Raw genomic sequence first — 115,343 nt, forward strand, 5'->3', positions numbered from 1 at the left:
TAGCGGTGGAACGCAGCTGCGACGTGGATAAGCCGCGCAATCTGGCAAAGTCGGTCACGGTCGAATAAATTAAAGCGTTTTGCCGAAGTTGATTGTCTAATTAGCACAAAAATCAAAATCGAAATTTGGCGGAAAATCAATAGGTTCCACAAAAATTACTTGACAAAATGGATTCTTTCGCCTATAATGAGAAGCGACATGAGAAACGATAAGGAATTTGAGGCATTTGCCGCCCTATCCGATGAAGCTTTGTGCCAAATGGCGCAGCAGGGCAAGGGCGAGGCAACAGAAGCGCTCGTTTCGCGGTATTCCCGGCTGGTAAAGACCTGCGCGCGCCCCTACTTTTTGGTTGGCGCCGACGCGGAGGATTTGCTGCAGGAGGGCATGCTTGGACTGCTCAAGGCGATCCGCGAATACGACGAAGCACAAAAAACGCCGTTCGGCGCGTTTGCGCGCCTATGCGTCACCCGGCGGATCTATACCGCGGTGCGTGCGGCGGCGGCGCTCAAGCACGATCCTTTAAATCGTTCCCTGTCCTTTGATCGACCTCTGTTTGAAGACCTTGCTCAATCGCACACCCGGGTTGCGGCACCGATCGGTGACCCCGAATCGCTGGTGATCGGCAATGAGGAACGGGCGGAGCTGATACGCAGGCTCTATTCGCTCCTGTCTGAATTCGAGGCAAAGGTTTTAACATTGTTTCTAGACGGCCTGTCCTATGAGCAAATGGCCGAAACACTGCATAAACCAATCAAGTCTGTGGACAATGCCATCCAGCGCATCAAGCGAAAATCGGCAGCTATCAAACCCCAATAGGCGATTGCAGGCAAAAGAAGCCTGTACGCAATAAATCTAGGTTCCCGAGGGAACGGTATCAAAGAGAGGTAAAAAGCATGTACGAAGACAAGACTTTAGTATGCAAGGAATGCGGTCAGGAATTTGTATTCACCGCAGGTGAGCAGGAGTTTTACGCAGAGCGCGGCTTCCAGAACGAGCCCCAGCGCTGCAAGAACTGCCGCGATGCCCGCAAGAATGCTGCCCGCGGCCCTCGCGAGTATTTCACCGCAGTCTGCGCTTCCTGCGGCGGCGAGGCGAGAGTTCCGTTCGAGCCCAAGTCCGATCGCCCGGTATATTGCAGCGAGTGCTTCGCCAAGATGCGCGAAGAGGGCTAATTTTTTAGCTTATTACCCGCAAAATCAGCGTCCGAGAGTTTTCTCGGACGCTTTTTTTAATTTTAGCAAATAAGTATTTCAGACGTGATAAATATGATATTTTGATTGAATTTTCTGTTTTTCTGCGGTATACTATAAGAAATCAAACAAACGAGTTAAGGAGGTTCATCATGGCTGCTGTCACGAAGAAAACCACGATCGGCGAGGTTTTGGCCCGCGATCTGAACACGGCGCCCTTTTTCACGGAAATGGGCATGCACTGTCTGGGGTGTCCGGCTTCGCAGGGCGAAAGCATCGAGGAAGCCTGCATGGTTCACGGCACGAATGCGGACGAGCTGGTTGAAAAGCTCAACAGCTTTTTCGGAGAATAAGCTAGTAGGAAACCGGGCCGGCTAAAGCCGGCCCGGTTTTTTTTGAGGAGACTATGGAAAGTTTGATTTTAACGCCGCGCCTTGACTGCCTTGCATCGCTGGTGCCGCAGGGCGCGCATCTGGCCGATATCGGCACCGATCACGGCAAGCTGCCGATCAGCCTGCTAAAGGCGGGCCGCGTACAGAGCGCCGTCGGCTCGGATATCGGCGCGGGACCGCTCCGACACGCCGAACAAAACGCGCGGGATCACGGCGTTTCGCTGCCGCTTCGCCTTGCGCCCGGCCTTGACGCGATCGCTCCTGACGAGTGCGATACCGTTTCGATCGCGGGCATGGGCGGGCAGACCATTGCGGAAATATTGGATGCCGCGCCGTGGGCGATTGACGGCGGTCATCTGCTGTTGCTCCAGCCTATGACGGGCGCTCCCGAGCTGCGCCAATGGCTGTGGCAAAACGGCTGCCGCATCGTTGAGGAAACGATCTGCCGCGAAGGCGCGCGCCGCTGGTACATTGTGATCAGCGCCCGGGGCGGGGCGGATAAGCGGGAAAAACCGCTTTCCGCCTGCCATGTTTCAACCGCGCTGTTGCGGGCGGCCGGTGCGAAGGAATATCTGGCACACCTGCTGCGCATTGAAACGCACGCGCTGGCCGGTATGGAGCAGGGCAGCGCGGTCGATGAAGCGCGCCTCGCGGCGCAGCGCGATACCGTTACGGCGCTTCGGGACGCTATGGAGGGATTATGATGATAACCGTACAGGATATCCTGACTTTTTTAGAGGGCTTTGCCCCATACGAGCTTGCTGAAAGCTGGGACAACGTCGGCCTATTGGCTGGCGACCGCGTGCAGCCGGTCTCTTCCGTTCTCTGCGCGCTCGATATCACCGAGCAGGTGGTGGAGGAGGCGGCCGCGCTCGGCGCACAGCTGATCGTGGCCCATCATCCGGCGATCTTCACTTCGGTCAGCCGGGTCACGGCGGATGATACCACGGGCCGCCTGCTGCGCGCGGCGATCCGAAACGAGATCGCGCTCATCTGTATGCACACCAACGCGGACTGCGCGCAGGGCGGCGTAAACGATGCGCTGGCCGCCGCGTTGTTCCTGACCGGCGTATCCAATATGGAAGCCGGGGAAAACGGTATGCTGGGCCGTGTCGGCACGTTGCCGCGCGAAATGCAGCCCGAGGAGTTTGTCCGCTACGTCAAGGACTGCCTGAACGCGGGCGGCGTGCGTTACTGCGACGGCGGCCGGGCCATCCGCCGTGTCGCGGTCGGCGGCGGCGCCTGTGGCAAAATGATGGATCAGGCGCTCGCAAAGGGCGCGGAAGCCTTTGTGATAGGCGATTGCAGCTACGACTTGATGCAGCGCGCACAGGCCCTTGGCCTGACGCTGGTGGACGCCGGGCATTTTCCAACCGAAAACCCGATGACCGCCGTGTTTGCAGAGCAGATCAGGGGCGCTTTTCCCAAGCTTACGGTCAAAACATCGGCGAAGCACGCCGATTGCATCCAATTTATATAAGGAAGGTTTATTATGCCACTCGACGCAATCTGCCTTGGGGCAGTAGTGCACGAACTGAACGCGGCGCTCATGGGCTGTCGCGTGGAAAAAGTATATCAGCCCGACCGGGACGAGATTGTGCTGCAAACGCGCGGCGTGGGCGGCGCAAAGCGCCTGCTGCTCTCGATCGCGGCGGGCGCGCCGCGCGCGCACTTTATCGAAGCCGCGCGGGAAAACCCCGCCGCGCCGCCCATGTTTTGCATGCTGATGCGCAAGCATGTGCAGGGGGCCAAGATCGCCGCCATTTCCCAGCCCGCGACCGAGCGCATGTTCACCATCGAGCTGGACACCAACGATGAAATGGGCGTGCCCTGCAAAAAGCGCCTGATGTGCGAACTCATGGGCAAGCACTCCAATCTGGTTTTATGCGGCGAGGATGGGCGCGTCATCGATTCGCTGCGCCGGGTGGACGGTGATATATCCGGCAAGCGGCAGGTAATGCCGGGCCTGTTTTACCGCATGCCGCCCGCGCAGGATAAGCGCGATCCCTTTGGGCTGACCGGTGAAACGCTGACCGCCCTGCTGCGGGAGGGCGACCCGGAGACAGCGCTCGACCGCGCGCTGCTCGGCCTGCTGCTCGGCTTTTCGCCGCTGTTGTGCCGTGAGATCGCGTTCCGCGCGACCGGAAACGTACAGCAGCCCCTGCGCGAATTGACGGAAAAGGACTACCGTGCGATTGCGCAGGCGTTCGACGCTTTTTGCGCCGACGTCAAAGGGGGACGCTTTTCGCCCACGCTTCTGACCAGGCGCGAGGACGGCGCGGTGTTCGATTTCTCCTGCACGCCCATTGCGCAATACGGCGACTTTTTGCAAACAACGGTGTTTGACAGCTTTTCCGCTTTGCTCGCCGCCTTTTACGAGAAAAAAGGCAAGGCCGAGCGCATGGCGCGCCGCACGCAGGATTTGCGTAAAACCGTACAGAACGCGCGCGACCGGCTGGCGCGTAAAATCGCCGCCCAGCAAAAGGAGCTTGCCCAAACGCACGACCGTGATAAGCACAAGCGCATAGGCGACTTGATCACGGCCAACCTGTACCAGATCGAAAAGGGCATGAACAAGGTCCGCGCGGTGGACTATTACGACGAGACCTGCCCAGAGGTCGAGATTACACTCGATATCAGGCTTACGCCACAGCAGAACGCGCAGCGCTACTTTAAGCTTTATAACAAGGCCAAAACAGCCGAACAGATGCTCACCGTACAGCTGGCGCAGGGGCAGGACGAGCTGCAATACCTCGATAGTGTGCTTGCCCTGATCGAGGAAGCGGAAAACGAACGCGATCTGGCCCAGCTTCGCGAGGAGTTAACGCAGACAGGCGTGCTCTCCAAAAAGCAGACAAGGAACAAACGCGGTCAGGCGCGGCCCGCTTCGGCTAAACCCTACCACTACCGCACCAGCGACGGGTTTGATGTGTTTGCGGGTAAAAACAACCTGCAAAACGATCTGCTCACGCTGAAAACCGCGCTGAAAAGCGATATTTGGTTTCACACACAGAAAATCCATGGCTCCCACGTCATTCTCGCGGTCGACGGCCGCGAGCCGACCGATCAGGCCATGACCGAAGCCGCGATGATCGCGGCGTACCACTCCAAGGCGCGTACCTCGTCGCTGGTTCCGGTCGATTATACGCCGGTACGTCAGGTGAAAAAGCCCGCCGGCGCAAAGCCGGGCATGGTCATTTATCACGTTTACCAAACGGCGTATGTCACACCGGACGAAGCGGCGATCGAAAAGCTGCGCGTGGAATAAACAGAAAGGAACACCTCATATGATCCTATCCGGTCAAGAAATTTTAAAGCACATCGGCAAGGAGATCAAAATTATTCCGTTTGATGAAAAACGGATCAATCCAAACAGCTATAACCTGTCCTTGGCGGATGAACTGCTTGTCTATGACAACGAAGTGCTGGATATGAAGAAGAATAACAGAGCGCACCGCATTTTTATCCCGGAAAACGGTTTGCTTCTCGAACCCAATCGCCTCTATCTGGGCCGCACGAACGAATACACCTCGACCGATGGCTATGTGCCCATGCTGGAGGGGCGTTCTTCGACCGGCCGACTTGGCCTTTTTATCCACGTCACCGCGGGCTTTGGCGATGTGGGTTTCCGGGGCTATTGGACGCTAGAGATCTTCTGCGTGCAGCCCATCCGAATATATCCCAATGTCGAGATCTGTCAGATATACTACCATGATATCCACGGCGAGTATACCCCCTATGAAAGCGGTAAGTACCAGAACAACGTTGGCATTCAGCCCAGCTTGCTGTATAAAGATTTTGAAAGGTCGGTTGAATTTTAAAACAGTGGCCACCGGAATACTTATTTCCGGTGGCCTTACTGATTAACTATTCTTCCATCAGCTGCATGGCGTTGTAAAGCAGCTCACACGCGGTCTGGCGGGAGATCGCGTCGCTCGGCTGCTGCATTTCGGAAAGGGGAGAGAGCACCTGCAGCCGGTTCAGCGAGCCGATCGCGGATTGCGCCCAATCCATTTCCGTTGAGTGTTCCGAGGCGTAGGCCGCTTCGGCGCCCTGAAGCGTTTCGGTCAGCAGATTATTGACGACAACGCAGGCCTCGGCCAACGTGATCGGATTTTGCCCGCGGATCTCGGCATAGCCGCCCGCGGTACGGTAGCCGCTGACCAACCCGCTGGACGCCGCGGCGCTGACATAGGGCTTGGCCCACGGAGAGAGGCCGCCGTCGTCGGCAAAATCGGTCTGCTCGGTCGGTTCAAGCGGCAGATCGGCCACGGCGGAAGCCATTGCAATGAACTCGCTGCGTGTGATCGGCTGTGCTGGATGGAAAAAAGAGCAGTCGCCGATCTTTTCCCCCGTCATCACGCCGGCTTCGGATAAACAGATGGCCGCGTAATGGGATGGATTGCCTTCCATATCCGCGTAGGTCAGCTTAGAGCGGTTCTTCACCACGGTTACCGTTACCGTGGCGGCGGGTGCGGTATTGCCGTTTTCATCCACCGCGGTGTAAGAAAACTTATCCGTACCGGCCTTTTTGCCCGGTGTGTAGCGCAGTACCGCGCCGTCGATCTGAGCCGTGCCTAGTCGCGGCTGCTCGGTTAGCTGGTACAGGGCAATGTCGTTGTCCTCGTCGGTCGCGGTGAGCGTCAGTTCGATCGGCACACCCAGACAGGTTTCGCCATGAACGCTTTGTGCAATGGGCGGCGCGCCGTCCGCGGGCACGGTTTTCAATCCCGCAGCCAGCGCATAGCCGGAAAACAGCACGGTGATCGGCAGCAGGACCGCGCAAAACAGCAATTTTTTATCCTTTAACATTGTTATTACACCCCTTGAAAGGTTCTCTTGCCCAAAGGATGCACCAATTTCCCGAAAATCATACGTCAAACATAGTTTATTTCTGCCTATTTATCAAAAAATATAGCGGGAAAGTAAAAACACCGGCAAAAAACTTGTCTAAAACGCTGCATTGTGTCATAATAGCAACAGACAGATATTGCTTTGGAAGGAGATTTTTCATGGAAAATCATCAGTTGATCCTGGTGCTAGACTTTGGCGGCCAGTATAACCAGCTGATCGCGCGCCGCGTGCGCGAACAACATGTATACTGCGAGGTCAAAAGCTACAAGACCCCGCTGAGCGAAATCAAGGCGATGCAGCCCGCGGGCATCATTTTCACCGGCGGCCCCAATAGCGTATACGACGATGCCTCGCCGCGCTGCGGCAGGGAAGTGCTGGAACTCGGCATTCCGGTGCTCGGCATCTGCTATGGCTGCCAGTTGATGGCGCACCTTTTGGCCGGCACGGTATCCGACGCCGCCGAAAAGAGCGAATACGGCAAGACTGAGGTGCGGCTCGACCGCACGAGCACGCTGTTTTCCGATCTGCAAGAAAACGAAATTTGCTGGATGAGCCATACCGACTTTATCGCGAACGCGCCCGAAGGTTTCCGCGTCACCGCGACTACCGCGACCTGTCCGACCGCCGCGATGGAAAACGCGGAAAAGAAGCTGTACGGCGTACAGTTCCACCCGGAGGTCAATCACACGCCGCACGGTACGGATATGCTTCGCCACTTTGTATACGACGTGTGCGGCTGCACCGGCGATTGGACGATGGGGAAATACATCGAAAATCAGCTTGCTTCGATTCGCCGGCAGGTGGGGGATGGTAAGGTGCTTTGCGCCCTTTCCGGCGGCGTCGATTCAAGCGTAGCCGCGGCGCTTCTCAGCAAAGCGGTCGGCCGCCAGTTGACCTGTGTGTTCGTCGATAACGGCCTGATGCGTAAAAACGAAGGCATCGAGGTGGAAGAGGCATTCAAAACCCGCTTTGACGCAAACTTTGTCCACGCAAAGGCGCAGCAGCGCTTCTTAAACCGTTTAAAGGGGCTGAGCGAGCCCGAAGCCAAGCGCAAGGCCATTGGCGAAGAGTTCATCCGTGTGTTTGAGGACGAAGCCAAGAAGATCGGCAAGGTCGATTTTCTGGTGCAGGGCACCATCTATCCGGACGTGATCGAGTCCGGCCTTGGCGATTCGGCGGTCATCAAGAGCCACCACAATGTCGGCGGCCTGCCTGACGTCGTCGATTTCGAGGAATTGATCGAGCCGCTGCGCATGCTCTTTAAGGATGAAGTGCGGCAGATGGGCTTGGAGCTTGGCCTGCCCGAGCATCTTGTTTGGCGCCAGCCGTTTCCGGGCCCGGGTCTGGGCATCCGTGTGATCGGCGAGGTGACCGAGGAAAAACTCGCCATTCTGCGCGAGGCCGACGCGATTTATCGCGAAGAGATCGCGAACGCAGGGCTGGACCGCTCGATCAGCCAGTATTTCGCGGTGCTGACCGATATGCGCTCGGTCGGCGTCATGGGCGACGGCCGCACGTATGATTACACGCTCGCTTTGCGCGGGGTGACCACCACGGACTTCATGACTGCGGATTGGGCGCGCATTCCCTATGAGGTGCTCGACCGCGTATCCATCCGTATTGTCAACGAAGTGGGCCATATCAACCGCATCGTGTATGATATCACCTCCAAACCCCCGGCAACGGTGGAGTGGGAGTAAAAACGATCCCCCAAACCTTATGTTTAGGTTTGGGGGATTTTTTGACAGGGTTCCGTATCAGCGGTATTGCAAATATTCCATGAAGCGCTTGACCGCTATGGATGCGGAACGCTGATCCCGTAGGGCCAGACCTATGCTGCGGTAAGCGGGTACCTCCAATTCTTTTGCAACGATGCGATAAGGAACCCGCCTGAGAATCAGCTGGGGCAAAATGCTGATACCAAGGCCGCTTTCCACCATCGACATGATCGCATAGTCATCCCAAGTGGTAAAATGTACGTTAGGCGATATCTTGCACCGGTCAAATATTTCGGAGACCTCAGCTTTTTCGCCTTTTTCTAGCAGCATGAACGGATCGTTGCATAACGCGGCGACCGGGAATCTATCACACCCTGCCAAGGGGTGCGCTTCTGGTAAAATGACGAGCAGCTCGTCCTGCTCCAAGAAAATCGTTTGCAGCTCCGGGTGCGTGGGCAGGCGAAGAAAACCGCAATCGACGCGGCCTGTTAGGATCCACTCCTCGATTTCTTTATAGTCGCCCAGCAGCAATTCATACTCAATGTTGGGATAGTCTTTTTGAAATTCCCGGATGATGTTCGGCAGCCAATGGGTCGCGACGCTGGAAAAGGTGCCGATCCGGATCAGGCCGGCTTGCAGCCCGTTCAGTTCGTCTACCTGCATTTGCAGCTTGCGGTATTCCGTGCAGACGCTTTGGGCATGCGGCAGCAGCTTGAGACCGTCGGAAGTCAGGCGAACCCCGGCGCGTCCCCGTTCCAGCAAGGTGATCTTCCACTCCTTCTCCAAATCGTTGATCATGCGGCTGATGCCGGATTGGGAATAGCTCAGTACCTCGGCGGCCTTTGTAAAGCTGCCATACTCTACTGTTTTAAGGAACGCCATGTATTTTTGTATGTTCATATCCATGCAGTACCGATTCCCCTTTTATATTCGATTTTATCATAGAATATATGAAAAACATTCGCTTTTGTGCTTATAGAAGATATGGTACACTATATCCAAAAGAAATGCAATGGGGAGAGGTACCGAAATGATTTTACAAAGCACCCTGCAAAGGCTGCGGCCAGTAACCGATCGAAACCAAAAAGAGAAGCAGAGGATCACGGAGCACGCGCACATCAAATATTTTGCCGCACTGCTGTTATTCGGGACAAACGGCATTGTAGCCAGTCATATTGCGCTGACCAGCTATGAAATCGTTCTGCTGCGCACGTTGATCGGTAGTCTGCTGTTACTGATTATTTTCTTGTTTCACAAGGGAAAACTTACTTTTGGGAAACACAAGCGGCAGTTTCTCTTTTTTATCCATATCGGGTGTTGCGATGGGCGCTAGTTGGATGTTCCTGTATGAAGCATACCAGCAGATCGGGGTCGGTATTGCGTCGCTGGCCTATTACTGCGGGCCGGTCATTGTTATGGCGCTTTCGCCGCTTTTGTTTGGTGAAAAGCTGACGCCGACGAAAATGATTGGTTTTGTTGCGGTGCTGTGTGGGATCTATCTTGTCAACGGCAGAGCACTGCAAGAGGGCGGTATAGGTTGGGGACTCTTCTGTGGCGGCATGTCCGCGATCATGTATGCGGCCATGGTGATCTGCAACAAAAAGGCTGCGTGTATTACCGGGTTGGAAAACGCCATGCTGCAACTCATTTTCAGTTTTATAACCGTAGCCGTTTTTGTCTACGTAAAGCAGGGCTTGTTCATTCGGATAGAAAGCTCGGATTGGGCGCCTATCCTTATGCTCGGCTTACTCAACACAGGAATTGGATGTTACTTTTATTTTTCTTCGATCGGTAAGCTGCCGGTGCAGTCAGTGGCGGTGTGCGGTTATTTGGAACCGCTTTCAGCCGTTGCTTTTTCAGTGCTGCTGCTTCATGAAACCCTGTTGCCGGTACAACTCATCGGGGCGGTGTTAATCATCGGCGGCGCGGTCTTTAGCGAACGCAGTGGAAAAATCGGACAGACTAGATGAACCGCCAAATTCGTCTTGTGTATGGGACCCGGCGCAAACAAAGACCGCGTCTACTTGACAAATCGAGCGTATTCATCCACAATGAAGGCAGTTCTATATAAAGGAGTGGCATGAAATTGATCGATATGCAGAAGGACGCCGCCCTAAAAGGCTTGCAGTTGCCCTTTGGCGTGCTTGAGGTTTGGTATCCGGATCCATCTGGTTGGGATACGGCGGGTTTTGAGGCGCTGAAGCGGAGGGAGCTGGACGAGATCATGCTTCTGGCGCCTGAGTATGACCGCAAACGAGATTTCAGCGAGGACCCTTATTTTCGTTATTTTCGTAAATTCAAAAAGACCTATCCGGTCATGGCGCAGCTCGAGAGTTTTTTGCTCAAGGGCCGGCCGTTTCCAGAATGGAGCCCCATCAATCAAGTAGCGTTTTTGACTGAACTGAAAACGCGCGTGCTGCTGGGCACGCATGACGTGGAACGTGTGCAGGGCCCGGTCACACTTTATCGTCCGGCTGCTGAGGAGTCCTTTACCGGCATGGGCGGGCGCGAAAGTCACTCATATAAGGGCGATTTGACCGGTCGCGATGATGGCGGCATTATCCTCAGCATGATCGCCGGACCGGACGAGCGCACCTGTTTACAGGAGGATACGCTGCACCCCGTTTATTTGGTGTTTGCGCCCGAAGGCTACCCGGCGGCTCGGGTGGAGAACTGCCTTGAACAGATTGCGGCGTATGTCCGCGCGCTCGCGCCCGGCGCGCGCATGGAGCGTCTTGTCCTATAACCGCGCCGTCCATGGTGAAACGCTTGCATTCAAAAGAAAAATACGGTATGATTAAATATATTAACCGTATAGAAAGATGGAGGGACTGCAATGAAGCAGGATATGATCGTTATCCTTGACCTTGGCAGCGAAGAAAACCCCAGACTGGCCCGCGAGATCCGCGCGCTGGGCGTGTACAGCGAGATCCACCCGCATGATATCACGGCGGCGGAGCTGGACGCGTTGCCGGGCGTAAAAGGCATTATTTTAAACGGCGGCCCCAACCGTGTGGTGGACGGGGTAGAGATCGACGTGGCAAAGGAAGTTTATAATTACAACGTACCCGTGCTGCTTGCCGATCATAAGGGCGATAAGCCATGGCCCGCGGACGAAGGCGAACGCAAAACCGCGCTGTCCAACTTTGTATTCGACTTGTGCGGCGCGCAGCCCAACTGGAACATGGAAAACTTCATTGCGGATCAGATCGAGCTGATCCAGCGGCAAGTGGGGGATCGCAAGGTGCTACTGGCGCTTTCCGGCGGTGTGGATTCCTCGGTCGTCGCGGCGCTGCTGATCAAGGCGATCGGAAAGCAACTGACCTGCGTGCATGTCAACCACGGTCTGCTGCGCAAGGGCGAACCGGAGCAGGTCGTTTCGGTGTTCCGCGATGAAATGGACGCGAACCTTATCTATGTGGACGCGGTAGACCGTTTTCTGGACAAGCTCGCGGACGTGACCGATCCGGAGCAGAAACGCAAGATCATCGGCGCGGAGTTTATCCGTGTGTTCGAGGAGGAAGCGCGGAAGCTTTCCGGTATCGAATTTTTGGCGCAGGGTACGATTTACCCGGATATCATCGAAAGCGGCACGAAGACGGTCAAGGCGGTAAAGAGCCACCACAACGTCGGCGGCCTGCCGGAGGACATGGACTTTGCGCTGGTCGAGCCTCTGAAAATGCTCTTTAAGGACGAGGTGCGCGCCTGCGGCGTAGCTCTTGGTCTGCCGGAGAGCATGGTCTACCGCCAGCCTTTCCCGGGCCCCGGCCTCGGCGTGCGCTGCCTTGGCGCGATCACGCGCGACCGTCTGGAAGCCCTGCGCGAAGCGGACGCCATCCTGCGCGAAGAGTTTGACAAGGCCGGTCTAGCCGGTAAGGTGTGGCAGTATTTCACCGTCGTACCGGATTTCAAGTCGGTCGGCGTGCGTGATAACGCGCGCTCGTTCGAGTGGCCCTGCATCCTCCGCGCGGTCAATACGGTGGACGCCATGACCGCCACGATTGAACTGATCGATTGGCCGGTATTGCAGCGCATCACCGACCGCATCACCCATGAAGTGCCCGGCATCAACCGCGTTCTGTACGATCTGACTCCCAAGCCGGTCGGCACGATCGAGTGGGAATGATTTCAGAGACGAAAAAAGCCTGTAATCACGGGACTTTTTGAGGATTAACGCCTTTCGTGGCAACGAAATGGCAACAGATTTTCATTATTCATAAGTAAAGAGCTAACTGATTTTGATTAAGTCAGTTAGCTCTTTTTGTTATGCATCAATTTCCCGTTATTGATTAAGTAAGTTCTTTCCATTGGTATCAATATATTTAGCTCCTAAGACACCAGCGCCAATTATGAGAGCCCCAAGGATAACACCACCTATAGTGTTCAATAGTTTTCCCTTGAATGCCTTTCCCTCCGTATCTTTGAGCCCAATTTTATCAGCAACTTCAATCATTTTGTCCGCAAAATACTTTCTATCCTCATTTGAAAGATCCTCCCTTTTGAGCATGGCACTTAGCTCATCTAATACTTGTTTATATGCTTCAATACTCTGAATGGAACTTTGCTTATCATCTTCCAAAGCTGTGTTGCAGACATCTTTCATAATGTTGAGCATCTCCACAGAGCTTTTGGAGAATTCCGGGAACTGCTCAATGATTCTTATAGCGACTTCGCTGTCTACGTTAGGTAAAACAGATACAAAGTTCATCAGTTTATCTTTTGAGAGATGGCGCCAATCTGAAATACCTATGGCAGCTTTTACTTGCTCCTCTGTTGTCAAAATGTTTGACATAGTTAATCCTCCGTATTCCTTTTTAATTCTTCTACCAGCATATCGCTGAACGCCTGAGAGGGAGCGACTTTGTGCCAATGCCCGGTGGTGTCGAATTCGGGATAGCGATAGCGCCAGCGGTCATATTCCTCCTGCGTGATTTCCCCGGCTTTGAGCATAGCGGCAGCCTGACGCCAAGCGCAGAGCATTTCATGCAGACGGGCAGCATCCTTGTTTTTACGAACGTCAACTTTCAAGCAGATTTCCCCATCTGCCTCGTCAATCTGGAGGCCATATCTGTCCTCCAGCGTAAACAGCGTGTGCATCAGGCCGGTGTAAGAATGCCTTTGAGATGTTGTACTGGTGCGGCATCCGGGATGGGGAACTGCTGGCGCTGACCCCGGCAGACTTCGATTTTGAGAAATGTACTGTGACCATCAACAAATCTTATCAGCGGCTTAAGGGCCGGGATGTCATCACAACACCCAAGACGGAAAAAAGCAATCGCACTATCAAAATGCCGCAGTTCCTCGCAGATGAAATGCAGGACTATTTGAAAATGCTCTATGATGTCGGGGACAATGACCGGATGTTCACCGTCACCAAAAGCTATCTTCACCGGGAGATGGACAGAGGAGCGAAAGATTCCGGTGTCAAGCGCATCCGAATCCATGACATTCGCCGTAGCGCAGTATCACTTCTGATTGACATGGGCTTTTCTGCTACGGCCATCGCAGACCGAGTGGGGCATGAGAGCATCGACATTACTTACAACTACGCACACCTGTTCCCATCCAAGCAGACAGAAATGGCGGACAAATTAAATATGGAAAGGGGCGCATGATTATGTCGTTGAAAAACACAGACAGAAAAAACCGTTGGCGCAACAAGACAGTAGCGTTCCGGGTGTCGCCGGAGGAGGACGCACAAATCGAGATCGCCGTGCAGCTTACCGGTCTCACCAAGCAAAATTATATCACCCGCAGGCTACTTTGTAAGGATGTGGTAGTGCAGGGTAACCCCAGAGTGTTCAAGGCGCTACGCAATCAGCTTGCCACCGTAATCGAACAGCTTCAGCGCATTGAAGCTGGGGCTGGTGTGGATGACGAGCTGCTGGACACCATCAACCTGATCGCAACCATCATGGGCGGGATGAAGGAGGACGATGCCTATGGTAACTGACGCAAAAGAAAAGACTGCCCTTGCAACATCTGTTGGCGCAGATGATCGGCAGTCAATTCAAACCTTATCTGTTTGTAGTATAAATGCCTTTGCGCCGGAAATCAAGGATAAGATTGAAAATTCTCCAACAGATTTTGAAGAACTGTGCCGCCAGCTGCACCGTTTTAACGACCCGGCATATCTGCATACAGTCTCCATGAACGAGCTGTATGAAACGGTATATCAAAGCAGGCCGTCCTTCATTGACGGTCTGCTCTACTCCGGCACCTATCTGTTTGTCGGAGCGCCCAAGGTGGGCAAGTCGTTCTTCATGGCGCAGCTTGCCTATCACATCAGCACCGGGCAAAAACTCTGGGATTATGATGTCCGCCAAGGCACAGTTTTATATCTGGCTCTGGAGGACGATTACCAGAGATTGCAGGAGCGGATGTCCCGTATGTTCGGTGTGGAGGGGACAGACAGCCTGCACTTCGCCGTATATGCAAAGCAGCTCGGCGCAGGACTGGACGAACAGCTTGAAAAGTTCATCCGGGAACATCTCGACACCCGGCTTATTATTATCGACACCTTGCAAAAAATCCGGGAGGTCAGCACCGATGCTTACAGCTACGCAAACGACTATGACATCATAGGCAGGATGAAGCAGTTTGCCGGCAAGAACGGCGTGTGCATTTTGCTGGTACATCATACAAGGAAACAACAGGTCGGAGACAAGTTTGAAATGATTTCCGGCACAACGGGATTGCTTGGCTGCGCCGATGGAGCATTTCTTTTGCAAAAGGAGAAGCGAACCGATCTGAGCGCTACCCTTGAAATTGTCGGCAGAGATCAGCCCGACCAGCGGTTGCACCTGATACGGGATGCCGAGAAGCTCACATGGCAGCTCGACCATGCGGAAACGGAACTTTGGAAGAAACCGCCTGACCCATTACTGGACAAAATCGCCGCTGTGATTACCGAAGATAACCCGGTGTGGAGCGGCAGTGCAACGGAGCTTGTGGGCCTGTTACAAGAAGATATACAGCCCAACATTTTGACCCGCAGGCTGAATGTTAAGGCAGGAGAATTGTTAAACGAGTATTAGATCGAATACGCCATGAAGCGTACCCGCAACGGCAGCTCCATCAGCTTAGCGAGAAAAGCTGTGTGACGATTGGTGACGGTTGTGACGATTAAAACGATGGCAGGGGCGGTATCAAAAATACCGTCACAATCGTCACAACCGTCACGGAAAGGATAGGATGGGAACGAATGAAAAATGTACAGATACCCTATGAGCTGTTCGTCAATCTGGTGCTTTATCACCTGAACGGCGAGGATGATTTTGACGAGGAAATCCGGCAGGGCTTGGAGCGAAAGCTGGATGCCATGCTGAACAGGCAGCTTTATTCGCAGTACAAAACAGCCCCTACGGAGGAACAACGGGAACGGGCAAGGCAGGAATATCTTGACCGCCGTGGAGTGCCGCAAAGCTACCGCTGGACTACTTCTCCTTGGGAGCTATGACAAGAGCGTGCCACGCTCCTGTGGATGGCGGACAAGACAAAGTATTGGCTGACACAAACCCCACCGCATCTCCCGTCCTCATCAAAAAACCGCAGATTTTGAGATGGATGTGGGCGGCAGAATTGGAGCAGGTTCGGTTGCGGAAAGGCTACCGGTCACGCCGGATTTTGAGGCTGTGGGTACCACCTACAAGCCGAAAAAAGCGGCAGAGGATGCCACAGCATCCGCATACCCCCTCGGAGAGCCCACGACACTTTGCAGCCGCAGGATGAAAGTGTCATAGTGGGTTATTACACTTCCGCACTACGCCCGCAGGCGTGTTTCGGAGTGCAACCGCCGCAGGCGGCACTTAACACGAAGATGAAGTGCCTCCCCGTGGCTTGCGATGTCCGTACAAACTTAAGAGGGAGGATTTTTGCCTATGGCAAGAGGCGATGGTGTCAATCGTACCAGCGCAAGAAATATGAGGCTTACAACAGCCAAAATTGGAAACGCTCAACAGCATAACGAGCGTGAAAAAGAATCGTATGTCAATCAGGATATTGTGCCAGAACGGTCACAACTCAATGTCCATTTCAAATCCCCGACCGATGATTACAGGAAGATGTTCGAGCAGATGGAGGCCGACGGGATTATCTCCACTCGCGGACTCAAAGAGGACGCTTTCAAATACGGTGAACTGATCTTTGACACCAACTCCGCTTACTTCTTCAACCACGGCGGGTATGATTTTGCAAAACAATTTTACCACGACGCCTACCAAGCTGCAATCAAAATCGTGGGCGGCGAACAGTACATTTTATCAGCAGTCATGCACGCCGATGAGCGCAACCGGGCCATGTCAGAGGCGCTGGGAGAGGATGTGTATCACTACCATCTCCATGTGGTCTATGTGCCGGTGGTGGAGAAGCAGATTCTCTGGACAAAGCGGTGCAAGGACAAATCGCTGGTGGGCAAGGTCAAGGAAACCATCATGCAAGTCAGCATGAGCAAGAAATGGCTATCCAAACCCGCCATTGATGAAGTGACCGGCGAGCCGGTTTTGACCGCCAGTGGCAAGCCAGTTCTCAAAAAATCATACAGCGTTCTGCAAGACGATTTCTTTCGGCACATGAAGAACGCTGGCTATGACGATGTGGAGCGTGGGGAGCGTGGCAGCTCCGAGGAGCATCTGACCGTGACGCAGTTTAAGGTGCAGCAGGAGCAGGAACGGCTTGCCAATTTCACTGAAAAGACAGAGCAAAAAGAGCAGGAGGCCGCTTCGCTTGAGAAGAAAATTGAGAAAATCCAAAAGCAGCAGATCGCCGTTCAGTCGGTGGAGCAAATTGAGGCAAAGCCTGTCCCGCTATCATCAAAGGTCATGTTGGAGCGGTCAGAGTATGAGACACTTGCAGCGGCGGCTAAAAAGTACATCACGCAGGAGAAGAAAACTTCCAAACTTCAAAAGGCACTGGATGCGGCGAACAGTTGATCTCTGAACTCAAAGCCAAAGTTGCGGCACTGACCAAGGAGCTGTCCGAGTACAAGTCCATCCGTAGCAAGCTCAACGCCGCCGAGATAGAGCAGGAAAACGAGGTGCTGCGAGGGAAAGTCCGCCGCTACGAGGCGGTAATCGAGAGAAATGGCTTGTGGCATTTGTTTGGCAGACACAGGGAAAAAGTGTCGGCGAGAGAAGATGTCCGCTAATCCCGTGTAGAGCTGGGAAAAACGCAAAATCTTAAACGTGAGAGTCCGAATAGAACAAGCGCATCATTTGGGCGCTCTCTATCAAAAATCAAGGCTACTTTTGCAGGTGATGAGCCGGAAAATATTTGTGAAAAAGCGGAGGTTTTATGAAAACAGGTCTTTCCAAGAAGCAGAAAGCAACCAACATCTATTTTAACGAGGCTGACGGCATGATTGAGGTCTGTACTTACAATACAGCGCTGAAAAACAGGCTGACGGTCTATGCGGCTAAATATCCGTCTGAGTGCAGGCTGATTGACAATGATGAGAACGGCTGCTTGACCTTTGAAATTAAAAAAGGACGCCTCAGTTTCAAACTGACTGCCCCATACAGCGAGAAACGTCGGAAAGCCGCAAGCGATCTAGCAAAACTGAACACAGATAATCTTAAAAGGAAATAATCTGGCAGATGCCGTCCGTGGGGAAAATCTCACGGGCGGCATTTTTCTACAAAAACAAGAGACATTCCAAAAAAGGCGCCTTTTTGTACTTGCTTTATTTCGCTTAAACGAATATAATAAAAAACGAGTTATTGTAGCTGTGCAGAGACGGGGTGAGGTGTGGCAAGTGAATGGATATATGACAGTGCAAGAAGCTGCTGAAAAATGGGGCATTACTTCACGCCAAGTTCAGATATTATGCAAAGCTAATCGGATTGTTGGAGCTACCCGTATGAGTCGCATTTGGATTATTCCCGAAAATGCAGAAAAGCCAACAAACGACAAAAGAAAGGCAGCTAATACCAATGATTAACTTAACTGAGTTACAAAGCCTTGTAGATCGTTTTGAAGCTAATATTGATTTTTACAAGGATACAAGAAATGCCTACAATGAGCATTCTTGCCGAATTGAATATATTGATCCTCTGTTAAAACTCTTGGGTTGGGATGTTGCAAACGAAAAAGGGTTGGCACCCCAATATCGAGAAGTTATTGCGGAGAATTATTCTACCCGAACGGATCGCCCTGACTATACCATTACGCTCAGGGGTGTGCCTAAATTCTTTGTAGAAGCAAAGAAGCCTGCGGTGGATATTACCAGAGTTGCAGATCCGGTAATCCAGACCAGAAAGTACGGCTGGAACGCAAAGCATCGTCTGGCTGTTCTCACAAATTTTGAATATCTGGCAATCTACGATACCTGCCATATTGCCCACAAAGATGATGGATGTGCTGTGGCAAGATACCGGCTGTATCATTACACCGAGTATGTAGAAAAGATTGAAGAAATTGTAGGATTGATTGCAAGAGACACCGTTTACTCTGGTGATTTTGACGCTTATTTGGACGCAAACTTCCCCGCAACAGGAGGACAAACCCAGCAGGTTGATACACTGTTTCTTTCTCAAATCAACGAATGGCGTGTGGCTCTTAGCAACGAACTGTATGCTCAGGGTGGCCGCTATGCGTCGTTGGAAGTGTTAAATGATGTTGTTCAGGAGTTTATTAACCAAATCGTTTTCCTGAGAATTTGTGAAGATAAAAATCTGCCGCTGTATCACAAGTTGAAGGACACCATTACAGATGCCGATCAACTGCAATCTAAACTGGAGGAATTGTTCCGATCTGCTGACCGACGCTACAATTCTGGAATGTTTTCCGGTGAAGACATTATTTTCGATCTTTCCTGCGAAGTTATTAAAGGTATGATTGAGGACTTGTATTATCCTCAGAGTCCTTATTTGTTTAATATTATCGAGCCGAATTTGCTTGGCAAGATTTATGAGATATTCTTAACTGAACAATTAGTGCTGCTCGAAAATAACACCATTGGCCTTGGTAAGAAGAAAGATTGCCAGAACAGATCTGTTGTTACGACACCCACGGAAATCGTCAAATATATGGTCGATAAAACGCTTTCCACGGTGTGTGAAGGAAAAACTCCTTCTGAGATTTTGAATATCAGTGTTGCTGATATTGCTTGTGGCTCTGGTATTTTCTTGGAAGAAGCATTTGCCTATTTGCAGGATTACTGCGTACAATGGTATATCAGCAACGAGCAGACAGATCATTTAATTGAGACGGGCATTGACTTGTATAAGCTGCCTCTTCAAGAGAAAAAAGACATTCTTTGTTCCTGTATTTACGGCATAGATATTGACATCTATGCCGTCGAAGTTGCTAAGTTCTCTTTGCTAATTAAGCTAATCGAAGATGAAACTGCACCTTCTGTGGCGAAAGTTGTTCCGATCCTTCCTGATTTGGGTGACAACATCCACTTTGGAAACTCCCTTGTCAGCCAGACTGAATTGAATGGAATTAGCGGTGCTAACCAGCAGATGATGGAAATCGCGCCGTTTGATTGGAATGCAATTAACAACGGATGCGGATTTGATGTAATTATCGGCAACCCTCCGTATGTGAATACCGAAGGAATGCACACACTGTTGCCGAGTGCAGAAGTAGAAGTCTATAAAAAGAAGTACAAGACATCGCATAAGCAATTTGACAAGTATTTTATTTTCATAGAGCAGGCGATCAATAAGATCAATGAAAATGGCTTGGTATGCTATATTGTTCCCAACAAATTCTTCAAAATTGGTGCTGGCGAGAAACTGCGTAATCTGATTGCAAAAGAACGTATGCTCATCAGTCTGGACGACTTCGGCGATGCGCAGTTGTTTGAGGACAAAACTATTTATAGCTCCATTATTTTGCTTTCCAAGGAAAAGCAGTCAACCTTTGTTTACAGTAGCGTCGATTCTGCTAACAAACTGTGGGCAGGAGAAGAAGTCAGCTCTATTGAGCTTAATTCTTCCGTATTGAACAAGCTACCATGGAGATTGACAACTGACTTTGAGTTTTTGACCATGCTCCAGAGACTGGACGAAGTGGCTGTCCCAATCACAAAGCACGCAGAAATTTTTAACGGAATTCAGACCAGTGCAGAAAGACCAACCCCTATTTATTGGTTCTCCTCAGATGAAATTGTGGCCGAATATGCCGATACTATTGAAATCAGCAGGGATGGCAATAATTACACTATTGAGAAAGCCTTACTTCGCCCTTATTTTAAGCCAACAAAAAAAGCAGAGAAGGGCCTGAATTCGTATAGTATTTTTGCAACTGACAAACAGATTATTTTCCCCTACGATAACAATGGACATCTAATCAGCATAGATGAGATGCAAAGCAGTTATCCAGAAACATATGCGTATCTCTTAGCTCATTATGATCGTTTGGTTCCTAAGTGTGTTTCCCCTGATGGGACTCGTGACGTTCCCAATGCTACCGCAGATACATGGTATCAGTATGGTCGAACGCAAGCCTTGACTGCATTTATTAACACGCCCAAATTGATAGTTGGCGTGTTGAGCAAAGAACCTATGTATGCGATGGATACAGACGATATTCTGATTGCGTCAGGCGGTACTGCTGGATATTGTGCAGTTAGTAAAAAAGATGGCAGCCCATATGCACTTGAATACATTCAGGCATGGCTGTCAAATCCCATTACAGAGCGAATCTTGGAGATCGTAGGCAGCGACTTTGAAGGCGGATTTACTGCTCGTGGTACATTTGTTCTCTCTACACTCCCCTTTGTTGAGTTGGATTTTGCCGTAGAGGAACAAAAAGCCATCCACGACAGAGTAGTAGCAGCAAGTCGAGAGATTTACGAAATCAACGATGCACTGTCCGGCCGTCCTGCAAAGCGTATTGCAAATCTGTTGCAGAGACAGAAAGAAGCACTTATCTCTGAGATTCAGGGATTGATTGATAGGGTATATAGACTCGATTATTAAGCGAGGTATTAACAATGAGACTCAAAAAGGATAGTTCAGAGCAGAAATTAAAAGGAGCGTATTATACACCATTGCAGCTTGCAGATGCTATGGTGGAGCTTTTTGCGTCTCAAAATATCTCTACCGTCTTGGAACCAAGTTGTGGTGATGGAGTATTTCTTGATGCGCTACAGAACCTTAATCTTCTAAATAGGGTAGAAAAGCTAACAGCTGTTGAAATCGAACCAGACGAAGCTGAAAAAGTTAGAGATCGATATTCTGAATTTGAGCAAATTGAAGTATGCACCGAAGACTTTTTTGACTTTTATAATCGTGTTCTTGGCAAGGAACAGTACGATTTGATTTTAGGTAATCCGCCTTATATTCGTTATCAATATCTGAAAGAAAGTCAGCGAAAAATGCAATCTCAGATTCTGACTTCTCATGGTATGAAAGCCAATAAGCTGATAAATGCGTGGGTTGCTTTTATCGTAGCCTGCGTACAGCTATTGTCCGAAAAAGGCAAAATAGCGTTTGTTGTTCCGGCTGAAATACTTCAAGTTGCGTATGCGGAGGATCTGCGCCTATATTTGGCCAATAATCTTGCGAAAATTACTCTTATCACATTTGAACAGCTTGTGTTTCCTGACATTGAGCAAGAAGTTGTTGTGTTTATTGGCGAGAAAGGCGAGGAAGAAAAGGGCATTCGCATTATTGAAATGAATGACCTTAGCGGTTTTGCTCAGTTGGATCTGTCTCAAAATGGATTCCAAAAGATGCAGCATGTCAAGGAAAAATGGACTAAGTATTTCGTAAATGCAGAGGAAATGGCGCTCATTCAGGAGCTTCGTGCAGATAAGCGTTTTGCCAAGTTCTCTGAATACGGCATAATCAATGTTGGAATAACCACAGGTAATAATAGCTACTTCTCCATTACGGAAGAAATATCTGAGCAATATCAGCTAAGCGAAGTAACACTTCCTTTGATTGGTAGAAGTTCCCATGCGCACGGAATATATTTCACGGCAGAAGATTGGGAGAACAACAAGGTTGCAGGAAAGCGTGCACGACTAATTAACTTCCCTGAGCTTCCGTATGATGAATATCCTGCCAAACATAAGGAGTACATTTCGCTCGGTGAAGCGAATGGTGAACACGAGGGCTATAAATGCTCCATCCGAGATAGATGGTATATTGTTCCTTCTGTGTGGGTACCGGATGCGTTTTTCTTAAGAAGAAATAATTTCTATCCTAAATTTGTACTGAATGAATGTGATGCAGTCTCCACAGATACTATGCACCGCATGAAGATTAACGATGGCATTGATCCACAGAATGTCCTTCTTGCCTACTATAACAGCATCTCCTTCGCTTTCACCGAGATTTGCGGACGGAGCTATGGTGGAGGTGTTCTTGAAATCTTACCCGGTGAGATGGGCAACATTCTACTTCCTAAAGCGGAAAGGATTGATCCTGAACTAAGGAACAAGTTGCTTGCACATATTGACGCTATAGTGCGCAATGATGAAGATATTGAACTTGCTCTGAATGTTGTTGACAAAGAGCTACTTGTAGATACATTAGGTATGAATCCTGAGATGTGCCGAAAATGCCGTGCTATCTGGAAGAAGATGCAACGGCGCAGATTAGGGAGAGGGTAATAAGTTAAGATAAGTAGGTGATTTTATGTATTTAAAAAGCGTACAAATGACAAACTTTAGAAAGTTCGGGATGGAATACAATACTGTAGAATTTGTTGATGCTGAAAGTTATGAAGCCCAATTAAAGGAAGATGGTAGGATTAATGTGGCACCAACAACCACTTTAATCGTAGGCAAAAACAATAGTGGAAAAAGCACAGTCATTCAAGCTTTAATAAAACTTATAAAATCTAATAAATTTATTTCCTCCGATTTTAATTTTCAGTATTTGAAACAATTATTGGCTTCGTATTCGTCTGATAAAGACAATACACCTTCTATTGATTTTAAAATCATCATAGGTATAGATAAGCACAATAAAGATTTAATCACTAATTTAATTCCTTTTTTTACTTTGGACAATGTGAAAAAAGGCGAGTTGGTCATATTTGCAAAGTATGAAGTTGTCGATAAAGTTTTGTTTGAAGATCACCTTAAGACGCTTGTTTTGCCGTTCGACGAAAGGACTCAACTAAAAAGAGTGTTGCAATTGATTGATAACGAGGAGTATTCTTTGAATTACTACAATTGCAATATGCAAAAGGTTGAGGGATTTAAATTAGGGAGTTTAATCGAAATCACACCAATTGCTGCAAACAATATCCATAGCGAACAGTGTTTATCGGAAGCATTCAATAAGATAGTAGAGTATAGATACGAAAAGGTAATTGATCCTACGAACCGAGAAACTATCCAAAATCAGATAAGTGAAATCAATAAAGCGTTAACTAAAACTGTAGACGATCAACACACCAGCTATATAAATGCTTCTCTTTCTAAAATTGTTTCCAAAGAAAAGCTACAAGTATTACTATCAGCCGATCTATCCTTCAAAAAGCTGATGAGCAACTTGATAAAATACGAATATGTCGAAAAAGGCATAAACATTCCAGAAAATCAATTTGGCTTAGGATACACAAATCTGATGATGATCCTTGCAAGCTTAATTGATTATATGGAGAAATATCCGGATACATCTTTCAACAGCAAGGTTAATTTGATAGCCATAGAAGAACCCGAAACATATATGCATCCCCAAATGCAAGAGGTTTTCATTAAAAACATTAATGAGTCTATTGCTACATTGTTTGAGGGTAAGCACAAGAATGTCAATAGTCAGCTAATTATTACTACGCATTCTGCCCACATAGTTAATAGTAAGATACATAGTGGAAACACATTCAACAGTATAAACTATATAACTATAAAAAACGGGTATTCCAAAGTAGTGATATTAGATGATGATAAAATTGTTGAAGACAATGCCACGAAAGAAGAAGACTTAAAATTCTTAAAAACCCATATAAAATTTAAAGTTTCAGAATTGTTTTTCTCAGATGCAATAATTATGGTGGAGGGCGTTTCTGAGTATTCCTTATTGCCGTATTATGTTGAACAAAAAAAGGAATTGAATAAATTCTATATATCGGTATTTAATATAAATGGTGCTCACGCTTTAGTATATACTAAACTTTTAAAGCTGTTGGACATACCCGTGTTAATTATAACCGACTTAGATATAAAGAGAACAAAGGGAGAAAAAGACAAATACAAGCAAATATCAACTCTTGCAAATCGAAAAACTACAAATCAAACTATTAAGACCTTTTATCATACAGATGATCTTAAGTCTATTCCAGAGTTTTTGAAAGACGATAATATTTATGTAGCATACCAAACCAAGGTAGGTCGATATTTTCCAACAAGTTTTGAAGAATCGTATATTCTAACAAATTATGACAATAGTCTATTGAATGCAATTTTGAAGAAATTGAAACCAAAATTGTTTAAAGAGAGAATAAAAACAGATGTCAAAAACAATCAGAAGAATTCTTATTGGTGGCAAGTAAAATTGAGTGAGGATAAAAGTCAATTTTCAAATAACGTACTATACAGCCTAATAGTTAGTGGTGAAAAAAGTCTTCCTGCTTTGCCAAAGTATATTTCGAAAGGATTGGAGTATATCGAAAAGTCTTTAAGCGAGGATGTGTAAAATGTTATCAATTATTTCGGAAAGAAACAAAAACATCGAAAATAATACCAACAAAAAGATCTTTGCTTGCATAGATGATGGTGCGAGTTTTATTTTCAATGCAGGAGCAGGTTCCGGTAAAACATATTCCTTAGTGGAAAGCTTGAAATACCTAATCTCAAAAAAAGGTGAATTCCTAAAATATCACAATCATAATGTAATTTGTATTACGTTTACTAATGTTGCGGCGGAAGAAATAAAACAACGATTAGGTAATTCCAGCTTAGCAATAGTTTCTACGATCCACGATAGAATGTGGGATATAATTCAACACCATCAGCCTCAGTTAGTTGAAATACATTTTAACAAGTTGAAAAACGAAATTGCTATAATAGAGGACGAAATATCAAATGATGGAAAATTTGTAAATTATCAAACACTATCAGAGGATAAAAAGAAAGTTTTCTTTGAGATTATGTTTGATAACAAGAATCTGTTTTATGGAGTATATAACAAACCCGCTGTAGAAATAAGGGTGAGTTTTTCAGAGAAATTGCGTGATTACCCTTCTTTACTACGTAATATTGAGAACTTCAAGAAAATTACTACATCTTTGTTTAAGCTTGATAATTATAAAAAATGCGTAGTAGCAATTAAGCAAAAACAGCGAAGATATGACACGGTTACTTATGATGCTCGATACAATAACGATGCATTACATAAAATGCGAATTAGCCACGACACTCTGCTGGAATATGCACGAGAAATAGTTTTAAAATACGATGCTTTAAAGCAAATAATTATTGATAAATATCCTTATGTTTTTGTTGATGAATATCAAGACACGAATCCGTATGTAATTGATATTTTATCTTCACTGGTTGAATATTCAAAAGAGATTAATCATCCTTTTTGCGTTGGGTATTTGGGGGATAGTGCGCAAAATATTTACGATGATGGTATAGGTGATGAAATTCAAGCTCAACTCAATGGATTTGTGGTAATAAACAAAAACTTCAATCGCCGTTCAGCCAAGGAAATTATAACTATTGCCAATAGAATTAGAAATGATGAAATCAAACAACGTTCTATTTTTAGTGATAGCGCAGGAGGTAGTATAAAGTTTTATCAAGGAACATTAGAAAATACAGATGCGTTTATGCAAAAATACAAGGAGCAATGGGGTATAAATAATAACAACAAATTGCATTGCTTTTTGTTAACCAATAGTACCGTCGCAGAATACAGTGGTTTTGGTGTCTTTTATAGTGCATTTAAAGAAGCAGACATTTATAAAGGTGGTAATTATGATGCATTAAACACCGAGTTGCTAAGCGACGATATAAAAAAATTAGGGAACGCTCAATTGATATACTATAAAATCATAGATATACATTCTAAGCTTCGTGATCCGCAAACACAAATCGCAGAGTTTTTGCCGATCGAACTGAAGCAAAAAATGAATTTAGGTGATCTTCGAGCATTTATATCAAATCTTAACCAAGCAACCGGAAGTACATTTGTTGAGTATTTAAATAGCCTTATTAATATAGCAAATCAAGATGTTTCAGGACATTGTACTACGTTTTTGAAATCTGTTTTAGATGTGGATAATTTATCATTAACTGATGTAAAACAAAAAATCGCAGGAATACTGTTTCCAAATGGAACGGAATCCCAAGAAGCTGCGGAGAAATTAGAAGTAATACTTAATCTTGAAGTATCAATATGCGAATCGTGGCATCGATTTATTAGAAGAGAAACTAACGGAGATGTGGTTTATCATACATATCACGGAACAAAAGGTTTGGAATTCGATAATGTAATTATCATTATGGGAAATGCTTTTGGTAGAGAGAGGAACTATTTCAAATTTTACTTTTCTCATTATCAATGTCAGAATTCCCTAAACGACGAAGAAAAGGAGAAAATGACAAAAGTCAAAAATCTTTTGTATGTGTCTCTTACACGAGCGATTAAGAATCTTCGTATTTTATATGTTGATGAAACCACGAATTTTAATCAGGGAATAAAAAATCTCTTCGGGGAGATTCATAGTATCTCAATGTAGATTGCCGTCATTTTCATGGCAACGCTATGACAACAAAAAATCAGATAGCCTATGCTACTGAATAATGAAAATAATCCAAATAATCTGAGCTAATTTCCATAAACAAAACTGTTTAGAAAACTTCTAACAGGAGCGAGTGGGAATGACTGTAATATGGCAAAATGATCGGACCCGCAAACATTCTGATACATTCAGATGTTTGCGGGTCCTTTTAAATGTCTTATTGACTTTTGCAGGTCTATATATTATAATGCACTTAGCGACCTGCAAAAGGAGGTGTCAAATGGCCGCAAAAAAAATGGGTCGTCCCACAGACAATCCCAAAGACATTACCATGAAAATACGCTTTGATAGAGATACATCTGAATTACTCACACTATGCAGTGAGCAGATGAACATATCGAGAGCGGAAGTGGTTCGGCGTGGTGTTCGCAAAATGTATGACGACCTAGAAAAAAAATGAAAGGAAGCGGCGCGTCCCTCGACAAAGTTACTCGCCACTTCCCATACGCAGCTACCACAAGGGCAGACCGCATAAATATTATACACTGTGCGGACCGTTCTTGCAAGGCACCTGTGAAGCCAAATTGAAAGGACGGATATAGATATGAACGAAAGCATTATCGATAGTTTATTTTATGGCGGGATCTGTGCGATCAGCCGCCGGGTTGAGCCTGACCCCCAGCGCACTTGCATCAATCGTAAGATCGAAGAAGAGCAGCGCTATTTTATCAGTAAAATGTCGGCGGATGATTGCCAGCGGTTTGAAGCTTTAAACAACCTCTATTCGCAAGCGAATACGCTGGAAGAGCGGGACTGCTTTGGATATGGTCTCAAGCTCGGCGTTATGCTGATGTGCGAGATCTTCGTGCAAGGCGGCGGACCGGAAATTTAGTAGGATTGAGCTCAAGCGATATTCCTAAGCAGTTCTTCGGCGGATATGCCGAAAAGCTTGGCCAGCGCAAGCAGATTTGACGTGCTGGGGTCCGATGTACCCATTTCCCATTTGGAAACGGCTTGCCTGCTCACCCCAATGGATTCCGCGACAAATTCCTGTGTCATTTTACATCTGGTCCGGTGTGCTTTTAAGGTTTCTCCCAAGGATCTCGCCACCGCCGCTTTTTCCTGCCGCACCTCTTTTGATCGGATGTACTTCAAGAGCGCGCATGTGATCAGGACCCCAAAACCGATGAAAACTCCAACCACAATGATACTGATCACGATCAGAATGAACGAAACTGTCATGATTTGATTTCTCCTCTCTTTATTTTGCAATAGTTTATCAAAAATGCGTGGTTGCATCCACCAATTTTTCCGCAATTTTCGGTTGCGTTTGTGTTGCGAGCGAGCTTTTTGAAAATATGGAGCGCAGCTACTTTCTATTTAATTGCGCAGCGTGTATAATGGATGTGGAATTGATCTTGGAACCAGAGCTGGTATGAACGCGCTGTTGCGGACGCCCGTCTGGGTGGGGGAGTGGAAAGCATGACTGCTGACAACCTGAGTGGACTTTTGGACGCACTGTCCGAAACCAGCGTGTATGTCATAGATGAGAATACCCGCGAACTGCTGTACTGTAACCGGCGCTGCCGGGATACCGGACGGGGCAGGGCGGTAATTGGCGCAAAGTGCTTCGACGTATGGCCGGAAAAATGCGCCAGCTGTCCGTTAGAGCAGATCGGATCGAAGCAGACGCACCACGTTGTCTGCTTCGATCCGATTCAGAAAACCACGGTGGATATCACGGCCAACCGCATTCAGTGGAACGATCAAACGCCTGCCGTCGTTGTGACTTCGACCCCGCACCGCTTGAATTTTGAAGAGGCGCAGGGCCCTCAAAAAATAGAGCGCATGTACGCCCAAAGTCTGGTAACTGTCTTTAACGAATGCATTATCGCCAACCTGACTGAGGATTACTATGTCAACTGCCAAAAGGACATGTTGTGGACGGACATTCCGGAACAAGGTAATTTTGGCGCGGAGAACAGGCGGTATGCGCAAAAAACGCTGCATCCGGACGATCTGCCGCTTTTTGAAGCGAACTTTTCAAGAGAGGCCATGCTGCGGCTGTTTGGAGAAGGCAAAAAACAGATCATAAAGCGCATGCGCCGTTTGGTGGACGGCGGCGTTTACCATATGGTGGAGTTCAGCGCCGCCAGAATCGAGCGCTTGGGAGAGGACGAGTGCTGGTGCGTTCTCATTTTTCGCGATATTCAGGAGGAATACCAGCTGGAACAGCAGCGCAATGTCGAGGTGAGCCAGCTTGCCACGGCGGCGCAGACAGCCTATCAGATGGTGATCGCGGTCAACTTAACGAAAAACACCTTTCATATGCTGGAATACGAGCGCGAACAGGTGCCAAAGCCCGGCGACGAAGGCGCTTTTCAGGATCTGATCGAGGCTGAATTGCGCACCGTCCATCCGGAATACCGGGATGAATTTAACAGCAGGTTTTCGCGCAACGCCCTGATCGATGCTTTTACTAACGGCGAGCGCATCGTTTCCATGCGGGTGCCTCATTTGGGGGAAAACGGGGAATATCGCTGGCATTTCACGCAGGTGGTACGGGTGGAAAGCCCCCATACCGATGATCTGATCGAGATCACGCTTTCGCGCAATATCGACGATGAACGCCGCATGCAGGAAGAAGCGCTGCAAAAGGAGCGCAAAGCCAAGCTTATTCTGGAGGACGCGCTGCAAAAGGCGGAAAACGCCAGTCAGGCCAAAAGCGACTTTCTCTCCAGAATGAGCCACGATATCCGCACCCCGTTAAACGCCATCATCGGCATGACCGAGCTGGCGCAGCTGCATCTGGGCGATACGGGAAAGCAGCGGGATTATCTGCAAAAGATCGCCGATTCCGGCGCGCATCTGCTTGGGCTGATCAACGATGTACTGGATGTAAGCAAGATAGAAAGCGGCGCGGTAGAGCTGACGCACGCTCCCTTTGATCTGCGCGATACCGTGCGGGAAGTGGTTTCCATGGTTCGTCTGGCAATGCAAGGCAAGGGCCAATCCCTTTCGGTACATGTAGATAAAACGCTTCATTCGCGCGTGATAGGCGACGCGACGCGGCTGAGCCAAGTGCTGGTCAATATTCTGGAAAACGCTTCAAAGTACACGGAAGCGGGCGGAACGATCTCGCTTTACGTGGATGAACTGAAAAAATGGGAAACAAAAGCCGGCACCTATCGCTTTGTGATAGAGGATACCGGCGTAGGAATGGAGCCTGCATACGTAGCGCATATTTTCGAGCCGTTCAGCCGTGCGGAGGATAGCCGGATCAGTAAGATTGCCGGCACCGGGCTTGGCATGACGATCGTCAAAAACATCGTTTCGCTGATGAACGGCGATATCAAGGTAGAGAGCGACTACGGAAAAGGATCGCGCTTTACCGTTACCCTGTGTTTGCCCCGGTGCGACGAAGTAGAGACGGCCCCCCTTACCGAAAGCAGCGCTAAAGAGGCGCTGTCCGCCAGCCTTCGTGTGCTTTTGGTGGAGGACAACGAGCTGAACCGCCAGATCGCCACCGAGATGCTGGAACTGCTCGGTGCGCGCGTGGAAACCGCGGAGGACGGTGCGCAGGCAATAAACGCGATCTGCTCGCATCCGCCGCTGTATTACGATATTGTTTTTATGGATGTGCAGATGCCGGTGCTGAACGGTTATGAAGCCACGCGGGCGATACGGCGCTCCGGCATGGAGCGGATCGACGAGCTGCCGATCATCGCCATGACGGCGGACGCTTTCGCCGAGGATGCGCAGCGGGCGCGCCTTTCCGGCATGAACGGGCACTTGGCAAAGCCGATCTCCATCGACCAGCTGAAAAACGCTTTGATAAGCTGTAGCCGGTGGAAAACCAACCACCAAAACGGCATTTCGTAACAGAAAAGGGACGCTGCAGCTTGAGCTGCAGCGTCCCTTTTCTGTTAGAGTGCGCGGCGGAGCAGCGCTTGTACGAATTGATTGGCAGGCTGTTTGCGGATGGCTTCGGGCGTATCATATTGCAGCGCTGCGCCACGGTCCATGACCAGCATGCGCGTGCCAAGACGCAGCGCTTCGTTGATATCATGGGTGACAAACAGGATGGTGATGCCGGTTTCCCGGTGGATACGGGCGATCTCATCCTGCAAGGAAGCGCGCGTGATCTCATCCACCGCGCCGAACGGCTCATCCATCAGCAGCAGGTCGGGGGAGGCGGCGAGCGAGCGCGCAATGCCGACGCGCTGCTGCTGTCCGCCGGAAAGCTGATCCGGATAGCGCTTGCGCAGCGAGTCGTCCAGACGGACGATGCCCATCCATTTCCGTACAGCCTCCGCCGTGCGCTGTTTGTCTCGTTTGTTCAGTAGGTTCGGCACGTAAGCGATGTTCTTTTCCACCGTCATATGGGGAAAGAGCACGCTGCCCTGTATGGCGTAGCCGATGCTTCGGCGCAGCTTGGTGATATCCGCGCGGCTGACGTTTTCGCCGCCCACATAAACCTCGCCGCCCGTTGGCTCGACCAAACCGTTTACCATTTTCAAAAGGGTCGTTTTGCCGCAGCCGGAGGAGCCGATGATCGTTATGAACTCTCCCTGCGGGATGGCAAGGCTGAAATTCTCAATGATTACCCGGTCGCCATAGGCCATACGGATATTTTTGTATTCGATCGCGTTCATGGTATCTCCTTTTCGGCCGGCTTACGCCATGAGCCCCTTTTGCTGCAAGAATGCCGCGGCCACCTCCTCAGGCGCTTTGCCCTCGGTCTCTACCTGATAATTCATTTTCGCCATCTCCGCGTCCGTGATCGACTGCGCGACCAGATCGAATACCTGCTGTAGCTCAGGATGCGCCTGCAAGACTTCGTCGCGCACGACAAAACCGCACATGTAGGAGGGATAAAGGTTCTTATCATCCTTTAGCACCACAAGATCGGAAGAGGCAAGCTGGCCGTCTGTCGTAAAGATATTCATCACATCGATTTTTTTCTGCCGAATCGCGTCGTATTTCAGACCGATGTCCAGATCCATCGTGTTATGGAACGATAGGCCGTAGGTCTCACAAAGAGCGTCATACCCGTCGTCGCGCTCGAAGAAGTCATATTCCGCGCCAAAGGTGAGCGAAGGCGCGGCGGCGGCAAGATCGGAATAGGTGTTCAGGCCGTATTGTTCGGCGGCGTCTTTTGTCACGGCGACGCCGAAGGTGTTGTTGAAGCCGAGCATGCCCGCCCAGCGCATGCCCATTTGCTGATAGCCCGCCTGCAGCTGCTCGAACATGCTTTCATCGTAGAGGCCGTCCTCCTTTAAAACGAAGTTCCAGCCGGTTCCGGTGTATTCGGGATAAAAATCAAAATCACCTTTTTCCATCGCGGGCTGAATGTTTGAGGTACCGCCGCCAACGCCTTCTGTCATTTCAACGGTAAGGTCGGTCTCCGCTTCGATCAGCGTCTTCATCATGCTGCCAAGGATATACTGCTCGGTCATGGGTTTGGTCGCCATGTGCAGCGTGTCTTCGCTCTTGCCGCAACCCGCAAGGGCGGAAATAAGCGCGGCCGCCGCCAGCGCCACAACGAGGGTCTTGTTTTTCTTCATGGGTTTCTCCTTTATCTCTGCGCCCTGTGGCGCTGCGTCAATTTTTCCAGCAGGCCGATCAGCGTATCCGCCAAAATGGCCAGCAGAGCGATCAGCAGGCTGCCCGCCAGCGTCATCGCCTTGTTGTTTGTCGTAATACCGCGATAAATGGCAACGCCAAGACCGCCCGCACCGATGAACGAGGCGATACCGGCCAGCGCGATCGTCATGACCGTCATATTGCGCACGCCTGCAAGGATCATGGGCATGGCCAGCGGCAGCTTTACTTTCCATAGGACCTGCGCGCGGGTGCCGCCCATGCCCGTTGCCGCCTCGACCAGCAGCGGTTCGACATTGGCAAGGCCCGTATAGGTATTCCGCACCATGGGCAGCAGTGCGTATATAGTCAACGCGATCACCGCGGTCGTATTCCCGATGCCGGACAGCGGGATTAAAAATCCCAAAAGGGAAATAGACGGTATGGTATAGATAAAGTTGATGACGCCCATCACGACCTTGGAACTTCTGCGGTACTCGCTGATCGCCACGCCGGTCAGCAGACCGTTCACAATCGCCAGCGCGATCGAAAGAAGGGAGAGCTGCAGGTGCTCCAACAGCAACCCCCAAAAGAAGTCTCCTCGCGATGAAAGCAGCTGGATCATTTCGTTAATCAAATTCGTTGCTCCTTTATTATACATGCGCTGGGACAAAGCTCCGCGCAGAGACCGCAGTGCAGGCAATGCGCTTGCTCAATACGGTAGGGAGAACCTGCCGCAATGCATTTTTGCGGGCAGGCTGCGGCGCATTTTCCGCAGCCGATACATGCTTCGGTAATGAAAAAGCCCTTGGGTTCCGCGCGGGCGCCGCCAAACGGAAACAGCGCGCGCTCAATCGGGGATACGCCGAGATCGAAAAACTCGACCTGACCCGCGCGGATACAGAAAGCCTCCAGCACATAGCGGCTATCGCCGGGATATACCTCGTTCATCGTAGGATTGGCCTTAAAAATGCGGTCTATCCAGCTAGTTTGCTCATCCAGCCGCTCCGCTATGCCGTTTAGCCGCACCATCTGATACTTTTCGTTCATGCCGGTCACGGCTACATGCCCGTCCTGCATCAGCTCCCGATAAAACGCCTTGCCGCGCGCGGTGCAAAAATAAAGGGCTTGCTGTTCCGCCAGCATTACGTCGATCATGCGCACCTGCGGCAGGCCGTTTTCGTCCACGGTCGCAAAGGCCGCGTCCCGTATGCTGCGCAGCATGGCGAGGCAGTTTTGTGCATTCATAGGTATCCTTCCTTTTTTTGCATGAATCGTGATATGTTCATTGTAGCCGTCTTGTTGCGTTTTGGCAAGTACGCACTTTTTTGTAGCATGGTATCGCCCGGGTAACCATCGATTTGTAAATTTTTCTTGACGCTTCTTGACTTTAGCTGGGAAACATGGTTAGATAGTAATAATTTATGAAAAGAAGAGGCGTAAAACCTTGAATTTAGATCGGAATAACGTAAAGAAAATCCTAGGGTTGATCGCATTCGCCGTGCTGCTGTATGTCGGCCTGCAAAATACCAAGCTGGTCGGTTCGGTTTTGCGGTATGTGCTCGGCCTGCTCACGCCGTTTTTGATCGGCGGCTGTATCGCGTTTATCCTGAACGTGCCCCTGCGTTTTTTTGAAAAGAACCTATTTACCGGGCCCAAGGCCACAAAAAATAAAAGGCTGATCAAAATGAAGCGCGTGTGCAGCATCGTGCTGACGCTTCTGGTCGTGATCGGCGTAATCGCGATTGTGCTGTTCATGGTGCTGCCCGAGCTGTACAACTCCATCGCCGCGATCGGCAAGGAGCTTACCGCAGCCCGCGCCCGCGTGCCGGAATGGCTCGATCAGATCGGTCAGGCCGTGCCCATGTTTGAAAAGGAGATCGCCTCGCTCAAAATCAGCTGGCAGGAGATCGACTGGAAGGGGATCGGCACCATGCTCGTCGATTTCCTGCGCAATTCCAGCTTCCTGAGCGACACGTTCAACTTCGCCAGCTCGGCGCTCAGCGGCGTGGCAAACGCTTTCATCGGCCTGATCTTCGCCATCTATATTTTGATGCAGAAGGAAAATCTGGGCCGCCAGTTCCGCCGCTTGTTTTATTCCTTTTTCCCGGAAAAGCACGTCGACCGCTTTTTGGAGGTCTGCCACCTGACGAGCAGTTCGTTCAGCAGCTTTTTATCCGGCCAGTGTTTGGAAGCGTTTATTCTCGGCCTGATGTTCTTTATCGCCATGTCGATATTCAGTATGCCGTACGCGCTCATGGTCGCCGTGCTGATCGGCGTGACCGCGCTTATTCCGATTTTCGGCGCGTTCATCGGCTGCTTTGTCGGCGTACTGCTTATCTTTATCATCAGCCCGATCCAGTCGCTGTGGTTTTTGGTCCTGTTTCTGGTGCTGCAGCAGGTGGAGGGCAACTTTATCTATCCGCGCGTGGTCGGCGGTTCGGTCGGCCTGCCGTCTATTTGGGTGCTTGCCGCGGTCACGCTCGGCGCGAGTATGGCCGGTATCATTGGTATGCTGTTTTCCATTCCGCTCTTTTCCGTCATTTACACGCTGCTGCGGGAAACCGTGCGCCAGCGTGTACGGGAACGGCATATCGCGCCCGGTAAAATTAAATAACAGGCGATGATTCGCAGCCGCTCTCCGTTGTTTCCAGATCGGGGGCGGCTGCAATTTTGAATAAACTATAAAATTTTGTATAGGGGCTTGATTTTTCCTGTTTGTGAGCTTATCATAATAACGTTAGCACTCCTTTGCTTAGAGTGCTAACACCAAAAGACGTTGGCGCTTGCGCAAGCAGAGTGCTAATAAAAAACATAGAGGTGGATTTTGTCATGGCGAAAAAACAATTCAAGGCGGAATCGAAGCGCCTGCTCGATCTGATGATCAATTCGATCTACACGCACAAAGAGATTTTTCTGCGCGAGTTGATCTCCAACGCTTCGGACGCGACCGATAAGCTGTATTACAACGCGATGAAGGAAGGGCAGACCGGTATTACGCGCGAGACCCTGCCGATCGAGCTGACGCTCGACAAGGAAAACCGCCGTTTTGTGATCGAGGATCACGGCTGCGGTATGACAGCGGAGGAGATGGAGGCCAACCTCGGCACGATCGCCCGCTCAGGATCGCTGGCATTCAAACAGGAAAACACCGACCAGACCGATATCGATATCATCGGCCAGTTCGGCGTGGGCTTTTACGCGGCGTTTATGGTGGCAAGCCATGTTGAAGTCGTATCCCGCGCCATGGGAAGCGAAGAGGCCAACTGCTGGCAATCCGACGGGGCGGCGGGCTATACGATCGCGCCGTGCGAAAAGGCCGAAAACGGCACCCGTATCACGCTGACCATTAAGGAAAATACCGAAAACGAAAACTACGATGAGTTTTTAGAGCCGTACCGCATCCAGTCGCTTGTCAAGAAATACTCGGATTATATCCGCTACCCGATCCGCATGGACATGGTCAAGAGCCGCATGAAGGAAAAGCCGGCCGACGCGCCCGAGGATTACACGCCCGAGTGGGAGGAGTACACCGAAAACGAGACCCTCAATTCCATGGTGCCGATCTGGAAGAAATCCAAAAAGGAACTAAAGGACGAGGATTATAACGATTTTTACACCTCCAAGTTTTACGATTACCAGCCGCCGCTGCGCCATATCCATATGAACACCGAGGGCGCGGTCACTTACACCGCCATGTTGTTCATTCCGTCCCACGCGCCAATGGATTATTACACCAAGGACTTTGAGAAGGGCTTGCAGCTTTACTCCAACGGCGTGCTCATCATGGACAAATGCGCCGATCTTCTGCCCGACCATTTCAGCTTTGTGCGCGGCATGGTGGACACGGCGGATCTGTCGCTGAACATCTCCCGCGAAATGCTCCAGCACGACCGTCATCTCAAGGCGATCGCGCAGAGCATCGAAAAAAAGATCAAAAACGAGCTTTTGAAGATCATGACCGACAGCCGCGAGGACTACGAGAAGTTTTGGAACGCCTTTGGGCGTCAGCTGAAGTACGGCGCCTATGTCCAGTACGGCGCGCATAAGGATCTGCTTATGGATCTGCTGCTGTACCATTCCTCCACCGAGAATAAGATGGTCTCGCTCGATGAGTATATCTCCCGCATGAAAGAGGAGCAGAAGTATATTTATTACGCCTGCGGCGAAACGGTCGAAAAGATCAAGCTGCTGCCCGCGATGGAAACGCTTGCCGACAAGGGCATCGAAGTGCTCTGCTTGCACCATGATATCGATGAATTTTGCATCAAGATGATGGCAAGCTATAAGGAGAAGGAATTTAAGTCCATCACCGACGCGGATCTGGGCCTTGAGAGCGAGGACGAGAAGGAAGAGATCAAAAAGCTTTCCGAGGAAAACGCGCCGCTGCTCACCAAGCTCAGTGAAACGCTGACCGGCAAGGTGAAAAAGGTAGAACTGACCGGCCGGCTCAAGAGCCACCCGTGCTGCCTGCGCGCCGAAGGCCCGGTCACGCTGGAAATGGAAAAGGTACTCAACCAGCAGGCCATGGACGACAGCCAGCGCGTACATGCCGAACGCGTGCTGGAACTGAACGCCGAGCACCCGATCTTTAAAAAGCTGTGCGACTTGCAGCAGCAGGGCTCGGATGAGATAAACGCCTATGCCGATATCCTGTACACACAGGCGCTGCTGATCGAGGGCATGCCGGTGGATGATCCGGTGGCCTACGCGAACGCGGTCTGCGCGCTGCTCGCCAAGTAACAAAAGGGAGAAGGGCCCATGCAAAAGCTGCTGTTTATCGTCAATCCGCACGCCGGACGCGGCGAGATCGTCAATAAGGCGGTCGATTGCGTCAGCGTGTTTCAAAACGCGGGCTATGATGTGACGATCTATGTTACGCAAAACGCGCGCGACGCGACCGCGGTGGTGCGGGCCCGCGCCGGCGAATTCGACCGGATCGTGTGCGCCGGCGGAGACGGCACGCTCAACGAAGTCGTCACCGGCCTGATGCAGACCGACCTGCGGCCCATTCTCGGCTATATCCCGGCGGGCACGACAAACGATTTTGCTTCCAGCCTGAGTATTCCCAAAAACCAGCTGGAGGCGGCGCAGACAGCGGTGGGCGCATCGCTGCACGCCATCGATATCGGCCGCTTTAACGAGCGCTATTTCAACTATATCGCCGCCTTCGGCGTATTTACCGAGGTTTCCTATGCCACGCCGCAGCAAAGCAAAAATATATTTGGCAGGGCGGCCTATATTTTCGAGGGCGTTAAATCGCTGACCAGTATCAAGGAGCACCACATCGCGGTCGAGTGCAGCGAGGTCGAGGAGGAGGACGACTATATCTATGGTATGGTCACCAACTCGGTGCAGGTGGGCGGCTTCAAGACGATCACGCCGGAAAGCGTGCGTCTGGATGATGGGCTCTATGAAGTGCTGCTTGTCTATCCCGTTTACAACCCCATGGAATTGCAGTGGCTGGTTAACGATCTGCTGACGCGCAACGAGGATTCCTCTAGGTTTCGCTATTTCCGCACCTCTCATATCCGTTTTTCCTCGCCGGAAGAGGTGCCGTGGACGCTGGACGGAGAGTTTGGCGGCGCGACCCGGCACGCGGAGATCGATAACAATCCGCGGGCCATCACTTTTACGACCGGTTAAACAGACGAAGAGCCGTCAGAATCGTGGTAAACACGCTTCTGGCGGCTCTTGCATGCTGGAAATCGCTCAGAAATGGCTACGGCCGTTTCTTAGCAGCACTTCTTCTCGAAAGAGAGGCAGTCGGTGCACTGGTCAACGGTGGGGTTGGCCTCGTGCGTACCAACGGTGATGCAATCGAGAGCGCAGTACTCGGCACAGTTGCTGTGGTTGGCACACTGATCGACAGTGCAGCGAATGGACTTGTTGCAGTTAGACTTATCCATGAGAAAAGACCTCCTTTTTTGATTTCGAGAATAGTGTTGCCGCAGCGCTCCGGATTTATGCATTGACAAAAAACCGGAAACAAGCTATACTTTTTCCATGGACAAATCTTTCTCGAAAGCGTATGCTGACGGGCGAGCGATCCAAACTAACCGACATGATCTGCTGTCAAAGATTCATTCTGCGATGAAAGAACGGAAAATAAGCGTTTGACGTCCTGTATCGCAAGATACAGGACATTTTTTGCGCAAAAGAAGGAGAGCTTTTTATGGAAAACCGCATTGCGATACTGGGTATTATCGTAGAGGACAGAGATGCGAGCTATCAGGTGAATGAGCTGCTGCACGCTTATGGCGACCAGATCATCGGCCGCATGGGCGTTCCGCACCACGACCATTGCTGCTCCATCATCACCATTGTGATGGATTGCCCGGCCGATACCATCAACGCGCTGTGCGGCAAGCTGGGCCGTTTACAGCATGTGCAGGTCAAGTCAATGCTTGCAAAATAAGGAGAAATTCATGAAAAAACACTGGATACGGCTGCTTTCGGCCGTTATGGCGCTTTCCTTGCTCGCGGGCTGCGGCGCAAAGCCGCAGCAGGAGCGGCCGGAAGCGCCGGAAAATGTTGCCCCGGGGTATGAAAACGGGCTGATTACCCGTGTATCCGCGCTAAAGGGCCCAACCTCGATGGGGCTGGTCAAGCTGTTGGCGGACGATGAGGCGGCGGAAGTACAGCGCTATGAGGGTGCCATGTACACCGCGGCGGATGAGATCGTCCCCTTGATCGCCAAAGGGGAGACCGACATCGCGCTGATCCCGACCAATCTCGCGGCGACGCTTTACCAAAAGACCGAGGGCGGCGTTCAGGTGATCAATATAAACGCGGGCAATGTGCTGTACGCGCTCTCCTATGATGAATCATTACAGCACATGGAGGGCCTGAAAGGCAAAACCGTTTATATGACCGGCAAGGGGACGACCCCGGAATGGACGGTTCGTTACCTGATGCAGCAAAACGGCCTGACGGACGCTGATATCATGCTGGAGTTTAAACCGGAATCCGCCGAGGTGCTTTCCGCGCTCAGCGCCGATCCCACGGCGGCGGCCATTCTGCCGCAGCCGTTCGCGACCGTCGCCATGATGCAGGATCAGGAGCTTTCGATAAACTTTTCCCTCAGCGATGAATGGGCCGCGAAAAGCGGCGCGGGCGGCACCGTGACCGGCGTTACGATCGTTCGGCGCGCGTTTGCAGAGGAGCACCCCGCGGCCCTCCGGCAGTTTCTGGACGATCACGCCGCTTCGGTCGCCTATATGACGGAAAACACGGCGGACGGCGCGCGGCTGATCGAGGAATACGGTATTGTGGGAGCGGCTGTGGCTGAGGAAGTGCTGGCTTATTTCAGTCCTATTTCTTCCGTTTCCGGCGAAGAGATGAAGACTTCGATAAACGGTTATTTAAGCGCGCTGTACGAGATCGCGCCCGAGGCGGTGGGAGGAAAAATGCCCGATGAGGCGTTCTACTATCTGGGATAAGCCGTGGCTGCGCCGCACGATTGCCGCCTTATTCTGGCTCGGCGTGTGGCAGACACTGGCGCTCATCCTGCCAAAGCTGTTATTTGCAGGCCCTGTACCAACGGTACAGAGCCTGCTTTCTATACTGTTCACCGCCTCGTTCTGGCTGTCGCTGCTGCACACGATCGGCAAGATCGCGCTCGGATACCTGTTCGCCCTTGGGTTGGGTTGTCTGCTCGCGGCGCTTTGTCATACCGCCTCGGCGCTCCGTCTGCTGCTCGCCCCCGCCGTACAGATCATGAAAAGCGTGCCGGTCGCCTGTTTTATTGTCGTGGCGCTGATCTGGGTGCGTTCTGCGTGGATATCGGTGATCACAGCCTTTTTTGTGGTGCTGCCCATTTTCTACATCAATTTGGGAGAAGGGCTGGCAAGCATCGACCCTAAAATGCTGGAGATGGCGCGGGTATTTCGCCTGTCTCACACCGGGCGACTGCGCGCGGTCTACCTGCCGGGTATGATGCCTTATATGCTTTCCGCCACAAGGCTCACGGTCGGCATGGCGCTCAAGGCGGGGATCGCGGGCGAGATCATCGGTTTGCCGCGTTATACCATCGGCGAGCAGCTCTATTTAAGCAAGCTGTATCTGGATATGAGCGGACTGTTCGCTTGGTCGTGCGCGATCATTCTGGTCAGCGTGGGGCTGGAAAAGCTGATGGTGCGTGCGATATCCGCCGCCCAGCGCAGATGGGAGGGCGCCGCATGATTTTGTTGGATAAGGTTTGCAAGTCGTTTAACGGCAAGCCCGTGCTGCGCGATGTCAGTTTAAGCGTAAAGCCGGGCGAGCTGTGGCGGATCGAAGGTCCTTCCGGCGCGGGCAAGACCACGCTGCTGCGCCTGCTGATGGGTCTTGTTGAAGCGGACGCGGGCACGGTCAAAGGTATAAAAGGGCTGCGGTTCGATCCGGTTTTTCAGGAGGATCGGTTGGTCGAGCATTGGAGCGCGCTGGAAAATGTGCGCCTTGTCGGCGGGCAGACGGGGGAGGCGCTGCTTGACGCGCTTTTGCCAAAAGACACATTGGCGCAGCCCGTTCGCACGCTTTCCGGCGGCATGCGCCGCCGCGTGGCGCTGGCGCGCGCGCTCGCGGCAGAGGGGGATATCCTTGTGCTGGATGAACCGTTCGCCGGGCTGGACGAAGCGAACGCGCAGCGCGCGTTCGAGGTCGCGCTTGACGCGCGTAAGGGCCGCGCGCTGATCCTTGTGTCCCACGGCGCGGGCGCGTCGACGCCGGGCATGCAAACGCTTCGTCTGCGCATATAAGCAGACGAAGATTGTCCCGGATTTGCAAATGATTTCGGCGTGTATTATACTATAGCTATAGCGATAAAGGTTGTGAAGAATATGCAAAAAGGCGATCTGGCCAAGCTGCAGCTGCTGCTGACCGGCATTTCGGCCCGTATGACAAAAAACAGAGATTATTTCATGGAAGCGTCCTTCCGATTTCTTTCAGGTAAAAAGACGTTTCCGGCCAAGCTGACGCGCGCGGAGCAGGGCTATACGCTGACGTTTGAGGGCGCGAGCCGTGCCATCGACGCGGCCGGCGTGTGCGCGTTTTTTACCGAACAGGCAGGGCGGTTCGACGAGGCTGTCATGACCTATACGGAGCGCGGCTCGGTCGTGACGCTGTCGGTCACGCCAAAGGGCGTTGCCATGAAGCAGGCCGAACGTGAAGCCACGGCGGAAGAGCAAACCGCGGCGGCCAACCCCTTGCTGGACGCTGGTCGGCAGTATTTGATCCGTGTCGATCAGGCCGCGCCGCTCTTGAAGGAGATCGGCATCCTGACGCAGGAGGGTAAGCTCCGCAACGATATGATCCGGAAGTACAACCAGATCGATCACTATGTTGAACTGGTCGCCCCCATGTTTGAGAGTGATGAAAGCGACGAGATCGTGCTGCTCGACTGCGCCTGCGGGAAATCCTATTTAAGCTTTGTCATGAACTACTATCTGCGCGACGTGCTGCACCGCCGCTGCCGCGTGATCGGCGTCGATATCAACGAGCACGTCATCGAGGAGAGCCGGGCGATGGCAAAACGCCTTGGTTATCATAATATGGTATTCCAGTGCGCCGATCTGCGCGTCTATCAGCCGCCAAAGCGGGTCACCGCCGTGATTTCGCTGCATGCCTGCGATATCGCGACCGATCTGGCGCTGGCCGCGGCCATTCGGGCCAAAGCAAAGTACATTGCCTGCGTGCCCTGCTGCCACAAGGAACTGCTGGAGCAGTACCGTCTGCCCGAAGCGCTCGCCCCGCTCGCAAAGTCCGGTGTGTTCAAGGCGCGCCTGAACGATGTGATGACCGACAGCATGCGCGCGCTCAAGCTGGAAGCGGAAGGGTATAAGGTTTCCGTGGTCGAATACATTTCGCCGCTTGATACCCCGAAAAACCTGCTGATTCGCGCCACGCGCACCGGCCGCGACGATCCGCGCGCCCGCGCAGCCTATGAGGGAGTAAGGCGGGCGCTCGGCACGACGTCGGAGCTGGATCGGCAATGTAACGCCATGAACAATGAATTTTTTATTTCAGATGACGATCTGATTGAGTAACGCCCCGATTTTCTTCGCATAGGCTGTTATTGAAGATTTCTTCAATCACTATTCGGAGGAGATTACACATGGCTGATAAAGTATGTTGCCCCGGCCCCGTCTGCGGCAATAACAACGCTGCTGCAGGCGGTTTCCGCGAAGCGGTTTGCGTTCACACCAATAAAGTTTACGATTCTTGCAAGAGCAAGGAATGCCTGCGCGACCTGCGCGTTTACCTGTGCCGCGAGGGGCAGGAGCTGCTCAATGCCGGCGGTATCGCGTCGGTAAAGCCCCGCTCTGCCGAGCTGCTCTGCGTCAAGATCGATGTGGAGAAGGTCCAGTTTAACCGTGGCTTCTACACCGTCGATATCCGTTTCTTCTACAAGATCGAAGTCGAAGTCAGTTGCCCGATCGGCCGCCCGCGCATCATCGACGGCCTCTCCGTGTTTGACAAGCGCGTCATCCTGTTCGGCAGCGAAGGCGGCGCCCGCATCTTCTCGTCCCGTTATATCGAGGACGGCATGGATGTTCAGCTCTGCCAGAACAGCAATATGCCGCAGGCTGTCGTCGAAGTTGTCGACCCCATTCTGCTGGATGCCAGCATCGTTTCTCCCGAAACCTCGTGCAACTGCTGCTGCTGCGCCCTGAACGAAGTTCCTTCTTCGCTCTGCCGCTGCTTCGCGGGCGACGACATCGTGCTTGACAACCGCGGTTACCAGCTGTTCGTCACGCTGGGCCAGTTCTCGATCATCCGTCTGGAGCGCGATATCCAGTTGCTGATGCCTGCATACGATATCTGCATGCCGCGCCGCGACTGCTCGAACAGCGGCACCGGCGGCGAGCAGGATCCCTGCGCCGTATTCGCAAACTTTGAGTTCCCGATCGACGAGTTCTTCCCGCCCAAGCAGGAGTGCCCGGAGTTCGGCCCCGGCTGCGGCTGCAATCCCTGCGGTAACAACAACAATTCCTGTGGCTGCGGCAACAACAATAGCAACACCTGCGGCTGCGGTTGCAAATAACCGATCGATCGCATAAAAGAAGGGCGCTTAGGCGCCCTTCTTTTCGTACAGATCCATGTCAGGCATGTTCGGCCGATCCTTCGCATACAGTATAACAGACTGTGCGGGGGAGGGCGATCATGAAAGAGGAAAAAAGTGTGGTCTACACGCTGATTCTGGGCGTTTGTATGCTGCTTTGCCTGCTGCTCATTGGCAAAATGCTGCTGCAACAGCCGGTACGGCAGCCTGCTGAACCGCCGGAGGAGGAAGGGGAGGATGAGCAGGTGGAATTACAGCTCAGCGAGAATGATTTAGGGGCGCTGATCAGCGAAGCGCTGCCGCTTACGCCTGATGCAATGACCGTGCGCATTGGCGCGCATGCAACGGTAGAGGTGAGCGCCAGCGTATCCAAGCAGGCGCTGACAGATAGCGGGCTGGACGCCGGCATGCTGCGCACTGCCGCTATGTTTTTGCCCGATCCGTGCAAGCTGTACGGCTCTTGGCAAGTCTCGGTAAAGGACGGTGCGCTGTGCCTCGCCGCAACGCGTGCCGAGATCGCGGGTATCGCGCTGCCCGATCAGGTTGTATCCTCTTTTACGAATTCCTTGGCCGAAACGGTCAATCAAAAGCTGGCGGATTGGGGACTGTCCGTCAACGAGATCGCAAGCGAAAACGGCTGTCTGCTGTTCAGACCATAATGTGCAGCCGCAAAAAGAGCCTTCCTACGAATAGGAAGGCTCTTTGGTATGCCATTTAATCGTTGATCACGCGGCCGCCGCCTTGGAAACGGGAGGCGTATGTACCGGAAAGCGATTCGTATTTGACAACGTCGCCGGTGTGGGGGGAGTGGATGAACTGATCGTCGCCCACATAGATGCCGACATGGCTGATCGAATATTCGCTTGCGCCGAAGAAGACCAGATCGCCGGGAAGCAATTCTTCACGTTCCACATGTTCGATCGCATCAAACTGGGACTGCGCGACGCGCGGGATCGATCCGACGGTGTTGTTAAAAACATAAGAGGTAAAGCCGGAGCAGTCAAAGCCGCTCGGTGTGGAGCCGCCGTAAACATAGGGCGTACCGAGGAACTGGGCCGCATAGTCTAGCACTTCGCCGCGCTGCGCGTTATCACCCGTATAGGATACTTTCGCTGCGGTGGGCTCGTTCGTTTTTGTTTCTTCCGGGTCCGAGGCAGCCTGAGCGCCGCCAAAGGTTAGATAATCGGGGTGCACATAGCCTGTCCGCCCGTTAAAGCTTACTTTGTACCAACCGCTGTACACGCCCAGCACGCTGACCGTGCTGCCGTTTTTCATGGTGGTGAGCACTTTTGCGGACATGTTTGGCTGCTCGCGCAGATTAACCGTGGTATCGCACGCGATCCGGCCGGAGCCAAGGTTAAAATCGCTGTTCGGAGCGCCGGTCAGGAACTCGCCGCTGACATAGCCCTCTTTACCGCCGACCGCGACCTTGAACCAGCTGTTGCTGTTATTGATAACGGCGACCTTGGTGCCGTTCGGAAGCGTGGTGATGATATCGCCGCCGGGAGCGGAACGCAGATAAAGCGAATCCGCCTTTACCTGCGCGGGGTAGAGCGCAAACGCGCTCGGCAAAAGCATGGAAGCGGCAAGCGCCGCAGAAATCATCATGCGAGAAAGTCGTTTAGAAAATTTCATTGGGTCAAACCTCCGTTTCGCGTACAGCCGGTTTACTTGCTGCCCAGAGCGCGGTTCAGCCAGATCGAGGCTATATCCATAGCGGCCCAAAGGCTGTCCTTCTCCGTTTTCTTCACGATCCGTTCCTTGATACGAACGTTGGGATCGGTCTGCTGCAGCTGCACGGAAACGCGCTTTGCAAGAGGCATACCCTTCATATCGCCGGATTCGAGGATCTGCATCATAATAATATGAGAATCGCTCATGCTGCCATAATAGATGATGTTTTCCTTGCGCATCAGCGGGTGGCCTTTATATTGAAGAAGATCGGTGTTCTTTGCAGTGGTCGGCATATTGGCACTCCTTTATAGTTACAAAACGGTTACATTTCAAAGTTACATTATGGAAACAGTATACCACGTGATGGGCGATTTGTCAAATTGTATTTCGGAAACATTGGATTTTTGCGCATTTTGTGTTATAATGCGATACAAAACACCAAGTTTCGTTATATTGGGAGACATACCATGAAATTTGCTTTCCACACGCTCGGCTGCAAAGTCAACTTATTTGAAACGCAGGCGCTGATGCAGCTTGCCGCCGAACGCGGGCATGAGATCGTCGATCAGGGGGCGGACGCGGTAATCGTCAACACCTGCACGGTGACCGCTGTGTCCGATCATAAAAACATCCGGGCTTTTCATAAGCTGCGGCGCGATAATCCGGACGCCGTGATCGCCGCCTGCGGCTGCTTCGCCCAGCTTGAACCCGAGCGCGTACGCGCGAGCGGAGAGATCGATCTGATCTGCGGAACGCGCGAGCGCGCGGCTATCCTCCGTCAGTGCGAGCAGGCGGTCTGCGGCCATGTGGAGCCTGCGGCCATGCATACAGATGAACGCTTTGAAGTTCTGCCGGCCGGCGTACCGCGCGGCAGAACGCGCGCCCTGTTAAAAATCGAGGATGGCTGCGATAACTTTTGCGCTTACTGTATCATTCCCTATGCGCGCGGCAGGGTGCGTTCGATGCCGCCGGAGCGGGTGGAAAGCGAGGTAAACCGGCTGCAAACGCTTGGCGTGCACGAGATCGTGCTCACCGGTATCGAGCTTTCCTCTTATGGACGTGACCTATCGAAGGATATATCGCTCGTACCATTGCTGCGCTCGCTTCTTGGGGCGCATCCCGGCCTGCGTTTTCGCCTTGGGTCGCTCGATCCACGCACGGCAGATCAAGCTTTTTGCGACGAGCTTTCCGGGTACGACAATCTCGCCCGGCACTTCCATTTGTCCCTGCAAAGCGGCTGCGACAGCGTGCTGCAACGGATGAACCGGAAATATGATACGGCGCTTTTTCATCAAAACGTATCATCTCTGCGCCGCGCTTTTCCGGACTGCTCGATTACGACCGACCTGATCGTCGGCTTTCCCGGCGAGACCGAGGCGGAATTTCAAGAAACGCTGACTTTTTTGGAGCGCTGCGCCTTTGCCTCCGTGCACGTTTTCCCCTATTCACGCCGCGCCGGTACGCGTGCGGATCAAATGGAGGGACAGGTGCCGCAGCCGGTCAAGGAAGCGCGCGCCGCACGCGCCAAAGCGCTGGCGGAGCAGCTCAGCGAGCGTTACCGCGCGGGGTTTGTTGGGCGTGCGCTTTCCGTCCTGCCGGAGCATCCCGTTCCCAGCGGCCTGTGGGCCTGCCACAGCAGTTTTTCCTTTCCCGTCTATCTATCCGGCGGCGGGCTGTCCAAAAACACTCCGGTCTCAGCGCGTATCACCGAATTATACCGCGACGGCCTACGCGCAGAAAAAATATTATGAGCGATTAGGCACATATCTCTGTTTCCGACCATAGGATGAAGTGAAATCTTTGATAGGAGGAAATAACTTATGTGTTCTTCTAATGGTCTTTGGGGCGAAAATAACTGGTGGTGAACTATAATCAAAAAGCGCGTAGAGCCTGCTCGGTCAAGGCTTACGCGCTTTTTCTTTTCATAGGATCGTACCAAATTCGTACGGTTAGGTGAGTGCGCTGAGTTGGGCGGCCACATCGGCCTGCTTGTTGGGGTAAAGATGGCTGTATATGCGAAGGGTGGTATCCACGCTGTCGTGGCCAAGGCGCTCGGCGATCAGGAGTGGCGAGCAGCCCATTTCAATCAGCATGGAAGCGTGACTATGCCGCAGGTCATGCACGCGAATGGCGGGCGTCTGTGCGCGCGCCGCATAGCGTTTGATAGCGGCGGAAACGAAACCTGGCGAACGGTGAAACAGTTTATCCTTTTGGGAGGGCTTATATAAGCCCTCGATATAAGCGCGCAGCCCATCGCAAAGCGGACCGGGCAGGGTGACGGTTCGGTTGCTGTTCTCCGTTTTGGGAGACGTTACGACGTCCAGACCATGGCGGCGGTCTAGTGTTTTGGTGATCGATACGGTCTTACGGTCGAGATCGATATCGGATACAGTCAGGGCGAGGCACTCGCCGCGACGCATACCCGTCCAAAACAAAATTTCATAGATCATACGAAGCTCGGGATCGTCCACGCCGGCGATGACCTTGCGGTACTGCTCCAGCGTCCAAAATTGCATGACCTTAGCGTCGCGCTTGCCCATACGCGGTTCCTTGCGGCAAGGGTTAAGTGATAGGCCGTAATAGCGCTCGGCAAAGGCGAATAGCGCGGCCAAATCATTATTGATGGTGCGCAGATAGGTGCTGCTGAAGTTCTGCCGCATCATTTGGTTTTGCCACTGATGGATCATGAGCGGTGTGATCGAGCCGACGGGGATATCGCCAAAGGTAGGTAAGATCTTATCCCTAAAAATATGCCGTTTTTTGATGATCGTTGCTTCCTTGAGGCGCGTTTCGCAGGAGGCAAGGTAAAGCTCATACATGCTGCGAAAGGTCATATTGCAGCTGCCGCCGTGCTGTTTGGCGTAGGCATCCTCGTATTTCTTAGCGTCCGACTGGCGGGCAAAGCCCTCCTTCTTTTTGCGGTGCACGGCGCCGAATGCGTCACGGTAATAAAAGGACGCATACCACCGGCCACTGCCGTCGGTCATTTTCTTTACGGACATACGAAACCCCTCTCTAATATCATAAACTGTTCTGAAAATTGTATGATTGGGGCAGGGAAAAGTAGTCCGCAAGGATTTGCTTCCGCAGGATCTCGTCCGGCGGCAATGTAATTTTTTTGCATACGCGTACGAAAAAGGACAACCCGCGACAGCATAAGATAAAACAAAGCAGGAGGCGATTGAATGGAGCTGATCGATGTCAAAGAAGTTCAAAAAGTACTCGGCGGTATTGGAAAAAGCAAAGCGTATGAAATTATGCAGCAGCTGAATCAGGAACTAGAGCAAAAAGGATACCTTGTCATTCGCGGCAAAGTGCCGCGCGGGTATTTGGAAGAGCGATTTCATAAATAGATGGGAACGGCGGATCCGCATAAAGGTAAGAGCTAACCAAACGAAAATTTTCACCAAAATAAAGCGCGCCGGACGCTCTGCTGTATGCGATGCGTCCGGCGCGCTTTTGGTACTATAAATAGCCAAGTATTTGGATACTTAGCAATATTCTCCAAAATGCGATAAGATGCTCCTTACAAAAGGAGGTATCCCAATGCTAGAAGAACTGATTTGCACATCGATGGCCAGAACCCGAAAAAGATTGGATCTGAAACAGAACCAGATCGAGGTCAAGGCGGAAATGGCGGAAGGGAATTATGGCAAGTATGAACGAGGAGAGATGAATCCGACGCTTTCTACCGTATGGAGGATCGAGCAGGCGCTTTCATTGCCACGCTATACGCTATTTAATGAAAACGCCGGAATAGAGGGGGCGGAACCTTGCTATGAAACACTCAATCGCTTTGCCCGTCACAATATTTTTGTGGATGACGATACGCCGGATACCGAGCCGTCCCCGCTGCTGGACCTTGTGAGCGATGCGCTGATCGAAAAGTTTACGCTTGAGGCCATAGAGCTTATGGCCGAAGAATGATCGACGGTGAGAGCGTACCGTTACCGTACTCCTCAAATAAGGAACGAGCGGTAAACTGCGTATAAACATTTACTTATCGGCTGTTTTAGCACAAGTTACCGCATTTTGGTACGAATCGGTATGTTTTTCAAACTGGTGGTGGATCATCATCGTGATCATCCTTATCTGGATCTGCTGCTGTGATCAGGGTGGTAGCTGCGGCTCGAACAATAATAACTGTGGCTGCGGCGGTTGCTGCGACAATAATGGCTGCGGCTGTGGCTGCTGCTGATCATCCCCACATACCCAGATAAATTTTCCTATGCGGCGGCGCGGCTTTTGGGCCGCGCCGCAGTTTTTTTTATTTTTTTGAAATTTCCTCTTGCAAAAGTGAAAAAAATGGGTTAGAATAAATAAGCGCTGTTCAGGGGAACAGCTTAACGAAGGATATTTCTTTTGGAGGAATTACGATATGATTTCCGCAGGTGATTTTCGCAACGGCGTGACCTTTGAGATGGACGGCCAGGTGCAGCAGGTTGTTGAGTTCCAGCACGTTAAGCCGGGCAAGGGTGCAGCTTTTGTTCGCGTAAAAATGAAGAACGTCATCACCGGCGCGGTAACCGAACGTTCCTTCAACCCTACCGATAAATACGAGGAAGCTTTTGTGGAGCGCCGCGATATGCAGTACCTCTACAACGAAGGCGACCTGTACTACTTCATGGATAACGAATCCTACGAGCAGATCCCGATTAACAAGTCTACACTTGGCGACGGTTTCCGCTTTGTTAAGGAAAACGAGAATGTCAAGGTTTGCTCCTATAAGGGCAGCGTGTTTGCCGTAGAGCCGCCGCTGTTCGTTGAACTTGAGATTACCGAGACCGATCCGGGCTTCAAGGGCAATACCGCGACTAACACACTCAAGCCCGCTATCGTTGAAACCGGCGCCAGCGTTCCGGTACCGCTTTTCCTCGAGACGGGCGACCGCATCAAAATTGATACCCGCACCGGCGAGTATCTTGAGCGCGCCAAGGGCTGATCCGCACAAAATGGACGGTGTATTTTCGCCGTCCTTCCAATGGACATTTAGCTCAGCTGGAAGAGCATCCGCTTGACGTGCGGAAGGTCGGCGGTTCGAACCCGTCAATGTCCACCATACAAAAACCACCTCGTTTGAGGTGGTTTTTCTGTTTTTGTGCGGTTCAGCGCTACAGGCACTTTTGAATTTCGTTCATCCATACCGATAGGTCAATGGGCTTGGTGAGGTAGCCGTTCATGCCGGCTTCGGCAGCGGCGGCCATATCCTCGGCATAAGCGTTGGCGCTCATGGCTAGAATGGGTAGCGAGGCGTCGCTGCGCGCTAATGAGCGGATGTGTTTCGCGGCCTCATAGCCATTCATCCGCGGCATCTGTATATCCATTAAAATAAGGTCAAAGCTGCCTTCGGCGGATGCAGTGAATATTGAAACACAATCCACGCCATCCATGCCCCACATGACCGCGGCGCCTGCTTCGGTCAATACGGTTCGTGCAATTTCTAAGTTAAGTTCATTATCGTCGATCAGCAAAATATTGGTGCCCGAAAGGTCGATTGCCGTTTCGTTGGACGCTTGCTCCGCCGTGGGTTCAGCCGCGTTTCTCAGCGCATGACTAAGCGTGGCGCGCAGAAGCGGCTTTTGAATGAAATAACGAATACCGGCCTTTGTGGCCTCACGCCGAATGTCTTCCCAATCATAAGCGGCGAGGAGCAGGACCGGGGGCGATTCGCCGGCACAATGAAGGGCAGCGATCCCTTTGGCGGAATAGACGGCGCGATCGACAAAGACCGCTTGGAAGGCTTCGCTCTGCAGCCGCTGTACGGCGGATGCTATTTCTGGCACCCACGCAGCGGATACACCCATGGCTTTCAGTGTGCGTACGGTCTCGTCGCCTTCGTCTTCGTGCCCATCCACCACCAGAACGCGCCAATCCGGCGGTGAAAGTTCCTCTGGCGCAGCGCGGTCAACAAGGAAGGAGAGTGTCACTACAAAAACGCTTCCTTTTCCCTCCGCGCTTTTTACCTCGATGGAGCCGCCCATCAGTTCAACGATTCGTTTGGTGATGGTCATGCCTAGACCGCTGCCTTCGGTGCTGTCTACACGGCTGTTCCGCTCGCGGACAAAGGGCACAAACAGTTCTTTCAAAAACGCCGGTTTCATGCCGATCCCATTATCCGTAAAGGTAAAACGGAACCGCGCGGTGTCTGGCCTTTGTGCAGGTAGTTCTTCCACGTCAACGGTGATGCGGCCGTCCTCGGGCGTGAATTTCATGGCGTTTGTGAGAAGATTAATAAAGATTTGGCTGAGCCGGAGGCTGTCGCCTAGGAAAGTATCGCTTTTTACGTGGTGCGGCCGAACAGCGAAATGCTGTCCCTTGGCATGCATGTGGGGGAAAGTCATGTTTTCCACACTTTCCAGCACCGTGGAAAGGCAAAACGGCTCTTGTGATAGGGTCATCTTGCCGCTTTCGATTCGGGACATATCCAGCACATCGTTGATCAGGCCCAGTAAGTGCGAGCTGGAAAAGCCGATTTTGCGCATACAGTCCCGCACTGTGCCGGGCTCTTCAGCGTGTGTCTCGGCAATGGCAGTCATTCCTATAATGGCGTTCATGGGGGTGCGCATATCATGGCTCATGTTGGCCAAAAAGTCCGACTTGGCGCGGTTGGTCCGCCGCCGGCTTTCCAAGCGGAGGAACAAAAGCCCGACAATAATCAGCAGACCCAAAAACACCAGCGCGGCGAGCGTGCACATGATGATCAATTCCCGGGATAGCGCCGACGTGCGCGCTGTGACGACCCCCTTCGGTACGAAACTTACGACTGTCCAATCGTTAAAACGTAAGGGACGGTAGTAAGCATACTTTTCAACACCCAGATCGGAATAGGCCGTCATTCCGGAGCGGCAGGACGCGATATCTTCGCGCATCTTGTCTAAACTATAGCCTTTCTCAAAGGTCAAATTGGCCATGGACTGAAACAGATTATTATATACCATGCTGCGGGCGTGGAGCACTTGGTTGCCATCCGCGTCGATAATGTAGGAAAAGCCGCTGCCGCCAAAGCTGTCCACCTGTATGTCCGCGCCAAGCTTAGCCGTACTCAGCATCGCGACTACCGCCGTACCGGTATCCTCCGGCGCGGGTATGGATAAAATTACGCCGCTTACCGCCCTGTCCCAGAAAATCTGTCGTTTTAGACCGGTGATATAGGTTTCGCCGCCGCTTGCCGCCAGATAATAATCCTTCTGTGAAATATCCTGCGGCTCCGAAAAGGCCGTGGTATAAAGATGGCCGACCGAATCCGCGAGACCGATATAGGTAAAATTCAGCTGGTCCGCCATTTGGCCGAGATAGTTCACGCGTGTTTCCAAATCGGGCAGGGACGAGGCCGCGGCCGCAGCGACGCGCAGCTCTTCCCACTGCTGCTCCACCGCCCGCTCCATGTAAACGGCTACATGCTCGGAAACCTCCTCCAAGCGGGAACGGTTTTCCTCCGTCAATGTCCGTTCAAAGCGCCGGGCATAGGCGGTAAAAAGCAGCGTGAAGATTACAGCGGCGCATATTAATGCCGCGACCGCGCATACCATGCGTGTCTGTTCCCGATGCAGCTTTTTCACGCACGCTTCCTCCTTTGCCGTTTTTTATCGTTTATGAATACGCTCCGTCCGCAGCCTGTCCATATCCCGCAGGCACTGCTCCGCCGTGTATCCCTCGCGAGCCTGCATATAATGTAGGATACAGGTGGCGTCCGACTGAGAGAAACCCTCGATGCGCAGCCAAGCGGTAGAATCCCGATAGTTTTCCTCGACCCAGCGCTCGGCTTCCACATATTGCGGCGTGGAAATTCCGGCTACCTGACGCTTAAAGACCGGTGCTGTGTAGATTCCCTCAAATGCAGCGTTATAATTGTAGGGATCGGCCATAAAGGTGATCAGATCCAGCGCCGCATCCATTTGCTCGCTATGCCGGTTGACCAGCATCAGCGATAGGTTGGGTCCTTCAAAGGTGCCGTTTTCGGGTATTCCGACAAAAGCCGGCATCAAACCGAAGCGAGAAGCGTCACCCTGAAAGTCTGTATAAAGCCAGGTATCCCAACAAAGCATCATCGCATATTCGCCGCTCTCCAAAGCGCCGCTCATACCGTCCCAGTCGTTTGTCAGATAGCTTGCGCCCAGATAGCCTGACTCTGCCATCGTCCGGTACCAGTCCGCCACTTGCTGCATGCCGGGTAGATCGGCGTAGCTCAGTTCGCCGTTATTCAGCTTCTCCAGCGTATCCGTTTGTTCTACCAGTGCATCCAGCGGCAGTTGATAAAGCAGCATGGTGGGGGAGGCTGCTGGAAGATACAAGGGCGTTACACCGTTTTGCAGCAGGGTTTCACAAGCGGTAAGAAATTCCGCTTGCGTGCGCGGCGGCGTTAGGTCCAGCTTTTCAAATATCTCCTTGTTGTAAAGCGTGCCCGCGATTGAAGCTTCCCAATGGGGAAGGCCGATCACCTTGCCGTGGTAAATGGTCTGATTGATGGACACCTCGGTCAGATCATCCACCCATTCCGCCGCACTGAAATCATATAGGTTTTGATCAGGCTCCAAAGCGTCAATATTGGTACCGCCAAAGCTGAGTATCAGATCGGGCGTGTTGGAACCGCGTTGGAGCGCTTCCGCGGCGGCAGCTTCGAGCTGATCCGGCGTATAGGCGACAGCATCGATCGTGTTGCCTGTAAGCTCTTCATAGCGCGCAAAGGCCCGCGTCATATAACTACGGCTCAGGTCGGTCTCACGCCCCCACACGGTCAGCGTGCGGCCCGTAATATTGCCCCACGCATATTGCGGTTCCTCGTACGCAGGCGCGGGCGATTTTGGTTTTGCGGCCGAACAGCCACAAAACAACAAAAGAAGGGCCGACAAGAGAATACCGCCCGCAATGGCGCGTTTCATCATCTCTGGCCCTCCTTTAAATGGAAACCATATGGACAATTACCTTTTGCCAGATGGTGTTTGATAGTTTATAGTATAATCGAATTGCACAGAAAAAACCAGCCCTTTTGACACATATTTGTAAAAAACGCGATAGATAGCGCTGCGGCTGAGAAAAAAATATAAAGGTTGCCACGCAAAAATGCCGACCGATTGTGCAATCTGCGCATTTTGCAACAGGCCTTGCTATTGCCCACCGCACACACGATGTGGTATGATAACACATAAAATATATTTTGTTCAGATTGGACAATACAGGAATGAAGGAGTGATTTGCAGAAGCTTATACCAGCCATATCATGTAAGAAACGGATAACTGAAAATAAAAGGCAAATAGACAAGGCGTTTTCGGATATACGGACCGAACCTTCTGAGAGCGTTGGGCTGTTCTCACCCGTCCTCGGTGCCGAAAGGCGCCAAGGGCGGGTGTTCCTTTATGAAGAGGTAACGTGGGAACTGCTGCGGCAGTGTCGGCGTTTCATAAAATGTATTGCAAAGGCTGCAAATCAAGCGCAGTGTGCATATGTTTCGGGAGGAAAGACATATGATCACCTCATCCCAAGTCGCCACCTATGTCAATCATGTAAATTCTGTTAAAATAGGAACTCGAGATCGTTTTTTGAAAGTGTGGGTTGATGTAAAATCTCATAAAGAGGGTTTTTATGTCGATTAAATCAAATTTTTCGGGAAAACTTTTTCAGTACCGCAAATGCAATGGCTTGACCCAGCAAAAAATGGCTGAGCTTTGCGGCGTTTCGCTGCGCCATTATCAGGATCTGGAAATGGGCCGGTCGCTGCCTAATTTGACCAATGCCGTATTGATAGCCGCCAAATTGGATATCAGCTTGGATTCCTTGAAAAGCGAGGTGAATAGTGATTCGGTATCTGTATCTGTATATTAGAGAGATCTGCTTTTTAGAGGATTATGGCTATTACCGTTCTTTTAGCATCCTCTGCTGGAAAGAGGGCGACGCCGGCAGACGCTTCATTACCAAACTATCGGATGTTTCAACGAATCAAGCGTGTGTTTCCGGACTCGTCAGGCTGCTGACGCAAATGCAGCTCCGTCCGGTCCATTTGCAGGATGCGGTCCTCAACGTACTGCCCTAGGGCTGTTGTAAGAGTCGATCGGCCAGTTTGCTTTCTATAAACCAGATTCTGTCATCGCGCATCCACATGGCTGCCGATATTCCACCAATACGAACGCCATACCGCAGCATATTCTGCCGCATACCATCATACCGACAGCCGTATACCCGCGAAACAGAAAGTGCTTTTCCATCCGGCAGCTGCATACGTTCAGGCAGCAACAGTCCTTGTTCGGTGCGGGTCACAACCTGTATGCGAACCAACGCGCGGTGCTCGGCCGCGGCCGAGCGCCCTATTGTTTTTTTGTTGGAAACATTGCCGCTGGAAGGATCAAATGCGCACATAACTATCACCCAAAAGATAGTATGTGCGCATTTGATTCTTCGCTTGCATATTGCGTCTGATCACGGCCGCACATGTTTTGACCGGGAATGGTCAAACTGAGGGCAGGAGGTGAAACGCATGGGGTTCTTTAACGATTTGGTTACAGCGCGGGAGTACGAGCTGAAGGCGTTTATCATGAAATATCGCGTACCCAAAAGTAAGGACAAGAAAACGCACAAATAAAAGGAATACGCAGGGTACGAGCGGCCGGTCTTTTCAAATTTTTGACGCTGTGGTATAATAGCCGCAAAACGGCTATTATACCCGGATTAAATTAATTATACCACCAGCGGCGCATAAGTGTATTTTAACACTTCGAAAATGCTTGCCGCTGTGGTATAATAGCCGCAAAGCGCCTATTATACTTTTGATTAAATTAATTATACCATCAGCGGCGCTTAAGTGCGTTTTAACTCTTCGGAATTGCTTGCCGCTGTGGTATAATAGCCGCAAAACAGCTATTATACCCGGATTAAATTAATTATACCATCAGCGGCGCTTAGCGAATGCTAATAGCTTTATTTGCGCTTGCCGCTGTGGTATAATAGCCCCATATAGAATGACCGCCGCACCGGCGGCGTATTTTAGAAGGGGAGTGTGCGTGGATGCCGGATTATATGATCACCTGCTGTTCCACAGCGGATCTGTCGGCGGACTATTTTCGAGAAAAAGGCGTGCCATACGCCTGCTTTCATTTTCATTTAGAGGGAAAGGATTATCAGGACGACCTAGGGCAAAGTATTTCCTTTCCGGATTATTACGCGGCGATCGCAGCGGGCGCCATGCCGACGACGTCGCAGGTCAACACCGAGGAGTACGAGGCGCTATTCGAGCCCCTGCTCAAGCGCGGCAAAGATATTTTACACCTGACGCTTTCCTCGGGTCTGTCGGGCACGTATACCTCGGCCTGCATCGCACGGGATGAACTAAATGAGCGATACCCTGAACGCCGTATTTATGTGGTGGACACGCTGGGCGCCTCTTCGGGCTACGGTCTGCTGGTCGATACCGCGTGCGAAAAACGCGACGCCGGCATGCCCATTGACGAGCTATACAACTGGCTGGAGCAGAACAAGCTGCGTCTGCATCACTGGTTTTTCTCGACCGATCTGACCAGCTATAAGCGCGGCGGCCGTATTTCACCCACCGCGGCGACCTTCGGCACGCTGCTGGGCATCTGCCCGCTGCTCAATATGGACAGGGAAGGGCACCTGATCCCACGCAAAAAAATCCGTGGCAAAAAGCAGGTCGTTCGTGAGATCGTACGGATGATGGAGGAGCATGCGGAAAACGGGCTGGGCTACAGCGGCAAATGCTTTATCTCCGAGTCCGCCTGCATGGAGGATGCGCGCGCGGTAGCCGATCAGGTGCAGGCGCAGTTCCCAAATCTAAACGGCAAGGTATGCATCAACAGTATTGGCACGGTGATCGGCGCACATACGGGCCCGGGGACAGTCGCGCTCTTTTTCTGGGGCGACGAACGATTCGATTGAACGCGGCCCGCTCAGGAACCAGCCTGATAAGGTATAAACCTCCCTACTGCTTGGCAAAATAGCGGTAGGGAGGTGTTTTATATGTTTAAACATGAAAAACAGTATTTACAGCCGGTGCGCGTCGATCGCCCCAACCCCAATTATGCCGCGATGCTGCAGGAACAGCTTGGCGGCCCGCAGGGCGAACTGAAGGCTGCGCTGCAATATTTGTCGCAGTCCATGCGCATCAAGGACCCGGAGATCAAGGATTTGTTCCTCGACGTCGCTGCTGAGGAGTTATGCCATCTGGAAATGATCTCGGCAACAGTGAACATGCTCAACGGCCATCATTTAGACGCTGAAAACGCAACGGTAGGCAATGTGGAAGCGCATGTGCTGACCGGCCTTACTCCGATGCTGGCCAATGCGAGCGGTTTTCTATGGACGGCGGCCTATGTCAATGAGACGGGCGACGCCGCCGCCGATATTCTGTCCGATATCGCGGCGGAGCAACGCGCCAAGGTGGTTTATCAATACCTGTACCGCCAGATTGACGACAAGGGCGTGCGTGAAACGATCGATTTCCTGCTTAATCGTGAAGAGGCGCATAATACCATGTTCCGCGAAGCGTTCAACCGTATTCAGGATACGGGTTCGCAGAAGGATTGGGGCACGACGAAGGATGCGCGCATTTATTTTGATCTGTCCACACCCGGCGGCCAAAGTTTTGATCCGGCGAAAAGCCAGCCGCCCTCTTTTAACATTTAGATAAGAAAAAGTGCTGCACCAAAATGATGCAGCACTTTTTCTTATTGCGCTACGGCTGTTTGAAAAATGTCCTCAAACGCCTGAGAAATGCGCCCGGTCGGCGGATAAATGTTGTAAAGCAGGTTGTGATCATATCCTTCGTAGATATGAACGGACAAATTGGTTTTTCCCTTGTCCGCAAAGCTCTTTTCGATCGCGCGCACCCCGGCCACATCGCAGTTCTGATCGGCTGTGCCGTGGAAAATGGTGATCGGCAGATCGAGCTTCGGCAAGGTTTCCCGGTTGGGCGCCAGCTTTTCATGCGCTTGGAACCACGCGCTGGTCAGGCGCACAGGATAGTTTTGAGCCAGCCACTCGTCGTCGCCGCGCTCGATCGCGTCATACAGCGCCTTTTTGCCGGGTTCCAGCATGATCGCCAGATCAGCGGTGGTGATTGTCCCATCCTGATTGAGATCGATAGCGGAAAAGTCGGTGTTTTGCAGCACGCTTGTAACGATCCCATAGGGATCGGCCTTGTATTCGGCTTCCGAGATTGCGCCGTCGCCGTCGGTATCGAAATATAGGCGATAGAAGATCATGCTCGATTCGCCGGATTGCTGCCATTCCAAGATTTCGTCCAGCCGGTCGTTACAGTACCCCGCAAGCAGCAAGCCGCTGATCTGGTCGCTGAACCGTTCGGCGGCAAGCGGCGCGATGATCGTACCCTCGCTCCAGCCCAGCAGATAGATCTTCGCGTCTTTCAGACGAGGCTCCTGCCGCAAAACACCGATCCACTCGCCGATATCGCTGACGCTGGTTTCAGGCAGATACGTGCGGTAGACGTTCTCGTCGATCGAATCATACATAGGCGGCTGATCGCCAATGCTGACGCCGCGCGTATTATACCGGAAAAAACCGATCCGCCGCGCGCCGAACTGCTCGGCAAACAGATCAAAGTATTTGGCGTCCAGCGTGCCTTCACTGCGCCGGTTATCATAGGTATTGGGGCCCGAACCGTTGACGAACAGCACAAGCTTATCGACTGCGCCGTCGCCAGCGGGCAGGTCCAGCTTGCCGGTGAGGGATACGCCGTCCGCCGCCGTATGTGTTTTCACTTCGGCGTCGCGGCGCATTAGGTCTTGATCAACTGTGGCGTAATAAACGGCGGCTTCGCCGCGTGTGATCGGGGCGTTGCTATCCTGTCCGTTTAGGGCAAGCCCTTTCTCGGGCAGACCCAGCCACGCGTGATACCGCGTGAGCATAGCGGCAAGCTCTTTGTGGGTAACGGTGCGGTCCGGCTCGAACGTGGTGTCGGTCGCGCCGCGCACCATGCCGTTCTGATGGGCCCACCCGAGATCCTTGGTATAGTACGCATCGCCCCGCACATCGGTAAAGACGTCGGTCGGGACGCCGGTAGCGTGGGCCATGCGCGCGAGCACGGCAACGGCCTGCGCCCGAGTCAGCGGCGCGTCGGGTGAAAAGAGGTTCTCCTCGGTTCCGGAGAACAGTCCGTTTCCGGTCACATAGTCGATCGCTGCGCGGTCGGAGCGGCTTTGCGGCACATCGTCAAAGCTTGCGAAAGCACTGGGTAACAGCAAAGCGCCCAGCAGGGGCAATAAAATGAGCTTACGCTTCATATGACACCTCTCGTTTCGTGGTTAATCACGATCATTTGCAGGCTGGCCATGACATCCAGCGCCTTATCGTGCAGCATCGGGTCAAAGCTGCGGCAGAGCGCGGCGTCCACCGTAATGACGGCTTCCGGCCACTGCGCCTGCATCAGCACAGCGTTGGAAATGACGCACATGTTGGTGACCACGCCGACCACAAGGATCTCGCGCAGATCGGGCAGCTCTTTTCCAAGTCGCACCAACTCGGCGGGCGGCATACCGAAGGTGTGCTTATTGACGGTGTGGATCTGGCTGTTGCAGCACGTTTCGCAGCAAAGCTCCTGCGTTTTGCCGTACAGCCGCCAGCCGCTGTTCTTGGGGTTGCAATGGGGTATGGGTAGCGCGCGTCCCTCGCGCGTTTCTAAATATTCATCGTCGTGCGTATCGTAGGTGAACAGTACGTGATCGCCCTGCGCCAGATATTGCTGGGCCAAACGCGCGATGCCGCCGTCAATCGCGGCCGCGCCCTCAAAGCCGAGCGAACCCGTCACAAAATCGTTTTGATAATCGATCACAGCAAGCAGCTTGGGCATTGCCGGTCACACTCCCTTTCATTTTTCTTAAGTGTACCATGATTTTGCACCGCGCACAATGAATTTATTGCGTCTAGAGCGAAAGCGGGATATAATAAGTAACATAGCGCGCCCGGTACCGGCATAGGCTGGAAACCAAGGGGGTGCGCGGGTTTGAATCATAAATTTGGGAAGCGTCTGCTCGCGGGCGGCTTGGCCGTGCTCGCGGTGCTTGCCGCGCGCGGCGGGAGCCGGGCGGTCCGCGCCGCAGCGGAAGCGGCGGAAACGCCGCCGACATTGGTGATCGACGCCGGTCACGGCGGCTTTGACGGCGGCGCGATCGGCGCGACCGGTACGACCGAGCAGGATATCAACCTGTCGATCGCGCAACGCGTACAGGCGCTCGCCGGCTTTTTCGGCGTGCGTACCGCGATGACGCGGGACAGCAGCGAGGCGCTTGATTATAACGCGGGCCGGTCGGTGCGGGAAAATAAGGTGACGGATATCAAGGCGCGGGAAAAGATTGTGGCGGACACAGTAAATCCTGTCTTTTTGAGCATTCACCTCAACAAGTTCACCGATCCGCAGTATCATGGCGCGCAGGTGTTCTATTCGCCCAACCACGCGGACAGCAAGACACTGGCCGAACTGCTGCAAAACGATCTGATCGCGGGCGCCGACCCGGAAAACCACCGGCAGGCCAAGCAGGCCGAAAAAACGATCTATTTAATGAAAAAACTCAACTGCCCGGCGGTGATCGTCGAATGCGGCTTTTTATCCAATCCCGCGGAGGAAAAGCTGCTTGCGCAGGAGGAATACCATAAAAAACTCGCCGTTTGTATCGTCAGCGGATACCTGCACTATCAAAACGGCGCTTGACGGAGGAATTATGAAACAAAAAACGGTGTATTTATGCGGCGATTGCGGCTATGAAAGCGCAAAATGGTACGGCAAATGCCCAAGCTGCGGCGCATGGAATACGATGAGCGAATATAAGGTGCAGCCGGAACCCGCCACGCGCGGTGTGACCAGCTTTGCGCGCGGCGCGTCGCGCCCGGCGCTGCTTCAGGAGATCGCGGTCGACGACGAGGCGCGTTTTTATTCCGGCATCGGCGAGCTGGACCGCGTGCTCGGCGGCGGCGCGGTTCACGGCTCGTTCGTACTGGTCGGCGGCGAACCCGGTATCGGCAAATCGACGCTCTTGCTGCAAATGTGTCAGGAGATGTGTAAAAACGCCAAGGTGCTATATGTTTCAGGCGAGGAATCGCTGCGGCAGATCAAGCTGCGCGCGTCGCGCCTTAAAATAGCCTCATCCAATCTGTTCGTGCTGGCTGAAACCGATATGGAGCAAATTCTCAGTGAAACCGAGATGCTTTCGCCCGATATCCTGATCGTCGACTCGATCCAGACCGTTTACAAGCGCGATCTGACCGCCGCGCCGGGCGGCACCACGCAGATCAAGGAATGCGCGATGAGCCTGATGCAATATGCAAAGAATAAAAACGTGACGATCTTTATCGTCGGCCATGTCAATAAGGAGGGCACGCTCGCGGGCCCTAAAATCTTGGAACACATGGTCGATTGCGTGCTCTACTTCGAGGGGGAACAGGCGGGCCCGTTCCGTTGCCTGCGGGCGGCGAAAAACCGCTACGGCTCGACGAATGAGATCGGCGTGTTTGAAATGAGCGACCACGGCCTGCTTGAGGTGCAGAATCCCTCCGCCGCCATGCTTGCCGGCCACCCGAGCGGCGCTTCGGGCAACTGTATCGTCTGCGTGATGGAGGGCAGCCGTCCCATGCTGGCGGAGGTGCAGGCCCTCGCGGCTAAAACACAGTTCGGTATGCCGCGACGCACGGCGGCGGGTGTGGATTACAACCGCATGGTGCTGCTGCTCGCCATTTTGGAAAAGCGGTGCGGGCTGTTCCTCTCTTCTTCGGATGTGTATGTCAACGTTGTCGGCGGTATGCGGCTCGACGAGCCCGCGGTCGATCTTCCCATGGTGCTCGCCATTGCATCGAGTTTTCGGGACAAGCCCTTGCCGGAGGGCGTGATGAGCTTTGGCGAGATCGGACTGACCGGGGAGCTGCGCGCGGTATCGAACGCTTCCCAGCGCATTGGCGAAGCGTACCGGCTCGGCTTCCACACCTGTGTCATGCCTGATCAGGAGCTAAGCGATAAGCTGCCGGGCAAAATGAATATCGTGCGCGTCAAAACCGTGGGCGAGGCGATCAGCGCGGTGCTGTAACTGAAATTTTCCAAGAGTAAAATCGGCCTTTTGCTGCAAACTATGTATAGTTAGCAGCGGGAGGTCGGTTTTTTATATGGATAAAAAAGCGCGCGCCGTGCTCGGATTGACCGCGGCGCTTTTGTCATGTGTGCTTGCTTGGGCGTGGATGCAGCGCCCGACCGAGCCGCAGCGGGTGCGGGTCTCAAAGTCCTTTTCACAGGATATCTACAACAGCATTTCAGTGCCCGGCACGGTGGAAGCGGAAGCCTCGGCCGCCGTTGCGTCCGGTATAACGGGAGAGGTCGTCGCCCTGTGTGTGCAGGTGGGCGATACGGTGCGGGAAGGCGACGCGCTGTTTACCGTCGCACCGTCGGAGGAAAGCAACACACCCGCCATATCGGCGGCGGGGCTGGAGCAGGCCGTGCAGGTGCTCGCGGGCGCGGGCCAAGGCCGCACGGCTGTGAGCGGCGCGGACGGTGTGGTGCGCGCATCCTGCGCGGGCACGGTGCTCTCGCTGCCGGTGGAAGGGCAAACGGTGTATCAGGGTCTGCCGGCGGCGCGTATCGCTGATTTGAGCAGCCTGTGCGTGCGTGCAAAGGTGCCCGAGACCTATGTGCAGCAGTTGAGCCTGAGCCAAAACGCGAATGTGACCGCGACGGCGGCGGGGGACAGGGTATACGCGGCCACCGTGGGCTCGATCGCGCCGGTGGCGACGCGGGCGGTCAGCCTGACCGGAGAAAGCGGCACGGCCGAGGTGGAAGCGCTGCTTTCGCTGAACGGCAATCTGGACGGTTTGCGCCCCGGCTATTCCGTGACCGCAAAGATCTTTACCGATTATCATCCCGCGGCGGTGGTCGTGCCCTATGAGGCCGTGTTCCAGCAGGGGGAGCAGGAATATGTGTTCACCATAGAAAACGGCCGTGCACGTCGTACCGCGATAAAGACCGGGTATTTGCTCGAACAGGCGACCGAGGTAATCGAGGGCTTGGAAGCAAACTGCGCGGTCATCCTGTCGCCGCCCGAAACGCTGGGGGACGGCGACGCTGTGGAGGCGGCAGCGTGAGGGCGGCGGACCAAATGCGTCTGGCCGCTTCTGGCCTGCGGCAAAATCCGGTTCGCACGCTGCTGTGCGCGCTTTCCGTTGCGGTCGGCACGGGCGCACTGATGCTGATCGCGGCGCTCGGCCTGTACGGGCAGGCACAGGTAGAGACCAGTCTGCGCACGCTGGGCGTAAGCGGGCTGACCGTGTATCTGGATGATCACAAGGGAGGCAATACGATTTCCTCCGGCACGGCGGACGAGATAGAAAAGGCCCTTCCGCAGGTCGCGCGCGCCATGGCGATCAAAGCCAAGACCGGCTCGGTGCGCGCGGGGCACGGCAATGCGAACGCGGTGTTTCTCGGTGTGGACGAGAAGCTGGGCGAGGTGATGCAGCTAGAACTAGTGGCGGGCTCGCTCCTTTCCGAACGGCAGGCCGCTTTTGGGGAAAACGCCGTGATCATAGACGACGGGCTGGCCCGTTCGCTTTATGGGCGGGATAATATCGTGGGCCGGCAGGTGCGGCTGCGAATTGAGGGGCGCGACGCGTACTACACCGTGCAGGGCGTCGTCAAGGCGCAGACCGGCGCGCTTGGCGGCACGCTCAGCGCGTTCGCGCCGCATTTGGTCTATTTGCCCTATGCATGCCTTGCCACGCCCGAGGATACGGCGGATCAGGTATTCGTCAAATGCACGGCCGATGCCGCGCCCGGTACGGTCAGCACGCAGGTGGAGCGGTATTTGACCGACCGTAAACAGGTGAGCGGCACGGTGCGCGTACAAAACATGACCGGCATGGTGGATACCGTGCGCAGCCTTACGGGGCTGGTCACGGCGCTCTTCATCGCGGTGGGCGGCATTACGCTATGCGTCGCGCTGATCGGCGTCACGTGCAGCATGTTGGCCGCCGCGCATGAAAAAACCGAGGAGATCGGCGTGTTTCTCGCTTTGGGCGCGCAGCGGGGCGATATCCTGCGTATTTTTCTGATACAGTCCGTCTTGCTCTGTCTGCTCGGCGGCCTGTGCGGGTTGGGGCTGGCGGCGGGCCTTTTGTATTTCGGCGCGTCGATCCTGCCGCCGGGCCTTCCGCTTTGCGCGGCGCTCCTGCTGCTTTCCGCCGGGTGCGGCGCGCTGGCGGGGCTTTTGCCCGCGGTTCGGGCGGCCCAGCTCAGCCCCGTGGACGCGATGCGGAAATAGCCCTTTCCTTCTCTTACCCATTGTGGTAGAATAAAACGAGAAAAAAGTAGAGAAAGGGCGACGCCACATGCGGCACATCATCGATCTAAGCGACCTGACGGAAAAGGAATTTTCCGATCTTTATAAGCTGACCACCAATATCATCGACCGTCCGGAGGGCTATACGGACGCTTGCCGCGGCAAGGTGCTGGGCAGCCTGTTTTACGAGCCTTCGACCCGTACTAACCTTTCCTTTTCCACCGCGATGATGCGGCTGGGCGGCAGCGTGGTCGGCTTTTCCGATCCCGGCTCGTCCTCCACGGCCAAGGGCGAAACGCTCAAGGACACCATCCGCATGGTATCGAGCTACACCGACCTGATCGTGATGCGCAACCCGCGCGAGGGCGCGGCGGCGGCGGCTTCGCTGTATTCTCCGGTGCCGGTGATCAACGCGGGCGACGGCGGCCATCTGCACCCGACGCAGACGCTAACCGACATGGTCACCATTTTGCGTCTGCGCGGCTCGGCGGATCATATGAAGATCGGTCTGTGCGGGGATTTGAAATATGGGCGAACCGTGCATTCGCTGCTGCACTTTCTGGAACGCTACCGAGACGTGCAGATCTATCTGATCGCGCCCGACGCTTTGCAGCTGCCGGATTACATGGTGCAGTTTTTAAAAGCGCGAAACATGCCGTTTTGCGAGGTCAAAAGTGTGGATGAAGCGTTGCCCGAGCTTGATGTGCTGTACATGACGCGCATTCAGCGCGAACGCTTTACCGACGCGCAGGAATATGAAAATCTTGAAGGCAATTATCAGCTGACCGCTGAAAAACTAAAGCGGGCGAAAAAAGATCTGCTCGTGCTGCATCCGCTACCGCGTGTGGACGAGATCGCGCAGGACGTGGACGACGATCCGCGCGCGGTCTACTTCCGTCAGGCGCGGTTCGGCATGTTTGGCCGCATGGCGCTGCTGCTGACGCTGTCCAAGCTGCCTTTTATCCACGCGGAACGGCAGCCGATCGGCGCGCAAGGCGTCAAATGTTCCAACTATAAGTGTATCACCCATACCGAGCCTTATTTGCCGCTCGCGGGCCGGGCAGGAGAGCGCTGCCCCTACTGCGACGCCGCGCTGGAACTGCTTTTATAAACATTACAGCCTGCCGAAAAACGGCAGGCTGTGTTGTTTGTATCTTATGCGCAGAAGGCCGCATCAAGCTTGATCTTTCCAGTTCCACCACTTGCATTTTTCGGGATCAGGGTTTTCCGTTTCCGCGAAATAGACCGCGCATCGGTATACATAGAGCACGCATCGGTCGACCGGTTGCCCGCGAAGGATGCATTCGCGCTGGTACATCTCTTCCGGGTCCGCGCCGCGTAGGGAATCGATAGTCGTATAACCGAGCGCCAGTAAATCTTTTTCCGTTTGCTTGCCCACACTGGGGATCTTGCGAAGCTCGCCCATGCCTAATCCTCCCACTCGATATGATGGCAAAGCGGACCGGCGCCTTGCCCAAGGTCTAGCCCCGCGCGGATACACGCGGTCAGATAGCGTTTGGCGCTTTGCACACTGGCCGGTATCGAACGTCCGCTCGCCAGACCACAGGCGATGGCGGAGGACAAGGTGCAGCCGGTGCCATGCGTGTTGGGGTTGTCGATGCGCGGGGCGGCCAACCACTGGATCGCGCCGTTATAATACAGCAGATCATCCGCGCAGTCCGTCAGATGGCCGCCCTTGACGAGTACCGCGCCCGGCGTTTTGACGCTGATCTCCTTGGCGGCCGATACCATTTGCTCGCGTGTTTCGACCGGGTGGCCGCATAGCGCGGCGGCTTCCGCCAGATTGGGCGTTACCACGTCGCAAAGGGGCAAAAGCGCGTCGACCAGCGCCCGCACCGCGTCCGGCGCCAGAAGCGCGCGGCCGCTGGTCGAGAGCATGACAGGGTCTAAGACTATGTTTCGCGCCACATACAGCCGCAGCCGCTCCGCGACCGCGGCGATCGTATCCGCACCGTACAGCATGCCGAGCTTTACCGCGTCCGGCGGGATATCCTCGCACACACAGTCTATTTGCTCGGCTACAAACTTTGGCGGCACCGCATGCACGCCGCGCACGGCCAACGTGTTTTGCGCGGTAACCGCGGTGATCACGCTCATGCCGTACAGGCGGTGCGCCTCGATCGTTTTTAGATCGGCTTCGATTCCTGCGCCGCCGGAGGGATCGGAGCCCGCAATGGATAAAACGGTTTTCATTTATGGTTCTCCTCTCAGCCCGGTGCCGTCAAAAGCGGGGATAAAGCTTTCGCTGATCGCCTCGCCCTCTTGGAAAAAGCCGGTCAGGCCAAGCGCGAGAAAGCGCTCGCAGGCTTCGGCGTATTCCGCTTCGGTCACCGCGCGGTCAAGCTCGGGATAGTCCCGCATGTCAAACGGGGTATACTGCCGCATCAGACTAACGAGTATGCTGTCGCCAAAGCGGCAAGCGAGGTCGCGCAGTACCTGCGCGGTATCGCCCGCAAGGCCGGGCAGCATCAGATGACGCACCACCGTGCCGCGCAGCAGCAGGCCGTCCGCGCCGTACGCAGGCGCGCCGGTCTGGCGCGCCATTTCCGTTATCGCGGCAATGGCGATCTCGTGATAGTCGGGCGCGGCCGAATAGCGGGCGGCATAATAGGAGCTGTAGTATTTATCATCCGGCAGATAGATATCGATATACCCCTCCAGCAGGCGCAAAGTCTCCATCGCTTCATAACCGCTGGAATTATACACGATAGGCACGGCCAGTCCCTTCTGCTTGGCAAGGGCAAGCGCCCGTACCACATGGGGCGCGTAATGCGCCGCCGTGACAAGGTTGATATTATGCGCGCCCTCCGCCTCAAGCGCGAGAAAGGTATCCGCGAGCGCGGCGGGGGAGATCGTCTGACCAAACGCCTCTCTCCGTGCGATCTCTCGGTTTTGACAGTAAACGCAGCCGAGCGTACAGTGTGAAAAAAACACCGCGCCCGAGCCGCGCGAACCCGAGATCGGCGGCTCCTCCCAAAAGTGCAGGGCGGCGCGCGCCGCGCGCATGGTATCGCTTGCCCCGCAAAAGCCGGTCTGCCCGCGCGTGCGGTCTACCCCGCAGGCGCGGGGACAAAGCGTACAATTTTCAAAAAGGGTGTGCAAAGCGATCCCTCCAATACGAATGATTATAGCGGATTTTTTGAGGAAAAGGAAGTGATTTTGAAGGGAGAATATGCTATACTAATGAAAAAGATTTTTTGAGGAGCAAGAAGGATGAAGATTATCGATATCTTGCGGCAGGATAAAGTGACCCTGTCGTTTGAGGTTTTTCCGCCCAAGACAAGCGACACCTATGAGGTGGTCGCACAGGCGACGCATGAGATCGCCGCGCTGAAACCGGATTTTATGAGCGTTACATACGGCGCGGGCGGCGGCACGAGCGCGCATACCGTGAACATTGCGTCGGAGCTGTCCGAACAGTACGGGGTAGACGCGCTGGCGCACCTGACCTGTGTCTCTTCCACCAAGGAGCATGTAAAAAATATGCTCGCGCAGCTAAAAGATAAAGGGATTCAGAACATTCTGGCTCTGCGCGGCGATATTCCGGAGGGCGGCGCGCCCGCGAGCGACTACCGCTACGCGGCAGAGCTGGTGCGCGACATCAAGTCGCAGGGCGATTTCTGCGTGGGCGGCGCATGCTACCCGGAGGGGCATGTGGAATCCGCCAACAAGGCCGAGGATATCCGCTACTTGAAGGAAAAAGTGGATGCCGGCTGCGAATTTTTGACCACGCAAATGTTTTTTGACAATCACATCCTTTACAATTTTCTGTACCGCATCCGCGAGCAGGGCATCACGGTGCCGGTCGTCGCGGGTATCATGCCGGTGACCAACGTCAAGCAGATCAAGCGCATCACATCGATGAGCGGCACCTATCTGCCCGAACGCTTCAAGGCGATCGTCGACCGGTTCGGCGACAACCCCGCCGCCATGCGGCAGGCGGGCGTGATCTATGCGACCGAGCAGATCATCGATCTGATCGCGAACGGCGTGAACCACATCCATGTGTACTCCATGAACCGGCCCGAGATCGCCGCGGGCATTCAGGCCAGCCTGTCGGAGATACTGGGATGACGGAGAACGAACAGCGGGAGATTTACCGCTATCTGGGTTACCATGGCGAAACGCCGACCGATGAGGTACAGCAATCGGTCGCCGAATGTGCGGAGGAAATTGGGCGTGTGGCCCGCCCGAAGTCTGTGTTCCGCGAGTTTTCGCTTGCCCTTCCGATCGAGGGCGTTGTACGGATCGATACGCTAAGCATCATCAGCCGCAATTTGGCACGCAACCTAAAGGGATGCAGCTGTGTATTTCTGATGGCGGCAACGCTCGGCGTGGAGGTCGACCGGTTGATCGCCCGCGCCAGTGCGGTGCGTATGAGTCAGGCCGTGGTCTATCAGGCCGCGGCAGCCGCCCGGATCGAAGCGTATTGCGACGAGATAAACGACGTGCTGCGTGAGGAAGCGAGAACACAGGGGCTATATTGCCGCCCGCGCTTCCAGTCCGGGCTACGGCGATTTTGATATCAAGCACCAGCAGGACATCGTGCGGCTGCTGGATACGCCGCGCCAGATCGGCCTGACGGTGACCGACAGCCTGCTGTTGGCGCCGGTCAAATCGGTCACGGCGGTGATCGGTCTGTCAAGCGAGCCGCAGCCCTGCCACAAGAACGGCTGCGAGGAATGCGGGAAGAAAAACTGCGAATACCGCAGGTAATAGAAACATTTCAGCCGCGCCGCGGCTTTTGGGGGATATACAATGACCTTTCTTGAAGCAATGAGTAAAAAACGCCTTTTCTGCGACGGCGGCATGGGCACCATCCTGCAGGAACGCGGCCTCAAGGCCGGCGAGCTGCCGGAAACGTGGAACCTGTCGCACCCGGATGCGATCACCGCGGTGCACCGCGCCTATCTGGAAGCGGGAAGCGATATCATTACCACCAACACCTTTGGCGCCAACGCGCTGAAATATCCGGACGACCTGCGTCAGGTTGTCACGGCGGCGGTGCGGTGCGCCCAAACAGCCCGCGACGAGGCCGCTAGGCCGGATGCTTATATCGCGCTCGATCTGGGTCCAACAGGCAAACTGTTAAAACCCATGGGCGATCTGGACTTTGAAAAGGCGGTAGCGCTCTTCTCCGAGACCGCGCGTATCGGCGCGGAAGCGGGCGCGGACCTCATTTTGATCGAGACCATGAGCGACAGCTATGAGGCCAAAGCCGCCGTGTTGGGCGCCAAGGAAGGCTGCGATCTGCCCGTGCTCATCACGCTGATCTTTGACGAAAAGGGCAAGCTGCTCACTGGCGGCACGGTGGATTCCGCATGCGCCATGCTGGAAGGACTGCGCGTGGACGCGCTTGGCGTGAATTGTGGGTTGGGTCCGAAGCAGATGCTGCCGATCGTTAAGCGTCTGCGAGAGATCAGTTCGCTGCCGCTGATCGTCAATCCCAACGCCGGACTGCCGCGCAGTGAAAACGGCAAGACCGTGTTCGATGTCAACCCGGCGGAATTTGCGGACTGTATGGCCGAACTCGCCTCGCTGGGCGTTTCTATCATGGGCGGCTGCTGTGGTACCACGCCCGAGCACATCCGCCACACCGTGGCGGCCTGTCAGGATCTCCCGTTTACGCAGCCCGTAAAAAAGCACCGCACCGTGGTTTGCTCCTTTTCGCAGGCGGTCGAGATCGGCGGCGCGCCGGTCATTATCGGCGAACGCATCAATCCCACGGGAAAAAGCAAATTTAAGGAAGCGCTGCGGGAAAACCGCATGGAATATATTTTGAACGAGGGCCTGACGCAGGAGGATAACGGCGCGCACATTCTGGATGTCAACGTCGGCCTGCCCGGAATCGATGAGCCCGCGATGATGGAGCGGGTCGTTACCGGACTGCAAAGCGTCACCGCGCTGCCGCTGCAGATCGACACCTCGGATTATACCGCGATGGAACGCGGCATGCGCCTTTACAACGGCAAGCCCATGCTCAACTCGGTCAGCGGCAAGCGCGAGAGCATGGAGGCCGTATTCCCGCTGGTACGGAAATACGGCGGCGTGGTCGTCGGTTTGGCGCTGGACGAAAGCGGCATCCCGGATACCGCCGAAGGCCGCGTCGCGATCGCAAAGCGCATCTACGAGACCGCCGAGGCTTACGGAATTTCTCGGGACGATATCGTGATCGACGCGCTGGCGATGACCATCTCTTCGGACAGCGGCTCGGCGCTCGTCACGTTGGAAACGCTGCGCCGGATCCGTGATGAATTGCAGGGGCACACGATTCTTGGCGTGTCCAACATCTCGTTCGGTCTGCCGCAGCGTGAAATCATCAACGCCAACTTTTATACCATGGCGCTGCAAAACGGATTGAGCTGCGCGATCATCAACCCAAACGCGGACGCAATGATGCGTTCCTACCGCGCCTTCCTTGCCCTTTCGGACCGCGATCCGCAGTGCGCCGGATATATCGCGGCCTACGGCGGGCAGGCGGCGGTGGAAAAGGCGCAGCCCGCCGGAGCGCCACTGCCACTCGGAGAGACCATTGAAAAGGGCCTGCGCGAGCATGCCGCAAAAGCGACGGCGGAGCTGCTTCAAGCGATGGCGCCGCTTGAAGTTGTGAATACCGAATTGATCCCTGCGCTTGACCGCGTGGGCAAGGGCTTTGAAAAGGGCACGGTTTTCCTGCCACAGCTGCTGATGAGCGCGGAAGCCGCCAAAGCCGCTTTTGAAGTTGTGAAAGACGCAATGAAGGGCGAAGCCACGGAAAAGAAGGGCACAATCATTTTGGCGACGGTCAAGGGCGATATCCATGATATCGGCAAAAACATCGTCAAGGTGCTGCTCGAAAATTACGGTTATGAGGTCATGGATCTGGGCAAGGACGTGCCGCCCGAATCGATCGTTCTCGCGGCGGAGCAAAACGGCGTCGCACTCGTCGGCCTGAGCGCCTTGATGACGACGACGGTGGTTAGTATGGAGGCGACGATACGGCTGCTGCGCGAGCGCTGCCCTCAAACAAAGATCGTGGTCGGCGGCGCGGTGCTGACGCCCGAGTACGCGGAATCGATCGACGCGGACTTTTACGCGCGCGACGCCATGGCGACCGTTCATTGCGCACAAAAGGTACTGGGCTAACAACAAAGTCAGGGCGTGTTGCTTTTTATGCAACACGCCCTGTTTTTCAATTTTAAGCAGCGGCAAGCTCTTGCAGCGCTTCTTGTTTATTATCGGCGGAGAAGAGAAATGCGCCGGATGCGTCATACACCTCTACATGCCCGCCTACATACTCAATCGAATAGCTCATTTTTCGTTCTCCTTTCTTTTACTATCCTTAGTATAGCAAAGAAGGAGTCCAATAAACCGGACTTAATCGAGCATGGCGTAAAGTTGTTTTTGGAAATCAGCGCGTACTTCGGCGGGTTCAGCAATGGTGACCGCGCCGCCCAGCCCAAATACCCACGAGAAAAACTGCGGACTGACCGCAACCGTGACGGAGATGGAAAAATGCGTGTCGCTATGTCGGCGGATCATCACATCCGTACCAAACCGGTCGCGGATCACACCGATAAAACGGTTTTCACAAACAAGGGTCACAGCCTTTTCCTCGCCGGAAAACATACCGAACATTTTGCGGGAATAGGCGGCGATGTCAAAAGCGTCCTCAAAATGCCGCTGTCCCTCGCGAGGTTCAGGCAGCACCTCAAGCTGTTCCATCTTGTCCACGCGGTAATGGCGTATTTGATCGGCCGCGCTGTCAAAGCCGACGAGATAGTAGTTTTCGTCGTCCCAAGTGAGCGCCCATGGACTGATGCGGTAGGCCGCGCCATTCTTTCGGTATCTCTTTTGGATAGGCGGCTGCGCGTTGTAATCTAGCGCCCATTCAAAATAGCGAAACGAGATCTTCATCCCGGCGGAAATCGCCTCATGCAGACGGTCGATGCTATAGTAGATACCCTCGTTCATGGTTTTGACGCGACCCGATATGTATACCTGACGCTGGAGCGCGCGGGCTTGCGGCTCGCTGGCGAGCGATTCCACCTTATGGATCAGCTCGCGCGATTTTTTCTCGGTGATGAAACGCGAGCACTGTACCGCGTCCACGAGCAGCTTTAGCTCGGGCAGCTCAAAATCTCGCGAGGCCACATAATAACCGCCGTTTCGTCCCCGCTGCATCAGGATATCCAGACCAAAATCCTGCAAAGCGGCAATATCGTCGTAAATACTTTTGCGCTCAGCCTCGATGCCTTGCTGGGCAAGGGCGGCAATCAGCTCGTCCATGGTCAGCCGGTTGTTTTCGTCGGTCTTCTCGGTCAAAATCTTGGCCAAATAAAGCAGCTTTAACTTTTGATGCGCGTTTTTAGCCATGGCCCGCCCCCCAATCCGCCAGTGCGCTTTCGTAGGCCGCGCTGGTTACGGGGTCAAAGCAAACCATGGTCACGCGTTCGATCGCCGGGTGCGCGGCAAGCGCGGCCATGATCGTTTGAATGGCGATGGCCGCCGCGCGATCAAGCGGGAAATGGTATACCCCCGTACTGATCGACGGAAAGGCCACGGTTTTGCAGCCGAGAGACGCCGCGACATCCAAACAATTCCGATAGCACGAAGCGAGCAGCTCATCTTCACCTTGGGCGCCGCCATGCCAAATAGGGCCCGGCGTATGGATGATATGTCGGCAGGGCAGACGGTAAGCCTTTGTCGACTTAGCCTGACCCGTTTGACAGCCATGAAGCGTGCGGCATTCCGCCAGCAGCTCCGGTCCCGCCGCACGGTGGATCGCCCCGTCCACACCGCCGCCGCCAAGCAGGCTGGTGTTGGCAGCATTGACGATCGCATCCGTCTGCATATGCGTAATATCGCCTTGGATCACCTGTAAACGTTCCATTGTATACGCCTCCTGAAAAGGAAATTCTGGATGGGACCAGTATAAGCTATTTTGCTAAAAAAGGCAAGTTTGACGGCGGCGGCCAGCCGCGGTATAATACTAATAACGCGCTTCCGGCCGCATGAAACGCCGCGCTTATGTAGGAGAAAATAAATATGAAACTGCGAAGTGAATACACCTGTCCGCTGGAAATGACGCATGACATGCTCAAGGGTAAATGGAAGCCCATTATCATATGGCAGCTCAGCCAAGGCGGCTGTTCCTTATCTGAAATGAAAAAGGCGATACAGGGCATCAGTCAAAAGATGCTGGTGCAGCATTTAAACGAACTGCTGGAATGCGGCATGATCGGCAAGACCGTCAGCGATGGTTACCCGCTGAAATCCGATTACTTTCTCACGGATCGGGGGAGAAAGGTGTTTGAAGCGATCTCCATCATGCAAAGCATTGGAATAGAAATGATGTTGGAGGACGACAGGGAGGACTTTTTACGCGAAAAGGGCTTGCTTTAGGCGCTCCGAAGAAAATGGATATGAAATAGCAAGGAAAGGGGCAGGCGAGTTTGGATAAGCCAATGAGCGTATACGCCGCGGACGCACCGCGTGTTTTGCGCGATTTTTTGACCTATATTTCGACGATCCGCGGTAAATCCGCTAAAACAGCACACGAATACTATCTGGATCTGCGGTTGTTTTTTCGCGTACTCAAGCGTAACAAGGACATGGTACCGGCGGACATGCCGATCGAGCAGATCCCGATAGAGGATATCGACGTGTCGTTTTTACAAGGCGTTACGCTGTCGGATGCATACGACTATTTGGAGTACATGTCCGGTGAACGGCCGACACAGCAAAACAGCACGGAAAGCGGCTATGGACTGAGCAGCACCTCGCGCGCGCGCAAGGTATCCTCCATCCGCGCTTTTTTTCGCTATGTGTGCGATAAGCAGCATTTACTCGAAACCAATCCAATGGCCGGCTTGGAATCTCCCAAGGTGCGCCACGCGCTGCCCGCATACCTGTCGACTGAGGATTCACTGCGCTTGCTCCAATCGGTGGAGGGGGAATACCGGGAACGGGATTATTGCATTCTGACGCTGTTCCTGAATTGCGGCATGCGGGTATCCGAGCTCGTCGGCCTTAATTTGCAGGATTTTCAGGGCGACACCGTGCGTGTGACCGGCAAAGGCAATAAGCAGCGCACGGTCTATCTGAACGAGGCCTGCGCCGCCGCGCTTGCGGCTTATTTGCCCACGCGCCTGAAACCGCATGATAAGGATAAAAACGCACTATTCGTCAGCCGTAACCGCAATCGCATCAATGTGCAGACGGTCAAATGGCTGGTGAAAAAGTATCTGGGGCAGGCGGGGCTGGATACGCAGAAATACTCGGCTCACAAGCTGCGCCATACCGCGGCCACGCTCATGTACCAGAATGGCGTTGATATTCGCACACTGCAAAGCATTCTAGGCCATACAAGCGTGGATACGACCATGATCTATACCCATATCGAAGATCAAAGCATCCGCGAGGCGGCGCACAAAAATCCGCTGGCCTCGGTGCGCCCGCCGGACAACGATGAGCCGGACAGCGACGAAAATTGATGTTTCAACTGAATGAAAAGTATACGGAGGCTAAAATGTTTGATATAAGAAAAATGCAAGAAAGTATGATCTATGAAGCTGTCAGAGCGGAAAGTGATATGGATACTGCTAAAAAAGTTGTGTATGGAGACTATGATGAATCCAAAACCGAAGACAACGCCGACTGGGTAAAATCAACAATGAGCCGGTTGGAAGACAAATTTGATTTTGATTCAATGAAACGCATCCGAATGAATTGTCAATGTGGGTATGGAATGGATGAAAAACTAGAGCTTTTAAAAGAGCTCATGGGATCCGCTACCAGCATGGAGGAACTTGCAAAATCTGATAAGGCGAAATCTGCGGGTCTTCTTTATAAAGATGGCGATCTGTATCTCCAGTTTTGGTTTTGCCCTTGTCCCATGGTTGCAGAAGTAGAGAAGCTGGAAACAAGCTCTTGGTGTCAATGTACCACCGGATACAGCAAGGTACTTTTTGAAAAAGCGTTTGGCTGTGAGGTGGATGTCGAATTGTTAAAAAGCATAAAAACAGGCGCTGATAGTTGCCTGATGAAAATAATTCCCCACCGTTCGATCTGGTAATGATACGGCGGATAGAGGACAAACCGACTTAAAATGAGGCTTTGTTTTGATCGACAGACTGTCAAGAATAGTTTTTTTAACAGTCTCAAACAAAAGACGGACTGCCGGTAAACCCCGGCAATCCGTCTTTTGTTTACTTGGAAGCGATCACGTCCGACATATCGTACATGCCGGGCTGGGTGCAGGTCGCCATGAAGGCGGCGGCGTCCACCGCGCCGACGGCGAATACCTCGCGCGAGAGTGCCGTGTGGCGAATCTCAATGACCTCGTCGCGGCCGCAGAACAATACGCTGTGCTCGCCTACGATCGTACCGCCGCGGATCGCGGAAATACCGATCTCGTGCGCGGGCCGCTTTTCGCGGCGCTCATGGCGGTCGTAGACGTACGCCGCATCATAGGGCAGCGCTTCGGAAACAGCGTCCGCCAGCATGAGTGCGGTACCGGAGGGAGCGTCAAGCTTTTGGTTGTGGTGCTTTTCTATGATCTCCACATCAAAGCCTTCGCCAAGGACACCGGCGCTTTTTTTCAATAGATCAATCATCAAATTGATGCCGAGCGACATGTTGCCCGAACGGAACACCGGAAACTTTGCCGAAGCCGCGCGAATGTTTTGCAGCTGCTCGGCGGAATGGCCGGTGGTGCAGATAACGATCGGGACCTGATGCTTTTCGCAGTAGGAGAGCAGGTGCTCGGTGCTCGATGCATTGGAAAAATCAATGATCACATCGCAAACGCCCGTATACTCAAACGGATCGGCAAAAACAGGGAAGTCACCGGTTTTTGCGGCGTTCAGGTCAAAGCCCGCCGCAATGCGCATATCGCTCCGCTTGGAAACGATATCGGTCACGACATGGCCCATACGGCCGTTGCAGCCGGAAAGCGCAATATTCAGCATTTTTCAAACTCCTTACTTTTCGGGCGGCAGCCTTAGATCTTGCAGCCCGCAGCCGCGAGTTCGCGGCGAATAAATTCCGTGTGCTCGTCGCTCGGATCGACCAGCGGCATACGCAGACCACCGACATCCCAGCCGAGCAGCGCCATGGCCTTCTTGACCGGAATGGGGTTGACCTCGCAGAACAGCGCGTCAATCAGGTTATGCAGGCCAAGCTGTAGCTTTGCCGCTTCCGGATAGCGGTTTTCCAAACAAAGCTGGGTCAGATCGTGCGTTTCACGCGGGGCAACGTTGGAAAGTACCGAGATAACACCCTTTCCGCCGAGCGCCATCAAGGGAACGATCTGGTCGTCGTTGCCGGACCAAACGTTCAGTTCGTCGCCGCACTTGCTCATGACCTCGGCCAGCAGCGTGAAGTTGCCCGAAGCCGCCTTCAGTCCGTTGATATTCGGATGCTTCGACAGCTCCAGAAGCGTATCCGCCGTAAAGCACACGCCGGTGCGGCTGGGCACGTTGTAAAGGATGATCGGCAGGTCCGAGCAGTCCGCGATCTCCGTAAAGTGTGCGACAAGGCCGCGCTGAGAGGTCTTATTGTAATAGGGCGTGACCGAAAGGCCGCCGTCGGCGCCGCAGGATGCGGCAAACTTTGTCAGTTCTACCGCGTAGTCGGTGTGGTTGGAGCCGACGCCCGCGACCACGGGCACGCGGTGGTTGACGTATTCGCAGGTAAAGGAGAGCACTTCCTTGTGCTCCTTGTCGCGCAGCGCGGAGGCTTCGCCGGTCGTACCGCAAACGATGATCGCATCCGTGCCGTTTTCGATCTGGTGGTCAAGGATCTTCTTAAAGGATTCGTAATTGACCGAACCGTCCGCATGGAACGGCGTAATGACGGCAACGCCCGCACCTGTAAAAATGGGATTCTTCATAGTAGTTTGGCCTCCTTAACGGTCCATATACCCTTCGGCGCAAAGCAACTCGGCCATCAGGACCGCGCCGCCCGCCGCACCGCGCAGGGTGTTGTGAGAAAGACTGACGAACTTGTAATCATAGAGGCTGTCCTCGCGCAGGCGGCCGATCGAAACGCCCATGCCGCCTTCCAGATCGCGGTCAAGCCGGGTCTGCGGCCGGTTATCCTCTTCAAAATAGGTAAGAAAGTGTTCCGGCGCGGAAGGAAGCTTCCAGTTCCTGCGCACGGCCGGAAAAGCTCTTCCAGCGCGCGATCATTTCCTCCTTCGAGGGTTTGTTTTTAAACTTTACAAAAGCGGCCGCCATATGTCCGTCCGACGCGGCGACACGCAGGCACTGCGCGGTAATCACGGGGCAAACAGCGGAAACGATCCGGTCGCCTTCGATATGGCCCCAAACCTTCATCGGCTCCTTTTCGCTCTTCTCTTCCTCGCCGCCGATGTAGGGAATCACGTTGTCGACCATCTCGGGCCACGATTCAAAGGTTTTGCCCGCGCCGGAGATCGCCTGATAGGTGCACACGGCGACCTCGGTCGGTTCAAAATCCATCAACGCGGAAAGGGCGGGGACATAGCTTTGGATCGAGCAGTTGGACTTGACCGCGATAAAGCCGCGCTTCGTGCCAAGGCGCTCCCGCTGCGCGGGAATGATCTTTGCATGATCCGCGTTGATCTCCGGGATGATCATCGGAACGTCGGGGGTCATGCGGTGCGCAGAGTTGTTGGAACAGACCGGGCACTCAAGCTTTGCGTAGCGCTCTTCCAAGGCGCGGATCTCTTCTTTTTTCATATCGACGGCGCAGAAAATGAAATCCACCTTAGCGGCGATCTCCTCCGCGTCGGCCGTTGCGTCGAACAGCACCATGTCTTTGTACCCTTCGGGCATTGGCTTCGCCATCTTCCAGCGGCCTTCGCAGGCTTCCGCATAGGTTTTGCCACGGTTGCGGCCGCTGGCCGCAACCGCAACGACCTCGAACCAAGGGTGGTCTTCGAGCAGCAGGGAAAACCGCTGGCCCACCATGCCCGTCGCACCGACTATGCCGACTTTGTAATGATTCATTTCGTTCAGATCCTCCCAAAAGAATTAAAATCACACGGATTTCGGTAAAATCACGTGAAATAATGGCGGCAAAGAAAAATACCGGTTGAAAAACCGGTATGACCTATACTATAATAGAAGCTGCGAACATCGCATCGCTTCTAAAAAAGGATAGCTCTCCACCGGCATAACTGCTGATGACAGACGCTGGGATATTCTCCCCGGCATCCAGCACAGCTTGCCGTAACAAGGCTGCACTTCGGCGGGAGACCCTTTTTCGACTGCTCCTTGGGGTTAACGGCCCCTCCCAGACGATACTGATGAAACCCGCGCCTCTATCTTTGCGATCCACTTGTTCCTATATTGTAAAATAATGCAGGATATTTGTCAATAGAGCGCGCAAAATTAACTGGAGGACAAAAAAGATGAAACGATTCCTTTCCATGCTGCTGTCGTGTACGCTGGCGGTCGGCCTGCTGAGCGCTGTGCCGGCTTCGGCCGTCGATACGGATATCACGCTCCGCGTCGGCCTGTTTTACGAATCTACCGCGCTGCCCGAGGCAAAGCTGGAAAACGTCGATACCGCGGGCTACACCGCCGGTAAGTACGATGGCATGACCTTTGTGCCCGATAAGACCATATCCAATAAAGAGCTGACGGTGAAGATCATTTCCGATGTTTTTACGGTGACCGATACGATTTCCGGAGAAACGCTATATACGTCCGCCGCCGGGGCGGACAATCTGGCGATCCGCCCCAACAGCGAGCTGACATGGTGCAAGGGCTACAAATGGCGCGGCGATTTTGTTTACCGAAAGGCGTCCAATGGAAACGTCGCCGTTATAAACTATGTCGGCTTAGAAGATTATGTGAAGGGCGTGCTACCCTACGAGGTCAGTGCGGATTGGCCGATCGAAGCGCTCAAGGCGCAGGCGGTCTGCGCGCGCTCCTTTGCGCTCGGCACACTGGACAAGCATGCTTCCTATGGGTTTGACGTTTGTAACACGACCAACTGTCAGGTCTATAAGGGCGCGAATCTTGCCACGGATAATTCCGATCACGCGGTAGACCAGACCAAGGGTGAATATCTGACATACGGCGGCAAGCTTGCCGTGGGCTATTTCTTCTCCTCCGACGGCGGCGCGACAGAGGACGCAAAAAACGTTTGGGGCGGCGATTATCCGTACTTAAAGGGCAAGATCGATCCTTACGAGGATGTCAAGGGCGCGCAGAACGGCGTGTGGAGCGTAACGCTGACGCCTGCCGAGGTGCAGCAGAAGCTGATCGCCGCGGGCCATATGATCGGCGAGGTCGCGAGTGTCGCTGTGACCAAACGCACGGCGACCGACAATGTGAACGAAGTGACCGTGACGGATACGACGGGCAAGCAGGTCACGATCACCAAGGACGCGGTGCGCTCTGTCTTTGGGCTGAACAGCATCCGCTACACGATCACGCCCAATGTGGATGGGCGACCGATCACGACCCAAACGCCGAACATCACCCAAACAGCGGACACGCTGCCCAAAACCGAGCCGATCAAAATCAGCGCGACCGATCAAAACATTACGCTGAACGGTAAGGCGGTCGCGCCGCAGGGCTACAATATCAATGATTACAACTATTTTAAGCTGCGCGATCTGGCCTATCTACTGAGCGGCACCTCGGCGCAGTTCAACGTGGTCTGGAACAGTAAGGATAACCAGATCGAGCTTGCGAGTAAAACCAATTATGAAAAGGTCGGCGGTGAAATGACCCCGGCCGAGGGAACCGTAATAAAAAACTGCACGCCATCCGATTCCACCATCCTGCTGGATGGCAAAAAGATCGAGCTTGACGGCTACCGCGTCAACGGCAATAACTATTACAAGGTGCGCGACGTGGGCGAAAAGCTTGGCTTTGGCGTTGATTGGGACAAGCAAAGCCAGACCGTTTTGCTGACAAGCGCGCTTTCCGGCGACCCGGAGAGCCCGGACGACGGCGGAACAACCACGCCCGAGACCCCCACGGCCAAGGTGGACAGCTACACCTTCAACGGCACCGGCTGGGGCCACAGCGTGGGCATGAGCCAATACGGCGCGCTGGCCATGGCGAAAAAGGGCTATGATTACGACGAGATCTTATCGTTCTATTTCACCGATATCGAGATCAAGAAATAAGGAGGACGGGGCGCTCCGTGCGGGCGCCCCTGCTTTTTGAGATGAAAAAAAGTGATTTTTATTACGACCTGCCCGAGCGTCTGATCGCGCAGCATCCGCTGGCTGAACGGGACTCCTCGCGCCTGTTGGTGCTAGACCGGCGGGATGGCTCGGTGCAGCACCGGCATTTTAGGGAGCTTTTGGAATATGTGCGGCCGGGCGATTGCATGGTCTTTAACAATTCCCGCGTCATTCCGGCGCGGTTGATGGGGCACGCGGTCGGCCATACAACACCGATCGAAGTCCTGCTTTTGAATGACCGTGGGGAATGCCTTTGGGAATGCCTGACGCGCCCGGGCAGAAAAACGCGCGAGGGCGTCGAACTCACCTTTGGCGACGGCCTGCTCACCGCGACGGTAGAGAGCATCAATCCCAAAGACGGCAACCGCATGATCCGCTTTCACTACGAGGGCATTTTTCTGGAACTGCTAGATAAGCTTGGAACCATGCCGCTGCCGCCCTATATCCGTGAAAAGCTGGACGACCCCGAGCGCTACCAGACGGTCTACTCCAAGACGCCCGGCTCGGCCGCCGCGCCGACGGCGGGCCTGCATTTCACCGAAGAACTGCTTCAACTGCTGCGCGACAAGGGGGTAAAGCTCGCCTTTGTAACGCTGCACGTCGGTCTTGGCACGTTCCGCCCGGTCAAGGAAGAAGAGATCACCGACCATGTGATGCATTCCGAATTTTATATTATGGATGAGGACACCGCCCGTCTGATTAATGAAACAAGGGACGCGGGTGGAAGCGTTTGGGCGGTCGGCACCACGGCCTGCCGCACGATGGAGACCATCGCGGACGAGACCGGCCATGTGCGGGCTCAATCAGGTTGGACAGATATTTTTATCTATCCCGGCTACCGGTTTAAATCCATCGATCATCTGGTCACCAACTTCCATCTGCCCGAAAGCACGCTGATGATGCTAATCTCGGCCTTCGCGTCCCGCGAGATGGTGATGGAGGCTTACCGTCAGGCGGTCGAGGCCGAATACCGCTTTTTCTCGTTCGGCGATTCCATGCTGATATTATAAACCCCATAGGTGTGTGATTCGGCGTAATATGCGAAGATCGGCGATTATCTGGTGTGAGGATGACAAAGAGCGTCCACACGTATATCAAGAGCTAAAAACAGGAGAGAAAAATAATGAGCGGACAAAACAGGTCTGATGTGAAGGTCGGAGCGACAGTCAAGGTTATCCTGAAAGCAGACCAACGTACCGGCAAGTTGACAGAAGGTATTGTGGCGCGGATACTGACAAAGAGTAGCTGCCATCCTCACGGCATTAAAGTGATGCTTGCGGATGGGCAAGTCGGCCGGGTACAGGAAATCGTCGGATAGATGTTGGCAAATGTGTTATGAAGGAACCTTTAATAGCAAAGACAAATGACATGATTGTAGCTAGAATATGGAAACGATGAACGTTGAATAAGGAAATATTCAGTCAAATGATTGCATTATCAATACAATCAAGCAGATAATTTTGAGGATAGGGTTACTGTCATATGAATTTGAAAGAAATCATGGTGCTTGTAGATGGACAAGATAAAACACATGAAATCCGCGTAATTCAACATGATGCAAAAAGCAATAAAATGCTAATCAGTTATTTCAAAGGGGAAAAAGTGTATCCTTATTCTTGCAGCCGTGTTCAAAAGCTCGAGAATCCCAAGGTTATTGAATTAAACGAATGCGTTGCTTTTGTCGACGGTATGCCGGTTTTTGAACCGCAGGCTATCCTTAACTTTGGGGCGCGGATTCGGATAATTGGATACCGCGGCATAGCGGAAACCGTACTTCCGAGCGCGTTTTGTTTAGTAGAAAACAGTGCTTGCAATAACGATGCAGCGAGTATTTTAAACTACTTGAAAGATATCTCTCAGTACACGTCAAAAGCGAAAGAAGAAAACGCATTTCTAAAGCGTGAAATGGATAAGCTTACTTTCGTTCATCCTGAAAGCGTTTTAAGCTGTTATTTGAATCGGTTGCCGATTCAGGAAAGAACTCCTGAAATGGACGGCGTTATATTCCCGTTTCGGTTTAATTTGAGTCAAAAGAAGGCCTTGGAGAATGCCCTCGCACATTCCGTTTCTGTAATCGAAGGACCTCCCGGCACAGGCAAAACGCAGACAATTTTGAATATTATTGCTAACCTCATAGCTGTTCAGAAAAAAAGTGTCGGTGTCGTATCAAATAACAATGAAGCGGTCAAAAACGTCATTGAAAAGCTTTCAAAAGGTGGATACGGGTTCTTGACCGCTATGCTTGGAAAGAGTGAGAATCAGGACGCTTTTTTTGCAGATATGCCAGCTGCACAGGTAAAAGAATGGGATTGCAAAGAAGAGAAGAAAGCATTGATGGAGCAGCTTGCATCTATGAATGTGAAATTAGATCATTTACTGCAAGCAGACCGAAAGAGAGCCCAGCTCAAGCAGGAATTATTGGGCTGGAGACTTGAACAGGAACACTTTGAGATTTACTATGATCGGCAGGCTGTTGAGGAAATCGCAAAACTACCGCTTCTAAAGGCGAATCCAGATCAGATAATTTCATTTCTGGCGGAAACGACTCTGGCGCAAGAGCGTCAGCAATCAGATAAAATATTCTATAAGTTAAAGCTGCTGATTAAGTATGGTATTTGGAATCAAAAAGTGTTGCGGCAGCATGAGACGTCAGTTTTGCTAGGATTGCAGAAAGCGTTTTATAAAAAGCAAATAAGTAAATTGGAAAAAGAAATTATCGATTATAATCATCAGCTGGAAGGAGCCTGCTTTGAAGATTTGCTAAAGGATCATCAGCAGCTTTCAGAGAAATTCTTTCGCAAATGCCTCAATGAGAGTCATGGAAAGATGGCGCCGCCCAACTTTTCGAAAAAGAATTTTAAATTTCGCTTTCAGGAATTTATTAAAACTTTCCCCGTCATTCTTAGCACGACACATGCCCTGCGGTTATCGATTCCGCAAAACTACCTTTTAGATTATGTGATCATAGATGAAGCATCTCAAGTCGATTTAATTACAGGTGTATTGGCCCTTTCCTGTTGCCGGAATGTCATCATTGTAGGCGACACAAAGCAACTACCCCAAATTACCAATGATAAAATCAAAACCAAGCTAAAAACGGAGGCTGCTACTCCTATTTATGATTATTTCGCCCACAGTATCCTGTCCTCAGCCATAAACCTATATGGAGATCAACTGCCGCGTGAAATATTACGGGAGCATTATCGCTGTCATCCTCGAATTATTGAATTTTGCAATCAGAAATATTATGATGGTGAACTGATACCGTTCACAGAGACAAGTTTGTCGGAGCATCCTCTGGTGCTCTATCGAACGGTAGAGGGCAATCATATGCGTCAGGTGACGCAGGGAAACCAAAAGGGTATATATAATCAGAGAGAACTTGATGTTATTATTCAGGAGGTTTTGACTGCGCCAGAGTTTGCAATGGATCAGGGATCTATCGGAATTGTAACCCCGTATCGAAAGCAGGCGGATGAAGCTGGGAGAATAATTTCAGGTGGTGTTCAAAGCGATACTGTACATAAATATCAAGGGCGTGAAAAAGATACCATGATAATGTCCACGGTTCTGTCCGGAACCAGAGGCGAATATAGTTTAAATTTTGTGGATGACCCTCAAATGATCAATGTTGCTGTTTCTAGGGCCATTCGTCAGTTTATTCTGGTGACAGATCATGACTTGTTTTATAAAAAAGGAAAGGATATTGGTGACCTGATCCGGTATATACAATACAGCACATTGGATGAAAACGTGATTGAAAGTCAGGTTGTTTCTATTTTTGATCTACTGTATCAGAAGTACTCAAGTAAGCTGCTTCGGCTCAAAGCCAAAATGAAGTCTAGCGCGCCATACCAATCGGAAGAGGCTCTCCGCGTGCTGTTAGAGGATATCCTCAGCAAAGAAGAATTTCATCGATTCAGTTATACGCAGCAGGTTCTGCTGCGAAATTTGCTCCATGATACAGGATTATTAACGCCAGATGAATTGAGATATGTCAATAACAGAGCATCACTGGACTTTGTTGTGTTTTATAAGCAAGATAAAACTTGTGTTCTCGTCATTGAAGTGGATGGCTTTGCGTTCCATGAAAATAAACCGGATCAGTTAATAAGAGATGAGCTGAAGGACAATATTTTAAAAAAATACGGAATTCGGGTTTTGCGGCTGCCGACGAATGGTAGCGGGGAAGATGAAAAAATTCGCAATGCGTTGAGAGATTGTATCGCCTGATAGTAGCAGATAATCATTGATTGGAGAATGTATCAAAAGAGAACATCGGAAAACAGGGAAGAAGTTTGTGTTTGAGATAAGGCAGATAGCCATGCTTTTGTACTAAAGACACTGGGAAGATGCTTAAAAAAGAAAGAAACGCCCGTGCAGCAAGGGGGCGTTTCTTTCTTTTTGTGCATAATCCACGGAAAAGCGACAAAAACATGGAGGCGTTCGGTTGATTATTTCGTGTGGGGATGATAATATAAGGTAATAACGAGCTTTGCTGCCGTTCTAGAGATCGGCAGGCGCAAAAAGCTCTGTACACGGCTGGCCGTGGTGTGTCTTGGCGGGTTGTGTGCGGAAAGGAGCGATCGTCATGGAGTTATTTACCGTATTACAACAGGCCGGCGTGGATGTGGAAACCACGCTGCACCGTTTTGTCGGAAACGCCGCGCTGCTGAATCGATTTGTGAAAAAGTTTGCGCAGGATCCCACTTATCAGCAGTTGCGCGACGCCGTTGCCGCCGGGGATGTCGAGCGGATTGAAACAAGCGCCCATACGCTAAAAGGGACGGCGGCAAATTTGGGTTTCCAAAAGCTGAGCGACAATAGCGCCGCGTTGGTGTCAGCTATACGTGAACAGAAGGACGCGGAACAGGTCCGCCGGCTTTTTCAGGCGGTGCAAGAGGAATATCAAAAGCTTTTGAGCCTGATCGACCTGATCGACTAAGGAGAGAAGATGAGCGTTTTGGCTAAACAGAAGACGATACTGATTGTTGACGACGTCGAGCTTAACCGAGCCATCCTCTGCGAGCTATTCCAGCACACCTATGCCATTTTGGAGGCGGAGAACGGAGAAGAAGCGCTGCGCGTCATCAAGCAGCATCAGGAGGAGCTTTCGATCGTGCTGCTCGACGTCGTCATGCCGGTGATGGACGGAATCGAGGTGTTGCGCCGCATGCAGGGCAACGCCGCGCTGGAGCGTATCCCCGTCATCCTGATTACGGCGGAAAGCAGCGAGAGCACCGCGCTGAAGGGCTACAACCTAGGCGTGGCCGATATTGTCAACAAGCCGTTCAATCCGGAGATCGTCAGCCGCCGCGTTGAAAACGTCATGGAGCTGTACGAACATAAGCGACATTTGGAAAGCAAGCTGCAGGAGCAGTACGCCGCGCTGGAGGAACAGGCGAAGAAGCTGGCGCGCACCAGCGCGTTCGTGATCGATACGCTGTCCACCGTGGTCGAGTTCCGAAACGGCGAATCCGGCTCTCATATCCGCCGCATCCGGCAGATCACGCGCGTGCTGCTGGAAGCGCTGTCCGCGCAGTATGAGGAATACCGCTTTACCGACGCGCAAATCAGCCTGATCACCGACGCTTCGGCCCTGCATGATATCGGTAAGATCGCCATACCGGACTCGGTGCTTTTAAAGCCCGGCAAGCTGACCGAAAAAGAGTTCGAGGTGATGAAGTCTCACACCATCAAGGGCTGTGAAATTTTGCAGCGACTCGATCTCGGCCATCTGCAAAACGATGAGTTTTACCAGTACTGTTACGAGATCTGCCGCCACCACCATGAACGGTGGGACGGTCGCGGATATCCCGACGGGCTGCAGGGGAGCGAGATCACGATCTGGGCGCAGGTCGTATCATTGGCCGATGTGTATGAGGCGCTGACCAACGAGCGCGTCTATAAGCCGCCGTACACACACAGCAGCGCGGTATCCATGATCCTGAACGGCGAATGCGGCTCGTTCAACCCGCAGCTGCTCGACTGTTTTTTGCAGGCGTCCGACAAACTGCGTGAAATCACCGTTGTGCCGGCCCGTTCGGCTGGCGACGGCTCGGTGTCGCTCGAATCCGAGCTGGTATCCCAGCAGCCGCCCACGCCTTCGGGCCCGGCCACACTGACCGAACGCACCCTGCGCCTTTTGGAATTGGAGCGTGAAAAGTATCACGTGCTGGCCGAGCTTTCGGGCGAGATCACCTTTGACTACGACGTCAGCACCGACGTGCTGCAATTTTCAGAAAAGTTTGTTTCTGTTTTTAACGAAAGCTTCCGTATGATGCACGCGCGCGAAACGCTGTGCAACTCCACCATGATCTACGAAGCGGATAAAAAGATCATTGAGGAAAAGCTGGCCCAGCTGACGCCCGCCGACAACGTGCGGAAATTTGAGCTGCGGATCAAGACCAACACCGGGGAATACGAATGGTTTGAAATTTGGATTAACGGCATCTATATGGCGGATGAAAGCGATTCGTGCTCCAACCTGATCGGCAAGCTGACCAATGTAAACGAAACCAAGCTGGAAAACGCGCGGCTGCGGCGGCGGGCGGAGACCGATCCGCTAACCGGCCTTTATAACCGCTCGGCGGTCAAACGCATGGCCGAGGGCGAGGTCGGCGCGGTGTTTTTTATCGATGTGGACGATTTCAAAGGCATCAACGACCGCTTCGGCCATGCCAACGGAGACCGCGTTCTGCAGCAGATCGGCAGCGGACTTAAAGCGATGTTCCGGCATGACGATCTGGTTGGTCGGATCGGCGGGGATGAGTTCGCGGTGTTCCTGCACGGCCAAAACGATCGGAGCCTGCTGGAACGCAAGGCGCAGGATATTTGCCGGATGTTTCAGGAGGTCCGCCTTCCGGAAGTGCGCGCGGCTTCGGTCTCGGGCAGCGTGGGCATCGCGCTCTGTCCTGAGGACGGCGCGGATTACGATGCTGCGATCGACTGCGCGGATCAGGCTCTTTACAGCGCGAAAAACGCGGGCAAAAACCGCTACGCTTTTTATGACCGCAACGCGAAAACGGCGGGCTTTCGCACCGTTCTTTCCGAGCCGGACAGCGATAAGCGCGAATAAGGCGGCGACAAACGGAACACGATAACGGGAAAGAGGTGTGAGGCATGGCCGAAAAACGAAAAGCCGATTTGTGCGTCCGGCACGCATCGGTGCTGAACAGCTATTTTAAAACCTTTGACCGCGCCGATGTATACATTAGGGACGGCAAGATCTTATATGTCGACCGCGCGGAAGAGCAGTGCTACGAAGCGGCCGAAGAGATCGACGGAGGCGGGGCCTATATGGTGCCCGGTCTGATCGATATCCATATGCACATTGAAAGCTCGATGATGACGCCCGCGGCCTTTTGTGAAAGGCTGGCGCAGTGCGGCGTGACCACGATCGTATCCGAGCCGCACGAAATGGCGAACGTGGGCGGCCTTAACGGTGTGACCGAAATGATCGAAGCGGGACGCGGCGCGCCTATCGATGTGCGGTACGGCATACCGAGCTGCGTGCCTTCCACCTCGTCCCGTCTCGAAACGACGGGCGGGGAGATTGGCTGCGCGGATATGGAAGCGCTGTACGGCGACCCTGCTGTCGCTTGTGTCGGCGAGGTGATGAATTACCGCCAGATCATACGCGAAAACGATTTGGAGATCACAAAGTTTCTGAAAAAGCTGCGCGCCGGGGATACGATTTTTCCGATTGAGGGCCACTGTCCGGCGCTTATGGGGGCCGATCTGGCTGAGTTTTTGTTTCTTGGCATCAACGGCGACCATACCGAGCACAGCGTGGAGGAGCTCAGGGCCCGCTTCGAGGGCGGTATGTTCGTGGAGATCCAGCAAAAGACGCTGTCTACAGAGGTGCTTACGCTCATCCGAGAAAATAATTTGTACGAATACTTTTGCTTTGTCACCGACGACGTCATGGCGGACAAGCTGGTGGAGGAAGGCCATCTGGACGCGCTGGTGCGTCAGGCGGTCGCGCTCGGCCTTGCGCCGGCGCAGGCGATCTATAACGCGACCTTTACGCCGGCGCGGCGCATGAACCTGCTCGACCGGGGCGCGCTCGACCCGGGCAAGCGTGCGGATTTCGTACTGCTCTCCGACCTTGCACGCTTTGAGGTACAGGCGACTTTTCGCGGCGGCAAATGCATTTATAAAAAGGGGTCGGCCAGTCACAAGCCGGCGAATACAAAGGCGTTTAGCGCGCCGTACTACAGTAGCATCCATTTAACGCCGCAGACGGAGCAGCGCTTTGCGATGCAGGCACCGGTATGGCAGGGCACGGTACGCGTTCGCGCCATCGAGGTGCGGGACGGCAGTACACGGACGGAAGAGCGCATTTTTGAACTCCCCGTGCAGAACGGTCTGGTGCAGTGGGAGGGGAGCGGCCTGTTGCTCGCGGTCGTGCTGGAACGGTACGGAAAAAACGGCGGGATCGGCTACGGCTTTATGACGGGCGACTGCCATAAGCGCGGCGCGGTCGCGACCAGCTATGCGCACGATTGCCACAACCTGCTCGCGGCCGGCGCAACGGCGCGCGATTTAACGGCGGCGGTCAATCGCGTTATCGCGCTGCAAGGCGGCTTCGTCTGCGCCGAGGAGGGGGAGATACTGGCCGAGCTTAAGCTGGGTGTCGGCGGTATTTTGTCCGACCGTCCGGCGGAAGAGGTCGGCGCGGCCCTAGGCCGCGTGCGCGCGGCCATGACCGCGCTCGGCTACCGGCATTACAACCCGATCATGTCGTTCGGCACGATCACGCTGCCGGTCAGTCCGGCGCTCAAGCTGACGGATAAAGGCCTGATCGATGTCAAGGCGGCGCAGATCGTGCCGCTGTTTGTTGACAGCGTTTGATTGAAGACATAAAAATAGGGGGATTTTTTTATGAATAACTGGATGGAAAAGCGGTTCCACCTTAGCGAATACAAGACGAGTGTGCGCACCGAGATCGTGGCGGGCATCACTACTTTTGTCACGATGGCGTACGTGCTGGGCACGATACCGAATATGATGGGCAATGCTGGTATGGATCGCGGGGTTATCCTAACTTCGATGATCTTGCTTATTATTTTGACCACTGTGGCAATGGCGCTTGTCACCAACCGTCCCTTCGCCCTCGCGCCAGGCTCTTGGCAGCGTCGGCATTGTGGTGGGTATGATGGCGAACGACGGTGTTTCTCCGGCGGTAACGGCGGGCGTCATTTTCTGGAGCGGCATGATTTTTGTCGTCATCTCCTATATTGGCCTGCGCGACGCGGTCGTCAAGGCGATCCCACCCAGCCTCAAGCACGCGGTCAGCGCGGGTATCGGCCTGTTCATCGCGCTGCTCGGCTGCAAGAACGCCAAGCTCATTATCGCGGTAGAAGGCAAGAATAATCTGGGCTGGGGCGAGCTGGCCAGCCCGACCGTGGTTTTGGCGCTCATTGGCTTTATTTTAATCCTTGTCACCAAAACTATGAAGGTGCCGGGCTATATGATCGTTTCTATTTTGGTCACCACGCTGATCGGTATTCCGATGGGCATCACCAAGCTGCCGGAAACGCTGTTCACCGCGCCCGGCAACCCGCTCGGCAACTTTTTGAACATTGATCTGCTCGGCGCGCTGCGCTTCGCCTATATCCCGTTCCTGATTGCACTGTTCGTGCCCGATTTCTTTTCGACCTTTGGCACGGCGATCGGTGTGGGCGGCAAGGCGGGCTATCTGGATAAGGACGGCAACCTGCCCGGTATCGATCGTGTGTTCAAGGTAGACGCGGTCTCGACCGTGATCGGCTCTGCGTTCTGTATGCCCTGTATGACCACCTATCTTGAGTCCTCCGCGGGCGTCGAGGCGGGCGGCAAGACTGGTCTTACCGCCGTGTCCACCGCGGTATGCTTTGCGTTTACGCTGCTGCTCACGCCGATTGCGCTGATGATCCCTTCGGCCGCGACGGCGCCTGCGCTGATCATCATCGGCGTCGGCATGATGAGCGCGCTCAGAAACGTCGATTTCTCCGATTATACCGAGAGCTTTCCGGCGTTTATCTGTGTGGCGTTCACCGTCTTTGCGAACAATATTGCAAACGGCATCTGCGTGGCGCTGCCGATCTATCTGATCCTCAAGCTGGCCGCCGGCCGTATCCGCGAGATCCCGAAGGTTATGTACGTGCTGATCGCGGTGTGCCTGCTGTATTTCTGGACCATCTTATAATTGGTTTGAAGGGCTGCTCCGAAAGCATGCGGGGCAGCCTTTTTGATTGAAGCGCACCCATGCTGCGCAAACTGATAAAGATAGGAGGGAACTGCATGAAGCGGCTTTATCTAAACGGAACGATCCTGACCATGGAAAACGGAGAGATAGCGGAAGCGGTGCTTGTGGAGGATGGACGCATCCGCTATGTGGGCACCAAGCGAAGCGCGCCGCGCGTTGCGCCGCACGAAACTATGGATTTAAAAGGCAAAGCTCTGCTGCCCGCTTTCATTGACGCGCATAGCCACTTTTCCGCCGCGGCGAACGCCTTACTGCAAGTACCGCTTGAGGAATGCGTGACCATAGAGGAAATCGCGGAGCGTGTTTCCGCGTTCATCAAGGAACGCCGACTTGCGCCCGGAGAATGGGTGACCGCGCGCGGGTACGATCATAACCAGCTTGCTGATGGATTGCACCCGAACCTCGACACGCTGGACCGTGTGGCGCCGGTGAATCCGCTTGTATTGCAGCACAGGTCCGGGCATGTGGGTGTGTTCAATACGCTGGCGCTTCAAAGGCTTGGCGTTACGGACGAGACAATACCGCCGCCGGGCGGACTGATCCAAAAGAAGGATGGACGTTTGACCGGCTATATGGAAGAGACCGCATTCCTCCAGTATTTAAAGCAGGTACCCACGCCGGAACCGGCAGCGCTTTTAGACGCTTACCGGCTGGCGCAGCAAAAATACGCTTCCCACGGGATCACAACCGTGCAGGAGGGCATGATGGTTGATTTGATGGAGCCGATGCTGCGCGCGATGCTGGATGCCGGACTGCTGCGCCTTGATCTGATCGGCTATGTGGACGCGGCCGGGGGCGAGCGCTTGCTCGATGCGTTCCGCGCGCACCTCCGCACGTATGTGGGTCATTTTAAGATCGGCGGCTATAAGATGTTTCTGGACGGCTCGCCGCAGGGGCGGACGGCTTGGATGCGCACGCCTTACGTGGGCGGAGGCTGCGGCTATCCCACATTGACGGATGATGAGGCGCGGCGGTATTTGCAGCGGGCGCTGAAGGACGGCATGCAGCTGCTGGCCCATTGCAACGGGGACGCGGCGGCGGCGCAGTACTTGCGGCTTTGCCGCGAGGCTGCGGGGCAGGGCGCCGACCTTGCGGCGATTCGTCCGGTGATGATTCACGCGCAGCTATTGGGACCAGACCAGCTGGACGAGGTGCGTGCGCTTTCCGTCATTCCTTCCTTTTTTGTCGCGCATGTATATCATTGGGGCGATACGCATATCAAAAATTTCGGCGTCGATCGTGCAAAGCTGATCAGCCCGGCGGGGTCGGCGCTGCATAAAAATATTTGTTTCACGTTTCATCAGGATACGCCGGTGATCGAGCCGGACATGCTGGAAACGATCTGGTGCGCGGCTGCGCGCCGCATCAAGGCCGGCGTGCTGCTCGGCGAAAACGAGCGCATCCCCGTATATGAAGCGCTGCGCGCGGTGACGGTGAACGCCGCTTATCAGTACTTTGAGGAAAACGAAAAGGGCAGTATCGCCGTGGGCAAACGGGCCGATCTGGTCGTGCTCGATCAAGATCCGCTGGCAGTACCGCCGGAGGACCTGCGCGGCGTACGTGTTGTCGAGACCATCAAGGACGGCGAGACGATTTATGCTGCGGATAGTTGAATCCCCCGTGTATTTGTGATAGAATAACTGCAATTATGAATTTTGCAGAGCGAGGGAATTATGGAGATCGGAACATTTGAATTGTTAAAAACCGAGGAGCAGGCGCGTCGCGGCCGCTTTATGACCGCGCACGGCGAGGTGCAAACGCCGGTTTTTATGAACGTCGGCACGCAGGGAGCGATCAAGGGCGCGCTCGACGCGTTCGACCTGAAAGAGGTCGGCTGTCAGATTGAGCTGTCCAATACCTACCATTTGCACGTGCGGCCGGGCGACCAGATCGTGCGGCAGATGGGCGGTCTGCACCGTTTTATGCGTTGGGATGGGCCGATGCTGACCGATTCGGGCGGTTTTCAGGTTTTCTCACTCGCCACACTGCGTAAGATCAAGGAAGAGGGCGTTTATTTCCATTCCCACGTGGATGGACGCAAAATCTTTATGGGCCCGGAGGAGAGCATGCGCATCCAGTCGAACCTTGGCTCGGACATTGCCATGGCCTTTGATGAGTGCATTGAAAATCCCGCGCCGCGCGAATATGTCAAGGCTTCGATTGACCGCACGACGCGCTGGCTGCGCCGCTGTAAGGAGGAGCTGGAACGGCTGAACAGCCTGCCTGAAACGGTCAACCCCCATCAGCTGCTGTTTGGCATCAATCAGGGCGGCACGTATGACGACCTGCGCGCCGAGCATATGCAGGAGATCGCTACGCTCGACCTGCCAGGCTACGCGATCGGCGGTCTGGCGGTCGGAGAATCGACCGATGTGATGTACCATATCCTTGACGTGACTCTGCCGCACGCGCCACAACACAAGCCGCGGTACCTGATGGGCGTTGGTACGCCGTCCAACATCATCGAGGGCGTCGCGCGCGGTATCGACTTCTTCGACTGTGTCATGCCGACGCGCAACGCGCGTCACGGCCATCTGTTTACGCATGACGGCATTTTGAACATTATGAACGCCAAGTATCAGACGGACGACCGACCGATTGAAGAGGGGTGCCAGTGCCCGACTTGCCGTAGGTTCAGCCGTGCTTACCTGCGCCATTTGCTCAAAGCAGGCGAAATGCTGTCCCAGCGTCTGCTGGTAACGCATAACCTTTGGTTCTACAACCACCTGATGGAAGAGATTCGCGAGGCTTTGGATAACGGCGCCTTTGGCGCGTATCGTGCGGCCAACAGCGAGAAAATGGCAAAGCGCATTTAAATACCCCAAAACCCGGGAACGCCAATTTGGGCGTTCCCGTTCTGTTATTTCTGCGGACCGCATACCCTGTAGAGGGAAATGGGGTCGTGCAGTGCGGATACGAAAAAAGACAATTTTATACGCGGCCAGCGTGCTGGCCTGCGGTAATATAGTGCTGCAAGCGCTGGGTTTTTTATACCGCGTCCTGCTCAGCCACTACGCGGGCGCGGAAGGTCTGGGCGTGTACCGGCTGGTCAATTCCGCCTATTTGGTGCTCAACGCGGGCTGCCTTTCCGGGGTGACGATGGCATGCTCGCGCCTTTCCGCGGCGAGCGCGGCGCGGCGGGAACGCGGCAAGCTGCCCGCCATTTTGCGTTTATCCTTTGTGTCGTTCGGCACCATGTTCTGCACGTGCGCGGTCCTTGTTTTGCCGCTGCGCACCAAAATCGCGGCCGACCTTTTGGGCGATGAGCGATGTGCGATGGCGCTGCCGTTTTTGCTGCTCTGTTTGGCGCTTACCGGCATTGAAAATATTTTTAAATCCTTTTGCATCGGATTGGAACAGATGCAGTTCTCCGCGGTATCCGAGGTAGGGGAGCAGTTGATACGCATCCTCGCGGTTTATTTTTTGCTTTCGCGCTACCATGGCGAGGATTATGGCGTTATCGCGATGCTGATTTTCGTGGGCATGGTCGTAAGTGAGATCTTCAGCGCGGTTTTTTTGACCACGCTGTATAAAAAGCAGCTACGCGCGCCGGCGCGGCCGCTGCCGGTAGACCGGGTGCTTGGCGGCCAGTTTTTCGCCATTGCGCTGCCGTTATCGGTATCCGCGCTGGCAAGCAACCTGCTTTCCTCTGCGGGTGCGGTACTGCTCCCGCAGCGCCTCATGGCCGCGGGGCTTACCTACGGTCAGGCGCTTTCCGCGCTCGGTGTCGTTTCCGGTATGGCGATGCCGCTCATCCTGCTGCCGGTGGCGCTCGTGAGCTCGGTGTGCACGGCGCTGCTGCCCGCTATCACGGCGGCGCAGGCAGTTGGAAACGAAAAGCGCATGCGTTCGCTGGTCGGCCGGACGATCTCGACCGTCGGCCTGATCGCGCTGCCGGCAACGGCGGTGCTTGTGCCGATGGCGCCCAGACTATCCGAATTGATTTTCGGCCAGCCGCTGTCCACTCACTATGTGATGCTGCTCGGCGCGGTGGCGGTGGCAAGCTATTACCAGATGGCTTCGGGCAGCTTGCTCAACGCGCTCGGTTTACAGCACATCAATGTCGCCACCGCGATCCTGTCCGAACTGATGCAGCTTGCCGTCATGTACCGATGGGCGGCGCGGCCGACACTCGGCATTTACGGCTACCTGCTTGCGATGCTGCTTTCAGCCATAGCGGCGTTCGTGGTCAACCTCGCGGTGCTGCACCGGCACACGCGCTTTCCGCTGCGGCCCCTGCGTCGTTTCGGCGTACCCGTTTTGTGTGCGCTGACGCTGTTTTATTGGACACAGGTCTGTTACCGCCTCGTTCGCCCGTTTGTATCGGATGCGGTACCCGCATTATTGTGCACGGCGCTAGGCGCCGTCGCGGTCTATCTGTTGGTGCTGCGTCTGTGCGGCGTGCGGCTGATGACCTATCTCGGCCGGCGAATTGAAACTTCCACCGGCGTTCTGTCGATGCGCGGGCGGCCTTGACAAGCGGAGACAAAACCGATATTATGTTAAACAAGTGTACGGCTCTTGACCGCGGGCGCGGCAAGAGCTGTTTTTTTGGATTGGAAAAGAGGAAAAGAATTAATGGAATTGACGATGTGCTGCCCTACGCTGTTTGGGCTGGAAGGGATCGTAGCGGATGAACTGCGCTTTAATGGAAAGCTTACCGATGTAACGGCGGAAAACGGCCGCGTGCTGTTTACCGGAGATGAGCATACGCTTGCTTGGGCCAATTTGAACCTGCGCTGCGCCGAGCGCGTGCTGATTCGACTCGGCGTATTTCCTGCAGGAAGCTTTGACGCGCTCTTTGAAGGAGTGCGCGCGCTGCCGTGGGAGCAGTTTATCCCGAAAGACGGCGCGTTTCCGGTAAAGGGGCACAGCCTCGACTCTGCGCTGCATTCGATCCCGGATTGCCAGAAGATCATCAAAAAAGCCGTGGCAGAGCGCCTGCGGCAGGCCTACGGCCAAAGCTGGTTTGAAGAGAGCGGCGCAAGGCATCAGATCCAGTTCTCCATCATGCACGACAAGGCCGAGCTGTTTCTCGATACCTCGGGCGCGGGCCTGCACAAGCGCGGCTACCGGGCCGAGGCGAACGCGGCCCCGCTGCGGGAAACGCTCGCGGCCGCCATGGTAAAGCTCGCGCGGTGGCGGGGCAGGGAACCGTTTCTGGATCCTTTTTGCGGCTCGGGTACGATCGCCATCGAAGCGGGGCTGATCGCCTGCCGCCGCGCGCCCGGGCTGATGCGCACGTTTGAAGCGGAAACATGGCCGGTGCTCGATCCGGCGGTTTGGCAAAGAGCGCGGCAACAGGCAGTGGACGAGGCGATAGCGGGCGCGCGTTTTTCGATCGTGGGCAGCGATATCGACCCCGCCTGCGTCGCGCTTTCCATGGCTAACGCGCGCAAGGCGGGCGTCGGCCACACCGTGTGGTTTGAACAGGCGGACGCCGCGAAACGCGACTATTCGCAGGGCGGCATTCTATTCGCCAACCCGCCCTACGGCGAGCGCCTGCTCGATATCGAGCGGGCCGAGCAGCTTTACGCCGCTTTTGGCAAAGCGGTGTCCGCGTCGCCCATGAAGCAGTATGTGCTCAGTTCGGACGCGCAGTTTGAGCATTTCTACGGCAAGAAGGCCGATAAGCGGCGCAAACTCTATAACGGCATGATCAAATGCGACCTATATATGTATTTTAAGCACTCGCCAAGGCCGGCTGCTAAAACCGACGTTGGATAATTCGGGCGATTCACAAAAAATTCATAAATTTCGTGGGGAAATTTCCAAAAAAACTCTTGCAGAATCGCATGCAGTGGTGTAATATAATACTCATGTTAGCACTCTTGCTAAACGAGTGCTAAAACTCACTTCGTTAATTTTTATATTTATAGGAGGAACCCGTTATGAAACTCAAGCCCCTTACCGATCGAGTCGTACTCAAAATGATCGAGGCGGAGGAGACCACGGCCAGCGGAATCATTCTTGCCGGCTCTGCCAAGGAAAAGCCGCAGGTTGCGGAAATCATCGAGGTTGGCCCCGGCGGCATTGTGGATGGCAAGGAGATCAAGATGGAGGTCCAGAAGGGCCAGAAGGTCATCACCGGCAAGTACACCGGAACTGAGATCAAGCTCGACGGCGAGGAATACATCATCGTTCGCCAGAGCGACATCCTTGCAGTCGTTGAATAACTGACCACCTTTTTACCAAGATACGATTTTTAGGAGGAATAGCAATCATGGCTAAGCAACTGATCTACGGCGAAGAAGCACGCAAGGCGCTGGAGCGCGGCATCAACATGCTCGCCGATACCGTTAAAGTGACCATTGGCCCCAAGGGCCGCAACGTAGTGCTGGACAAGAAGTTCGGCTCTCCGCTCATCACGAACGACGGCGTGACCATCGCCAAGGAGATCGAACTGGAAGATCCCTATGAGAACATGGGCGCGCAGCTGGTCAAGGAAGTCGCGACCAAGACCAACGACGTCGCGGGCGACGGCACCACCACCGCGACCGTACTGGCGCAGGCGTTTGTTCACGAAGGCCTCAAGAACGTGGCGGCGGGCGCCAACCCGATGGTTATGCGCCGCGGCATCGCCAAGGCTGTGGACGCTGCTGTTGCGGCGATTCAGGAGCACTCTAAGAAGGTGGACGGCACGGGCGATATCGCTCGCGTAGGCGCTGTTTCTTCCGGCGACGAGGAGATCGGTAAGCTGATCGCTGAGGCGATGGAAAAGGTTTCGACCGATGGCGTTATCACGGTCGAGGAATCCAAGACCGCCGAGACCTATTCCGAGGTAGTCGAGGGCATGCAGTTCGACCGCGGCTATATCACCCCCTATATGTGCACCGATACCGAGAAGATGGAAGCCGTTCTGGACGACGCCCTCATTCTCATCACCGATAAGAAGCTTTCCAACATTCAGGAGCTGCTTCCGATCCTTGAGCAGATCGTCAAGGCCGGCAAGAAGCTGCTGCTCGTTGCGGAGGACGTAGAGGGCGAGGCTCTGTCCACCCTGATCGTCAACCGTCTGCGCGGCACCTTCACCTGCGTTGCCGTTAAGGCGCCGGGCTTCGGCGACCGCCGCAAGGAAATGCTGCAGGATATCGCTGTTCTGACCGGCGGCACCGTGATCTCCGAGGAGATCGGTATCGAGCTGAAGGACGCGACCATGGATATGCTGGGCACCGCGCGCCAGATCAAGGTGAGCAAGGAAACCACCACGATCGTTGACGGCGCGGGCGATAAGAAGGATATCGAGGCGCGCGTCAACGAGATCCGCAATGCGATCGAGCGCACCACCTCCGACTTTGACCGTGAGAAGCTGCAGGAGCGTCTGGCCAAGCTGGCCGGCGGCGTAGCCGTCATCAAGGTCGGCGCCGCTACCGAGACCGAAATGAAGGAAAAGAAGCTGCGCATCGAGGACGCTCTCAACGCGACCCGCGCCGCTGTGGAAGAGGGCATTGTCGCGGGCGGCGGCGTGTCCTATATCAACGCGATCCCGGCTGTTATCGCGCTGGCTGAAAATGCCGAGGGCGACGAGAAGACCGGCATGCAGATCGTTGCGCGCGGTTTGGAAGCGCCGATCCAGCAGATCGCTTTCAACGCGGGCATCGAAGGCGCCGTCGTTGTCGATAAGGTCAAGACCTGCGGTAAGGTCGGCTATGGCTTTGACGCCGCAACCGAGACCTACGGCGATATGATCGCCAATGGCATCGTCGATCCGACCAAGGTAAACCGTTCCGCGCTGCAGAACGCGGCCTCCGTCGCTTCCATGGTTCTCACCACCGAGAGTCTGGTCGCCGATAAGAAGGAACCTGCTGCTCCGGCTGCTCCGATGCCGGACATGGGCGGCATGTATTAATTTAGCAGATGCTTTTTAAAGCGGGGCGCAGTATTGAACTGCGCCCCGCTTCGCGTTTTGATTTTTTCCTGTACTTCTTGGGAATACTATGGTAAACTATGCTCGTAGAAGAAAGGAGGCGCTGCCATGATCTTTGGAATTAACAGCCTCTACATTTGGACTGCGGTGATCATCATCGGCGTCGCGGTGGAAGCGTTCACTCTCGATTTGTCGGCGATCTGGTTCGCGGTCGGCTCGGTTGCGGCGCTTGTCGCTGCGAGTATCGGCTTGCCGTTGCCTGCGCAGCTGCTCATCTTTGTGCTGTTTTCAGCGGCGCTGCTTATTCTGGTGCGGCCTTTTTGCCGGAAATTCCTGCATACGAAAAACGAACCGACCAACGCGGATAGAATTATCGGCGAACCGGCCATCGTTGTTATCGAGATCGACAACGTGCAGGAAACGGGGGAGATCAAGGTGTTCGGCCAGTTGTGGAGCGCGCGCTCCGTGGATGATTCGGTCATTCCCAAGGGCGCGGCCGTGCGTGTGACCGCGATACGCGGCGTAAAGGCCATTGTAGAAAAGGTGTAGCAAAGACCGTTTTGGAGTAAAGGAGATTTATCATGCCATTTGTCGTTCCGTTTATCTGGATCATTCTTGCAATTATCCTAATTGCGTTTATTGCGAGCAACATCGTCATCGTGCCGCAGGCACGCGCGTTCATCATTGAACGCCTCGGCACCTATCAGGGCACATGGGGCACCGGCCTGCATTTTAAAATCCCGCTGTTCGAGCGCATTGCCCGCAAGGTGACGCTCAAGGAGCAGGTGGTCGATTTTCCGCCGCAGCCCGTTATCACAAAGGATAACGTCACCATGCAGATCGATACGGTCGTCTATTTCCAAATAACCGACCCCAAGCTGTTCACCTACGGTATCGAAGCGCCGATGAGCGCGATCGAAAACCTGACCGCGACCACGCTGCGTAATATCATCGGCGATCTGGAACTCGATCAGACGCTGACCAGCCGCGACATCATCAACACCAAAATGCGCGCCATCCTTGATGAAGCGACCGACGCATGGGGCATCAAGGTAAACCGCGTGGAACTGAAAAATATCATCCCGCCCGCCGCGATCCAAGAATCCATGGAAAAGCAGATGAAGGCGGAGCGCGAGCGCCGCGAAGCAATTCTCGTGGCGGAAGGCAAGAAGCAATCCGCTATTCTGGTGGCGGAAGGCGAAAAGGAATCCACCGTACTGCGCGCGGAAGCCAGCCGTATGGCGAAAATCCGTGAAGCGGAAGGCGAAGCCGAAGCGCTGCTGACCGTGCAGAAGGCGCTGGCCGATTCGATCGTCATGCTGAACAACGCCGAGCCGACCGAGCAGATCATCAAGCTCAAGTCGCTTGAAGCCTTCGGCAAGGCGGCAGACGGCAAGGCGACCAAAATCATTATTCCGAGCCAGATCCAGAGTCTCGCAGGTCTGGCGACCTCGTTCAAGGAAGTTATCACCGACCCCAAGGGCGAATAAACCAGCAAAAGCGGCCGCCGAATCCGTTCGGCAGGCCGCTTTTTTGTCGCTGACATTGACAAAAACCCGTTTTAATGGTAGCATTATTCAATGGATGTTTCTACATCGCGGGAGGGATTGCGGTTGGCAACGAAAAAGAAAGCGGCGGAGGCGGAATGCTGCGAAGAGCATGTGATTCATGCGGGCCCGATCGAGCACGCAAGGCAGCAAATGCCGGCGGAGGAGATCACCAGCGCCGCTTCGGATTTCTTTAAGGCGTTTTCCGATAAAACGCGCCTGCGCATTCTCGCCGCATTGGGTACGGAGGAGCTCTGCGTGTGCGATATCGCCTCGCTTTTGAATATGAGCCAATCCGCCATATCCCATCAGCTGCGTTTTCTGAAACAGGCGCGGCTCGTCCGCAGCCGGAAAAGCGGCAAAACGGTGTATTACGCCTTGTGCGACAGCCATATCCAAACGATATTGGCGCAGGGCATCGCACATGTGCAGGAGGGATAGATTGATGAGTAAAAAAGTAGAACGCTCGGATGAGGCGGAACAGTCGCCGGAGCAGCGCGCGCCGGAGGAAATACTCGCCGCGCCCGAGCCGATCGAATTTCCCACCGAGCTGGTCGAGGAGATTCTGTCCGATCTGGAGGGCACGGCGGATATCGCTGCGCCCGGCAACACAGTGCCCTTTCCCCAGCCGGTAGCGCCGCTGCCGGACGAGCCGGAGCAGCCCGCCCCCGAACCGCCGCAGGACGCTGCCGACGAGCCGCTGGCTGAAGAGGCCGCGCCGGACGAGACAGACGAAGCGGCGGCTGAGGACGAAGGCGGCGAAGCCGAAGCCGCGTCCGCCGAGGACGAAGAAGCCTCGCCGGACGAGCAGGGCGAAGAACTGCCGCCGATCTCGGAGACCGCGCTTACCGTAAAGGACGATCTAAGCCCCAATCTGGACGGGCTTTCCTTTGTCGAACGCGCACGGGTGCGCGCCAAAATACGCCGCCGCGAACAGACCCGCCAGCGCCGTGAAAACGCGCGCCGGGGCATCAGCGGCGACGAGGCCGTGTACCAGCCCATGACAACGGCTGATATTCGCTTTACGCTGATCCGTTTAGCGATCGCCGCCGTTTTTTTGGTGCTCGGCATGGTGTTACCGATCGCCGGCGTTTCGCTGGCCATGTATGTAGTCGCATACCTGATCACGGTGCTGCCGGTCGCGGCGCGTGTCGTTCGCGGCTTTACGCACGGCAAATATTTTAACGAATACCTGCTGATCTTTATCGCGTCCCTAGGCGCTTTTCTGCTTGGCCGCCGCCCGGAAGCCAGCATCGTGCTGATCCTTCACAGCGTGGGCAAGCTGATCTCCGATATGGTGCTGCATTCGACGCACGGCGCTTTGCGGGAACAGACCGATTTTGTGCCTGAAAGAGCGTCCATCGTCAACATGCAGGGCGAAGAAAAGCACGTTCAGCCGGTGGAAATCAACGTTGGCGATTTTATCATGGTGCGCTCCGGCGAGCGTATCCCGATTGACGGCGTGATCCTGCGCGGCGAGGGTACGGTGGACGACACCGTACTGACCGGCGACAGCGAACCGAAGGCGGTCGAAAAGGGCGCCAAGGTGCTGGCCGGCAGCCTTTATACCGGCACGCTGATGCTGATCCGCGCGACAGCGAAGTTTGAAGACTGCGCCGTCAGCCAAATCCTGCGCATGCGGGAGGAATCCGCAGGCCGCCGCGCGTCGCTGGAAAACAGCGTGATCCACGGCGCGTCCCGCTACATGCCGATCATTATCGTGCTGGCGGTACTGCTCTCCTTGCTGCCGCCTCTATTCCGTATCGGCGATACGGCCACGTGGATCTATCGCGCGCTGACCGTGCTTGTCATCTGCTGTCCGACCGCGCTGCTGCTCTCCGTGCCGATGAGCTTTGTCGGCGGCAACGGCCGGCTTGCACAAAAGGGCATTCAGGTCAAGGGCAACGACGCCATCGAAAAGCTTGCCGAGCTGCGCATGGTCGTGTTTGGTAAAACCGGCACGCTGACCGAGGGCAAGCTGCATGTCAAGGAGATTCAGGCCACCCCTGATTTCAACGCGGAAAGCTGTTTGGCTCTCGCCGCGACGGCGGAGCAGCTCTCCGACCATCCGGTGGCGCGCGCCATTGTGGCCGCCTATCAAGGCATTCCGCAGAAAATATCCGAATTTGAGGAGTTCCCGGGGCGCGGCGTGCGCGCGCGCATCGGCAACCACAACCTGCTGGTCGGCAACCGCAAGCTGATGATCTCGCGCGGCGTCAAGGGCGTGCCCGATCTAGCGGGCACCGTCGTATATGTATCATACGAAGGCGATTACGCGGGTGCGATCGTTTTGCAGGATACCGTGCGGAGCGAAGCTTCGGAGGCGGTCTCCGGCTTAAAGTCGCTCGGCGTTCTGCGCACCGTCATTCTGACCGGCGACACCGAGCTGCCCGCGCAGCAGGCGGCCGATACGATCGGTATCGACACGGTGCACGCAGGGCTGCTACCGGAGGAAAAGGCCTCCAAGCTTGAATTCCTTTTGCGCACCATCCCGACGGACGGCACGGCCGCCTATGTGGGAGACGGCGTAAACGACGCGTCTGAACTGGGGCAGGCGGATATCGGCGTTGAGATGGGCGCGGCAGGTTCTCCGGAATCGGCTGGCGCGGCAAATGTGCTCATTATGACCAACGACCTGACCCGTCTGACCGACGCGGTGCGCATCAGCCGCCGCACGCACGGCGTGGCGCTGCAAAACATGGTGCTGTTGCTCGGCGTTAAGGTGGTTTTGCTGCTGCTGACGATGTTCGGCGTAACGATGATGTGGCAGGCGGTCGCGGCCGATGTGCTGCTCACCGTACTCACCGTGCTCAACGCCTCGCGCACGCTCAGCATCAAGTGATATTTCGCGGGCGAAACAAACGCTGTACCGTTTTTCGGTATGGCGTTTTTTCGCGTTTTATGATATACTAAAAATGTATTTCGCTTGGGAGGAAAACATATTGCACAAGAAAATGGAAGCCATCCTGTCCCGTGTTCAGAAGCCGGCGCGCTATGTCGGCGGCGAATGGGGTTCGGTGATGAAAAACAGGGAAGAGGTAGACCTGCGGTTTGCTTTTTGCTTTCCCGATGTATATGAAGTGGGCATGTCCCACTTGGGCTCGCGCATTCTGTACGGCCTGTTAAACGATCAACCCGGCGTTTGGTGCGAGCGCGTTTGCGCGCCTTGGGTCGATATGGAGGACGAACTGCGCAGCGCGGGCATCCCGCTGTACGCGCTGGAGAGCGGCGATCCGCTCCATCTGTTTGATATAATCGGTTTTACGCTGCAATACGAGCTTTCCTTCACCAACATCCTGAACATGCTGGATCTCGGCGGTATCCCGGTGCTTGCGGCGGAGCGGAAGGCGCTTTCCCATCTGGTCGTCTGCGGCGGACCGTGCGCCTATAACCCGGAGCCGCTGGCCGATTTTGTCGATGTGTTCCTGATCGGCGACGGGGAAGAGGTCATGCTTGAGTTCACCGATCTGTACCGTCAGGCCAAGCGGGAAAGCTGGGACAAACCCCGCTTTTTGCGTCAGGCCGCCGGCATTCCGGGCGTCTACGTGCCTGCGCTGTACGAGGTGCGCTACCACGAGGACGGCACGGTGGAAAGCGTTGCGCCGATAGACGGCGCGCCCGCTAAGGTGCAAAAGCGCATTGTAGAGGATCTCGACACGATGTACTATCCGGAATCGTTCGTCGTCCCGTCCACCGATATCGTGTTCGACCGCGCGATGGTGGAGCTGTTTCGCGGGTGTCCGCGCGGCTGCCGCTTCTGTCAGGCCGGGCACACCTACCGGCCGCTGCGCAGCAAGTCAAAAGAAGTGCTGCAAAAGCAGGCCGAGGCTGTTTTGAAGAACTCGGGCTATGAGGAAATTTCGCTCTCTTCGCTTTCGACCAGCGACTATGGCGACCTGTCGGGGCTGACCTCCACCATGCTGGATTACTGCGAGCCGCGTCATATCAGCCTGTCGCTGCCCAGCCTGCGCGCGGACAGCTTCAATGCCGAGCTGATGGAGCGCGTGCAGAAGGTGCGCAAAAGCGGCCTAACCTTTGCGCCGGAAGCGGGTTCCAAGCGCCTGCGCGACGTGATCAACAAAAATCTGGAGGAGGACGACCTGCTCTCCGCCTGTGCGATCGCTTTTCGCGGCGGCTGGAACAATATCAAGCTGTATTTCATGATGGGCCTGCCCACCGAGACCACGGAGGATTTAGATGGCATTTTGGAGACCTGTAAAAAGGTCGCTTTCTGCTGGAAGGAAAATACACAAAACCGTGCGCGCGGCGTAAGGGTCACGGCGTCGGCTTCGTGCTTTGTGCCCAAGCCGCAAACGCCGTTCCAGTGGGACGCGCAGGACACGCTGGACATGTTGCGTGAAAAGCAGGCCTACATGAAAAAGATCATGAAGACCAAAAACGTAACGTATAACTGGCACGACGCCGAAACCTCGGTCCTTGAGGGCGTGATCGCCCGCGGCGACCGCAGGCAGGGCAAGGCGATCTATCTGGCTTGGCAGCGCGGCTGCAAATTCGATGGGTGGGACCAGTTCTTCGATTATGAAAAATGGATGCAGGCTTTTACCGACTGCGGGCTCGACCCCGCGTTTTACGCTTCCCGCCAGCGTCCGCTGACCGAGGTGTTCCCGTGGGATCACATCGGCTGCGGCACGGATAAGGAACACCTAAAGCGCGAGTGGGAGCGCTCACGCGAGGCGGTCCCCACCGTGGACTGCATGCAGAAGTGCGCGGGGTGCGGCGCGAGCGCCCTGCTGAAGGGAGGCCGCTGCCATGTTTAAGGCCCGCATGAAATTTGCCAAGGAGGGGCGCGCCAAGTATATTTCGCACCTCGACCTGATGCACACCATGCAGCGCTCGATGGCGCGCTGCCAAATGCCCCTTTGGTTTACCGAAGGCTTTAACCAGCACGCTTATGTTTCCGTGGCGCTGCCGTTATCGACCGGATTTTCCGGCGTGTGCGAATTTTTGGATTTCAACATCACCTCCGAAAGCGTGCCGATTAATGCGGTCGAGGCACTGAACGATGTTTTCCCGGAAGGCCTGCGCGCGATCGAAATCTATCCGCTAGAGGACGGCGGCATGAAGATCGCGCGGATCGCTTGGTCGCAGTACCGCATCACTTGGGGCTTTGAGGATGGCCTGCCCGCTTCATTCCTGACCGATGTGCGCACGCTGTTCGCGCAAAAGCAGATCGAAATTTTGAAAAAGTCCAAGCGCGGAGAAAAGCTCGTCAATATGCGCGAGCTAATGCAGGACTTTTCCGTAGAGGAAAAGGAGGGCGAAGCCGTCGCGGTCGTCACCACGGCGGCCGGCAGCGTGAGCCTGAGCCCGGAATACCTGACCCGCGCAATCAGGCAATATCTGCCGCAGTATGCGCTTCCGTTTTGCGCTTACCACCGTATGAACGTATTTACCGCCGAGGGCGAGCCGTTCCGTTAAACCGGAAAGCGCCGTTTGAATGCGGCATTCGTATATAGAGGAGCAATTACCGCATGAGTCAGCAAACCACCGTTTCCGCCGAACAGCTGCGCGCGCAGTTTGGCGATATGTCCCTTGTGGCCGCGATGAATCACGGCAGGGAGAAACGCGCGTATACCCATACCTTCGGCTGCCAGCAGAACGAGGCCGATACCGAGACCATTCGCGGCATGCTCGCGGAGATGGGCTACCAGATGACCGATTCGCCGGAGCATGCGGATTTTATCCTGTTTAACACCTGCGCGGTGCGCGAGCACGCGGAGGACCGGGCGTTCGGCAATATCGGCGCGCTGTCCCATTTGAAAAAGCAGCGTCCCGATGTAATTATCGCGCTGTGCGGCTGTATGGCACAGCAGGAGAAGAATGTAGAGAAGATTAAAAAAAGCTATCCGCAGGTCAGCCTGCTGTTTGGTACGCACGCGCTCTGGCGTTTCCCGTCGCTGCTGCGGCGGGTGCTGACCGGTGAAAAGCGCGTGTTCGATATCGGCGGTGCGGACGATATCGCCGAGGGCCTGCCCGTTTTGCGCGGGGAGGGACCCAAGGCGTGGCTGTCGATCATGTATGGCTGCAACAATTTCTGTACTTACTGCATCGTGCCCTATGTGCGCGGCCGCGAACGCAGCCGACGGCCGGAGGAAATCGAGGCCGAACTGCGCGAGCTCACGCGGGAGGGCTATAAGGACATCACCCTTTTGGGCCAGAACGTGAATTCCTATGGCAAGGATCTGGGGCTGGAAATCGATTTTTCTGATCTGCTGCGGCGTTTGAACGACGTGCCGGGCGATTTTCTATTGCGCTTCATGACGAGCCACCCGAAGGATGCGTCGAGAAAGCTGATTGATACCATGGCCGCGTGTTCCAAGGTGGCAAAGCAGCTGCATTTGCCGGTGCAATCCGGCAGCGACGCCGTGCTTTCTCGTATGAACCGGCGCTACACGGCGGGCGAATACCGGGAGCTGATCCGTTATGCGCGCGAAGAAATACCCGAAATTGTGCTTTCCAGCGATATTATCGTCGGCTTTCCGGGCGAGACCGAGGCCGATTTTGAAGAGACCCTGCGTTTGACGCAGGAGATCGAATACGATCTCCTGTTCACCTTTCTGTATTCCAAACGCAGCGGCACGCCTGCCGCGTCCTACGAGGACCCCGCGACAAGCGCGGAAAAGCAGGCTCGTTTTGAACGTCTGCTGCGGGCGCAGGACGAGATCGTTGCCCGCCGACAGGCGGCCTATCAGGGCAAAACGCTGCGTCTGCTGGTGGACGGCGAATCAAAAAATCCGGACTATCCCTTTACAGCGAGGACCGAAGGCAATTTACTCGTCTGCGTGCGCGGCGAAGACATTGTGGTGGGTTCCTTTATCGAAGCAGAGATTGAGAAAACCTCTTTGCGCTGTCTGTACGCGCAAAAAAGATAGAAACGAGGAAATAGCATGGCAGAACTTACGCCCATGATGAAGCAGTATTTTGAGATCAAGGACAAGCACCGGGATTATATTCTGTTTTACCGCTTGGGCGATTTCTACGAAATGTTTTTTGACGACGCCAAGCTCGCTTCACGCGAGCTTGAACTGACCCTGACCGGCCGCGACTGCGGGCAGGAGGAGCGCGCGCCTATGTGCGGCGTTCCTTACCACAGCGCGGAAAGTTATATCGCCAAGCTGGTGCGGAAGGGCTATAAGGTCGCGATCTGCGAGCAGGTGGAGGATCCCAAGCTGGCCAAGGGCCTTGTCCGCCGTGAGATTGTTCGCATGGTAACGCCCGGCACGGTGATCGAATCCTCCATGCTGGATGAAAACCGCAACAATTTTCTCGGCTGCGTTTTTTCCGCGGGCGGCCGGATCGGCGTTTGCTTTGCCGATATCACGACAGGCGAAGCTTACGCGACCGGCTCGGATTCTTGGGGCGAGATCCTCAGCGAGCTGGGCCGGTTTGGCCCGCGTGAGGTGCTGGTCGGCGGGGAAGCGGCGGGAGAAGCGCAGCTTACGGCCTTTCTGCATGAACGGCTGGAAGCCTTGATCGAGCCCATGCCCGAGGAAAGCTTTGACGCGGACGCTGCGTCAAAGCGCATCATCGATCGTTTTCGCGTGACCGACTTTGACGCGGCCGGATTGACCGAGCTGCCGCAGGCCGCGCAAAGCATCGGCGGCATGCTCTGCTATCTGGAACAAACGCAAAAGTCGAGCCTTGCGAACCTCAACTCCTTGCAGGTATACCAGCAGGGCAAATACATGGAGGTAGACCTGATCGCCCGCCGCAATTTAGAGTTGTGCGAGACCATGCGCACGCAGGAAAAGCGCGGCACGCTGCTGTGGGTGCTGGACCGCACCAAAACCGCCATGGGCGCGCGCCTGATCCGGCAGTGGATTGAAAAACCGCTGCGCAACCCGCTCCATATCGAACGGAGGCAGCACGCGGTGAGCGCGCTGTTTGAAGATGTGATCGCGCGGGGCGCGCTCGCCGACGAGCTCAACCGGGTGTTCGACATGGAACGGCTGATCGGCCGCGTGGTATACGGCACGGCCGGCGCGCGCGATCTGCGGGCGCTCTGCGCCGCGATCGAGCATCTGCCCGCCATTCGCGAGGAGGCTTCGCGCTTCGGCACGGGTTTGCTGCGCGAACTGACCGGCAGGATCGATCTTTTGGAGGATGTGCGCGTGCTGATCGCCTCCGCGATTGTGGACGAACCGCCGATCAGCCTACGCGACGGCGGACTGATCCGTACCGGACACCATGAAGAGATCGACCACCTGCGCGATCTGGCCAGCGGCGGCAAGGGGGAAATCGCGGCGATCGAGCAGGTCGAGCGCGAAAAAACGGGGATCAAGGGCCTGAAGATCGGCTACAACCGCGTGTTCGGCTATTATATCGAGGTAACGAAGTCCAATGTGAGCATGGTGCCGGATCATTATATCCGCAAGCAGACGCTCGCGAACTGCGAGCGCTATATCACAGAGGAGCTTAAAACGCTCGAAAGCACGGTGCTCGGCGCGCAGGAACGCCTGACGGCGCTCGAATACGAGGTGTTTGTTCAGGTACGCGAAGCGGTCGGCGCCGAGGTGCACCGCGTACAGGCCACCGCGCAGGCGCTCGCCACGCTGGATGTGCTGTGCGCGCTCGCGGAAGCGGCGGCGGAAAACAACTATGTTTGCCCCACGGTCGACTTTTCCGGCCGTATCGATATCCGGGACGGCCGCCATCCGGTGGTGGAAAAAATGCTGGCGGACAGCCTGTTTATCCCGAACGACACGGTGCTCGACAACAAGGAAAACCGCACCGCCATCATCACCGGCCCCAACATGGCCGGCAAATCTACTTATATGCGCCAAGTGGCGCTGATCACCATCATGGCGCAGATCGGCTCGTTCGTACCGGCGGCCGCGGCGCACATCGGCGTGGCCGACCGCGTGTTTACCCGCGTCGGTGCGTCGGACGATCTGGCGAGCGGCCAGTCCACCTTCATGGTAGAGATGACCGAGGTTGCCGAAATCTTAAAAAACGCGACCAAGGCCAGCCTGATCGTGCTGGATGAGATCGGACGCGGCACATCGACATACGACGGCATGTCGATCGCGCGCGCGGTCGTCGAATACGTCACGGATACGAAAAAAATCGGCGCGCGCACGCTGTTTGCCACCCATTATCACGAATTGACCGCGCTGGAAGACCTTGTGCCGGGCGTAAAGAACTACAACATCGCGGTGAAGAAGCGCGGAGACGATATCACCTTTTTGCGCAAGATCGTCCGCGGCGGAGCGGACGACAGCTACGGCATTGAAGTGGCCGGACTTGCCGGCGTGCCAAACGCGGTAATCCGCCGCGCCAAGCACGTGCTTGCCGATCTGGAAGCCACCGCGCCCAAGCCCGAGGTGCGCGCCGTAGAGAGCAAGGAAGAAGCGCCGCAGCTTACCATGAACGAGCTTTCCGGCGGCGCTGTGGCCGACCGCCTGCGCGCCATGCAGGTGGATACCATGACGCCGATCGAGGCGCTCAACGCACTGTACGAGCTGAAAAAGCTGCTTTGACAACAAGCGCTGTATTTGACCCGACCTTCTGAAAGGAATCAAAATGGCAATCATCCATGAACTATCCCCGCATTTGGCCGACCTGATCGCGGCGGGCGAGGTCGTAGAACGGCCTGCGTCCGTTGCGAAAGAGCTGGTGGAAAACGCGATCGACGCGGGTGCGACGCGTATCACGGTGGAAATCGAAAACGGCGGCATATCCTATCTGCGCATCGCGGATAACGGCTGCGGTATCGCGGCGGAGGACGCGCCCATCGCGTTTCGCCGCCACGCGACCAGTAAGCTGCGCACCGAGGAAGATCTGAACAAGATCGGCACGCTCGGTTTCCGTGGCGAAGCGCTGGCCGCTATTTCCTCCGTCACCCGCATCGATTTGTTTACCCGTCAGGCCGACGCGATCGCGGGCCTGCACCTGCATCTGGAAGCGGGCCAGATACAGACGTGCGAAGAAGCGGGCTGCCCGGTGGGCACGACCATGGTTGTGCGCGATCTGTTTTATAATACGCCCGCGCGCATGAAATTTCTAAAAAAGGACTTTACCGAAGCGGGCTATATTCTCGGCGTTGTGCAGCACGCGGCGCTGTCGCATCCCGAGATCGGTTTCACCATGATCCGGGACGGCAAGCAGGTCTTTACGACCGATGGGCGCGGCAAGCTGATCGCGCCCGTGTTTGCTGTTTTCGGCAAGGAAATGACCGATAGCATGCTGCCCGTCCCCAAAACCGAGCACCAAAATATGACGGTGACCGGCTATATCGTCAAGCCTCATCTGGGGCGTCCCAACCGGGGCATGCAGCATTTTTTCGTCAACGGCCGCTATGTCAAAAGCAAGCTGATGCAGGCCGCGATGGAAGAAGCGTACCGCAATGCCATGATCACGGGCAAGTACCCCTCCGGCGCGGTCTTTCTGGAATTGCCGCTGAGTTCGGTCGACGTTAACGTGCATCCGGCTAAAACAGAGGTGAAATTTTCGCAGGAAAAGCCGGTGTTCGAGGCCGTCTATATCGCCTGCAAAAATGCGCTCGCGGCGGGCGATAATATCCCGCTCTTGACGCATCAGGAAAAACCGTCTCCCACGCCCGCGCCCCGGGAGGATAATCTTTCGGCCGCGCAGCAGCAGATCACGGTTCCGGTTTCGCCACCCGCGACAGCGCATGAGGCGCTTCCGCGTGAGGAAAAAAACGCGCCGCCGCCCATAGAAGACTTTTTTGTCGCCGTGCCGCCGCGCGCTGTGCGTCCTCAGCGGCCCATAGAAAGCGACACGGCCGCCGCGCCTATGCAGCCCTATCAATCCACGCCCGGCTTTGCGCCGCGGCGCGTCGACCCGGCGCTGCTTCAGCCGCTGCGAGAAGAGGCGGAACCGGTACAGGTGCCGCCGGAGCAAACGCCCGCCGCCATGCCGGCGGTACCCGCCGAAAAGCAGGAGCCGGCGGTTCAGACGATTACCGGCGGCGCGCGCGTGATCGGCGAGTGCTTCCACACCTACTTGATCGCGGAGGACGCGGACGGACTGATTTTAATCGATAAACACGCCGCGCATGAGCGCATGCTGTTCAATAAGCTGCGCCGGGAGAGCGTTATCCCCTCACAAGAGCTATTGACGCCCGCCGTTGTCGAATTGACGGCCGAGCAGGCCGCCGTGCTGCGCGAGCAGCTCAACGAACTGCGGCAGGCCGGGTTTGACGTGGATCCTTTTGGGGAAAATAGCTTTGCCGTTCGTTCTGCGCCCGCTTATCTGGATTTCGGCGATATCCCCGCGGTGATCAGCGAGCTGGCGGAAAAGACGCTGACCAGCCGCGCGCCCGTGCCCGACCGGCTAGACGATCTGATCCATATGGTCGCCTGCAAGGCCGCCATCAAAGCGGGCAAGGCGACTTCGCTGACGGAATTGCAGGATCTGTGCGACCGGGTGCTGAGCGACGAGGACGTGCGTTCGTGCCCCCATGGCAGACCCACCACCGTACGACTGACCAAATACGAGCTGGACAAGCTGTTTAAGCGTGTCAACCAATAGGAGTGAACCGATGGATAACCGCCTGATCTGCCTGTGCGGTCCAACGGCGAGCGGCAAAACTGCGCTTGCCGTTACGCTTGCCAAAATGCTGGATACGGAAATTATATCGGCTGATTCGATGCAGGTATACCGCTATCTCGATATCGGCACGGCCAAGCCCACGCTGGCCGAGCGCGAGGGCGTACCGCATCATCTGATCGACGTGTGCGAGCCGGATGAGAGCTTTTCCGTTGCACGCTATGTTGAGCTTGCGGACGGCGCCGCCGCCGATATCCTGCGCCGTGGCATGGTGCCGATCGTCGCGGGCGGAACCGGGCTTTATATGAACGCGCTGATCGAATGCGCCGCCTTTTCCGGCAACGAGACCGACGAGGCCGTGCGCGAAAAATATCGCCTCATGGCGCGGGAGCAGGGGAACGACGCGGTGCATGCCTGTCTTGCGCGGGTCGACCCCGAAAGCGCGGGCAACCTGCACCCCAATAATCTCAAACGCGTGATCCGCGCGCTCGAGGTGTACGAGCAGACCGGCATAACGATTGGCGAATTGAATAGGAAAAATAAGCGGCCCGCGCCCAAATACGACGCGCTGATGATCGGCGTATGCCCGGCCGACCGGCAGGTGCTTTATGAACGCATCGACCGCCGCGTCGATCAGATGCTGGAACAGGGCCTGCTGGAAGAGACCCGCCGCCTTTTGGAGGCCGGCCGCCTGACCGGGACCGCCGCGCAGGCGATCGGCTACAAGGAATTAACGGCCTATTTGCACGGCGAAGCGACGCTCGCCGCATGCACCGAGCTACTCAAGCGCCGCAGCCGCAACTACGCGAAAAGACAGCTGACATGGCTGAAAAAGGATGACAGGATCCACTGGATCTATTATAATAAAGGGGAAGAACTTCGCTTCCTCCTCCAAGAAACGACAAAATATCTGCAAAAACACGGTGTACAATGAGACCATAATTTGTAAATTATGGAGGAATTGTTGTGAGAAACGAAATCAACCTACAGGACAGAATGCTTTGCGCGGTGCGCCAGCAAGGCCAAAACGTGACCGTGTTCCTGACCAACGGCTTTCAGATGCGGGGCGCCGTGCGCGGCTATGATAATTTCACCGTTATTCTGGAAAGCGACGGCAAGCAGCAGATGATCTATAAACATGCCATATCCACCATTATTCCGCAGCATCGCGTGGATCTTTCCGGACACAGGGAGGAGAATGACGGCGCGGAATAAATTACATAGCGAGGACAAGCCATGGCGAAAAAGACAAAAGCCAAACAAAAACAAAATCAAAGACAGGGCACAGGCGCAAGGCCGATCTTGATCGTCATTTCTGTGCTCTTGGTCGTTTATCTGGGCGCGCAGATCTATTCCGCTTTTTCCGGCTCGATCGAGACGGCCAGCGCGGTGCATATCACGGCGAACGACAGCTTTGCGGCGAACGGTTGGTTTTTCCGTACGGAAACCACCGTGTCCGGCAGTGAAAGCTCCACGGTAAAGCACATCGTTTACAGTGGTGAGCGTGTGCAGCAGGACGCGGCGCTGGCCACCGTTTACGCGGACGAGCAGACGTTGTCCCTCAGCCGCGAGCTCGAAGAGGTCGAAGGCCAGATCGCCACGCTCGACGCCGCGCTGCAAACCGCGGGCGACGGTTCGGACGCGGCCAAGCTCGACCAGTTGATCACGCTGAATCTGCAGCAAATGACGGCGCTTCTCAAGTCCGGTTCGGGCACGACGCTCGCGCCCGCCGTGGAGTCTCTGCGCTCGCTCTCGCTCAAGCGCGACGCGGGCAATCTGGACGCCGCCACGGTTTCAGCGGAGCGCGACGCGTTGACAGGCGAGCAGCAAAGCCTGTCCCAGCAGGTCTCCGGACGCACCAATCAGATCACTTCGCCCGCCTCCGGCTATTTTTCCGAGATCGTGGACGGATATGAAAGCATCCTAAACCCCGACCAGCTCGAAAAAATGACTGTGGAGGAGTTCCGGGATTTGACCGAGACCAAACCCGTGCGGGCTGACGACGCGCTTGGCAAGATCGTGCAGGGCTTTAGCTGGTATCTTGCCGCCGAGGTGCCTGTCGCGGAAGCCGACCGGCTGGCCAAGGCGGGCAGCGTGCGCGTCAATTTTACGCGCGCTTCGATCGAAACGGCGGCAACGGTATATGCCGTCAACAAGGAACGGGACGCGGAGACCGCGCTGATCGTTTTGGAGGGCAATGAGTTTAACAGCGAGATGGTTTCGATGCGTGACCAGCCGATCGATATCATCCTCGGCACCTACACCGGCTTGAAAGTGCCGAAGGAAGCCGCGCGCATGATGACCGATTCCGAAGGAAACAGCCGCCTCGGCGTATTCATCCTGAGCGGTTCGGTTACCAAATTTAAAAATATCACACCGCTTTTTGAGACAGATTCGTATTATGTCGTCGAGCAGAGCGCGACCGACGCGAGCGCTCTGGTAGCGCAGGATAAGATCATCGTGCGCGGTAAGGGCCTGCAAAATAATATGGTGGTGAACACATGACACAAGAAGAGAGAATAACGCTGGCGGAAAGAATAAAGGACGTGCAGGCGCGCGTTGCGCGCGCGGCCGTAGCCAGCGGCCGCCGCGCGGAGGATATCACCCTTGTCGCCGCGACCAAGATGAACGACGCGGACAGGGTGCGCGCCGCGATCGAGGCGGGCATTCGCGTATGCGGCGAAAACCGCGTGCAGGAGCTGACCGATAAATACGAACAAAACGCCTACGCGGGCGCTGATCTGCAATTTATCGGTACGCTGCAGTCTAATAAAATCAAATATCTGATCGGCAAGGTATCTCTCATCCAGTCGGTCGGCTCCCTGAAGCTCGGGCAGGCGATCGCAAAAGAAGCTGCAAAAAAGGGGATCACGCAGGATATTTTGCTGGAAGTCAACATCGGCAGGGAGCAGGCAAAGAGCGGACTTATGCCCGAAATGCTTCCGGAAGCGCTCGATCAGCTGCGTTTGCTGCCCGCAATACGTATCCGCGGCCTGATGGCAATTCCGCCGATTGCAGATGAAACCACGAAAAATTTGCGCTATTTCAACGAAATGCACCAGATATTTGTTGACATTTTGACGAAAAAATACGATAATGTAAATATGGATTATTTGTCTATGGGTATGACAAATGACTTTGAAACAGCGATTTCATGCGGTTCCAACATGGTTCGGATCGGCACGGCGATTTTTGGCGCGCGTCCCTATCCCGTTCCCTAGCCGCAAGTCATAAGGAGGAACTTTCTATGGGTTCGATCAAGGGTTTTATTGATTGGGTCAAGGGGGAAGATGTCGAAGACGATTTTGACGAGCAGGTGCCCCGCCAGCGCGCGGAGGAACCCGCTATCTCGTCTTCGCCGTCCGCGTTCGACGCGCCCGAGACCACATCTTCCGTACGACGCAGCAATAAGGTCGTCAATATCAACGCGACAACGCAACTGGCTGTTGTGCTCGTTAAGCCCGACCGGTTTGAAAACGCCGCCGAGATTGCCGACCATCTCAAGGACAAGCGCACGGTTGTGCTCAACTTAGAGCAGACCAATAAGGACGTTGCGCGTCGCTTGGTCGATTTCCTCA

The 115,343-nt window shown here is 54.2% G+C and carries 106 protein-coding genes, 1 tRNA gene, 4 pseudogenes and 1 riboswitch (2 of these 112 cut by a window edge); of the genes and pseudogenes, 85 read left to right on the top strand and 26 right to left on the bottom strand.

Translation table 11 applies throughout. The features are described 5' to 3' along the window. From glmS to dcd, 8 genes are all read left to right on the top strand, one after another. Positions 1 to 68: the final stretch of a glutamine--fructose-6-phosphate transaminase (isomerizing) gene (gene glmS / locus RWV98_RS09500; RefSeq protein ID WP_317865490.1), read on the top strand. It extends 1,777 nt beyond the left edge of the window; the window shows 68 of its 1,845 coding nt (coding positions 1,778-1,845); the start codon falls outside the window, past its left edge; it ends in the stop codon at positions 66 to 68. A gap of 130 nt (positions 69 to 198) precedes the next feature. Next, positions 199 to 816: a sigma-70 family RNA polymerase sigma factor gene (locus tag RWV98_RS09505; protein ID WP_280960534.1), complete on the top strand. Its 618-nt coding sequence runs from the start codon at positions 199 to 201 to the stop codon at positions 814 to 816. A gap of 77 nt (positions 817 to 893) precedes the next feature. Next, positions 894 to 1,172 carry a zinc-ribbon domain containing protein gene (locus RWV98_RS09510; RefSeq protein WP_280960535.1) on the top strand — a complete coding sequence of 93 codons (279 nt, stop codon included), beginning with the start codon at positions 894 to 896 and terminating at the stop codon, positions 1,170 to 1,172. 170 nt (positions 1,173 to 1,342) lie between these two features. Next, the gene (locus RWV98_RS09515) at positions 1,343 to 1,543 is read left to right on the top strand and encodes a DUF1858 domain-containing protein (protein ID WP_280960536.1); all 201 of its coding nucleotides are present in this window, start codon (positions 1,343 to 1,345) and stop codon (positions 1,541 to 1,543) included. 53 nt (positions 1,544 to 1,596) lie between these two features. Then, the gene (locus RWV98_RS09520; protein ID WP_317865494.1) at positions 1,597 to 2,286 is read left to right on the top strand and encodes a tRNA (adenine(22)-N(1))-methyltransferase; all 690 of its coding nucleotides are present in this window, start codon (positions 1,597 to 1,599) and stop codon (positions 2,284 to 2,286) included. After that, positions 2,286 to 3,062: a Nif3-like dinuclear metal center hexameric protein gene (locus RWV98_RS09525; protein ID WP_317865496.1), complete on the top strand. Its 777-nt coding sequence runs from the start codon at positions 2,286 to 2,288 to the stop codon at positions 3,060 to 3,062. Before RWV98_RS09520 ends, RWV98_RS09525 begins: the two co-directional genes overlap by 1 nt. Positions 3,063 to 3,074: 12 nt before the next feature. Then, on the top strand, positions 3,075 to 4,850 hold the full coding sequence (locus RWV98_RS09530; protein WP_317865498.1) for an Rqc2 family fibronectin-binding protein: 1,776 nt from the start codon (positions 3,075 to 3,077) through the stop codon (positions 4,848 to 4,850). A gap of 19 nt (positions 4,851 to 4,869) precedes the next feature. Next, positions 4,870 to 5,403 carry a dCTP deaminase gene (gene dcd / locus RWV98_RS09535; protein ID WP_317865500.1) on the top strand — a complete coding sequence of 178 codons (534 nt, stop codon included), beginning with the start codon at positions 4,870 to 4,872 and terminating at the stop codon, positions 5,401 to 5,403. Positions 5,404 to 5,449: 46 nt separating this feature from the next. Here dcd and RWV98_RS09540 read toward each other — a convergent pair whose 3' ends face one another. After that, on the bottom strand, positions 5,450 to 6,394 hold the full coding sequence (locus RWV98_RS09540; RefSeq protein WP_280960541.1) for an Ig-like domain-containing protein: 945 nt from the start codon (positions 6,392 to 6,394) through the stop codon (positions 5,450 to 5,452). A gap of 200 nt (positions 6,395 to 6,594) precedes the next feature. On the opposite strand from RWV98_RS09540, the gene guaA (RWV98_RS09545) reads away from it, so the two are divergent. Next, positions 6,595 to 8,136 carry a glutamine-hydrolyzing GMP synthase gene (guaA, locus tag RWV98_RS09545; RefSeq protein WP_317865503.1) on the top strand — a complete coding sequence of 514 codons (1,542 nt, stop codon included), beginning with the start codon at positions 6,595 to 6,597 and terminating at the stop codon, positions 8,134 to 8,136. 57 nt (positions 8,137 to 8,193) lie between these two features. Here guaA (RWV98_RS09545) and RWV98_RS09550 read toward each other — a convergent pair whose 3' ends face one another. Next, positions 8,194 to 9,060, bottom strand: a complete 867-nt coding sequence (locus tag RWV98_RS09550; RefSeq protein ID WP_317865505.1) for a LysR family transcriptional regulator — start codon at positions 9,058 to 9,060, stop codon at positions 8,194 to 8,196. 124 nt (positions 9,061 to 9,184) lie between these two features. On the opposite strand from RWV98_RS09550, the pseudogene RWV98_RS09555 reads away from it, so the two are divergent. The 3 genes and pseudogenes from RWV98_RS09555 (at position 9,185) to guaA (RWV98_RS09565) (ending at position 12,280) form a co-directional block, all read left to right on the top strand. Next, positions 9,185 to 10,124 (top strand): annotated as a pseudogene (locus RWV98_RS09555) (DMT family transporter). Positions 10,125 to 10,240: 116 nt separating this feature from the next. After that, positions 10,241 to 10,900 (top strand): hypothetical protein, encoded by a 660-nt coding sequence (locus RWV98_RS09560; RefSeq protein ID WP_317865507.1) that lies wholly within the window; start codon positions 10,241 to 10,243, stop codon positions 10,898 to 10,900. A 90-nt stretch (positions 10,901 to 10,990) separates the two neighbouring features. Continuing rightward, the gene (guaA, locus tag RWV98_RS09565) at positions 10,991 to 12,280 is read left to right on the top strand and encodes a glutamine-hydrolyzing GMP synthase (RefSeq protein ID WP_317865509.1); all 1,290 of its coding nucleotides are present in this window, start codon (positions 10,991 to 10,993) and stop codon (positions 12,278 to 12,280) included. A 156-nt stretch (positions 12,281 to 12,436) separates the two neighbouring features. Here the strand turns inward: guaA (RWV98_RS09565) and RWV98_RS09570 are convergent, their stop codons facing one another. Together RWV98_RS09570 and RWV98_RS09575 are read right to left on the bottom strand one after the other, a co-directional pair. Further along, entirely contained in the window at positions 12,437 to 12,946 is a 510-nt protein-coding gene (locus RWV98_RS09570) for a hypothetical protein (RefSeq protein ID WP_317865511.1), read from the bottom strand. Between the two features lie 2 nt (positions 12,947 to 12,948). Then, entirely contained in the window at positions 12,949 to 13,182 is a 234-nt protein-coding gene (locus RWV98_RS09575; RefSeq protein WP_442872112.1) for a hypothetical protein, read from the bottom strand. Positions 13,183 to 13,268: 86 nt separating this feature from the next. Here RWV98_RS09575 and RWV98_RS09580 point away from each other — a divergent pair. The 14 genes and pseudogenes from RWV98_RS09580 to RWV98_RS09645 form a co-directional block, all read left to right on the top strand. Then, positions 13,269 to 13,769: pseudogene (locus RWV98_RS09580) on the top strand (site-specific integrase); the annotation flags it as partial. 2 nt (positions 13,770 to 13,771) lie between these two features. After that, positions 13,772 to 14,107 (top strand): plasmid mobilization protein, encoded by a 336-nt coding sequence (locus tag RWV98_RS09585; RefSeq protein WP_317865513.1) that lies wholly within the window; start codon positions 13,772 to 13,774, stop codon positions 14,105 to 14,107. Then, positions 14,097 to 15,191, top strand: coding sequence for an AAA family ATPase (locus tag RWV98_RS09590; RefSeq protein ID WP_317865515.1), 1,095 nt, complete (start codon positions 14,097 to 14,099; stop codon positions 15,189 to 15,191). Before RWV98_RS09585 ends, RWV98_RS09590 begins: the two co-directional genes overlap by 11 nt. 167 nt (positions 15,192 to 15,358) lie before the next feature. Continuing rightward, positions 15,359 to 15,613, top strand: coding sequence for a complexin-2 (locus RWV98_RS09595; RefSeq protein WP_317865517.1), 255 nt, complete (start codon positions 15,359 to 15,361; stop codon positions 15,611 to 15,613). A 421-nt stretch (positions 15,614 to 16,034) separates the two neighbouring features. Then, positions 16,035 to 16,836 (top strand): annotated as a pseudogene (locus tag RWV98_RS09600) (plasmid recombination protein); the annotation flags it as partial. A gap of 244 nt (positions 16,837 to 17,080) precedes the next feature. After that, positions 17,081 to 17,299 carry a hypothetical protein gene (locus RWV98_RS09605; protein WP_317865521.1) on the top strand — a complete coding sequence of 73 codons (219 nt, stop codon included), beginning with the start codon at positions 17,081 to 17,083 and terminating at the stop codon, positions 17,297 to 17,299. A gap of 146 nt (positions 17,300 to 17,445) precedes the next feature. Next, positions 17,446 to 17,739 carry a hypothetical protein gene (locus tag RWV98_RS09610; protein ID WP_317865523.1) on the top strand — a complete coding sequence of 98 codons (294 nt, stop codon included), beginning with the start codon at positions 17,446 to 17,448 and terminating at the stop codon, positions 17,737 to 17,739. A 166-nt stretch (positions 17,740 to 17,905) separates the two neighbouring features. After that, positions 17,906 to 18,091 carry a DNA-binding protein gene (locus RWV98_RS09615; protein WP_442872113.1) on the top strand — a complete coding sequence of 62 codons (186 nt, stop codon included), beginning with the start codon at positions 17,906 to 17,908 and terminating at the stop codon, positions 18,089 to 18,091. Next, positions 18,084 to 21,080: an Eco57I restriction-modification methylase domain-containing protein gene (locus tag RWV98_RS09620; protein WP_317865525.1), complete on the top strand. Its 2,997-nt coding sequence runs from the start codon at positions 18,084 to 18,086 to the stop codon at positions 21,078 to 21,080. Before RWV98_RS09615 ends, RWV98_RS09620 begins: the two co-directional genes overlap by 8 nt. A gap of 14 nt (positions 21,081 to 21,094) precedes the next feature. Then, positions 21,095 to 22,720: a class I SAM-dependent methyltransferase gene (locus RWV98_RS09625; protein WP_317865527.1), complete on the top strand. Its 1,626-nt coding sequence runs from the start codon at positions 21,095 to 21,097 to the stop codon at positions 22,718 to 22,720. 25 nt (positions 22,721 to 22,745) lie between these two features. Then, a complete protein-coding gene (locus RWV98_RS09630) occupies positions 22,746 to 24,752 on the top strand; it encodes an ATP-dependent nuclease (RefSeq protein ID WP_317865529.1) in 2,007 nt (668 codons plus the stop codon). Between the two features lies 1 nt (position 24,753). Continuing rightward, positions 24,754 to 26,802, top strand: coding sequence for an ATP-dependent helicase (locus tag RWV98_RS09635; RefSeq protein ID WP_317865531.1), 2,049 nt, complete (start codon positions 24,754 to 24,756; stop codon positions 26,800 to 26,802). Between the two features lie 283 nt (positions 26,803 to 27,085). Beyond that, complete coding sequence (locus tag RWV98_RS09640) at positions 27,086 to 27,265, top strand: CopG family transcriptional regulator (RefSeq protein WP_280960547.1); 180 nt, start codon at positions 27,086 to 27,088, stop codon at positions 27,263 to 27,265. A 144-nt stretch (positions 27,266 to 27,409) separates the two neighbouring features. Then, entirely contained in the window at positions 27,410 to 27,697 is a 288-nt protein-coding gene (locus tag RWV98_RS09645; protein WP_317865533.1) for a DUF6809 family protein, read from the top strand. An 11-nt stretch (positions 27,698 to 27,708) separates the two neighbouring features. Here the strand turns inward: RWV98_RS09645 and RWV98_RS09650 are convergent, their stop codons facing one another. After that, the gene (locus RWV98_RS09650) at positions 27,709 to 28,047 is read right to left on the bottom strand and encodes a helix-turn-helix transcriptional regulator (protein ID WP_280960649.1); all 339 of its coding nucleotides are present in this window, start codon (positions 28,045 to 28,047) and stop codon (positions 27,709 to 27,711) included. A 240-nt stretch (positions 28,048 to 28,287) separates the two neighbouring features. Here RWV98_RS09650 and RWV98_RS09655 point away from each other — a divergent pair, with 240 nt between their 5' ends. Further along, the gene (locus RWV98_RS09655; RefSeq protein ID WP_317865536.1) at positions 28,288 to 30,687 is read left to right on the top strand and encodes an ATP-binding protein; all 2,400 of its coding nucleotides are present in this window, start codon (positions 28,288 to 28,290) and stop codon (positions 30,685 to 30,687) included. A gap of 44 nt (positions 30,688 to 30,731) precedes the next feature. On the opposite strand, the gene RWV98_RS09660 is transcribed toward RWV98_RS09655, so the two are convergent. From RWV98_RS09660 to RWV98_RS09675, 4 genes are read right to left on the bottom strand one after another with little or no spacing between them, the layout of a single operon-like run. Continuing rightward, entirely contained in the window at positions 30,732 to 31,460 is a 729-nt protein-coding gene (locus tag RWV98_RS09660; RefSeq protein WP_317865538.1) for an ABC transporter ATP-binding protein, read from the bottom strand. A gap of 21 nt (positions 31,461 to 31,481) precedes the next feature. Then, the gene (locus RWV98_RS09665; RefSeq protein ID WP_317865540.1) at positions 31,482 to 32,372 is read right to left on the bottom strand and encodes a glycine betaine ABC transporter substrate-binding protein; all 891 of its coding nucleotides are present in this window, start codon (positions 32,370 to 32,372) and stop codon (positions 31,482 to 31,484) included. Between the two features lie 11 nt (positions 32,373 to 32,383). After that, the gene (locus tag RWV98_RS09670; RefSeq protein WP_317865542.1) at positions 32,384 to 33,025 is read right to left on the bottom strand and encodes an ABC transporter permease; all 642 of its coding nucleotides are present in this window, start codon (positions 33,023 to 33,025) and stop codon (positions 32,384 to 32,386) included. Next, positions 33,022 to 33,636: a pyridoxamine 5'-phosphate oxidase family protein gene (locus tag RWV98_RS09675; protein ID WP_317865544.1), complete on the bottom strand. Its 615-nt coding sequence runs from the start codon at positions 33,634 to 33,636 to the stop codon at positions 33,022 to 33,024. The genes RWV98_RS09670 and RWV98_RS09675 overlap by 4 nt, the downstream gene beginning before the upstream one ends. A gap of 199 nt (positions 33,637 to 33,835) precedes the next feature. Between RWV98_RS09675 and RWV98_RS09680 the strand changes: the two genes are divergently transcribed. From RWV98_RS09680 to RWV98_RS09690, 3 genes are all read left to right on the top strand, one after another. After that, positions 33,836 to 35,005: an AI-2E family transporter gene (locus RWV98_RS09680; protein ID WP_280960552.1), complete on the top strand. Its 1,170-nt coding sequence runs from the start codon at positions 33,836 to 33,838 to the stop codon at positions 35,003 to 35,005. Positions 35,006 to 35,220: 215 nt separating this feature from the next. After that, the gene (htpG, locus tag RWV98_RS09685; protein WP_317865546.1) at positions 35,221 to 37,131 is read left to right on the top strand and encodes a molecular chaperone HtpG; all 1,911 of its coding nucleotides are present in this window, start codon (positions 35,221 to 35,223) and stop codon (positions 37,129 to 37,131) included. A gap of 18 nt (positions 37,132 to 37,149) precedes the next feature. After that, positions 37,150 to 38,034: a diacylglycerol/lipid kinase family protein gene (locus RWV98_RS09690; RefSeq protein ID WP_317865548.1), complete on the top strand. Its 885-nt coding sequence runs from the start codon at positions 37,150 to 37,152 to the stop codon at positions 38,032 to 38,034. A gap of 89 nt (positions 38,035 to 38,123) precedes the next feature. On the opposite strand, the gene RWV98_RS09695 is transcribed toward RWV98_RS09690, so the two are convergent. Continuing rightward, on the bottom strand, positions 38,124 to 38,297 hold the full coding sequence (locus RWV98_RS09695) for a DUF1540 domain-containing protein (RefSeq protein ID WP_280960555.1): 174 nt from the start codon (positions 38,295 to 38,297) through the stop codon (positions 38,124 to 38,126). 266 nt (positions 38,298 to 38,563) lie between these two features. Here RWV98_RS09695 and RWV98_RS09700 point away from each other — a divergent pair, with 266 nt between their 5' ends. The 7 genes from RWV98_RS09700 (at position 38,564) to RWV98_RS09730 (ending at position 44,088) form a co-directional block, all read left to right on the top strand. Next, positions 38,564 to 38,806, top strand: coding sequence for a TM1266 family iron-only hydrogenase system putative regulator (locus RWV98_RS09700; RefSeq protein WP_280960556.1), 243 nt, complete (start codon positions 38,564 to 38,566; stop codon positions 38,804 to 38,806). A gap of 10 nt (positions 38,807 to 38,816) precedes the next feature. Continuing rightward, complete coding sequence (locus RWV98_RS09705) at positions 38,817 to 39,830, top strand: ABC transporter substrate-binding protein (RefSeq protein WP_317865551.1); 1,014 nt, start codon at positions 38,817 to 38,819, stop codon at positions 39,828 to 39,830. Beyond that, positions 39,805 to 40,572, top strand: a complete 768-nt coding sequence (locus tag RWV98_RS09710; RefSeq protein ID WP_317865553.1) for an ABC transporter permease — start codon at positions 39,805 to 39,807, stop codon at positions 40,570 to 40,572. Before RWV98_RS09705 ends, RWV98_RS09710 begins: the two co-directional genes overlap by 26 nt. Next, positions 40,569 to 41,126 (top strand): ABC transporter ATP-binding protein, encoded by a 558-nt coding sequence (locus RWV98_RS09715; protein WP_317865554.1) that lies wholly within the window; start codon positions 40,569 to 40,571, stop codon positions 41,124 to 41,126. Before RWV98_RS09710 ends, RWV98_RS09715 begins: the two co-directional genes overlap by 4 nt. 81 nt (positions 41,127 to 41,207) lie before the next feature. After that, positions 41,208 to 42,413: a class I SAM-dependent methyltransferase gene (locus RWV98_RS09720; protein ID WP_317865556.1), complete on the top strand. Its 1,206-nt coding sequence runs from the start codon at positions 41,208 to 41,210 to the stop codon at positions 42,411 to 42,413. A 68-nt stretch (positions 42,414 to 42,481) separates the two neighbouring features. Next, positions 42,482 to 43,411, top strand: a complete 930-nt coding sequence (locus RWV98_RS09725; RefSeq protein WP_280960561.1) for a hypothetical protein — start codon at positions 42,482 to 42,484, stop codon at positions 43,409 to 43,411. 119 nt (positions 43,412 to 43,530) lie between these two features. Beyond that, positions 43,531 to 44,088, top strand: a complete 558-nt coding sequence (locus tag RWV98_RS09730; RefSeq protein WP_280960562.1) for a hypothetical protein — start codon at positions 43,531 to 43,533, stop codon at positions 44,086 to 44,088. Positions 44,089 to 44,143: 55 nt separating this feature from the next. On the opposite strand, the gene RWV98_RS09735 is transcribed toward RWV98_RS09730, so the two are convergent. Together RWV98_RS09735 and RWV98_RS09740 are read right to left on the bottom strand one after the other, a co-directional pair. Continuing rightward, positions 44,144 to 45,064, bottom strand: a complete 921-nt coding sequence (locus RWV98_RS09735; RefSeq protein ID WP_317865558.1) for a C40 family peptidase — start codon at positions 45,062 to 45,064, stop codon at positions 44,144 to 44,146. A gap of 32 nt (positions 45,065 to 45,096) precedes the next feature. Beyond that, positions 45,097 to 45,396, bottom strand: a complete 300-nt coding sequence (locus RWV98_RS09740) for a hypothetical protein (RefSeq protein WP_280960584.1) — start codon at positions 45,394 to 45,396, stop codon at positions 45,097 to 45,099. 174 nt (positions 45,397 to 45,570) lie between these two features. On the opposite strand from RWV98_RS09740, the gene mtaB reads away from it, so the two are divergent. Then, complete coding sequence (gene mtaB, locus RWV98_RS09745) at positions 45,571 to 46,854, top strand: tRNA (N(6)-L-threonylcarbamoyladenosine(37)-C(2))-methylthiotransferase MtaB (protein ID WP_317865561.1); 1,284 nt, start codon at positions 45,571 to 45,573, stop codon at positions 46,852 to 46,854. A gap of 198 nt (positions 46,855 to 47,052) precedes the next feature. Here mtaB and RWV98_RS09750 read toward each other — a convergent pair whose 3' ends face one another. Further along, positions 47,053 to 48,105, bottom strand: a complete 1,053-nt coding sequence (locus RWV98_RS09750; RefSeq protein WP_317865563.1) for a tyrosine-type recombinase/integrase — start codon at positions 48,103 to 48,105, stop codon at positions 47,053 to 47,055. A 183-nt stretch (positions 48,106 to 48,288) separates the two neighbouring features. Between RWV98_RS09750 and RWV98_RS09755 the strand changes: the two genes are divergently transcribed. From RWV98_RS09755 to RWV98_RS09770, 4 genes are all read left to right on the top strand, one after another. Further along, entirely contained in the window at positions 48,289 to 48,456 is a 168-nt protein-coding gene (locus RWV98_RS09755) for a transcriptional regulator (protein ID WP_280960587.1), read from the top strand. Between the two features lie 193 nt (positions 48,457 to 48,649). Next, positions 48,650 to 49,030, top strand: a complete 381-nt coding sequence (locus RWV98_RS09760) for a helix-turn-helix domain-containing protein (protein WP_280960588.1) — start codon at positions 48,650 to 48,652, stop codon at positions 49,028 to 49,030. 451 nt (positions 49,031 to 49,481) lie between these two features. Next, on the top strand, positions 49,482 to 50,045 hold the full coding sequence (gene efp, locus RWV98_RS09765; protein WP_280960589.1) for an elongation factor P: 564 nt from the start codon (positions 49,482 to 49,484) through the stop codon (positions 50,043 to 50,045). 41 nt (positions 50,046 to 50,086) lie between these two features. Beyond that, positions 50,087 to 50,162: transfer RNA gene (locus tag RWV98_RS09770), tRNA-Val, on the top strand. A gap of 52 nt (positions 50,163 to 50,214) precedes the next feature. Here RWV98_RS09770 and RWV98_RS09775 read toward each other — a convergent pair. Both RWV98_RS09775 and RWV98_RS09780 read right to left on the bottom strand, forming a co-directional pair. Further along, positions 50,215 to 52,662, bottom strand: a complete 2,448-nt coding sequence (locus RWV98_RS09775) for a response regulator (RefSeq protein WP_317865566.1) — start codon at positions 52,660 to 52,662, stop codon at positions 50,215 to 50,217. A gap of 24 nt (positions 52,663 to 52,686) precedes the next feature. Next, positions 52,687 to 53,985, bottom strand: coding sequence for an ABC transporter substrate-binding protein (locus tag RWV98_RS09780; protein WP_317865568.1), 1,299 nt, complete (start codon positions 53,983 to 53,985; stop codon positions 52,687 to 52,689). A gap of 698 nt (positions 53,986 to 54,683) precedes the next feature. On the opposite strand from RWV98_RS09780, the gene RWV98_RS09785 reads away from it, so the two are divergent. Then, complete coding sequence (locus tag RWV98_RS09785) at positions 54,684 to 54,923, top strand: helix-turn-helix transcriptional regulator (protein ID WP_280960592.1); 240 nt, start codon at positions 54,684 to 54,686, stop codon at positions 54,921 to 54,923. Between the two features lie 204 nt (positions 54,924 to 55,127). Here RWV98_RS09785 and RWV98_RS09790 read toward each other — a convergent pair whose 3' ends face one another. Continuing rightward, complete coding sequence (locus tag RWV98_RS09790) at positions 55,128 to 55,454, bottom strand: hypothetical protein (RefSeq protein WP_317865570.1); 327 nt, start codon at positions 55,452 to 55,454, stop codon at positions 55,128 to 55,130. Between the two features lie 645 nt (positions 55,455 to 56,099). Between RWV98_RS09790 and RWV98_RS09795 the strand changes: the two genes are divergently transcribed. Continuing rightward, a complete protein-coding gene (locus RWV98_RS09795; protein ID WP_317865572.1) occupies positions 56,100 to 56,987 on the top strand; it encodes a DegV family protein in 888 nt (295 codons plus the stop codon). A gap of 81 nt (positions 56,988 to 57,068) precedes the next feature. After that, positions 57,069 to 57,734, top strand: coding sequence for a manganese catalase family protein (locus RWV98_RS09800; protein WP_280960595.1), 666 nt, complete (start codon positions 57,069 to 57,071; stop codon positions 57,732 to 57,734). Positions 57,735 to 57,775: 41 nt separating this feature from the next. Here the strand turns inward: RWV98_RS09800 and RWV98_RS09805 are convergent, their stop codons facing one another. After that, a complete protein-coding gene (locus tag RWV98_RS09805; RefSeq protein WP_317865575.1) occupies positions 57,776 to 59,350 on the bottom strand; it encodes an S-layer homology domain-containing protein in 1,575 nt (524 codons plus the stop codon). Next, positions 59,347 to 59,916: a cysteine hydrolase family protein gene (locus RWV98_RS09810; protein WP_317865577.1), complete on the bottom strand. Its 570-nt coding sequence runs from the start codon at positions 59,914 to 59,916 to the stop codon at positions 59,347 to 59,349. The genes RWV98_RS09805 and RWV98_RS09810 overlap by 4 nt, the downstream gene beginning before the upstream one ends. Positions 59,917 to 60,069: 153 nt before the next feature. Between RWV98_RS09810 and RWV98_RS09815 the strand changes: the two genes are divergently transcribed. The 5 genes from RWV98_RS09815 (at position 60,070) to pyrB (ending at position 65,486) form a co-directional block, all read left to right on the top strand. Then, a complete protein-coding gene (locus tag RWV98_RS09815) occupies positions 60,070 to 60,774 on the top strand; it encodes an N-acetylmuramoyl-L-alanine amidase (protein ID WP_317865578.1) in 705 nt (234 codons plus the stop codon). A 10-nt stretch (positions 60,775 to 60,784) separates the two neighbouring features. Next, positions 60,785 to 62,140 carry a DNA repair protein RadA gene (radA, locus tag RWV98_RS09820; protein WP_317865580.1) on the top strand — a complete coding sequence of 452 codons (1,356 nt, stop codon included), beginning with the start codon at positions 60,785 to 60,787 and terminating at the stop codon, positions 62,138 to 62,140. Positions 62,141 to 62,216: 76 nt separating this feature from the next. Beyond that, a complete protein-coding gene (locus RWV98_RS09825) occupies positions 62,217 to 63,185 on the top strand; it encodes an efflux RND transporter periplasmic adaptor subunit (RefSeq protein ID WP_317865581.1) in 969 nt (322 codons plus the stop codon). Next, the gene (locus RWV98_RS09830) at positions 63,182 to 64,357 is read left to right on the top strand and encodes an ABC transporter permease (protein WP_317865582.1); all 1,176 of its coding nucleotides are present in this window, start codon (positions 63,182 to 63,184) and stop codon (positions 64,355 to 64,357) included. The genes RWV98_RS09825 and RWV98_RS09830 overlap by 4 nt, the downstream gene beginning before the upstream one ends. A 67-nt stretch (positions 64,358 to 64,424) precedes the next feature. Then, complete coding sequence (pyrB, locus tag RWV98_RS09835; protein ID WP_280960602.1) at positions 64,425 to 65,486, top strand: aspartate carbamoyltransferase; 1,062 nt, start codon at positions 64,425 to 64,427, stop codon at positions 65,484 to 65,486. Positions 65,487 to 65,549: 63 nt separating this feature from the next. Here the strand turns inward: pyrB and RWV98_RS09840 are convergent, their stop codons facing one another. Genes RWV98_RS09840 through RWV98_RS09850 form a run of 3 tightly spaced genes read right to left on the bottom strand, consistent with a single transcriptional unit; the run spans position 65,550 to position 67,498 of the window. Further along, complete coding sequence (locus RWV98_RS09840; protein ID WP_280960603.1) at positions 65,550 to 65,801, bottom strand: helix-hairpin-helix domain-containing protein; 252 nt, start codon at positions 65,799 to 65,801, stop codon at positions 65,550 to 65,552. A 2-nt stretch (positions 65,802 to 65,803) separates the two neighbouring features. Continuing rightward, positions 65,804 to 66,589, bottom strand: a complete 786-nt coding sequence (gene thiD / locus RWV98_RS09845; RefSeq protein WP_317865585.1) for a bifunctional hydroxymethylpyrimidine kinase/phosphomethylpyrimidine kinase — start codon at positions 66,587 to 66,589, stop codon at positions 65,804 to 65,806. Continuing rightward, positions 66,590 to 67,498, bottom strand: coding sequence for a radical SAM protein (locus tag RWV98_RS09850; protein WP_317865587.1), 909 nt, complete (start codon positions 67,496 to 67,498; stop codon positions 66,590 to 66,592). A 111-nt stretch (positions 67,499 to 67,609) separates the two neighbouring features. Between RWV98_RS09850 and metF the strand changes: the two genes are divergently transcribed. Genes metF through RWV98_RS09870 form a run of 4 tightly spaced genes read left to right on the top strand, consistent with a single transcriptional unit; the run spans position 67,610 to position 71,521 of the window. Continuing rightward, entirely contained in the window at positions 67,610 to 68,470 is an 861-nt protein-coding gene (gene metF, locus RWV98_RS09855) for a methylenetetrahydrofolate reductase [NAD(P)H] (RefSeq protein WP_317865589.1), read from the top strand. Then, the gene (locus RWV98_RS09860; RefSeq protein ID WP_317865591.1) at positions 68,467 to 68,919 is read left to right on the top strand and encodes a hypothetical protein; all 453 of its coding nucleotides are present in this window, start codon (positions 68,467 to 68,469) and stop codon (positions 68,917 to 68,919) included. Before metF ends, RWV98_RS09860 begins: the two co-directional genes overlap by 4 nt. A 22-nt stretch (positions 68,920 to 68,941) precedes the next feature. Continuing rightward, positions 68,942 to 69,112 carry a hypothetical protein gene (locus RWV98_RS09865; protein ID WP_317865593.1) on the top strand — a complete coding sequence of 57 codons (171 nt, stop codon included), beginning with the start codon at positions 68,942 to 68,944 and terminating at the stop codon, positions 69,110 to 69,112. Positions 69,113 to 69,154: 42 nt separating this feature from the next. Then, positions 69,155 to 71,521 (top strand): homocysteine S-methyltransferase family protein, encoded by a 2,367-nt coding sequence (locus tag RWV98_RS09870; RefSeq protein WP_317865595.1) that lies wholly within the window; start codon positions 69,155 to 69,157, stop codon positions 71,519 to 71,521. A gap of 231 nt (positions 71,522 to 71,752) precedes the next feature. Here the strand turns inward: RWV98_RS09870 and RWV98_RS09875 are convergent, their stop codons facing one another. Together RWV98_RS09875 and RWV98_RS09880 are read right to left on the bottom strand one after the other, a co-directional pair. After that, positions 71,753 to 72,751 carry a helix-turn-helix transcriptional regulator gene (locus RWV98_RS09875; protein ID WP_280960609.1) on the bottom strand — a complete coding sequence of 333 codons (999 nt, stop codon included), beginning with the start codon at positions 72,749 to 72,751 and terminating at the stop codon, positions 71,753 to 71,755. Next, the gene (locus RWV98_RS09880) at positions 72,744 to 73,268 is read right to left on the bottom strand and encodes an O-acetyl-ADP-ribose deacetylase (RefSeq protein WP_280960610.1); all 525 of its coding nucleotides are present in this window, start codon (positions 73,266 to 73,268) and stop codon (positions 72,744 to 72,746) included. The genes RWV98_RS09875 and RWV98_RS09880 overlap by 8 nt, the downstream gene beginning before the upstream one ends. A 155-nt stretch (positions 73,269 to 73,423) precedes the next feature. Here RWV98_RS09880 and RWV98_RS09885 point away from each other — a divergent pair, with 155 nt between their 5' ends. From RWV98_RS09885 to RWV98_RS09895, 3 genes are read left to right on the top strand one after another with little or no spacing between them, the layout of a single operon-like run. Then, on the top strand, positions 73,424 to 73,780 hold the full coding sequence (locus tag RWV98_RS09885) for a winged helix-turn-helix transcriptional regulator (RefSeq protein WP_317865598.1): 357 nt from the start codon (positions 73,424 to 73,426) through the stop codon (positions 73,778 to 73,780). A 50-nt stretch (positions 73,781 to 73,830) separates the two neighbouring features. Continuing rightward, positions 73,831 to 74,871 (top strand): tyrosine recombinase XerC, encoded by a 1,041-nt coding sequence (locus RWV98_RS09890; RefSeq protein WP_317865600.1) that lies wholly within the window; start codon positions 73,831 to 73,833, stop codon positions 74,869 to 74,871. Positions 74,872 to 74,906: 35 nt separating this feature from the next. Beyond that, positions 74,907 to 75,452, top strand: coding sequence for a DUF6144 family protein (locus RWV98_RS09895; RefSeq protein ID WP_317865602.1), 546 nt, complete (start codon positions 74,907 to 74,909; stop codon positions 75,450 to 75,452). Between the two features lie 133 nt (positions 75,453 to 75,585). Here RWV98_RS09895 and dapB read toward each other — a convergent pair whose 3' ends face one another. The 3 genes and pseudogenes from dapB to asd all read right to left on the bottom strand — a co-directional run bounded on the left by dapB (position 75,586) and on the right by asd (position 78,369). Further along, positions 75,586 to 76,347 (bottom strand): 4-hydroxy-tetrahydrodipicolinate reductase, encoded by a 762-nt coding sequence (gene dapB, locus RWV98_RS09900; RefSeq protein ID WP_280960612.1) that lies wholly within the window; start codon positions 76,345 to 76,347, stop codon positions 75,586 to 75,588. A gap of 32 nt (positions 76,348 to 76,379) precedes the next feature. Next, complete coding sequence (gene dapA / locus RWV98_RS09905; protein WP_280960613.1) at positions 76,380 to 77,270, bottom strand: 4-hydroxy-tetrahydrodipicolinate synthase; 891 nt, start codon at positions 77,268 to 77,270, stop codon at positions 76,380 to 76,382. Between the two features lie 15 nt (positions 77,271 to 77,285). Next, positions 77,286 to 78,369, bottom strand: a pseudogene (asd, locus tag RWV98_RS09910) (aspartate-semialdehyde dehydrogenase). Between the two features lie 143 nt (positions 78,370 to 78,512). Continuing rightward, a riboswitch (Lysine riboswitch) is annotated at positions 78,513 to 78,694 on the bottom strand. Positions 78,695 to 78,773: 79 nt separating this feature from the next. Here asd and RWV98_RS09915 point away from each other — a divergent pair. From RWV98_RS09915 to RWV98_RS10050, 28 genes are all read left to right on the top strand, one after another. Next, positions 78,774 to 80,507 (top strand): SpoIID/LytB domain-containing protein, encoded by a 1,734-nt coding sequence (locus RWV98_RS09915; protein ID WP_317865605.1) that lies wholly within the window; start codon positions 78,774 to 78,776, stop codon positions 80,505 to 80,507. 41 nt (positions 80,508 to 80,548) lie between these two features. Further along, the gene (queA, locus tag RWV98_RS09920) at positions 80,549 to 81,577 is read left to right on the top strand and encodes a tRNA preQ1(34) S-adenosylmethionine ribosyltransferase-isomerase QueA (protein ID WP_317865741.1); all 1,029 of its coding nucleotides are present in this window, start codon (positions 80,549 to 80,551) and stop codon (positions 81,575 to 81,577) included. A gap of 113 nt (positions 81,578 to 81,690) precedes the next feature. After that, positions 81,691 to 81,885, top strand: a complete 195-nt coding sequence (locus RWV98_RS09925) for a YwbE family protein (RefSeq protein ID WP_317865607.1) — start codon at positions 81,691 to 81,693, stop codon at positions 81,883 to 81,885. Between the two features lie 164 nt (positions 81,886 to 82,049). Next, a complete protein-coding gene (locus tag RWV98_RS09930) occupies positions 82,050 to 84,800 on the top strand; it encodes an AAA domain-containing protein (RefSeq protein ID WP_317865609.1) in 2,751 nt (916 codons plus the stop codon). Between the two features lie 358 nt (positions 84,801 to 85,158). After that, a complete protein-coding gene (locus RWV98_RS09935) occupies positions 85,159 to 85,512 on the top strand; it encodes an Hpt domain-containing protein (protein WP_280960619.1) in 354 nt (117 codons plus the stop codon). An 18-nt stretch (positions 85,513 to 85,530) separates the two neighbouring features. Beyond that, a complete protein-coding gene (locus RWV98_RS09940) occupies positions 85,531 to 87,645 on the top strand; it encodes a GGDEF/HDGYP domain-containing response regulator (protein ID WP_317865611.1) in 2,115 nt (704 codons plus the stop codon). 44 nt (positions 87,646 to 87,689) lie between these two features. After that, on the top strand, positions 87,690 to 89,423 hold the full coding sequence (locus RWV98_RS09945; RefSeq protein ID WP_317865613.1) for an adenine deaminase: 1,734 nt from the start codon (positions 87,690 to 87,692) through the stop codon (positions 89,421 to 89,423). Positions 89,424 to 89,727: 304 nt separating this feature from the next. Then, entirely contained in the window at positions 89,728 to 90,759 is a 1,032-nt protein-coding gene (locus RWV98_RS09950) for an NCS2 family permease (RefSeq protein WP_442872114.1), read from the top strand. A gap of 95 nt (positions 90,760 to 90,854) precedes the next feature. Further along, a complete protein-coding gene (locus tag RWV98_RS09955) occupies positions 90,855 to 92,432 on the top strand; it encodes an amidohydrolase (protein ID WP_317865615.1) in 1,578 nt (525 codons plus the stop codon). A 60-nt stretch (positions 92,433 to 92,492) separates the two neighbouring features. Beyond that, complete coding sequence (tgt, locus tag RWV98_RS09960) at positions 92,493 to 93,635, top strand: tRNA guanosine(34) transglycosylase Tgt (protein ID WP_317865617.1); 1,143 nt, start codon at positions 92,493 to 92,495, stop codon at positions 93,633 to 93,635. Between the two features lie 91 nt (positions 93,636 to 93,726). Next, positions 93,727 to 95,295 carry an oligosaccharide flippase family protein gene (locus tag RWV98_RS09965; protein ID WP_317865619.1) on the top strand — a complete coding sequence of 523 codons (1,569 nt, stop codon included), beginning with the start codon at positions 93,727 to 93,729 and terminating at the stop codon, positions 95,293 to 95,295. A 102-nt stretch (positions 95,296 to 95,397) separates the two neighbouring features. Continuing rightward, the gene (locus RWV98_RS09970; RefSeq protein WP_317865620.1) at positions 95,398 to 96,546 is read left to right on the top strand and encodes a THUMP domain-containing class I SAM-dependent RNA methyltransferase; all 1,149 of its coding nucleotides are present in this window, start codon (positions 95,398 to 95,400) and stop codon (positions 96,544 to 96,546) included. A gap of 164 nt (positions 96,547 to 96,710) precedes the next feature. Continuing rightward, entirely contained in the window at positions 96,711 to 96,995 is a 285-nt protein-coding gene (locus RWV98_RS09975; RefSeq protein ID WP_317865622.1) for a co-chaperone GroES, read from the top strand. A gap of 47 nt (positions 96,996 to 97,042) precedes the next feature. After that, the gene (groL, locus tag RWV98_RS09980) at positions 97,043 to 98,668 is read left to right on the top strand and encodes a chaperonin GroEL (protein ID WP_317865624.1); all 1,626 of its coding nucleotides are present in this window, start codon (positions 97,043 to 97,045) and stop codon (positions 98,666 to 98,668) included. Between the two features lie 126 nt (positions 98,669 to 98,794). Continuing rightward, positions 98,795 to 99,235 (top strand): NfeD family protein, encoded by a 441-nt coding sequence (locus RWV98_RS09985; protein ID WP_317865626.1) that lies wholly within the window; start codon positions 98,795 to 98,797, stop codon positions 99,233 to 99,235. Positions 99,236 to 99,267: 32 nt separating this feature from the next. Further along, entirely contained in the window at positions 99,268 to 100,176 is a 909-nt protein-coding gene (locus RWV98_RS09990; RefSeq protein WP_317865628.1) for an SPFH domain-containing protein, read from the top strand. Between the two features lie 123 nt (positions 100,177 to 100,299). Continuing rightward, positions 100,300 to 100,674, top strand: coding sequence for an ArsR/SmtB family transcription factor (locus tag RWV98_RS09995; RefSeq protein WP_317865630.1), 375 nt, complete (start codon positions 100,300 to 100,302; stop codon positions 100,672 to 100,674). A 4-nt stretch (positions 100,675 to 100,678) separates the two neighbouring features. Then, a complete protein-coding gene (locus RWV98_RS10000; RefSeq protein ID WP_317865632.1) occupies positions 100,679 to 103,075 on the top strand; it encodes a heavy metal translocating P-type ATPase in 2,397 nt (798 codons plus the stop codon). Positions 103,076 to 103,148: 73 nt separating this feature from the next. Next, entirely contained in the window at positions 103,149 to 105,011 is a 1,863-nt protein-coding gene (locus tag RWV98_RS10005) for a TIGR03960 family B12-binding radical SAM protein (RefSeq protein ID WP_317865634.1), read from the top strand. Then, positions 105,004 to 105,672 carry a TIGR03936 family radical SAM-associated protein gene (locus RWV98_RS10010; RefSeq protein ID WP_317865636.1) on the top strand — a complete coding sequence of 223 codons (669 nt, stop codon included), beginning with the start codon at positions 105,004 to 105,006 and terminating at the stop codon, positions 105,670 to 105,672. The genes RWV98_RS10005 and RWV98_RS10010 overlap by 8 nt, the downstream gene beginning before the upstream one ends. 53 nt (positions 105,673 to 105,725) lie before the next feature. After that, positions 105,726 to 107,126 carry a tRNA (N6-isopentenyl adenosine(37)-C2)-methylthiotransferase MiaB gene (miaB, locus tag RWV98_RS10015; RefSeq protein WP_317865637.1) on the top strand — a complete coding sequence of 467 codons (1,401 nt, stop codon included), beginning with the start codon at positions 105,726 to 105,728 and terminating at the stop codon, positions 107,124 to 107,126. 15 nt (positions 107,127 to 107,141) lie between these two features. Then, entirely contained in the window at positions 107,142 to 109,733 is a 2,592-nt protein-coding gene (gene mutS, locus RWV98_RS10020; RefSeq protein ID WP_317865639.1) for a DNA mismatch repair protein MutS, read from the top strand. A 43-nt stretch (positions 109,734 to 109,776) separates the two neighbouring features. Next, the gene (gene mutL, locus RWV98_RS10025; protein WP_317865641.1) at positions 109,777 to 111,747 is read left to right on the top strand and encodes a DNA mismatch repair endonuclease MutL; all 1,971 of its coding nucleotides are present in this window, start codon (positions 109,777 to 109,779) and stop codon (positions 111,745 to 111,747) included. A 10-nt stretch (positions 111,748 to 111,757) separates the two neighbouring features. Then, a complete protein-coding gene (gene miaA, locus RWV98_RS10030; RefSeq protein WP_317865643.1) occupies positions 111,758 to 112,699 on the top strand; it encodes a tRNA (adenosine(37)-N6)-dimethylallyltransferase MiaA in 942 nt (313 codons plus the stop codon). Between the two features lie 26 nt (positions 112,700 to 112,725). Then, positions 112,726 to 112,980, top strand: a complete 255-nt coding sequence (hfq, locus tag RWV98_RS10035; RefSeq protein WP_280960652.1) for an RNA chaperone Hfq — start codon at positions 112,726 to 112,728, stop codon at positions 112,978 to 112,980. A gap of 21 nt (positions 112,981 to 113,001) precedes the next feature. Further along, positions 113,002 to 114,270 (top strand): HlyD family efflux transporter periplasmic adaptor subunit, encoded by a 1,269-nt coding sequence (locus tag RWV98_RS10040; protein ID WP_280960638.1) that lies wholly within the window; start codon positions 113,002 to 113,004, stop codon positions 114,268 to 114,270. Then, complete coding sequence (locus RWV98_RS10045; protein ID WP_317865646.1) at positions 114,267 to 114,986, top strand: YggS family pyridoxal phosphate-dependent enzyme; 720 nt, start codon at positions 114,267 to 114,269, stop codon at positions 114,984 to 114,986. The genes RWV98_RS10040 and RWV98_RS10045 overlap by 4 nt, the downstream gene beginning before the upstream one ends. 26 nt (positions 114,987 to 115,012) lie before the next feature. Next, positions 115,013 to 115,343: the 5' portion of a cell division protein SepF gene (locus RWV98_RS10050; RefSeq protein WP_280960640.1), read on the top strand. 131 nt of this gene lie beyond the right edge of the window; 331 of the gene's 462 nt are visible here — the first part of the coding sequence; its start codon is at positions 115,013 to 115,015; its stop codon lies off the right edge, out of view.

The sequence above is a fragment of the Agathobaculum sp. NTUH-O15-33 genome (genome assembly GCF_033193315.1).
GTDB lineage: Bacteria > Bacillota > Clostridia > Oscillospirales > Butyricicoccaceae > Agathobaculum > Agathobaculum faecihominis_A.

What these genes read in the sequence shown, in the direction of transcription:
- RWV98_RS09505 (WP_280960534.1), top strand. Translation starts at nt 199, where the DNA reads ATGAGAAACGATAAGGAATTTGAGGCATTTGCCGCCCTATCCGATGAA.
- RWV98_RS09510 (WP_280960535.1), top strand. Translation starts at nt 894, where the DNA reads ATGTACGAAGACAAGACTTTAGTATGCAAGGAATGCGGTCAGGAATTT.
- RWV98_RS09515 (WP_280960536.1), top strand. Translation starts at nt 1,343, where the DNA reads ATGGCTGCTGTCACGAAGAAAACCACGATCGGCGAGGTTTTGGCCCGC.
- RWV98_RS09520 (WP_317865494.1), top strand. Translation starts at nt 1,597, where the DNA reads ATGGAAAGTTTGATTTTAACGCCGCGCCTTGACTGCCTTGCATCGCTG.
- RWV98_RS09525 (WP_317865496.1), top strand. Translation starts at nt 2,286, where the DNA reads ATGATAACCGTACAGGATATCCTGACTTTTTTAGAGGGCTTTGCCCCA.
- RWV98_RS09530 (WP_317865498.1), top strand. Translation starts at nt 3,075, where the DNA reads ATGCCACTCGACGCAATCTGCCTTGGGGCAGTAGTGCACGAACTGAAC.
- dcd (WP_317865500.1), top strand. Translation starts at nt 4,870, where the DNA reads ATGATCCTATCCGGTCAAGAAATTTTAAAGCACATCGGCAAGGAGATC.
- RWV98_RS09540 (WP_280960541.1), bottom strand. Translation starts at nt 6,394, where the DNA reads ATGTTAAAGGATAAAAAATTGCTGTTTTGCGCGGTCCTGCTGCCGATC.
- guaA (WP_317865503.1), top strand. Translation starts at nt 6,595, where the DNA reads ATGGAAAATCATCAGTTGATCCTGGTGCTAGACTTTGGCGGCCAGTAT.
- RWV98_RS09550 (WP_317865505.1), bottom strand. Translation starts at nt 9,060, where the DNA reads ATGGATATGAACATACAAAAATACATGGCGTTCCTTAAAACAGTAGAG.
- guaA (WP_317865509.1), top strand. Translation starts at nt 10,991, where the DNA reads ATGAAGCAGGATATGATCGTTATCCTTGACCTTGGCAGCGAAGAAAAC.
- RWV98_RS09570 (WP_317865511.1), bottom strand. Translation starts at nt 12,946, where the DNA reads ATGTCAAACATTTTGACAACAGAGGAGCAAGTAAAAGCTGCCATAGGT.
- RWV98_RS09585 (WP_317865513.1), top strand. Translation starts at nt 13,772, where the DNA reads ATGTCGTTGAAAAACACAGACAGAAAAAACCGTTGGCGCAACAAGACA.
- RWV98_RS09590 (WP_317865515.1), top strand. Translation starts at nt 14,097, where the DNA reads ATGGTAACTGACGCAAAAGAAAAGACTGCCCTTGCAACATCTGTTGGC.
- RWV98_RS09595 (WP_317865517.1), top strand. Translation starts at nt 15,359, where the DNA reads ATGAAAAATGTACAGATACCCTATGAGCTGTTCGTCAATCTGGTGCTT.
- RWV98_RS09610 (WP_317865523.1), top strand. Translation starts at nt 17,446, where the DNA reads ATGAAAACAGGTCTTTCCAAGAAGCAGAAAGCAACCAACATCTATTTT.
- RWV98_RS09620 (WP_317865525.1), top strand. Translation starts at nt 18,084, where the DNA reads ATGATTAACTTAACTGAGTTACAAAGCCTTGTAGATCGTTTTGAAGCT.
- RWV98_RS09625 (WP_317865527.1), top strand. Translation starts at nt 21,095, where the DNA reads ATGAGACTCAAAAAGGATAGTTCAGAGCAGAAATTAAAAGGAGCGTAT.
- RWV98_RS09630 (WP_317865529.1), top strand. Translation starts at nt 22,746, where the DNA reads ATGTATTTAAAAAGCGTACAAATGACAAACTTTAGAAAGTTCGGGATG.
- RWV98_RS09635 (WP_317865531.1), top strand. Translation starts at nt 24,754, where the DNA reads ATGTTATCAATTATTTCGGAAAGAAACAAAAACATCGAAAATAATACC.
- RWV98_RS09640 (WP_280960547.1), top strand. Translation starts at nt 27,086, where the DNA reads ATGGCCGCAAAAAAAATGGGTCGTCCCACAGACAATCCCAAAGACATT.
- RWV98_RS09645 (WP_317865533.1), top strand. Translation starts at nt 27,410, where the DNA reads ATGAACGAAAGCATTATCGATAGTTTATTTTATGGCGGGATCTGTGCG.
- RWV98_RS09650 (WP_280960649.1), bottom strand. Translation starts at nt 28,047, where the DNA reads ATGACAGTTTCGTTCATTCTGATCGTGATCAGTATCATTGTGGTTGGA.
- RWV98_RS09655 (WP_317865536.1), top strand. Translation starts at nt 28,288, where the DNA reads ATGACTGCTGACAACCTGAGTGGACTTTTGGACGCACTGTCCGAAACC.
- RWV98_RS09660 (WP_317865538.1), bottom strand. Translation starts at nt 31,460, where the DNA reads ATGAACGCGATCGAATACAAAAATATCCGTATGGCCTATGGCGACCGG.
- RWV98_RS09665 (WP_317865540.1), bottom strand. Translation starts at nt 32,372, where the DNA reads ATGAAGAAAAACAAGACCCTCGTTGTGGCGCTGGCGGCGGCCGCGCTT.
- RWV98_RS09675 (WP_317865544.1), bottom strand. Translation starts at nt 33,636, where the DNA reads ATGAATGCACAAAACTGCCTCGCCATGCTGCGCAGCATACGGGACGCG.
- htpG (WP_317865546.1), top strand. Translation starts at nt 35,221, where the DNA reads ATGGCGAAAAAACAATTCAAGGCGGAATCGAAGCGCCTGCTCGATCTG.
- RWV98_RS09690 (WP_317865548.1), top strand. Translation starts at nt 37,150, where the DNA reads ATGCAAAAGCTGCTGTTTATCGTCAATCCGCACGCCGGACGCGGCGAG.
- RWV98_RS09695 (WP_280960555.1), bottom strand. Translation starts at nt 38,297, where the DNA reads ATGGATAAGTCTAACTGCAACAAGTCCATTCGCTGCACTGTCGATCAG.
- RWV98_RS09700 (WP_280960556.1), top strand. Translation starts at nt 38,564, where the DNA reads ATGGAAAACCGCATTGCGATACTGGGTATTATCGTAGAGGACAGAGAT.
- RWV98_RS09705 (WP_317865551.1), top strand. Translation starts at nt 38,817, where the DNA reads ATGAAAAAACACTGGATACGGCTGCTTTCGGCCGTTATGGCGCTTTCC.
- RWV98_RS09710 (WP_317865553.1), top strand. Translation starts at nt 39,805, where the DNA reads ATGAGGCGTTCTACTATCTGGGATAAGCCGTGGCTGCGCCGCACGATT.
- RWV98_RS09715 (WP_317865554.1), top strand. Translation starts at nt 40,569, where the DNA reads ATGATTTTGTTGGATAAGGTTTGCAAGTCGTTTAACGGCAAGCCCGTG.
- RWV98_RS09720 (WP_317865556.1), top strand. Translation starts at nt 41,208, where the DNA reads ATGCAAAAAGGCGATCTGGCCAAGCTGCAGCTGCTGCTGACCGGCATT.
- RWV98_RS09725 (WP_280960561.1), top strand. Translation starts at nt 42,482, where the DNA reads ATGGCTGATAAAGTATGTTGCCCCGGCCCCGTCTGCGGCAATAACAAC.
- RWV98_RS09730 (WP_280960562.1), top strand. Translation starts at nt 43,531, where the DNA reads ATGAAAGAGGAAAAAAGTGTGGTCTACACGCTGATTCTGGGCGTTTGT.
- RWV98_RS09735 (WP_317865558.1), bottom strand. Translation starts at nt 45,064, where the DNA reads ATGAAATTTTCTAAACGACTTTCTCGCATGATGATTTCTGCGGCGCTT.
- RWV98_RS09740 (WP_280960584.1), bottom strand. Translation starts at nt 45,396, where the DNA reads ATGCCGACCACTGCAAAGAACACCGATCTTCTTCAATATAAAGGCCAC.
- mtaB (WP_317865561.1), top strand. Translation starts at nt 45,571, where the DNA reads ATGAAATTTGCTTTCCACACGCTCGGCTGCAAAGTCAACTTATTTGAA.
- RWV98_RS09750 (WP_317865563.1), bottom strand. Translation starts at nt 48,105, where the DNA reads ATGTCCGTAAAGAAAATGACCGACGGCAGTGGCCGGTGGTATGCGTCC.
- RWV98_RS09755 (WP_280960587.1), top strand. Translation starts at nt 48,289, where the DNA reads ATGGAGCTGATCGATGTCAAAGAAGTTCAAAAAGTACTCGGCGGTATT.
- RWV98_RS09760 (WP_280960588.1), top strand. Translation starts at nt 48,650, where the DNA reads ATGCTAGAAGAACTGATTTGCACATCGATGGCCAGAACCCGAAAAAGA.
- efp (WP_280960589.1), top strand. Translation starts at nt 49,482, where the DNA reads ATGATTTCCGCAGGTGATTTTCGCAACGGCGTGACCTTTGAGATGGAC.
- RWV98_RS09780 (WP_317865568.1), bottom strand. Translation starts at nt 53,985, where the DNA reads ATGATGAAACGCGCCATTGCGGGCGGTATTCTCTTGTCGGCCCTTCTT.
- RWV98_RS09785 (WP_280960592.1), top strand. Translation starts at nt 54,684, where the DNA reads ATGTCGATTAAATCAAATTTTTCGGGAAAACTTTTTCAGTACCGCAAA.
- RWV98_RS09790 (WP_317865570.1), bottom strand. Translation starts at nt 55,454, where the DNA reads ATGTGCGCATTTGATCCTTCCAGCGGCAATGTTTCCAACAAAAAAACA.
- RWV98_RS09795 (WP_317865572.1), top strand. Translation starts at nt 56,100, where the DNA reads ATGCCGGATTATATGATCACCTGCTGTTCCACAGCGGATCTGTCGGCG.
- RWV98_RS09800 (WP_280960595.1), top strand. Translation starts at nt 57,069, where the DNA reads ATGTTTAAACATGAAAAACAGTATTTACAGCCGGTGCGCGTCGATCGC.
- RWV98_RS09805 (WP_317865575.1), bottom strand. Translation starts at nt 59,350, where the DNA reads ATGAAGCGTAAGCTCATTTTATTGCCCCTGCTGGGCGCTTTGCTGTTA.
- RWV98_RS09810 (WP_317865577.1), bottom strand. Translation starts at nt 59,916, where the DNA reads ATGCCCAAGCTGCTTGCTGTGATCGATTATCAAAACGATTTTGTGACG.
- radA (WP_317865580.1), top strand. Translation starts at nt 60,785, where the DNA reads ATGAAACAAAAAACGGTGTATTTATGCGGCGATTGCGGCTATGAAAGC.
- RWV98_RS09825 (WP_317865581.1), top strand. Translation starts at nt 62,217, where the DNA reads ATGGATAAAAAAGCGCGCGCCGTGCTCGGATTGACCGCGGCGCTTTTG.
- pyrB (WP_280960602.1), top strand. Translation starts at nt 64,425, where the DNA reads ATGCGGCACATCATCGATCTAAGCGACCTGACGGAAAAGGAATTTTCC.
- RWV98_RS09840 (WP_280960603.1), bottom strand. Translation starts at nt 65,801, where the DNA reads ATGGGCGAGCTTCGCAAGATCCCCAGTGTGGGCAAGCAAACGGAAAAA.
- thiD (WP_317865585.1), bottom strand. Translation starts at nt 66,589, where the DNA reads ATGAAAACCGTTTTATCCATTGCGGGCTCCGATCCCTCCGGCGGCGCA.
- metF (WP_317865589.1), top strand. Translation starts at nt 67,610, where the DNA reads ATGAAGATTATCGATATCTTGCGGCAGGATAAAGTGACCCTGTCGTTT.
- RWV98_RS09860 (WP_317865591.1), top strand. Translation starts at nt 68,467, where the DNA reads ATGACGGAGAACGAACAGCGGGAGATTTACCGCTATCTGGGTTACCAT.
- RWV98_RS09870 (WP_317865595.1), top strand. Translation starts at nt 69,155, where the DNA reads ATGACCTTTCTTGAAGCAATGAGTAAAAAACGCCTTTTCTGCGACGGC.
- RWV98_RS09875 (WP_280960609.1), bottom strand. Translation starts at nt 72,751, where the DNA reads ATGGCTAAAAACGCGCATCAAAAGTTAAAGCTGCTTTATTTGGCCAAG.
- RWV98_RS09880 (WP_280960610.1), bottom strand. Translation starts at nt 73,268, where the DNA reads ATGGAACGTTTACAGGTGATCCAAGGCGATATTACGCATATGCAGACG.
- RWV98_RS09885 (WP_317865598.1), top strand. Translation starts at nt 73,424, where the DNA reads ATGAAACTGCGAAGTGAATACACCTGTCCGCTGGAAATGACGCATGAC.
- RWV98_RS09895 (WP_317865602.1), top strand. Translation starts at nt 74,907, where the DNA reads ATGTTTGATATAAGAAAAATGCAAGAAAGTATGATCTATGAAGCTGTC.
- dapB (WP_280960612.1), bottom strand. Translation starts at nt 76,347, where the DNA reads ATGCTGAATATTGCGCTTTCCGGCTGCAACGGCCGTATGGGCCATGTC.
- dapA (WP_280960613.1), bottom strand. Translation starts at nt 77,270, where the DNA reads ATGAAGAATCCCATTTTTACAGGTGCGGGCGTTGCCGTCATTACGCCG.
- RWV98_RS09915 (WP_317865605.1), top strand. Translation starts at nt 78,774, where the DNA reads ATGAAACGATTCCTTTCCATGCTGCTGTCGTGTACGCTGGCGGTCGGC.
- queA (WP_317865741.1), top strand. Translation starts at nt 80,549, where the DNA reads ATGAAAAAAAGTGATTTTTATTACGACCTGCCCGAGCGTCTGATCGCG.
- RWV98_RS09925 (WP_317865607.1), top strand. Translation starts at nt 81,691, where the DNA reads ATGAGCGGACAAAACAGGTCTGATGTGAAGGTCGGAGCGACAGTCAAG.
- RWV98_RS09930 (WP_317865609.1), top strand. Translation starts at nt 82,050, where the DNA reads ATGAATTTGAAAGAAATCATGGTGCTTGTAGATGGACAAGATAAAACA.
- RWV98_RS09935 (WP_280960619.1), top strand. Translation starts at nt 85,159, where the DNA reads ATGGAGTTATTTACCGTATTACAACAGGCCGGCGTGGATGTGGAAACC.
- RWV98_RS09945 (WP_317865613.1), top strand. Translation starts at nt 87,690, where the DNA reads ATGGCCGAAAAACGAAAAGCCGATTTGTGCGTCCGGCACGCATCGGTG.
- RWV98_RS09950 (WP_442872114.1), top strand. Translation starts at nt 89,728, where the DNA reads ATGGCGAACGACGGTGTTTCTCCGGCGGTAACGGCGGGCGTCATTTTC.
- RWV98_RS09955 (WP_317865615.1), top strand. Translation starts at nt 90,855, where the DNA reads ATGAAGCGGCTTTATCTAAACGGAACGATCCTGACCATGGAAAACGGA.
- tgt (WP_317865617.1), top strand. Translation starts at nt 92,493, where the DNA reads ATGGAGATCGGAACATTTGAATTGTTAAAAACCGAGGAGCAGGCGCGT.
- RWV98_RS09970 (WP_317865620.1), top strand. Translation starts at nt 95,398, where the DNA reads ATGGAATTGACGATGTGCTGCCCTACGCTGTTTGGGCTGGAAGGGATC.
- RWV98_RS09975 (WP_317865622.1), top strand. Translation starts at nt 96,711, where the DNA reads ATGAAACTCAAGCCCCTTACCGATCGAGTCGTACTCAAAATGATCGAG.
- groL (WP_317865624.1), top strand. Translation starts at nt 97,043, where the DNA reads ATGGCTAAGCAACTGATCTACGGCGAAGAAGCACGCAAGGCGCTGGAG.
- RWV98_RS09985 (WP_317865626.1), top strand. Translation starts at nt 98,795, where the DNA reads ATGATCTTTGGAATTAACAGCCTCTACATTTGGACTGCGGTGATCATC.
- RWV98_RS09990 (WP_317865628.1), top strand. Translation starts at nt 99,268, where the DNA reads ATGCCATTTGTCGTTCCGTTTATCTGGATCATTCTTGCAATTATCCTA.
- RWV98_RS10000 (WP_317865632.1), top strand. Translation starts at nt 100,679, where the DNA reads ATGAGTAAAAAAGTAGAACGCTCGGATGAGGCGGAACAGTCGCCGGAG.
- RWV98_RS10005 (WP_317865634.1), top strand. Translation starts at nt 103,149, where the DNA reads ATGTATTTCGCTTGGGAGGAAAACATATTGCACAAGAAAATGGAAGCC.
- RWV98_RS10010 (WP_317865636.1), top strand. Translation starts at nt 105,004, where the DNA reads ATGTTTAAGGCCCGCATGAAATTTGCCAAGGAGGGGCGCGCCAAGTAT.
- miaB (WP_317865637.1), top strand. Translation starts at nt 105,726, where the DNA reads ATGAGTCAGCAAACCACCGTTTCCGCCGAACAGCTGCGCGCGCAGTTT.
- mutS (WP_317865639.1), top strand. Translation starts at nt 107,142, where the DNA reads ATGGCAGAACTTACGCCCATGATGAAGCAGTATTTTGAGATCAAGGAC.
- mutL (WP_317865641.1), top strand. Translation starts at nt 109,777, where the DNA reads ATGGCAATCATCCATGAACTATCCCCGCATTTGGCCGACCTGATCGCG.
- miaA (WP_317865643.1), top strand. Translation starts at nt 111,758, where the DNA reads ATGGATAACCGCCTGATCTGCCTGTGCGGTCCAACGGCGAGCGGCAAA.
- RWV98_RS10040 (WP_280960638.1), top strand. Translation starts at nt 113,002, where the DNA reads ATGGCGAAAAAGACAAAAGCCAAACAAAAACAAAATCAAAGACAGGGC.
- RWV98_RS10045 (WP_317865646.1), top strand. Translation starts at nt 114,267, where the DNA reads ATGACACAAGAAGAGAGAATAACGCTGGCGGAAAGAATAAAGGACGTG.